General features: G+C 36.5%; 106 protein-coding genes, 1 other RNA gene, 1 pseudogene and 1 riboswitch. Of the genes and pseudogenes, 69 read left to right on the top strand and 39 right to left on the bottom strand.

Translation table 11 applies throughout. The features are described 5' to 3' along the window. The first annotated feature begins 353 nt into the window (after positions 1-353). On the top strand, positions 354-1,769 hold the full coding sequence (locus AC6CH1_RS12980) for a DHA2 family efflux MFS transporter permease subunit (protein ID WP_498317875.1): 1,416 nt from the start codon (positions 354-356) through the stop codon (positions 1,767-1,769). Positions 1,770-2,005: 236 nt separating this feature from the next. Beyond that, a complete protein-coding gene (locus tag AC6CH1_RS12985) occupies positions 2,006-2,524 on the top strand; it encodes a YusW family protein (RefSeq protein ID WP_498317877.1) in 519 nt (172 codons plus the stop codon). A 204-nt stretch (positions 2,525-2,728) separates the two neighbouring features. Here the strand turns inward: AC6CH1_RS12985 and AC6CH1_RS12990 are convergent, their stop codons facing one another. Then, positions 2,729-3,109: a ferritin-like domain-containing protein gene (locus AC6CH1_RS12990; RefSeq protein WP_427713460.1), complete on the bottom strand. Its 381-nt coding sequence runs from the start codon at positions 3,107-3,109 to the stop codon at positions 2,729-2,731. A 55-nt stretch (positions 3,110-3,164) separates the two neighbouring features. Further along, a complete protein-coding gene (locus AC6CH1_RS12995) occupies positions 3,165-3,437 on the bottom strand; it encodes a translation initiation factor 2 (RefSeq protein ID WP_498317879.1) in 273 nt (90 codons plus the stop codon). A 302-nt stretch (positions 3,438-3,739) separates the two neighbouring features. On the opposite strand from AC6CH1_RS12995, the gene AC6CH1_RS13000 reads away from it, so the two are divergent. Continuing rightward, a complete protein-coding gene (locus AC6CH1_RS13000; RefSeq protein WP_498317880.1) occupies positions 3,740-3,997 on the top strand; it encodes a hypothetical protein in 258 nt (85 codons plus the stop codon). A gap of 54 nt (positions 3,998-4,051) precedes the next feature. Here the strand turns inward: AC6CH1_RS13000 and AC6CH1_RS13005 are convergent, their stop codons facing one another. Beyond that, the gene (locus AC6CH1_RS13005; RefSeq protein WP_498317882.1) at positions 4,052-4,663 is read right to left on the bottom strand and encodes a hypothetical protein; all 612 of its coding nucleotides are present in this window, start codon (positions 4,661-4,663) and stop codon (positions 4,052-4,054) included. After that, the gene (locus AC6CH1_RS13010; protein WP_498317884.1) at positions 4,660-5,304 is read right to left on the bottom strand and encodes a phosphate starvation-inducible protein PhoH; all 645 of its coding nucleotides are present in this window, start codon (positions 5,302-5,304) and stop codon (positions 4,660-4,662) included. The genes AC6CH1_RS13005 and AC6CH1_RS13010 overlap by 4 nt, the downstream gene beginning before the upstream one ends. 180 nt (positions 5,305-5,484) lie before the next feature. On the opposite strand from AC6CH1_RS13010, the gene AC6CH1_RS13015 reads away from it, so the two are divergent. From AC6CH1_RS13015 to AC6CH1_RS13065, 11 genes are all read left to right on the top strand, one after another. After that, positions 5,485-6,615, top strand: coding sequence for an ABC transporter substrate-binding protein (locus AC6CH1_RS13015; protein WP_498317886.1), 1,131 nt, complete (start codon positions 5,485-5,487; stop codon positions 6,613-6,615). 14 nt (positions 6,616-6,629) lie between these two features. Next, the gene (locus AC6CH1_RS13020) at positions 6,630-7,631 is read left to right on the top strand and encodes a FecCD family ABC transporter permease (protein ID WP_251690285.1); all 1,002 of its coding nucleotides are present in this window, start codon (positions 6,630-6,632) and stop codon (positions 7,629-7,631) included. Continuing rightward, a complete protein-coding gene (locus tag AC6CH1_RS13025) occupies positions 7,628-8,473 on the top strand; it encodes an ABC transporter ATP-binding protein (protein WP_498317888.1) in 846 nt (281 codons plus the stop codon). Before AC6CH1_RS13020 ends, AC6CH1_RS13025 begins: the two co-directional genes overlap by 4 nt. Positions 8,474-8,587: 114 nt before the next feature. Continuing rightward, complete coding sequence (gene secG / locus AC6CH1_RS13030; protein ID WP_251690282.1) at positions 8,588-8,815, top strand: preprotein translocase subunit SecG; 228 nt, start codon at positions 8,588-8,590, stop codon at positions 8,813-8,815. A gap of 313 nt (positions 8,816-9,128) precedes the next feature. After that, on the top strand, positions 9,129-9,875 hold the full coding sequence (locus AC6CH1_RS13035) for an alpha/beta hydrolase (protein WP_498317890.1): 747 nt from the start codon (positions 9,129-9,131) through the stop codon (positions 9,873-9,875). Between the two features lie 133 nt (positions 9,876-10,008). Beyond that, positions 10,009-12,417 (top strand): ribonuclease R, encoded by a 2,409-nt coding sequence (gene rnr, locus AC6CH1_RS13040; RefSeq protein ID WP_498317892.1) that lies wholly within the window; start codon positions 10,009-10,011, stop codon positions 12,415-12,417. 69 nt (positions 12,418-12,486) lie between these two features. Further along, positions 12,487-12,951 carry an SsrA-binding protein SmpB gene (smpB, locus tag AC6CH1_RS13045; RefSeq protein WP_251690278.1) on the top strand — a complete coding sequence of 155 codons (465 nt, stop codon included), beginning with the start codon at positions 12,487-12,489 and terminating at the stop codon, positions 12,949-12,951. 190 nt (positions 12,952-13,141) lie between these two features. Further along, entirely contained in the window at positions 13,142-13,519 is a 378-nt protein-coding gene (locus AC6CH1_RS13050) for a helix-turn-helix domain-containing protein (protein WP_498317894.1), read from the top strand. A 159-nt stretch (positions 13,520-13,678) separates the two neighbouring features. Continuing rightward, positions 13,679-14,036: a transfer-messenger RNA gene (ssrA, locus tag AC6CH1_RS13055) on the top strand. A 1,364-nt stretch (positions 14,037-15,400) separates the two neighbouring features. Then, on the top strand, positions 15,401-16,618 hold the full coding sequence (locus AC6CH1_RS13060; protein WP_498317896.1) for a DNA sulfur modification protein DndB: 1,218 nt from the start codon (positions 15,401-15,403) through the stop codon (positions 16,616-16,618). A gap of 47 nt (positions 16,619-16,665) precedes the next feature. After that, positions 16,666-18,672: an ATP-binding protein gene (locus tag AC6CH1_RS13065; protein ID WP_498317898.1), complete on the top strand. Its 2,007-nt coding sequence runs from the start codon at positions 16,666-16,668 to the stop codon at positions 18,670-18,672. Between the two features lie 376 nt (positions 18,673-19,048). Here AC6CH1_RS13065 and AC6CH1_RS13070 read toward each other — a convergent pair whose 3' ends face one another. Genes AC6CH1_RS13070 through dndB form a run of 5 tightly spaced genes read right to left on the bottom strand, consistent with a single transcriptional unit; the run spans position 19,049 to position 25,224 of the window. Beyond that, a complete protein-coding gene (locus AC6CH1_RS13070) occupies positions 19,049-20,167 on the bottom strand; it encodes a cysteine desulfurase family protein (RefSeq protein WP_498317899.1) in 1,119 nt (372 codons plus the stop codon). A gap of 9 nt (positions 20,168-20,176) precedes the next feature. After that, a complete protein-coding gene (gene dndE / locus AC6CH1_RS13075) occupies positions 20,177-20,548 on the bottom strand; it encodes a DNA sulfur modification protein DndE (RefSeq protein ID WP_498317901.1) in 372 nt (123 codons plus the stop codon). A gap of 14 nt (positions 20,549-20,562) precedes the next feature. Continuing rightward, positions 20,563-22,533, bottom strand: a complete 1,971-nt coding sequence (dndD, locus tag AC6CH1_RS13080; RefSeq protein WP_498317903.1) for a DNA sulfur modification protein DndD — start codon at positions 22,531-22,533, stop codon at positions 20,563-20,565. A gap of 13 nt (positions 22,534-22,546) precedes the next feature. After that, positions 22,547-24,145 carry a DNA phosphorothioation system sulfurtransferase DndC gene (dndC, locus tag AC6CH1_RS13085; RefSeq protein WP_498317905.1) on the bottom strand — a complete coding sequence of 533 codons (1,599 nt, stop codon included), beginning with the start codon at positions 24,143-24,145 and terminating at the stop codon, positions 22,547-22,549. Between the two features lie 32 nt (positions 24,146-24,177). Then, positions 24,178-25,224, bottom strand: a complete 1,047-nt coding sequence (gene dndB, locus AC6CH1_RS13090) for a DNA sulfur modification protein DndB (protein WP_498317906.1) — start codon at positions 25,222-25,224, stop codon at positions 24,178-24,180. A 160-nt stretch (positions 25,225-25,384) separates the two neighbouring features. Between dndB and dptF the strand changes: the two genes are divergently transcribed. From dptF to dptH, 3 genes are read left to right on the top strand one after another with little or no spacing between them, the layout of a single operon-like run. Beyond that, positions 25,385-27,676 carry a DNA phosphorothioation-dependent restriction protein DptF gene (gene dptF / locus AC6CH1_RS13095; RefSeq protein WP_498317908.1) on the top strand — a complete coding sequence of 764 codons (2,292 nt, stop codon included), beginning with the start codon at positions 25,385-25,387 and terminating at the stop codon, positions 27,674-27,676. Further along, on the top strand, positions 27,677-29,080 hold the full coding sequence (gene dptG, locus AC6CH1_RS13100) for a DNA phosphorothioation-dependent restriction protein DptG (RefSeq protein ID WP_498317910.1): 1,404 nt from the start codon (positions 27,677-27,679) through the stop codon (positions 29,078-29,080). It begins immediately after the preceding gene. After that, a complete protein-coding gene (gene dptH / locus AC6CH1_RS13105) occupies positions 29,061-34,424 on the top strand; it encodes a DNA phosphorothioation-dependent restriction protein DptH (RefSeq protein ID WP_498317911.1) in 5,364 nt (1,787 codons plus the stop codon). Before dptG ends, dptH begins: the two co-directional genes overlap by 20 nt. 48 nt (positions 34,425-34,472) lie before the next feature. Here dptH and AC6CH1_RS13110 read toward each other — a convergent pair whose 3' ends face one another. Genes AC6CH1_RS13110 through AC6CH1_RS13120 form a run of 3 tightly spaced genes read right to left on the bottom strand, consistent with a single transcriptional unit; the run spans position 34,473 to position 37,087 of the window. Next, the gene (locus AC6CH1_RS13110; protein WP_498317912.1) at positions 34,473-34,847 is read right to left on the bottom strand and encodes a hypothetical protein; all 375 of its coding nucleotides are present in this window, start codon (positions 34,845-34,847) and stop codon (positions 34,473-34,475) included. Then, on the bottom strand, positions 34,840-36,894 hold the full coding sequence (gene dndD, locus AC6CH1_RS13115; RefSeq protein WP_498317914.1) for a DNA sulfur modification protein DndD: 2,055 nt from the start codon (positions 36,892-36,894) through the stop codon (positions 34,840-34,842). The genes AC6CH1_RS13110 and dndD (AC6CH1_RS13115) overlap by 8 nt, the downstream gene beginning before the upstream one ends. A 10-nt stretch (positions 36,895-36,904) precedes the next feature. After that, a complete protein-coding gene (locus AC6CH1_RS13120; RefSeq protein WP_008405460.1) occupies positions 36,905-37,087 on the bottom strand; it encodes a hypothetical protein in 183 nt (60 codons plus the stop codon). Positions 37,088-38,062: 975 nt separating this feature from the next. Between AC6CH1_RS13120 and AC6CH1_RS13125 the strand changes: the two genes are divergently transcribed. Further along, positions 38,063-40,873 carry an AAA family ATPase gene (locus AC6CH1_RS13125; protein ID WP_498317916.1) on the top strand — a complete coding sequence of 937 codons (2,811 nt, stop codon included), beginning with the start codon at positions 38,063-38,065 and terminating at the stop codon, positions 40,871-40,873. A gap of 182 nt (positions 40,874-41,055) precedes the next feature. Here the strand turns inward: AC6CH1_RS13125 and AC6CH1_RS13130 are convergent. Continuing rightward, a pseudogene (locus AC6CH1_RS13130) lies at positions 41,056-41,246 on the bottom strand (tyrosine-type recombinase/integrase); the annotation flags it as partial. Between the two features lie 319 nt (positions 41,247-41,565). On the opposite strand from AC6CH1_RS13130, the gene AC6CH1_RS13135 reads away from it, so the two are divergent. Further along, a complete protein-coding gene (locus tag AC6CH1_RS13135; protein ID WP_498317918.1) occupies positions 41,566-42,525 on the top strand; it encodes a nucleoside hydrolase in 960 nt (319 codons plus the stop codon). 480 nt (positions 42,526-43,005) lie between these two features. Here the strand turns inward: AC6CH1_RS13135 and AC6CH1_RS13140 are convergent, their stop codons facing one another. Next, positions 43,006-43,836, bottom strand: a complete 831-nt coding sequence (locus AC6CH1_RS13140; protein ID WP_251690261.1) for a glycerophosphodiester phosphodiesterase — start codon at positions 43,834-43,836, stop codon at positions 43,006-43,008. 724 nt (positions 43,837-44,560) lie between these two features. Here AC6CH1_RS13140 and AC6CH1_RS13145 point away from each other — a divergent pair. The 5 genes from AC6CH1_RS13145 to AC6CH1_RS13165 all read left to right on the top strand — a co-directional run bounded on the left by AC6CH1_RS13145 (position 44,561) and on the right by AC6CH1_RS13165 (position 48,637). After that, on the top strand, positions 44,561-45,055 hold the full coding sequence (locus AC6CH1_RS13145; protein WP_251690259.1) for an RNA polymerase sigma factor: 495 nt from the start codon (positions 44,561-44,563) through the stop codon (positions 45,053-45,055). Next, entirely contained in the window at positions 45,052-45,600 is a 549-nt protein-coding gene (locus tag AC6CH1_RS13150) for a zf-HC2 domain-containing protein (protein WP_251690258.1), read from the top strand. Before AC6CH1_RS13145 ends, AC6CH1_RS13150 begins: the two co-directional genes overlap by 4 nt. 1 nt (position 45,601) lies before the next feature. Continuing rightward, positions 45,602-46,282 carry a YfjL-like protein gene (locus AC6CH1_RS13155; RefSeq protein ID WP_251690257.1) on the top strand — a complete coding sequence of 227 codons (681 nt, stop codon included), beginning with the start codon at positions 45,602-45,604 and terminating at the stop codon, positions 46,280-46,282. Between the two features lie 170 nt (positions 46,283-46,452). Continuing rightward, on the top strand, positions 46,453-47,205 hold the full coding sequence (locus AC6CH1_RS13160; RefSeq protein ID WP_251690256.1) for an SDR family NAD(P)-dependent oxidoreductase: 753 nt from the start codon (positions 46,453-46,455) through the stop codon (positions 47,203-47,205). A gap of 358 nt (positions 47,206-47,563) precedes the next feature. Further along, positions 47,564-48,637, top strand: coding sequence for an NAD(P)-dependent alcohol dehydrogenase (locus AC6CH1_RS13165; RefSeq protein ID WP_498317921.1), 1,074 nt, complete (start codon positions 47,564-47,566; stop codon positions 48,635-48,637). Positions 48,638-48,737: 100 nt separating this feature from the next. On the opposite strand, the gene AC6CH1_RS13170 is transcribed toward AC6CH1_RS13165, so the two are convergent. Together AC6CH1_RS13170 and uvsE are read right to left on the bottom strand one after the other, a co-directional pair. After that, positions 48,738-49,592: a polysaccharide deacetylase family protein gene (locus AC6CH1_RS13170; RefSeq protein ID WP_498317923.1), complete on the bottom strand. Its 855-nt coding sequence runs from the start codon at positions 49,590-49,592 to the stop codon at positions 48,738-48,740. A 221-nt stretch (positions 49,593-49,813) separates the two neighbouring features. Further along, positions 49,814-50,779, bottom strand: a complete 966-nt coding sequence (gene uvsE / locus AC6CH1_RS13175; RefSeq protein ID WP_498317925.1) for a UV DNA damage repair endonuclease UvsE — start codon at positions 50,777-50,779, stop codon at positions 49,814-49,816. Between the two features lie 301 nt (positions 50,780-51,080). On the opposite strand from uvsE, the gene AC6CH1_RS13180 reads away from it, so the two are divergent. Both AC6CH1_RS13180 and AC6CH1_RS13185 read left to right on the top strand, forming a co-directional pair. Next, positions 51,081-51,590 (top strand): DUF421 domain-containing protein, encoded by a 510-nt coding sequence (locus tag AC6CH1_RS13180; protein ID WP_498317926.1) that lies wholly within the window; start codon positions 51,081-51,083, stop codon positions 51,588-51,590. 269 nt (positions 51,591-51,859) lie between these two features. Next, positions 51,860-52,453, top strand: coding sequence for a hypothetical protein (locus AC6CH1_RS13185; RefSeq protein WP_498317928.1), 594 nt, complete (start codon positions 51,860-51,862; stop codon positions 52,451-52,453). A gap of 163 nt (positions 52,454-52,616) precedes the next feature. Here the strand turns inward: AC6CH1_RS13185 and AC6CH1_RS13190 are convergent, their stop codons facing one another. From AC6CH1_RS13190 to AC6CH1_RS13205, 4 genes are all read right to left on the bottom strand, one after another. Next, the gene (locus tag AC6CH1_RS13190; RefSeq protein ID WP_498317930.1) at positions 52,617-53,234 is read right to left on the bottom strand and encodes a GGDEF domain-containing protein; all 618 of its coding nucleotides are present in this window, start codon (positions 53,232-53,234) and stop codon (positions 52,617-52,619) included. 108 nt (positions 53,235-53,342) lie between these two features. Beyond that, positions 53,343-53,816, bottom strand: a complete 474-nt coding sequence (locus tag AC6CH1_RS13195; RefSeq protein ID WP_251690249.1) for a DUF2062 domain-containing protein — start codon at positions 53,814-53,816, stop codon at positions 53,343-53,345. Between the two features lie 283 nt (positions 53,817-54,099). Further along, positions 54,100-55,296 (bottom strand): M20 family metallopeptidase, encoded by a 1,197-nt coding sequence (locus AC6CH1_RS13200; RefSeq protein ID WP_498317932.1) that lies wholly within the window; start codon positions 55,294-55,296, stop codon positions 54,100-54,102. A gap of 59 nt (positions 55,297-55,355) precedes the next feature. Continuing rightward, a complete protein-coding gene (locus AC6CH1_RS13205; protein ID WP_251690247.1) occupies positions 55,356-56,603 on the bottom strand; it encodes an MFS transporter in 1,248 nt (415 codons plus the stop codon). 234 nt (positions 56,604-56,837) lie between these two features. Here AC6CH1_RS13205 and AC6CH1_RS13210 point away from each other — a divergent pair, with 234 nt between their 5' ends. From AC6CH1_RS13210 to AC6CH1_RS13225, 4 genes are all read left to right on the top strand, one after another. Then, entirely contained in the window at positions 56,838-58,661 is a 1,824-nt protein-coding gene (locus AC6CH1_RS13210; RefSeq protein WP_251690246.1) for a helix-turn-helix domain-containing protein, read from the top strand. A gap of 159 nt (positions 58,662-58,820) precedes the next feature. Then, positions 58,821-59,078: a UDP-glucose 6-dehydrogenase gene (locus tag AC6CH1_RS13215; RefSeq protein WP_251690245.1), complete on the top strand. Its 258-nt coding sequence runs from the start codon at positions 58,821-58,823 to the stop codon at positions 59,076-59,078. A gap of 308 nt (positions 59,079-59,386) precedes the next feature. Then, positions 59,387-60,907 (top strand): AbgT family transporter, encoded by a 1,521-nt coding sequence (locus AC6CH1_RS13220; RefSeq protein WP_251690244.1) that lies wholly within the window; start codon positions 59,387-59,389, stop codon positions 60,905-60,907. Positions 60,908-60,968: 61 nt separating this feature from the next. Beyond that, complete coding sequence (locus AC6CH1_RS13225) at positions 60,969-62,162, top strand: M20 metallopeptidase family protein (RefSeq protein WP_498317934.1); 1,194 nt, start codon at positions 60,969-60,971, stop codon at positions 62,160-62,162. Positions 62,163-62,261: 99 nt separating this feature from the next. On the opposite strand, the gene AC6CH1_RS13230 is transcribed toward AC6CH1_RS13225, so the two are convergent. Continuing rightward, entirely contained in the window at positions 62,262-63,113 is an 852-nt protein-coding gene (locus AC6CH1_RS13230; protein WP_498317936.1) for a helix-turn-helix domain-containing protein, read from the bottom strand. A 186-nt stretch (positions 63,114-63,299) separates the two neighbouring features. Here AC6CH1_RS13230 and AC6CH1_RS13235 point away from each other — a divergent pair, with 186 nt between their 5' ends. Continuing rightward, positions 63,300-63,866, top strand: a complete 567-nt coding sequence (locus tag AC6CH1_RS13235) for a hypothetical protein (RefSeq protein ID WP_251690241.1) — start codon at positions 63,300-63,302, stop codon at positions 63,864-63,866. Positions 63,867-63,997: 131 nt separating this feature from the next. On the opposite strand, the gene AC6CH1_RS13240 is transcribed toward AC6CH1_RS13235, so the two are convergent. Continuing rightward, positions 63,998-64,462 (bottom strand): hypothetical protein, encoded by a 465-nt coding sequence (locus tag AC6CH1_RS13240; RefSeq protein WP_251690240.1) that lies wholly within the window; start codon positions 64,460-64,462, stop codon positions 63,998-64,000. A gap of 2 nt (positions 64,463-64,464) precedes the next feature. Then, on the bottom strand, positions 64,465-64,653 hold the full coding sequence (locus tag AC6CH1_RS13245; RefSeq protein ID WP_251690239.1) for a helix-turn-helix transcriptional regulator: 189 nt from the start codon (positions 64,651-64,653) through the stop codon (positions 64,465-64,467). A gap of 637 nt (positions 64,654-65,290) precedes the next feature. On the opposite strand from AC6CH1_RS13245, the gene AC6CH1_RS13250 reads away from it, so the two are divergent. Together AC6CH1_RS13250 and AC6CH1_RS13255 are read left to right on the top strand one after the other, a co-directional pair. Further along, complete coding sequence (locus tag AC6CH1_RS13250) at positions 65,291-65,443, top strand: YrzI family small protein (RefSeq protein WP_251690238.1); 153 nt, start codon at positions 65,291-65,293, stop codon at positions 65,441-65,443. 562 nt (positions 65,444-66,005) lie between these two features. Continuing rightward, entirely contained in the window at positions 66,006-66,233 is a 228-nt protein-coding gene (locus AC6CH1_RS13255) for a hypothetical protein (RefSeq protein WP_251690237.1), read from the top strand. A 249-nt stretch (positions 66,234-66,482) separates the two neighbouring features. Here AC6CH1_RS13255 and AC6CH1_RS13260 read toward each other — a convergent pair whose 3' ends face one another. The 3 genes from AC6CH1_RS13260 to AC6CH1_RS13270 all read right to left on the bottom strand — a co-directional run bounded on the left by AC6CH1_RS13260 (position 66,483) and on the right by AC6CH1_RS13270 (position 69,444). Continuing rightward, positions 66,483-67,040 (bottom strand): hypothetical protein, encoded by a 558-nt coding sequence (locus AC6CH1_RS13260; protein ID WP_251690236.1) that lies wholly within the window; start codon positions 67,038-67,040, stop codon positions 66,483-66,485. A 531-nt stretch (positions 67,041-67,571) separates the two neighbouring features. Next, positions 67,572-67,982, bottom strand: coding sequence for a hypothetical protein (locus AC6CH1_RS13265; RefSeq protein WP_498317937.1), 411 nt, complete (start codon positions 67,980-67,982; stop codon positions 67,572-67,574). Positions 67,983-68,985: 1,003 nt separating this feature from the next. Continuing rightward, complete coding sequence (locus tag AC6CH1_RS13270; protein ID WP_251690234.1) at positions 68,986-69,444, bottom strand: DUF2262 domain-containing protein; 459 nt, start codon at positions 69,442-69,444, stop codon at positions 68,986-68,988. Positions 69,445-69,570: 126 nt separating this feature from the next. Between AC6CH1_RS13270 and AC6CH1_RS13275 the strand changes: the two genes are divergently transcribed. Further along, positions 69,571-70,107 carry a peptide ABC transporter substrate-binding protein gene (locus AC6CH1_RS13275; protein ID WP_498317939.1) on the top strand — a complete coding sequence of 179 codons (537 nt, stop codon included), beginning with the start codon at positions 69,571-69,573 and terminating at the stop codon, positions 70,105-70,107. Positions 70,108-70,391: 284 nt separating this feature from the next. On the opposite strand, the gene AC6CH1_RS13280 is transcribed toward AC6CH1_RS13275, so the two are convergent. Beyond that, entirely contained in the window at positions 70,392-70,847 is a 456-nt protein-coding gene (locus AC6CH1_RS13280; RefSeq protein ID WP_498317940.1) for a hypothetical protein, read from the bottom strand. A 344-nt stretch (positions 70,848-71,191) separates the two neighbouring features. Here AC6CH1_RS13280 and AC6CH1_RS13285 point away from each other — a divergent pair, with 344 nt between their 5' ends. Further along, positions 71,192-71,659, top strand: a complete 468-nt coding sequence (locus tag AC6CH1_RS13285; RefSeq protein ID WP_435368079.1) for an NUDIX hydrolase — start codon at positions 71,192-71,194, stop codon at positions 71,657-71,659. Between the two features lie 348 nt (positions 71,660-72,007). On the opposite strand, the gene AC6CH1_RS13290 is transcribed toward AC6CH1_RS13285, so the two are convergent. Beyond that, positions 72,008-72,583 (bottom strand): hypothetical protein, encoded by a 576-nt coding sequence (locus AC6CH1_RS13290; RefSeq protein WP_498317941.1) that lies wholly within the window; start codon positions 72,581-72,583, stop codon positions 72,008-72,010. Positions 72,584-72,711: 128 nt separating this feature from the next. Between AC6CH1_RS13290 and AC6CH1_RS13295 the strand changes: the two genes are divergently transcribed. Next, entirely contained in the window at positions 72,712-72,915 is a 204-nt protein-coding gene (locus tag AC6CH1_RS13295; protein ID WP_008405435.1) for a hypothetical protein, read from the top strand. A gap of 291 nt (positions 72,916-73,206) precedes the next feature. On the opposite strand, the gene AC6CH1_RS13300 is transcribed toward AC6CH1_RS13295, so the two are convergent. Next, positions 73,207-73,713, bottom strand: a complete 507-nt coding sequence (locus AC6CH1_RS13300) for a GrpB family protein (protein WP_498317943.1) — start codon at positions 73,711-73,713, stop codon at positions 73,207-73,209. A gap of 710 nt (positions 73,714-74,423) precedes the next feature. Between AC6CH1_RS13300 and AC6CH1_RS13305 the strand changes: the two genes are divergently transcribed. The 3 genes from AC6CH1_RS13305 to AC6CH1_RS13315 all read left to right on the top strand — a co-directional run bounded on the left by AC6CH1_RS13305 (position 74,424) and on the right by AC6CH1_RS13315 (position 78,247). After that, positions 74,424-75,917: a sigma-70 family RNA polymerase sigma factor gene (locus AC6CH1_RS13305; protein ID WP_498317944.1), complete on the top strand. Its 1,494-nt coding sequence runs from the start codon at positions 74,424-74,426 to the stop codon at positions 75,915-75,917. A 512-nt stretch (positions 75,918-76,429) separates the two neighbouring features. After that, positions 76,430-76,855 (top strand): DUF3995 domain-containing protein, encoded by a 426-nt coding sequence (locus AC6CH1_RS13310; protein WP_251690225.1) that lies wholly within the window; start codon positions 76,430-76,432, stop codon positions 76,853-76,855. 450 nt (positions 76,856-77,305) lie between these two features. Next, on the top strand, positions 77,306-78,247 hold the full coding sequence (locus AC6CH1_RS13315) for a DUF2268 domain-containing putative Zn-dependent protease (protein ID WP_251690224.1): 942 nt from the start codon (positions 77,306-77,308) through the stop codon (positions 78,245-78,247). Between the two features lie 210 nt (positions 78,248-78,457). On the opposite strand, the gene AC6CH1_RS13320 is transcribed toward AC6CH1_RS13315, so the two are convergent. Both AC6CH1_RS13320 and AC6CH1_RS13325 read right to left on the bottom strand, forming a co-directional pair. Beyond that, entirely contained in the window at positions 78,458-78,643 is a 186-nt protein-coding gene (locus AC6CH1_RS13320) for a multidrug transporter (protein WP_251690223.1), read from the bottom strand. A gap of 134 nt (positions 78,644-78,777) precedes the next feature. Continuing rightward, entirely contained in the window at positions 78,778-79,140 is a 363-nt protein-coding gene (locus tag AC6CH1_RS13325) for a Na-translocating system protein MpsC family protein (protein ID WP_498317946.1), read from the bottom strand. A gap of 768 nt (positions 79,141-79,908) precedes the next feature. Here AC6CH1_RS13325 and AC6CH1_RS13330 point away from each other — a divergent pair. Together AC6CH1_RS13330 and AC6CH1_RS13335 are read left to right on the top strand one after the other, a co-directional pair. Then, positions 79,909-80,376 carry a hypothetical protein gene (locus AC6CH1_RS13330; protein WP_498317948.1) on the top strand — a complete coding sequence of 156 codons (468 nt, stop codon included), beginning with the start codon at positions 79,909-79,911 and terminating at the stop codon, positions 80,374-80,376. 156 nt (positions 80,377-80,532) lie between these two features. Further along, positions 80,533-81,996, top strand: a complete 1,464-nt coding sequence (locus AC6CH1_RS13335) for a phospholipase D family protein (RefSeq protein WP_498317949.1) — start codon at positions 80,533-80,535, stop codon at positions 81,994-81,996. Between the two features lie 232 nt (positions 81,997-82,228). Here the strand turns inward: AC6CH1_RS13335 and AC6CH1_RS13340 are convergent, their stop codons facing one another. From AC6CH1_RS13340 to AC6CH1_RS13350, 3 genes are all read right to left on the bottom strand, one after another. Further along, positions 82,229-82,579, bottom strand: a complete 351-nt coding sequence (locus tag AC6CH1_RS13340; protein ID WP_251690219.1) for a hypothetical protein — start codon at positions 82,577-82,579, stop codon at positions 82,229-82,231. A gap of 80 nt (positions 82,580-82,659) precedes the next feature. Continuing rightward, positions 82,660-83,850: a SpoIIE family protein phosphatase gene (locus AC6CH1_RS13345; protein ID WP_251690218.1), complete on the bottom strand. Its 1,191-nt coding sequence runs from the start codon at positions 83,848-83,850 to the stop codon at positions 82,660-82,662. Beyond that, positions 83,843-84,691, bottom strand: a complete 849-nt coding sequence (locus tag AC6CH1_RS13350; RefSeq protein ID WP_251690217.1) for an alpha/beta fold hydrolase — start codon at positions 84,689-84,691, stop codon at positions 83,843-83,845. Before AC6CH1_RS13350 ends, AC6CH1_RS13345 begins: the two co-directional genes overlap by 8 nt. Before the next feature lie 307 nt (positions 84,692-84,998). Between AC6CH1_RS13350 and AC6CH1_RS13355 the strand changes: the two genes are divergently transcribed. The 8 genes from AC6CH1_RS13355 (at position 84,999) to AC6CH1_RS13390 (ending at position 91,488) form a co-directional block, all read left to right on the top strand. Then, positions 84,999-85,400, top strand: a complete 402-nt coding sequence (locus AC6CH1_RS13355; RefSeq protein WP_498317951.1) for an MFS transporter permease — start codon at positions 84,999-85,001, stop codon at positions 85,398-85,400. A 286-nt stretch (positions 85,401-85,686) separates the two neighbouring features. Further along, the gene (locus AC6CH1_RS13360) at positions 85,687-87,261 is read left to right on the top strand and encodes a histidine kinase N-terminal 7TM domain-containing diguanylate cyclase (RefSeq protein WP_498317953.1); all 1,575 of its coding nucleotides are present in this window, start codon (positions 85,687-85,689) and stop codon (positions 87,259-87,261) included. A gap of 146 nt (positions 87,262-87,407) precedes the next feature. Next, positions 87,408-87,632, top strand: coding sequence for a hypothetical protein (locus tag AC6CH1_RS13365; protein WP_498317955.1), 225 nt, complete (start codon positions 87,408-87,410; stop codon positions 87,630-87,632). After that, positions 87,632-87,937, top strand: coding sequence for a hypothetical protein (locus AC6CH1_RS13370; RefSeq protein WP_498317956.1), 306 nt, complete (start codon positions 87,632-87,634; stop codon positions 87,935-87,937). The genes AC6CH1_RS13365 and AC6CH1_RS13370 overlap by 1 nt, the downstream gene beginning before the upstream one ends. Before the next feature lie 19 nt (positions 87,938-87,956). Further along, entirely contained in the window at positions 87,957-88,298 is a 342-nt protein-coding gene (locus tag AC6CH1_RS13375; RefSeq protein WP_498317958.1) for a 4-aminobutyrate aminotransferase, read from the top strand. Positions 88,299-88,313: 15 nt separating this feature from the next. Then, complete coding sequence (locus tag AC6CH1_RS13380; RefSeq protein ID WP_498317960.1) at positions 88,314-89,237, top strand: MBL fold metallo-hydrolase; 924 nt, start codon at positions 88,314-88,316, stop codon at positions 89,235-89,237. 47 nt (positions 89,238-89,284) lie between these two features. Further along, positions 89,285-89,464, top strand: a riboswitch (cobalamin riboswitch). Between the two features lie 95 nt (positions 89,465-89,559). Beyond that, positions 89,560-90,618: a nicotinate-nucleotide--dimethylbenzimidazole phosphoribosyltransferase gene (cobT, locus tag AC6CH1_RS13385; protein ID WP_498317962.1), complete on the top strand. Its 1,059-nt coding sequence runs from the start codon at positions 89,560-89,562 to the stop codon at positions 90,616-90,618. A 558-nt stretch (positions 90,619-91,176) separates the two neighbouring features. After that, positions 91,177-91,488 (top strand): hypothetical protein, encoded by a 312-nt coding sequence (locus AC6CH1_RS13390; protein WP_008405307.1) that lies wholly within the window; start codon positions 91,177-91,179, stop codon positions 91,486-91,488. A gap of 119 nt (positions 91,489-91,607) precedes the next feature. On the opposite strand, the gene AC6CH1_RS13395 is transcribed toward AC6CH1_RS13390, so the two are convergent. Beyond that, positions 91,608-91,910: a YunC family protein gene (locus AC6CH1_RS13395; RefSeq protein ID WP_065216841.1), complete on the bottom strand. Its 303-nt coding sequence runs from the start codon at positions 91,908-91,910 to the stop codon at positions 91,608-91,610. Positions 91,911-92,341: 431 nt separating this feature from the next. Here AC6CH1_RS13395 and AC6CH1_RS13400 point away from each other — a divergent pair, with 431 nt between their 5' ends. The 11 genes from AC6CH1_RS13400 (at position 92,342) to AC6CH1_RS13450 (ending at position 106,718) form a co-directional block, all read left to right on the top strand. Next, entirely contained in the window at positions 92,342-94,405 is a 2,064-nt protein-coding gene (locus tag AC6CH1_RS13400) for a choice-of-anchor I family protein (RefSeq protein WP_498317964.1), read from the top strand. Positions 94,406-94,597: 192 nt separating this feature from the next. Next, positions 94,598-95,440, top strand: a complete 843-nt coding sequence (locus tag AC6CH1_RS13405) for a hypothetical protein (RefSeq protein ID WP_498317966.1) — start codon at positions 94,598-94,600, stop codon at positions 95,438-95,440. 221 nt (positions 95,441-95,661) lie between these two features. Then, a complete protein-coding gene (locus AC6CH1_RS13410) occupies positions 95,662-97,707 on the top strand; it encodes a catalase (RefSeq protein WP_498317968.1) in 2,046 nt (681 codons plus the stop codon). Between the two features lie 136 nt (positions 97,708-97,843). Continuing rightward, a complete protein-coding gene (locus AC6CH1_RS13415) occupies positions 97,844-99,400 on the top strand; it encodes an ATP-binding protein (protein ID WP_251690202.1) in 1,557 nt (518 codons plus the stop codon). Between the two features lie 4 nt (positions 99,401-99,404). Further along, positions 99,405-100,100, top strand: coding sequence for a response regulator (locus AC6CH1_RS13420; RefSeq protein ID WP_498317970.1), 696 nt, complete (start codon positions 99,405-99,407; stop codon positions 100,098-100,100). A gap of 94 nt (positions 100,101-100,194) precedes the next feature. Continuing rightward, the gene (locus AC6CH1_RS13425) at positions 100,195-101,508 is read left to right on the top strand and encodes a CitMHS family transporter (protein WP_251690200.1); all 1,314 of its coding nucleotides are present in this window, start codon (positions 100,195-100,197) and stop codon (positions 101,506-101,508) included. A gap of 298 nt (positions 101,509-101,806) precedes the next feature. Beyond that, positions 101,807-102,586 (top strand): transporter substrate-binding domain-containing protein, encoded by a 780-nt coding sequence (locus tag AC6CH1_RS13430; protein WP_251690199.1) that lies wholly within the window; start codon positions 101,807-101,809, stop codon positions 102,584-102,586. A 51-nt stretch (positions 102,587-102,637) separates the two neighbouring features. Next, on the top strand, positions 102,638-103,276 hold the full coding sequence (locus AC6CH1_RS13435) for an amino acid ABC transporter permease (RefSeq protein WP_251690198.1): 639 nt from the start codon (positions 102,638-102,640) through the stop codon (positions 103,274-103,276). Continuing rightward, complete coding sequence (locus tag AC6CH1_RS13440) at positions 103,273-104,001, top strand: amino acid ABC transporter ATP-binding protein (protein WP_498317972.1); 729 nt, start codon at positions 103,273-103,275, stop codon at positions 103,999-104,001. Before AC6CH1_RS13435 ends, AC6CH1_RS13440 begins: the two co-directional genes overlap by 4 nt. Positions 104,002-104,141: 140 nt before the next feature. Beyond that, positions 104,142-105,014 (top strand): nuclease-related domain-containing protein, encoded by an 873-nt coding sequence (locus AC6CH1_RS13445; protein ID WP_498317974.1) that lies wholly within the window; start codon positions 104,142-104,144, stop codon positions 105,012-105,014. A gap of 63 nt (positions 105,015-105,077) precedes the next feature. After that, complete coding sequence (locus tag AC6CH1_RS13450) at positions 105,078-106,718, top strand: DNA/RNA helicase domain-containing protein (RefSeq protein WP_498317975.1); 1,641 nt, start codon at positions 105,078-105,080, stop codon at positions 106,716-106,718. Positions 106,719-106,769: 51 nt separating this feature from the next. On the opposite strand, the gene arr is transcribed toward AC6CH1_RS13450, so the two are convergent. Next, on the bottom strand, positions 106,770-107,186 hold the full coding sequence (gene arr / locus AC6CH1_RS13455) for an NAD(+)--rifampin ADP-ribosyltransferase (RefSeq protein WP_087617704.1): 417 nt from the start codon (positions 107,184-107,186) through the stop codon (positions 106,770-106,772). Positions 107,187-107,344: 158 nt separating this feature from the next. Between arr and AC6CH1_RS13460 the strand changes: the two genes are divergently transcribed. Further along, positions 107,345-107,815 carry a peptide-methionine (S)-S-oxide reductase gene (locus AC6CH1_RS13460; RefSeq protein WP_251690195.1) on the top strand — a complete coding sequence of 157 codons (471 nt, stop codon included), beginning with the start codon at positions 107,345-107,347 and terminating at the stop codon, positions 107,813-107,815. Positions 107,816-107,941: 126 nt separating this feature from the next. Then, positions 107,942-108,430 (top strand): LURP-one-related/scramblase family protein, encoded by a 489-nt coding sequence (locus AC6CH1_RS13465; RefSeq protein WP_427712078.1) that lies wholly within the window; start codon positions 107,942-107,944, stop codon positions 108,428-108,430. Positions 108,431-108,504: 74 nt separating this feature from the next. Here AC6CH1_RS13465 and AC6CH1_RS13470 read toward each other — a convergent pair whose 3' ends face one another. Further along, positions 108,505-109,263, bottom strand: coding sequence for an SDR family oxidoreductase (locus AC6CH1_RS13470; protein WP_427712080.1), 759 nt, complete (start codon positions 109,261-109,263; stop codon positions 108,505-108,507). A gap of 148 nt (positions 109,264-109,411) precedes the next feature. Here AC6CH1_RS13470 and AC6CH1_RS13475 point away from each other — a divergent pair, with 148 nt between their 5' ends. The 6 genes from AC6CH1_RS13475 (at position 109,412) to AC6CH1_RS13500 (ending at position 113,726) form a co-directional block, all read left to right on the top strand. Beyond that, positions 109,412-109,984: a TetR/AcrR family transcriptional regulator gene (locus AC6CH1_RS13475; RefSeq protein WP_427712082.1), complete on the top strand. Its 573-nt coding sequence runs from the start codon at positions 109,412-109,414 to the stop codon at positions 109,982-109,984. Positions 109,985-110,209: 225 nt separating this feature from the next. Further along, positions 110,210-111,385: an endonuclease gene (locus AC6CH1_RS13480; protein ID WP_498317978.1), complete on the top strand. Its 1,176-nt coding sequence runs from the start codon at positions 110,210-110,212 to the stop codon at positions 111,383-111,385. 83 nt (positions 111,386-111,468) lie between these two features. Next, positions 111,469-111,684 (top strand): phosphoglycerate mutase, encoded by a 216-nt coding sequence (locus AC6CH1_RS13485; protein ID WP_251690190.1) that lies wholly within the window; start codon positions 111,469-111,471, stop codon positions 111,682-111,684. 87 nt (positions 111,685-111,771) lie between these two features. Next, positions 111,772-112,596: a cupin domain-containing protein gene (locus AC6CH1_RS13490; RefSeq protein ID WP_498317980.1), complete on the top strand. Its 825-nt coding sequence runs from the start codon at positions 111,772-111,774 to the stop codon at positions 112,594-112,596. A gap of 92 nt (positions 112,597-112,688) precedes the next feature. After that, the gene (locus tag AC6CH1_RS13495; RefSeq protein ID WP_251690188.1) at positions 112,689-113,003 is read left to right on the top strand and encodes an LURP-one-related/scramblase family protein; all 315 of its coding nucleotides are present in this window, start codon (positions 112,689-112,691) and stop codon (positions 113,001-113,003) included. A 102-nt stretch (positions 113,004-113,105) separates the two neighbouring features. Then, positions 113,106-113,726 carry an NAD(P)-dependent oxidoreductase gene (locus AC6CH1_RS13500; protein WP_498317982.1) on the top strand — a complete coding sequence of 207 codons (621 nt, stop codon included), beginning with the start codon at positions 113,106-113,108 and terminating at the stop codon, positions 113,724-113,726. On the opposite strand, the gene AC6CH1_RS13505 is transcribed toward AC6CH1_RS13500, so the two are convergent. After that, positions 113,723-114,004: a CC/Se motif family (seleno)protein gene (locus AC6CH1_RS13505; RefSeq protein WP_251690186.1), complete on the bottom strand. Its 282-nt coding sequence runs from the start codon at positions 114,002-114,004 to the stop codon at positions 113,723-113,725. The two genes, AC6CH1_RS13500 and AC6CH1_RS13505, sit on opposite strands and share 4 nt — an antisense overlap. 307 nt (positions 114,005-114,311) lie before the next feature. Further along, positions 114,312-114,692 (bottom strand): PH domain-containing protein, encoded by a 381-nt coding sequence (locus tag AC6CH1_RS13510; protein WP_251690185.1) that lies wholly within the window; start codon positions 114,690-114,692, stop codon positions 114,312-114,314. A 174-nt stretch (positions 114,693-114,866) separates the two neighbouring features. Between AC6CH1_RS13510 and AC6CH1_RS13515 the strand changes: the two genes are divergently transcribed. Then, on the top strand, positions 114,867-115,271 hold the full coding sequence (locus AC6CH1_RS13515) for a DUF2512 family protein (protein WP_251690184.1): 405 nt from the start codon (positions 114,867-114,869) through the stop codon (positions 115,269-115,271). Positions 115,272-115,343: the final 72 nt, after the last annotated feature.

Here is a 115,343-nt window from a genome sequence, read left to right on the forward strand (position 1 = left end):
AATTATTGTTTTTCATAGCAATGGAGTTGAAATGTTTGCAAATGTTGATGTAGCAACGTTCTTGTTGTTTCTCTCTATAATTTATTGAAAAAAGTGCAATCGTTTTCATAAAAATATGTTAAAAAATGTCTACGAAAGATAGGCCCATTTAAGGTTAAAAATGGATAATGGATGTTCACAATTATAACGACCGGTCTAATATTTTTCTCCTGAGTCATTGAATTTTCATGAAAAAATTTGATATATTTTAAAGCGTGCTGTTTGAAGCTTTCGTTATATAACAGCAAAAAGCATGATACAAAGCAATTATCATCTTTCATAAAAGAGTCTTATACAATAGGAGGAAACAAAAAATGGCAGCACCAATTTTTAATGTGAAAAGCCCAAAAGGTATGGCAGCTGTTCTGATGATCAGTACATTCGTTGGTTTATTTGGTGAAACGGCATTAAACATGGCGTTAACAAATATTATGGATGACTTCGGTGTATCGGCCGCATCAGCCGCATGGTTAACAACAGGCTATTTATTAGTATTAGCTGTATTAGTTCCATTATCATCTTATTTAGTACGCTGGTTTACAACACGTCAATTAGTAGTGGCGGCAGTTTTGTTCGCGGTGATCGGTTCGTTATTAGGCGCATTAGCACCGAACTTTGAAGTATTACTAGCAGGTCGTTTCGTACAAGCACTTGCAACAGGGATTATTCTACCGTTAATGTTCAGTGTCGTAATGCTAATTTTCCCGGTGCAAAAGCGCGGTGCCGTCATGGGGATCGTCGGGATTATTTTAACAGCAGGTCCGGCATTAGGTCCATCAATCGCAGGTTTGATTGTATCTTCATTAAGCTGGAGATATATTTTCTGGATCATGGTCGTTGTGTATGCCGTTGTAATCGTTTTAGCACTATCTAAAGTGGACAATGTATCCAACGTAACACGTCCAAAAATTGATTTATTATCATTAATCGCTTCTACGTTCGGTTTCGGTGGTGTTGTATTCGCGTTGGCAACATTAGCCGAGCAATCGATTACAAAACCAATCGTTTGGGTACCACTTGTCGTTGGTTTCGTTTTATTAGTAGTTTTCGGCATTCGCCAAACGAAAATGGAAGAGCCGATGATCGACTTATCGGTATTCAAGTCACCAATGTTCTCTTTAGGTGTCGCATTGATGGTCGCAACCATGTTCATGATTCTATCAGTGGCGATCCTAGTGCCGATGTTCCTGAAAACAGTATTAGGTTTCGCCGCATTGACGGCAGGCTTATGTATGTTGCCAGGTAACATTTTAAATATCATCATGTCCCCAATCGTTGGTACGAACTTTGATAAAGTCGGAGCGAAAATCTTCACACGTATCGGGTTTACGATGATTTTAGTGTCAATGATCGTATTCTTGACAACAATTTCAGCAACAACAGCAACATGGATCATCATTGTTAACTTATGTGTATTCTTTGTCGGGGTATCGATGACAATCATGCCAGCACAGACAAATGCGATGAACTCATTAGCACCGCAGAAATTCGCTGACGGTTCAGCAGCATTAAACACATTAACGCAAATCGCCGGTGCTTCAGGAACAGCAATTGCGATCACAATGTACACAATCGGTCAGCAAAACTATATCGAAAAATTCAGCAACGCCTTGCCGGCAGAATTTTTAGCACACGGTGTCCATTCAGCGTTCATCGTTGTGACAGTCGTGTCGGTATTAGGATTGGTTGGATCGTTCTTCATTAAGAACAGCAAGCCGGTCGGAAATTAATTTAATAGCTATGAATTAACTGCTCAAATTTGTAGTGAATCGTTTATAGAACAGCATCGGGGATTTTGCCGATGCTGTTTTTTTGTTGGGTATTGTTTTTCCAACGAGCAGCGATTCGGATCATATCCTCGCATTTATATAGGGGAAAAATTATTAATTGATTGTAGAAATGGATAGATTATTTAAATATGGAGATACTTTTTATTGTCAAAACTATTTGTAAAGGAGAATGTTTAATGAAACTATTTAAAGGAATTCTTGTAATGCCATTATTATTAGGAGCATTGTACGGCTGTAATAATAACGATACAAAGACAGAGAACGATGTTACAGGAAATAACAGTACGGTGGATGAAACAACTAAAAACAATAATACCGCTAATAACACGGTAAATGATAATGAAGATGAACGAACTAAAATTAAAGTGGACGATGTAAATTATACATTTACTGAGTTCGATTTAGACGTAGAATACGCAAATGACAAATCGTACAATATTGAATATGAGAACGATGGAAACTACATTTATGCTGAACATGAAGATGAAGTTAAAGGTGTTGAGTATAAAGGGGATCAAGCCTACGACAATTTTGTCAAAGCATTAGAACAACTTACATTTGATGAAACTACGAGTGATGACGATGTCCGTAATGAAGTTATGAAAGCATTTGTCCTAGATGAGAACTATAAGACCTTTGAGCTTGAAGTGAAATTCAAAAACGGTGAAGTGAAACATTATCACCATACTAAATAATTGAATATAGAGGGGGGAAACCCTTTCTATAATTTTTTCTTTATCAATCGGTGAATGAATATGATTTCGTAAGTAATAACATACATATGTCCATTTCCGGACAAGACTGCATATAATATATCGCGTTAAACAGGATAAACTTGTGGTCCATTCCAGGCAGTAATAATTTGCAAAAGGAGGGTATTGATGCCCCCTAAAAAAATACTAGTAATGATTCATAAAATATAAAAACCAAACAGCATGATTTTGTTCATCTGCAGCATTTGAAGAAAACTGGTGACTGATATACGGAATAGTAGATTCTCTAGCTACTCGATGATAAAACTCCACTGCTTCTTGTTCATCATGAAATGCAGTGATAACGCCCTGCTTAAAATTAGTCGGTAATGGTTCAGTTATTCGTGGAGAAGGTTGTTGTCCAGTAAGACATGTAAAAATGTAAGAAAACCCATGATAGTGACGCATTTCATCTTTTCTTATCTCCAGAATACGATTTTTAATTTCTTCATTCGGGGCAAGTTGAGCTAAATGTTCGTAAAAACGGATGGCATTATATTCACCTTCAAGCGCTTTCGAGAGATCCATCACAATGCTGTTCAACGATGGTTGTATAACATATTGCAAATAATCACGCCTTTCTTTAACTCAAAATCTTTTTGATTTGTTTTAATTCCTTTATTAAATAATCAATTTGCTTTTGTGTGGAATCAATCTGTTTCGATTGATCATATTGGGGCTGTGAATTTTGATTGTTGGCTTTTTCTAATTCCTGTAGAGCAAGACCTGCAGCCAATGCTGCTAACCCATCCCCGAGCGTCACAATGGTTGCTGCAATAAAAGTAAGTCTGGCAATTTGAATATCTGCTGATTCAGAGGGTTGATTGGATTTGTTTTTATAATTATTAATCGGCATAACCTCCTTGTACTAACGGCTAGAAAATTGCTGCGTTAATTACATAATATGCAGAGCGTAAATGTAATTTACTAATAAAACACGCTTCTATAAGGAGTTGGAAAGAAGGTATGGCTAAAATGCACCAATAAATGAGAAAAAAGGTACTAGAGGGTCAATCATCATGCAGTTTTTTCAATTTAAAACATCTTTTTCTATGGAAACATGAAAAAAGATGTTTTCCTTTTATATATGGGGGGAAACATAAAGCATACACCAAAGGAGGCTATTACTTTATGAAACTTAAAAAGACACCTACTCTGATGATGACGTTGTTACTATCATTATCGCTTGCAGCATGTAACGATGAGGACGATACGAACATCGACAACAACATCGATGACGGTACAGATGATGGTCTAATGGAGGACAACACTGACGATACGAATGTTGAATTAGATGTTGATGGCGACGACAACGACAACACTGATGACAACTTAGATGACAATACAGACGACAACACTGATGGCACTGTTGACGACAATACTGACGACAACAAAGATGACAACAGCAACGATTAATAAATAAAAAGCATGTTGCTCGCATTCAAATTGCGGGTACCATGCTTTTTTTAATTAAATTTCTCCGAAAGCTAACCACGGGAAGAAGCCGTCCATAAATTTCTCCGTTGCCGGCATGAAGTACGAACCGAAATGGAAGTCCGGATCAAGTGTCGTTACGATCCAAGTGCCTTTTGAACTGACTTTGTCGACATACAGCAATGAACCGCCGTCCTTCATATCAATCAGTGACTGCACCCCTTCCTGTAAGTGGAATACGCCGTGCTGATGCCATGTGCAACCAGCTTCATCCAGGAACCCGTCACGGAATAACGGGTAATCCGGTGCGACTATACGTAATCCGCTGTCGGCATCTTTTTCAAGCCACCACCAGAAGTTCGTCGGGCGTGTTTCCCAGTTTTGGCCCGGAATCCATTGCCACGGCTGAGGTCCGAATGCTACGACAACGCCGCCGTTATCCGCAAAACGTCGGATTGCCGGTGCTGCTTCCAACAATAATTTGTTGTGCAATTGAGAAGGGACGATCAGTACGTCCATCCCTTCCAAATCTTCCTCGACAAAGCGCGGTAAATAGATGATTTTCTCCAAGTACTGCTTGAATTTCGGTGTATTGAATGTCACGTAATGTGGCGCGTGACCACTATATAATACGGCTATTTTTCTCATGCTTCAGATCCTTCTTTCAAACGTAGTAATTCCTGATCGAGCCAACCTAAAAATTGTGGTGCGATCAGCTGAGTCGAGTTTTCACCCGTTGCGTAAGTCAGGAAATCACGGCAAGATGCTGCGACAACCGTTCCTTTAGTAGCAGTGCGGTCGATGAAAACGATCGGTGTGCCGTCCGTAAACTGCAGCACGATTTCCGATTCCTTGTTGACTACCAGATGTGAGCCGCGCGCATAGAACCCGGATACGCCTTTACGGTATGTAAGCTCCATCATGTCAACACCTTCATAAAATGTACCTTCAGCTGCAGGCTCCATTACATAATCCGCGTGTGACTTAATTTCTTTTGGCATGAACAGCCCGGCACCTGGCAGCCAAGGACGGAAAATATGTGTGTTGGCAATAATAATTTTCCCTTCATTTAAGAAGTTTTCAATCACTTGTTTGTGCTCATAAAGATGTTCCTGATCGATAAAGTCCGTTACGACCATCACATTGAACCCCGAAAGGTCAGCAGTTGAAATTTCATACTGGTCGATGAATGTTACATGGTCCATTGGTTCATTAGAAACGTTCATAGCACGTCCCTCTAAGCTGAATGCGTGTCCACCATCCAATTTTACAATTTTATATTCAGACATAAAAATCTCCTTTAATCCTTTAAATTTAATTAATTGATACAAATTCTCATTTGCAAACCGAATTATCATTGACAATGAAAATCATTATCAATTATACTCAATCTCGAATGGAAATCAAACAATATTTTATTGAAATAATAAATTTCGTGAAAAACGAAAGATTTTGAAGGAGAGAAAACAATGGTAGGACGTAAGGCAATTTTAACAACGCTTGCACTTGCTTCAATGGCGATTGCAGCATGTTCAGATAATGAGGCAACAACATCAGCTACGGGTGGAGAGGTTGAAACGACAGCAGAAGAGAAAATCGTTATCGATCAGGCAGGGACAGAAGTAACGATTCCTGCTGAAGTGAACTCAATCGTATCTGGCGGGATTTTACCGTATTTCCATACATGGTATGTCGCAACAAACTCGGCAAAAGAAATTGTCGGAATGCACCCGAACTCTTACAATGCTGCTGAAAACTCGATTTTATCGAAAATGGCTCCGGAAATTTTGAATGCGGATACATCATTCGTACAAAATGGAGAAATGAACGTCGAGGAATTAATGAAAATTAACCCGGATGTGTTCTTTGAAATTGCAACAGATGAGAAATCAATTGAGCAGGCCCGTGCTGCGGGCATCAACACAGTAGCGATTAAAGCGATCGATGCAGCGGCAGCAGAGCCACTTGCAACATTCAACAGCTGGTTAAAACTGACGGGTGAAATTGCGAGCACAACAGAACGCGCGGACAATTTTATCGAAATCGGTACAGAAGTACAAAACGAGATTTATGAAAAGATCGATAGCTTAAAAGCAGAAGAGAAACCGAATGCGCTTATGCTTTATCAATTATCCGAACAGGCAATCACAGTTGGCGGTAAAAACTTCTTCGGGAATCAATGGCTGAATGCAACAGGTGCGAATGACGTTGCGGAAAATGATGTAACAGGACGTAAAGATGTGAACATGGAGCAAATCTACAATTGGAATCCGGAAATTATCTACATAACAAACTTCACAGAAATCCAGCCGGAAGATTTATATAACAACACAATTCCAGGTCAGGACTGGAGTGAAGTGGAAGCGGTGAAAAACAAGCAGGTGTATAAAATTCCGCTGGGGATTTATCGCTGGTTCCCGCCAAGTGGCGATGCACCATTAATGCTGAAATGGTTGGCAAACAACAACCAGCCTGAACTATTCGACTATGATATGAACGCTGAAATTAAGAGTTACTATAAAGACTTTTACGGATATGACGTAACGGACGAAGAAGTAGAGCAAATTCTACACCCATCTTCTGACGCTGCGAAGTATTAGAACGAGGGACTGTCATGAAAAAGTGGAAAAGTATTTTACTGTGGGTTTTACCGCTTGTTCTTGCGGTTGCATCACTTGGCATCGGCCGGTTTGAAGTCGATTTTGTAACGGTGGTGAAAATCCTCGGTTCGCATATTTTTCCGATAGAAGAAACGTGGACACAAATGGAATATAACGTAGTCATGACTGTTCGGCTGCCGCGTATTATCCTCGCACTATTAATCGGTGCGGGACTTTCCATTTCAGGTGCCGCATTCCAGGGGATGTTCGCCAATCCTTTAGTGAGCGCGGATATTTTAGGGGTCGCAGCCGGTGCAGGTTTTGGTGCTTCTATCGGGATTTTACTGTTTGGCAATGGTTATGTAACACAAGGTTTTGCGCTCGTCTTTGGTTTAGCGGCCATCGTATTTACGTATATGATCGGCGGGTCCGGACGCAATATGCCGATCTTTATGCTCGTACTGGCAGGGGTTGTGACAAGTGCGTTGTTTAATGCATTGATTTCGTTAACGAAATTTGTGGCAGACCCGGAAGAAAAGCTGCCTGCGATTACGTATTGGCTGATGGGAAGTTTAGGAACAGCATCTTACCGCGATCTATGGACAGCAGGACCGATTATTTTAGTCGGGATGTTCATTTTACTTGCACTGCGCTGGCGCATTAACTTACTGACATTGCCGGATGATGAAGCGAAGTCGTTAGGAATCAATGTGGTGCGCATGAAGTGGCTTGTTATTGCTGGGGCGACACTTTGTACAGCAGCAGCCGTTGCAGTTGCGGGGATTGTCGGCTGGGTCGGTTTAATTATCCCGCATATCGCAAGGATGTTTGTCGGCAGTAATAATGAACGTGTACTGCCGATGTCGATTGCATTGGGCGGGGCATATTTGCTCATTATCGATACTTTGGCCCGTTCGGTAACAGCGGCGGAAATTCCGTTGTCGATCTTAACGGCGATTGTCGGGGCACCGTTCTTCGCTTATCTTTTACGTCGTACAGGAGGTAGCTGGTCATGAAAATAGAAGTACGTGAAGGCAACTTCTGCTATGCGAAAAAGAAGGAAGTGAAGCCGTTCATTTATGAATCGAATATTAGCTTTACGCTGGAGCCGGGCAAGATTATGGCAATACTCGGTCCGAACGGTGCAGGGAAAACAACGCTGTTAAAATGCATTACCGGCTTGCACGACTGGCGGGTTGGTGAAACATTGATCGATGATGTACCGCTTCCAAAAGTTTCGCAAAAGGAGTTATGGAAGAAAATCGGCTACGTTCCGCAGGCGCATAAAATGGTGTTCGGCTTTTCAATTGAGGACTTAGTAGTAATGGGACGTGCTCCGTATATCGGTTCGTTGTCAAAGCCACGCAAGGAAGATTACGAAAAAGCGCACGAAGCGTTAAATGAAGTAGGCATTGTGCATTTGGCGAAAAAGTCATGCAATGAAGTGAGCGGCGGGGAACTACAGCTGGCGTTAATTGCACGAACGCTCGTATCGAATCCGGAAATTTTAATTTTGGATGAACCGGAATCGCATTTGGATGTGCAAAAGCAGGTTGTGATTTTGGAAACATTAAAACGTTTATCAAAAGAGCATAATATTTCATGCATTATTAACACGCATTATCCGAATCACGCGTTTTACCTGGCGGATCAAGTATTGATGATTGCAAAAGAGAAAAAAGCGGTAATCGGTGCGGTTCAAGAAGTAATGACCGAATCGCGGATGAAGGAGTACTTCAATATTGACCTGCGCAAACTGATTTTTGAAGAAGAAGATCTGCTATTTGAAACGATGGTGCCGCTTGCATTGGCGGCGAAGCGTAATATAAGCGAATGCCGTTTCAACAATTTTGAATAAGAGTGGATATTGTTGGATAAAATATGATGTTCATTTCCAAGAAATATTGTAATGGCCCCCTCATTTTGATATACTATTTTGTATTGTGACGTCCATACTTAGGAGGTGGAGCAAATGCATACGTTATTTTCAGTATTACTTATTATCGTAGCTATAGCCTTAATCGTTGTTGTATTATTACAATCAGGTAAAAGCGCTGGTTTATCAGGTGCCATCTCTGGTGGAGCTGAGCAACTATTTGGTAAACAGAAAGCTCGCGGAATGGATCTAGTCCTACACCGCACAACAATCGTTCTTTCTGTTGCATTCTTCGTATTAGCTTTAGCAATTACGAAATTCTAATCGATTGAAAATTAGATTGAAATTAAACGCCTAACCAAGCATTTAATGCTAGGTTGGGCTTTTTCTTTTAGTGTGGGCTTAAACGCAGTATAATAGAAGAAATGGAAAGTTCTTCACATCTTTCAGCGAGTGTACATCACTCGCTGAAAGATGTGAAGGCCTCTGGCGGATGTCATAGATTCGATAAGGAGTTCTTTGTGCAAGCACAAAGACGAATCTAGACGCAATTACGCCGAGGCGTAATTGATTGAAGATTCAATGGTGTGATTGAATCGTATTCTTCATATTATGGAACAAGACGGGAGCCACGTGTATGCAAACAGCTTTGTCTTCACCGTTCTTCTTTCAGGCAGGACCGAGAGCGGTTTTATTATTACATGGATTTACAGGAAGTTCGGCAGATGTGCGGATACTTGGACGCTTTTTGGAAAAGCACGGCTACACATCGCTTGCCCCACATTATAAAGGACATGGTGTTCCGCCAGAAGAACTGATTGTCTCAAATCCCGAAGAATGGTGGCAAGATGTAAAAAACGGGTATACTCAATTAAAAGAGGCAGGCTATGAAGAAATCGCCGTTGCGGGACTATCGCTCGGTGGCGTATTTTCACTCAAGCTTGCGACAAGTCATCCGGTGAAAGGCGTTGTCACAATGTGCTCGCCGATGACGATGCGCACGACAGACATTATGTTTGAAGGCGTACTTGATTATGCAAAACAATATAAAAAACAACAAGGTAAAAGTGAACAGGAAATTGAATTAGAGATTGAAGCGATCAAGCAGCAAGGAATGGCATCACTGCCTGAACTGCAGCAATTGATTTACGATGTACGAGAGACAATCGACTTACTGTATGCGCCGATTTTAGTGATCCAAGCGCGCAACGACAAAGTCATTAACCCCGATTCAGCCAATATTATTTATGACACCGTTGAATCGATCGACAAAAAAATCAGCTGGTATGAGCATTCGGGCCATGTCATCACACTCGACAAAGAAAAAGACCAGCTTCATGAAGAAGTTCTCACGTTTTTAAATTCGTTAGATTGGATAGTCTAATGGTGTGAATAAATTTTTGTTTTTTACGAAGCTTTGTGAATTGGAAATCCACGGTTACCATAACGTAAAGTAAATTCCAAAACCACAAAATCGTAAGAAACTTTATTTTCTGTTCAAAGGAGGGAAATAATACATGACACAACAAAATGAATTACAACAGCGCGTCCTCGATATGATGAAGGACGATGGCTATAAACCGATGACCGTATCGGAAATTGAAGATGCACTAGAATTAGAAGAAGCGGATGATTTCCGTGAGTTAGTGAAAACACTCGTAAAAATGGAAGCACAGGGACAAATTGTGCGCTCCCGTTCAAATCGCTACGGTTTACCGGAACGTATGAACTTACTGCGCGGCCGCTTTATCGGTAACGCGAAAGGATTTGGTTTCGTCGCACCGGAAGAACAAGGCATGGACGATATTTTCATCCCGGCACATGAAGTGAATGGTGCATTGAATGAAGATACCGTGCTCGTACGTGTATTAAAGGAACAATCAGGTGACCGCCGTGAAGGAACGATCGTGAAAATCGTCGAACGCAGCAAAACATCATTTGTAGGTACATACCAGGCAAATCGCGGTTTTGGTTTTGTTGTTACAGATGATAAAAAATTAAATATGGATATCTTTATCGCAAAAGAGGACGCAATGGGTGCGGTCGACGGACATAAAGTCGTTGTAGAAGTAACGCACTGGCCGGATGCGACGAAATCTGCGACAGGGATGATCACGAAAATTTTAGGTCATAAAAATGATCCGGGTGTGGATATTTTATCGATTCTTTATAAATATGATATTCCGCCAGAATTCCCGCAGGAGGTTGTGCAGGCGGCTGTCGATGTACCGGATGAGATTAGAGAACAAGACTTAGTCGGACGCCGTGACCTTCGCAATGAAGTGATCGTGACAATCGATGGTGCCGATGCGAAAGACTTGGACGATGCCGTAACTGTCGTGAAAAATGACAATGGCACATACAAGCTTGGTGTACACATTGCCGATGTTAGTTATTATGTGACACAAGGCTCTGTACTCGATCAGGAAGCGTATGAACGCGCGACATCGGTTTACTTAACGGACCGCGTAATTCCGATGATTCCGCACCGTTTATCAAATGGCATCTGTTCATTAAATCCACAAGTGGACCGTTTAACATTGTCATGCGAAATGACGATCGACCAGGCCGGGCAAGTCGTGAAGCATGAAATTTTCCAAAGTGTCATTAAAACGACGGAGCGTATGACGTATTCGGACGTTTATAACATTTTAGAGAATCCGGATGAAAACCCGGAATTAATGGAGCGCTATGAAAGTTTAGTGCCGATGTTCAGAGATATGGCAGATTTAGCGCAAATTTTACGCAACAAACGTATGTCGCGCGGTGCAATCGACTTTGATTTCAAGGAATCGAAAGTGCTTGTAAATGAAGACGGCTGGCCGACTGACATCGTGTTACGCGAACGTACTGTTGCAGAGCGTCTGATCGAGGAGTTCATGCTTGCAGCGAACGAAACGATTGCTGAGCATTTCCACTGGATGGAGCTGCCGTTCTTATACCGTATTCACGAAGATCCGAAGCCGGAAAAACTGCAACGTTTCTTTGAGTTTGTTACAAATTTTGGTATTATGATAAAAGGTACTGGAAACTCGGTACATCCGAAAGCATTACAGGAAGTTATTCGTTCGATTGAAGGCTTGCCGGAAGAGCCGGTTATTTCAACAATGCTGCTGCGTTCGATGCAGCAGGCGAAATATTATGCCGAGTCATTAGGCCATTTCGGTTTATCGACAGAGTTTTATACGCACTTCACATCACCAATCCGTCGTTATCCGGATTTAATCGTCCATCGTTTAATTCGTACGTATCTTATTAATGGTGATACATCGAAGGAAACGGTTGTGCAATGGAGCGCGGTAATGGATGAAATTGCGGACCATACATCTGGTCGTGAACGTCGTGCCGTTGAAGCAGAGCGTGATACAGATGCACTGAAAAAAGCACAGTTCATGTCCGATAAAATCGGTGAAGAGTTCGAAGGGATTGTATCATCGATCACGAACTTCGGTATTTTCGTAGAGCTTGAAAATACGGTGGAAGGTCTTATTCACATTTCGAATATGACGGACGATTACTACCGCTTTGAAGACCGTCAGATGATGATGATCGGTGAGCGTACCGGCCGTCAGTTCCGCATCGGGGATGAAGTGAAAATCCGTGTGGCGAATGTTGTGATTGAGGAATCTTCGGTCGACTTTGAATTCGTCGATATGGTGAGCAGCCCACGTCCGTCTCGTCGCCAAACATCGAAAGTGATCCATGCAGGTCGCCGAGACGGTCGCAAAAAAGATGATGAGCGTACAGGCGAAAAACGTGACCGTAAATCACGTGGCGGAAGCAAGGCACGCCCTGAAAAAGCAAAACGTTCAGGCTCATCTGACCGTGATCCACGCGGTCGCCGCAAAGAAGGTAAATCAGGCGATAAGCCGAAGTTTTACGAAGGCATCGCAAAAGGAAAAAAGAAAAAAAGTAAAAAGAAATAGTAAGGTGTGAAGCTATGATGCATTTTCGGCATCATAGCTCTCTACCTTTAAAATAGAGGTGTAAAACGAATGGCAAAAGGCGCAGGGAAAGTTTTAGCTCAAAACAAAAAAGCGAGCCATGATTACTTCATAGAAGAAACAATTGAAGCAGGAATGGTACTGACAGGAACGGAGATTAAATCCGTACGTGGTGCCCGTGTCCAGCTGAAGGAAGCGTATATTAGTGTTACGGGTGGGGAAGCATGGGTAAAAAATATGCATATTTCGCCATTCGACCAAGGGAACCGCTACAACCATGACCCGTTACGTGAACGCAAGCTGCTCTTACATAAAAAGCAAATCAGTGAATTAATCGGTGCCGTAAAGCGTGATGGCTATACGATTGTTCCGCTGAAAATGTACATTAAAGACGGCTATGCGAAGTTACTAATCGGTCTTGCAAAAGGTAAGAAAGATTACGATAAACGTCATGATATGAAGAAAAAAGAAGCGAAGCGTGATATGGAACGTGCTTTCAAGGACCGCCAGCAGTAAGCGGAATTCCGTTATTCTAAATGGCATTTATAGATTGTTCAAAAGAGATGTGTTAAACGAATTTGTTTATTTTTAACACATCTCTTTTTTTCGGGCAAAAAAGGTGGTTTTTAATCGAGAAGATGGGGGTACACATGTAAAGTGGAGTAAAAGCAAGGTTGAAATAACAGAATTTGAGGTGTTTTAGTCAATGGCATTAGCATACGTAGGAGGACTTCCACAAGTGAACGGATTACGCAACGCAGAATTGGTCGATAAAGTTGTTATTTTAGTTGAAAAGTATAGTGTACATGCCCATTGTTTGGCATTGGTTGAAGAGATAATTGTCGATGAGTATCCGGACTATAATGGTATTTTTGAGCAGCAAGTCGGGATGCCAGTAAAAGAATATATTACAAAAGTTCGATTACACAAAGCAGAAGGATTACTGGAAGATACACAAATGGACTTCAAGGAAATTTCAAAAATGATCGGATTGAACGGATATTTTGAATTTACACAGCTGTTCAAGCGATTCCACGGTGTCACACCGGTAGACTACCGCAATCAATTGTATAAACAAGGCTAAGAATATATTGGCAATGTACGAGAGAAGCAGAATTACTTGCAAGCTTACCCGGTTTGTCATATAATTGACTGTACTAGCCAGTGTGTATCTACTCATACGGTACACGTTTTAATGAGCATCTCGCTCATACCGAAACTTAACTCGGGTTTACTACTACTCGGGGACGTTACGGATTCGACAGGGGTGGTTCAAGCTCTGGTCGCGCGTCGGAGGTCTCGTCTTCGTCAACAACGGAAGTTATATAATAACTGGCAAACAACAAAACTTCGCTTACGCAGCTTAATTAGCTCGTAGCACTCAGCCTGTCTATCGCCCATGTAGACTACGCTGGGTTCAACTTAAGTGGGATACGATCGTTGGCACCACCTGAGTCAACGGTAAGAGATTCCCAGGTTAGCGATTCGGACGCCTGTTTGTCGGCATAAGAACTCGCGAATTGCAAGTAGACAAACTACACGCGTAGAAGCCGGCGTATTGGAGCTTCTGGACGTGGGTTCGACTCCCACCGTCTCCATATTTTGGTAATCGCCTAAACCGCGATATACCAACGATAATTGAACATTCGCGTCGTTGTACCTGTTGTGATCCAATGGGGAATGGCGCTACAATCGACCTTCTAATCTTAACGGATTGGGAGGTTTTTTGTTGTGGTTAAAAACAGCCGGAAGTATGGTGTATTCGCTATAGAAAAATCGTTTAATATTAGTCTATAGCACGACCAGGAAGCCGATAGACGCGACGCAATGACCTTAGAACAGGCGCATAAAATTGTATTTAGGCAAATGGAATTAAGCGATAACCGTCCGCGGACAATCGAAACGTATTCTTTCGCGTTTTAGGAGTTCCTGGGCATTACAAGCGTTAGCTAGGTCGAGGATATAGACGCAGAAATGATTTAAGAATATTAAAATTAGATTGAGGTGGCGAAGGCTACGAAACTAGTACGCAAAAATGATATCGAAATTTTAGTGTAGTTAATTGATCGTACCGTACGACGCACATAGGGGTTCCGCGATACTGTAGCTATTTTGCAGTTATATAAGACAGGCATACGGATTAACATGTTAGGCTAACTACGAGAAAAATCATATAGACTTCGCCCGTTGTTAATCGACATGGACAGGGATATATTGAAAGGGAGCGACAGTTTGAAGCTCCTATCGACGAACAGCTAACGGAAATTCTCCAGACACTTATTGTAATAGGGCATTCCGCGCTGTATACGGAAAAACTACGTTTTCATTTCTCATATTGGGCGTGTTATTTACAATAACAATTCGCCTTCTAACGCAATCTCTAAGCAGTTAACGAGGTACACGAGGACGTTTGGCTTAAAATTATTAACGCGCATAAATTACGCAGTGCCTTTGCTAAGAATCTATTAGACGAGTGCGCATTATATATTTTTTGTATAATTTTTTTTAGATTGTACAATCCTATTGACTTATTTGGAAAGGACTGTTAAATTTAGAGTAGAATTATTTCAAAATTGTACAATTATATTTATTGATTAAGCAATTTATTGTATAAATTGTATGTAGAAGTGGAAGTGTAAAAGTTGAAAGGAAATCAACTTATATAGTTGAAACTGAATTAAATATACGGAGTATCTTCTGTTCTTAAATGTAATTGGTTTCAAACCTTCTTTTTTACTAGCAATCACTGTAGCAGCATTATTTTTTAGGTTTAACTTGTAAGCAAGCTATTAGTCTTATGGGTAAAGTGGAAAAGGTTCAGGGAACATCTGCAGAAAAGTCAAAACGGAAATTTTAAAAGGGTAATAATTAATTCTAATAATGAATTAATGTTTTTGTAATAGACTATATTAGCTTAATCTATTATTTAATTATATTAATTAATAATTTTAAAGGAGGAAATGTAATGGCAACGTTATATCCAAGTATGAGAGGTAAGTTTGGTACCACAGAATTCTTCATTACCACAATGAAAGCAGGGGATTTGATTAAAGATGTAAAATCAGCAGATCAGATCCCAGAAACGAAAGATTTAACTATAGAGGAACAACTGCAACGAGAATTGAGGTGGGACAGGATTAAGTCGGAGATAGCTCCCTACTTAATTAATGATGAAGATAGGTTTTTTAATTCATTAATTGTTGATATTTATAATGACACAGGTGTAGAGTTTGAACCTTTATCAAGTAATTTTAAAACAAATAACAAATTGTATGAAAGTGCAGCTTCTCCTTTTGGTTTTTTGATATTACACGGAGGGGAGCGAATGTTTGCATTAGATGGACAACACAGATTAAAGGCATTACAAGTTGCTATTACTGGTAGGGATAACACTGATACTTTAGTGGAGGAAGATTTTGATCCTGAAATTGCAAAAGAGGATGTAGCAGTTATCTTTATTAAGCATGAAAGTACTCAAAAAATCAGAAAAATATTTAACAAAATAAACAAGTATGCTAAACCAACTTCTAAAGGAGATAATATTATTACATCAGATGATGATCCATTTGCAATTATTGCACGGACATTGATTGGGCCAGACTCTGTTTTTAAAGAGAACCAAGTTAACTGGAGATCAAATACGCTTTCAAAAACGAACAAGCATTTTACGACTATAGGGACCTTGTATGAATGCTCTGAAATTTTACTTAGAAAGACGTTGCTGTCTAAAAATAACGTACCAGAAGATATTAAGATTTATTTCGATAAGGTGAGCTTAGTTTGGGGAAAATTCCTTTCGAATTTTGAACCTTTTGTGGAATTAATAAATTCTACTGAAATAAATAAGCTTCGTGACACTCTTTTAATAGGCAAACCAGTTGGCCAAATGGCATTAATTGAAGCTGTTCAAATAAGTCGAGAACATGGACTGGAAGATATGGATATTTTGATATCTAAACTTAATAAAATAGATTGGAGTTCTCAAGCTTCTATCTGGCAAGATGTAATGTATGAACGTAGTGGTCGAATTAAGGCAAATAGAACCGCAAGGAAATTAGCTGCTAGGCTCATTGCTTATATGGTTTCAGCTGAATTTTCTGATGATGAAAAAGCTACGTTATTAAATGATTATAGAGTGGCAAAAGATAACGAAACGTTATTGCTTCCTAATCCAGTTAATTAATATGGTATTAGCGCATCAAAACTTATTTATGAGAGGGGAATTAATTTATGGCATTATTAGAAAAATATCAAAATCAAATTAATGAAGGTGACTTAAGAGCTGAGGTTCAGGAGATTGTGAGATCTTATCGAAATTCTTGGGACATTTATAGCGAGTTATTACAAAACTCCATTGATGCTATAAATAGAAGGTTTAAAGTACTAAACGATCCCGATTATTATTTATATGACGAATTTAGAAATAAATATGGACCAATTGAACCTAATCCAGATTTTCGTGGTAAGATATTGGTTAAATGGGACAAGGACAACAATATCTTAACTATTACAGATAATGGTATTGGTATGGAAGAAGAAAAGATGGAGACGTACTTATTACCTAAAGGGTCTGGTAAGAAAATGGGAAAGGATTATGGCTTCAAGGGTTATGGCTTTACATTTGCCTCATTTGTTTCAGAAAAAGTGACAGTAATAAGTAAATTTTTGGCCAGTAATGTGACAAATGAAATTTCTTATGAAGGTTGTTTTAGTTGGTTAGCTAAAGGAGAAGACTTTCCAATTGGCCCAATACCTGAGCCTATTTCTTCTACAACGTCAATCGAAGATGATAGTGGGACAATGATAAGTATTCAACTGAGTCAAAACTATGCAGAATTTTTCCCAGCAGTTGCTTCACTGGATCACGCAATTAACATTATTAATAAGAAAGAAGATGTTAAAAAGTTAGAATATATATTAAGAACACGTACTGCAATTGGGAATACAAGATACCTCTTTGGACAGGAACCTTCTGTTCCAGTAGATGTCGAGTTGAGTATAGTTGTAGACGGAGAAGAACATCGAAAACCAATAAAATACAACTTTCAACATCCAAAAGAGCATCGTGAGGTTAGCGTACTTTCTTATGACTTTGAGGAATATATACAAAATTTAACTAATGTTGCATTTCAGCGTGATTTTAGAGCTTTATATCATCCTATATTAGGTCAAGAAGTTGGAATTATTAAGAAAGTTAAATTTGATGTTGCTCTTTGTGCAATTAGTCAAACAAGATTAAACAACATCGAAAGTGATTTAAGTATTCCAAATAACAGTGATTTTGAACTAACATATGGAATTCATTTAGCGATTAATGGTATGCCTACTGGTATTAGAATAGATAATTGGGAAACTGGTGGGGGTTATCTAAAGCGATATTATGTCCTAGTTGATACTGATATATCCATTAGTGAGCAGCTTGATTCAGGACGAAAAGGGATTTCAAAACATTTTGCTAATCTTATTTCTAAGGAGGTAATAAAGCTTTTAGGTTCCACAAAAGTTCAAATTAATGAGGATAAATTTAGTTCCTCATTTGGTCATTTTGCTTTATCACAGCTAGACTCTGGTCGGGTTACTGGTGGTGATACAGCAAATGATGATTTCCAGACAATGCTTGGAAAAATAGATACTGATATACAAAGCTATACTACTGAAGACCTTGAAGTTCTTGGTAGAATTAAGGACTTTTCATCGCTAATGAGAATTCCGAAGACTGAGCAAGAGGTAATTGTACTTTTTTATCATCTACTTGAAAAAGACATTATCAAAGGATATAGAACTGAGTATGTATCTGGGGTCGCAACCTATGATGCAGCTCTATCCTATAAGCTTAAACTAGATGAAAGTAATGATTCAGTACATGATTCTTTAGGAATATCGCCAGCGATCATTGAAAGTGAGTTATCTAAGGGAAGGGAATATTATGATCTTGCAAATTTTAGAAGAGATAAATCTTCGGAATTGTGCGTTGAATTTAAACAGAGTTTAGGGGGATTTTTACAAGAGATTCAAGGTAAAACCGAAAAAGACCCTGCGTGCATTGATATCTTAATTTGTTGGGATAAACAAATACCAGCCAGTATCCCTACTTCTTCATATACTTTAGGTGAAGTCCATGACAGTCAAAGAAAGTATCATGGAACTACTCATAGACTTGGTATAATTGGACCTGAAAATAATACCGAAATACATTGTATTATACTAAAAGATGCCTTGGAAAAACTGTATAACTAAGGTATGTGATTGAATAAAAAATGAATTATTGATAAGGGAAGCCGACTCTCCTTTTGGCTAACTTCCTTTGGAACGAAATGGTATGGGAGCTTTCCTTTTCAGATCAAAAGAGGAATTATTAAAGAGAATAAAAATTGATGAAATACTACAATTCGTAACATGATTATTTAAGTAGTTATAGTAGATTATAGTATTGTATCTGTGAAAAGTAATTAACACATGTGGAGTGTTCAGTGAGTAAAGGGTTCGACTCCTGCCGTCTTCATAGAATACTACAGAAATACAAAAAGTACCAAAATCCTTAAATATTAAGGATTTTGGTACTTTTTCTATTTCAAATAGTGTTTCATTTTTTTAAAGAATTTTCAAGTGAATATTATAAACTATTAAATACATTTAAATCTTCTTTTTCTATATAAGGTGATAAAGAAATTCGAATTGTTTGTCTGATATCATTAAGTGATAAACCAATCGCTGCTAATACATGTGATGGTTTAGTAGAACTACATGCCGATCCTGTCGATACAGCGATTACTGGTGCTAACTTTTTTACTAAAATTTCATTATTTATCCCGATGAATTGAACATTAATGATTCCCGGAATTTTATTCTCGCTTGGATGATTATATTTAATATTACTTCCAAACTTATAATCTAAAATCTCAATTAAACGCTTCTCAAGTTCATTTAATTTTTTTATATTTTTATTTAGTCCCTGAGAAATTAATTCACTTGCTTTACCTAAACCTACAATATTATGAACTGCTAAAGTACCGCTTCGTAAACCTTCTTCCTGACCTCCACCATGAAATAGAGGTGTAATGGGGGGAAAGAGATTATATTGATCTTTACGTAAGAATGTTGCACCAACACCTTTTGGTCCAAAAAACTTATGCGCTGAAATTGAAATAGCACTTAACCCAGGAAAATTATCTAAAGAAATTATTCGTTTTCCTATAACCTGTGTTGCATCTGAATGTAGGAAAATATCATGTCCTATGCAAGTTTCCGCGATTTCCTCAATTGGATTTAATGAACCAATTTCATTATTACCCCATTGAATGGATGCAAAAATTGTTTCGGGAGATACAGCATTCATAAATTGTTCAATTGTAATTACTCCGTTTTGATTAGCTTCTAAAACAGTCAAATTGAATCCTATGGTTTCTAAGTATTTACATACCTCAAGAACTGAGGGGTGTTCAATATTCGTAGTTATAATATGCTTACCTTTATTTTTACGCTGATCTGTAATGCCCTTAATAATAAAGTTATTACTTTCAGTTGATCCACTTGTAAAAATAATTTCATCAGGTCGACAATCAATAAGTTTTGCTACATTTTGTCGTGCCGTTTTAACAGCATCTTTTGCGTTAGCTGCTAGATCATAATATTTACTAGAAGGATTGCCGAACTCTTCTAATAAGAAAGGTAGCATTGCTTCTTTTACTTCTGGATGGATTGGCGTAGTAGCAGAGTTATCTAAATATAACAAAGAGATCACCTAGTTTCCGGTTTTTAATAGGTTTGTAAGTAATTTTTCGTAGTTACCAAATAATTTATATTCACCTTCCAACATTCGAATACCTCTTTCGATATGCCGGTTGAATAAATCTGGAAAGTATTCTTCTTCTGGTACATGGTATCCTGCATGTTGTCTTATGAGCGCTTTATAAACATAATCATGTTCCCCTGTCATCGTGTTACGGTGAATTTCTACACCAGAAGTATCTGGAACTTCAGCTGGTTTGGTTGGATTATTTAACGACATAGCAACTGCAATTCGGGAAAGAATGTTCCATGTAAGACCAGTAGAATTTTGAAGTGATTTTAAAATTTCTTCAGTTCCTTTTGAAGTTTTTAATCTAAAGTTCATATTTTAATCTCCATTTATTTTGTAAAAGTAAAATAATCCTTTTTTATATTTGTTTGTTGTCTAATAGGATCAAAGTTCAATGTGTATTCTCGAACAATAGCAGGAGATAGGATATTATAGTGCTCTTCATCAATTTCACTATCAGTTGCTAGGATAATAGCTTGTCTACCAAAGTTCGGTATAAATGTTTTTAAAACAGCAGCTTTGTGTGTTTTATCTAAGCGGCCAAGAAGAGTATCAAAAATAAAGGGCACTTGTCGACCGGAACATTTAAATATAGCCCATATAATTGAAAGTAATAAAATTTGTTTTTCTCCTGCAGAAAGCGTACGTTTTTCTAATGGATTTTGATGTGCATCCAATAAAATAACATCATATGATTCAGGGTCAATCTGTATTAGAGAAATATAGTCATGTTTACGTAACATTATTTTCAAATTTTTCGTAGCTTGAATCTGAACGTCTCTTAATTTATGTTGTATTTGAATTTTTCTATAACGTCTACTTAAAGTAATAATCTTTTGAGCTTCAAGTAAAGAGCCAGAAGCTTTATTAAAACCATGCAATTGAGATTTGATTTTATCAATTTTTTCAAGAAGTATAGAAAGTTCATCTTTTAACGTATTTAATACTTTTTCTTCTGCTTCTAACTCTTGTTCAAGTTTTATTATTTGAACATTATGTTCATCCATTTGTTGAATGATTATGCTAAATTCATCAGTGCTATCATGAACATTTACCTTGTCACGTAATTCTTTTAAAACCTTTAAATCGTCTTGATTTTGTTTTAACAAAGTTAGATATTCTAGAGGCATATCTTTTTTAATAATGTTATACATTTGTTCAACTTTTACTGACTCTGCAAATGATGAACCATGAATCATTTCATTGTTATCATGGGGTCTAATTAATGCAATTAAACTTGATTTAATGGTCTCAGCTTTTTCTTCAGAACCTTCGATTTCCATTTTAGCTAAAAGGTCAAAAAGTACTTCCTTTGAGAGCTTTTCATCTAATTGCTGAGATAATTGCATCGATTCTTCTTTTTTGATTTGTTGACGAGTACTTTCAACTAATTTAGGCATTAAAAAGAATGGTAAAAATGTTGATACAAATTGCTTGATTTGCTCAGAACGATGTTTTCGATCGGATTCAATATTGGCTATTTTTTTTAAAATTTCTTCACGTTCTTGTTTTACAAGTCCACCGTATTTTTCAAAAGTATTTTTAATTTCTAAATAAGTGTCATTAACACTTTTTAATTCAGTTGCTTTATATTCAATTGAGCGAAGTGTAGTGGCAATTTGTGATCGTAATTCTTTTTCAAGGTTATTGGCGTCAAATAGGTCTTTTTCTATGGAGTCGATTTTATTTTGAAGCATATGTTGCTTTGAATACCCATCTAAATCTAACTCTAAAGTTTCAAACAAATCCAAATTAAAAACTACTTTTGATAGTTTCTTTATATATTGTGATAGTTTATTTTGAGTTACTATACGAGCAATTTCTTCACCGTCAAATAAACAAAACTCTAATAACTGAGGAGGCATGATTTCTCTTAATTTAGAATTAAATACTTCAATTTCTTGCTCATTTAAAAAGGATTTATTTTGAGTTAAATAAACATGTTCTTTAAGAGAGTTTGCTGTTGTTTTCCACTCACGCTTTAATTCATAATCAAAGTTTTTATAATTATCAACTATAGAAAACTTTATAGTAATACTGTAATCGCTAATTGGATCACGTTTTGCGTTATTATTTAAGATACTATCTACATGTTTAAAATACTCATTGTTTTCGGTTTTATATCCAAAACCGTATGAGCCAAATAAACCTAATTTGATTGCATTTAAGAGAGTCGTTTTACCGGCACCATTCTCCCCACCAATGAGGAGAACGTTGCGACCTTTTTCAGTTTCAAAATTAAAATTATTATAACCTTTGTATGCGCCTATATTAACTAGGGTAATTTTTTTTATATACATAATGATTCCTCTTCTATAGATGTAGATAATCTTGTTTTAAAATCTTTCCAATTTCATCACCAATACCACGGCGAATTTTATAACCAGCAAAGTCTTTTTCTAGGTTAATTAATTTACGCATTACTTTCATATCTACATTGAATTCTTTACATAGTATTTCAAGCTGAGAAATTTGTTCGCTATCCAATAAGGGGCGGTCATCTTTTTCCCAAGTAATTTGTGTGTCTTTACCGTAAACTTTAGCATACAGCATCGGTACCCAGTCTTCCCAATCACCTTGTTTTAGCCAAGTGCGACGAATTTCTTTAAGTTCTTCTTCAGAAATTAATTCGTAATGAGGATCTTCAGGATGTTTAACAGTAACTTGAAGCGCTAAAAGTCTTGTTAAAATTTCACGACGAGTTTCCATTGTGTATGGTCCTAGGCCGAGTTGAGTATACTTCTCAACTATTTCTCCATCTAATGTTTCTTCTTCATAACGTATCAATAACATTTGATCTTCTGCTGCACCTAAATCGATATTGTTTTGATCAATGTATTGTTGGATTTCATGTTTTTCGACGACTGTATAATCTTCCAAAGGAACCGTATCAGCATTCCTACCTGATTTTTTGGGAATTATAACTTTTTGAATACCATCTACTTCAGCAACTTTCACATCTCGGAAATAGATTTGACCATTCATGCGGTATTTCATTCGTTTTGTGCGGTCATCACGAATGGATGTTAACCAGTTACGGAAGTCTAGTAATGGCTTCATCCAATCATGGCCACTCTGAATAAAACCAGTTAGGGCTTTATCTTCTGTAACAACTGTACATACCCAACACCCAAATCTACTATTTCCGCATGAACCAGCACTTTCTTTAATATTTTTATCGATTACAAGCGGACATTCTCCACTACTCGAATCTTGATATAGTCGATGTAGTTCATAATTATCATCCCCCCATGGAGAAGGGGTATTTAATAAATAATTCCACACATCGTCTAAGTTAAAGCTTCTGATCGGGGCGTAAACAAATGCATTGGATAATGTTGAATGGCGCATAAATAATTGACCATCAATTGTATGTTCACGAATGCTATTACCACGAGACACACTTTCATCTTCACGTACACCAAGCACCATAATTACTTCTCCAAAAGAAGAAACCTTATTCTTGACAAAAGAGTTAGCAGGATCGATTTTTAAACGATCTGTACACCAACGAAATGTCTGGTTAGGTGAGGGATAACCACGACCAATTAGGTTAACCCAGAAAGAATTGGTAGGTTCTGGCTTAACTTTATGAGTTTCAATTGGTAAACCTTTTTTAAATGCAGCATCTTGAATATTCGATAACGTTTTATTAATTGAATTTATAATTAATGGTGTTTCAATTAGTGTATCTGAAGAAATGATGTAAACTTTCTTTTTTAGATCAACAGGGTTCATTTCAGACATTGCTTCAAAAACAAGTTGAACTACTACTGTGGAATCTTTACCTCCACTATAGCCTACAACCCAAGGTCGATCGTCTTCTTTATAAGCTTGTTTAATTTGTTCTTTCGCTAAATCAACTATTGATTTTTCATTTGAAAATAAATTAGAAATGATATTTTCGTTCATAATGTTCAACTCCTATTAATTGAATTGAATAGTTATAACTGTTCAATCAATTCTCTTATTCTATTTGCTGTTGCTGTAATGTTATGATTTGTTTTTTGAATCCTTCCATTATCGTTGAAACAACGCCCTTGCCAATCATTTGTGTTAGAGCGGCTCCAATCCATATGACGTAATAATTTTAACTTTTCTTCCCAACTATCTGGATACTCTTCCTTCAACTGCTTGCCGACTTCTCCAAGGGATTCAACTAGAACGCTATGACCTACAATGTAATTTATTCGCAAATCTCTTGGTGAGAGTTCTTTATTTAATACAGCTTGCCACTCAAGTATTGATTCACAAACAATATCCCAAAACTGAATTAAGAACTTTGTTTCTTCATTAGAAATTTCGGAGCCCTTTGATTTGCAAAGTAATCGTTTATTTGTATTATGAATGAAATTTAAAGCAAGAACTTTTGGCGAATTTTTAGAAAGAGATACTCTTTCTTTATCAGTATACCTTGATAGAAAATGATTTTCAGTGACGAGCTCTTTAGTAATATTTGATAAAGGATCACGGTGATCATATAAGATCCCTATTGAAGAAGTAGTATTAATTGCATGAAGGTTTAAATCAGAGAAAATTTGTTGTGATCGATTTAATCCAGTATCGTGGAAAAAGACAACTGAAATTGTCTCATTGCCAAGCTCTGGGACAATCTTCAAAGCTTCTTCGATTGCAGCCCTTCTATGCTGACCATCATTAATCAAGAAACGTGCATCCATTGAGACCCGAAGTAAGCCTAAATCTTGAGTGGGCATATTTTTATTCAATGGTTCAAAAATTAATTCACCGTCGACTGATGCTGTAATTGATGAGAAAACATAGTTTGTAGTATTTTCTAGAATATAATTTGTCAAATCAGGTATGCGAGATTTATTTAAAATCCGTTGTGCTCGATATTCGACAGGAATTTCTTCCTCATCAAATAGGAAAATTTTAGGTATTAGCCGTAAAGGACACATTACCACATAATATTCTTTGCTAGCTTGATAGCCTCTTAATGCTGGAAAATTATATGTAAAAGATAAATCCATTTGATAAACCCCTTTTTACGTACGTAATATGTAATGAGTATATCATTGATTTGATGTTTATGGGAGTAAATATATCCAATTTACTAAATTTGATGATAAATAACAGAAAATATGGGAGAATAGTATATATATATTCACATATCTTTAGGAGTGATTTTAAATGGAGAGATATTTTCTAAACTTTCTTCATAATTCAGCGCCAAAAGCAGCAATAAATGCGAAACAAATGGAAAATCTATTTTTTACAGATTCTAGTAGCGCATTGGCAAAAGCTCGATTATATATTGAAGAGATTATTAAATCTATCTGGGTTTTAGAAAAATTAGACTTAGAAAGTCATGATTATAGAAATTTATCTGATCGAATTAATTATTTATATAGACAGGAATGCTTCGAATCGATTATTAATAATGGCTTCCACTTTATTAGGAAAGTAGGGAATGATGCCGTTCATGATTCAGACGCAAACGGTAATATGCAACAAGCATATGCAGTTCATAAGGAAATGTACAATATCGCAAAATGGTATATGGAGTTTTACACGACAGACGAGATTATAATTCCTCCTTACGAACAACCTCAATTACCGAAAGTTCAAGAAATTCCAGAAGAACTAATTAAAGAAAAGATGGAAGAACTACTTAAAACGATGATTGGAAAAGAAACAGCTGCTACTACTGCAACGGATGAACTTAAAGAAGAGGCTCGAGAACAAGCTAAAAACGAACTTCAGCATACATTTGATGAACACTCTGACAATTATTTAGCACGGGAAATTGGAAAACTTAGAATTTCCGCTGCAGAGGCAGTTGAAAATGCTAACTCATTTAGTGAATTTAAGAATTACTTACACGTCAATCGCCCTATTCAAGAAAAAGTAGAAGAGATTTTATTTAAACGTTTTAAACAAAACAGCAGCAACCTGATCTTACTTTGCGGCAGTGTAGGGGATGGGAAATCGCATCTATTAGCTTATTTAAATCAACATCATAGTGATGTGATGAATCAATATAATGTATTTAATGATGCTACTGAAAGTTTCTCGCCATCCAAAACCGCTTTAGAAACATTAGAGGGAATATTAAAAGGTTTTTCAGATCAACACATTGAAGAAAGTAAGGAAAAAGTAATTATTGCAATCAATTTAGGTGTTTTAAATAACTTTGTTAATCGTGAACACAGTGAATATACTTACAATCAATTAAAAGAATTCATTGAGAGCAGTGGTTTATTAACGTCGGAAATTTTAACGCATGCTGAAGAAGGTCCTTTTGATTTAGTGTCTTTCGCGGATTTCCAAATGTTTGAGTTAATACCCAATGGAGCAGAATCAAATTACTTTGAAACATTATTACAAAAAATTTGTGCGAAAACTGAAGATAACCCATTTTATTTAGCTTATAAGAAAGATATAGAAAATGGTAAAAGAACGATTATCCATGAGAATTATCAGTTTTTATCAAATGAATTCGTACAAACACAAGTAGTTCAGATTGTTATTAAAGTAATGATTCAATTTAAACATTCAGTATCATCACGTCACTTTTTAAATTTTGTGGCAGATATCCTAATTCCACATAACTTTAAAGATTCCATTGTATTAATGAAATCAGATCGATTAGCTCAAACATTGCCTCATTTATTATTTAATTCGATTGACCGATCACAATTATTGGATTATGTAAGATTCGTAAATCCATTACATTCTCGTGTACAGGTAATTGATGAGCTTCTTGTGACTTTGAATACATTAACAGATTGGGAAACATTAATTGAAGATCGAATTGGCGATGAGATTGGTAAAGGATGGTTGCAACCATTTACTAACAATACTGATGGTGAAGAAATACTTGAACCTTTAATTACCCAGGTAGTGAATACGTTGTATTTAACTAATGAAGGGTTTGTTAAACAATGTTCAGATTTAATCTATCAACAATATTTAGACTATCTATATAACTTTAATAAAAATGTAAAACCAAGGATAAGAGATTTCTATAAGAATTTAAAGACGGCTATTTTCAATTGGAAAGGGTCACCAATGAGTGAATATATATATTTGGATATTTTAGAAAATGATTTTGCGGTAGCTCAAAAACTAAAGTTAAATCCTGGTCTAGAAAAAGTTGACGAGCGACATGAAAGTAAATTACAAACATTTAAGCAAAGTATTTCAGTTGTCTTCGCAGATCCAGACAAAAAAAATAGCTTATCTTTAGATATTGATTATGCACTCTTTCAACTCTTAGTAAAGGTCGAACAAGGTTACCGACCAAATAAAAAAGATGAAGAAGATGCGACAACATTTATTGAATTCTTAGATAAACTAATGGAATATGGAAATAAAAAAGAAGAAGTAATTATAGATTTTATTGCAGAAAATAAAAAATATAGACTTGTAAATGATGAATTTGAAGATCAAGCATTTAAATTTGAAAGGATGGGAAAATAGTTGGAACGACAAATTTTGTATCCAAATCAAATTGATTTTCCTACACAATCCCATACATTAAGAAAATCAAAAAAGTTATTTCCTTTTCAAAAGAATAATAACAGTCAAATTAAAGGGAATTTTAAAATTGTAATTAGTGATTTAGCAAGGTTAATAACAGAGTATAGGTTAAACACCAAAAAGTTAGATGAATTATCTTTTCACCATTTTGATAATTCAAATAAGCTAAGTGAATTTATTGCAAATAGTAGTCAAATTCACTTTAGTTCGGATGAAGCTAAAGTGGATTTCATACGATTTATTGATAATTATTTATACAATAATGACAGTATGAACATTGTTCATACGTATCTCTATAATTTTATAGGAGAAAGTACTACTAATCAAAGTATTCTACGTAATATAGCAGAGTTTATTAAAGATGTTTTAATAAATAATGATTCAGTTATTGAAAGTATTTTTAAAGACAAAGAAACTGATGATATTTTAACAAAATTGATTCTTGGAGAAGTAGATCATTTAATCTCTACAAAATATATAAAGCAAAACGAAGAATATTCTGACTTGTTGCCCTTATTTACTCAAACATTCAGAGAAGATTTGAAATACTTAATACAACATAAAGATTATTTTATCGCTAATTTTGAATTGATTTTAAATTATTATACATTTATGTATGCGATCCAGTGTTTAAGAAAGCTTGGTAAGTTTTCGAATGGTAACTTTAAAGAAATAGAGCCGTTTTATTTTGCTTTAGAGTGGGAAGCGGTAACTAAGAAAAGGCCGGTTGCTAGTAGCTTATACGGTTATAAGTTAGTAAAAGATCAGGCTGCTGACTTATTCCCTCATGAATATACGTTGCGATTATTAAGCTACAACATGTTTAATCAAATGGATGATGGAAAAGAAGTAGTAGATTATGCAACCCTTTATAAACAAATCGAGTCTCATGGAGATTGGTACGTTAAGCAATTTCAAGCTGATTTAATAGTGCTAATTCAGACTTATTCAAATTGGGCGAATATAGCAGTAAGTGAATTTGAAGATACAATAGATGGTTTATTAAATCAATTATTTCAGTTAGTAAAAAATAAAATGAATAAAGAAATAAGAATACACTATGGTAAATGTATTGATTACTTAGGGCAAGGTGCCTTTTTAAAATCACGTGGTAATCTAGGGAATTTGCTGAATATTTCCCATGACTTTTTAATTTTAATGACTAGTGTAATTGTTAAAGATCAACGTATGCCATTCAAAACTTTATTAGCTGAATTCGAGAAACGAGGCATTATATTTGACCGGTATTCAATTGAAGAAATAGTGGACTTATTTAATAGCCATAATATTTTAGACAAAAAAAGTGATAGTGGTGATGTTCAATATGTCAAACCAATTTTATAACTATTTGGCAGAAGAGTTAATTCGTTATTGGAAGGACGAAGAGAATAAATTAACAAAAGGTAATCGATATTTTTTACGACTCGATGAAGCTGATGAAGTTTTATCCATGGCAAACGCATTAAAAACAGTTGAACCTGATTTAGTCGAACCATTCAAATTCGTACATGAATTTGGAGATCCATATGCCACATTTGCCTTGAAATTTGTTGATATTAAGCTTGTTGTAGCTTATACAAAAGAAGATGTATTAACGGATTATTTAGCCTTAATTCGAAATTTAGTAAGTGACCAACATCCTGATTGGGAAAATACGGCTTTAATCAGTATTGTGTCTGAGCAATTAGATACAATTCCAGGCGGAAGTTTAGATGTACAAAGCGAAGGGATGCCTTTACACGTAATATCATTATCTCAAAATTTACACGATAGAATTTTAAACAGTACTTTAACAAAAGCAGAAAAATTAATTTTAAGTGATAATTTAGATAGAATCGTAAGTGATCATAAGTTAATAAAATTATCAATTTTTGAATTTGAAGAGATTTTAGCAACTGTTTATAAAGGAAGTATTGAATCTGAAGATTATAAAAAACTAGGTATGTTTAATGACCCGGATCTTGAAACATTTACAGGTAAGGGTCTAAAAAACCGTATTGCTGAAAACCGTGAACTTTACGAGATTGTTCGTGAAGCCAATGAATATAGCAATACGGAAGAACAATTACAAAAGCACTTTACTGTTGAAGGTGCATCGATGATGAAAAAGGATGATTGGGAAGAGGTACCATTCACTGAAGTTAATAAAGACCATCAAAAATATATGAATGAAAATAAATCAGCAATCGTTAGCTATATAGAAATTAAAGCAGAAGACGGAGAACATGTATGGGATCGTGCAAGCGGTGATAATTCATCAAAGAAACGTAAACGACACATTATTGTTTTCAATCCAGATCAAGCAAAACAGATTACATTGGTTGCTAAATTTAATATAGGTGGACCAATTAAATCTTTAAGTAAAGAATATGTTTCACAGGCTAAAGGTGTTAAGGAAGTAGAGATAGATGTAAAAAAATCAAATATTCATATTACAATTCCTACCGATAGTAATGACCCAGTATTTGCACATGTAATGTATAAACATGAAAAACGTGCTGCTTTAGGGGCGGAATTAATTATTTGTGTGTTACCGATACAAAAGGAGTTAATCGAAGGAATTAGTTCTCAATATTTAATAGAAGCGAAAAAGCAACGGATTTCTTTATCACTTACCGGAAATAAAATTAACTTTGGTAATCGCTTCCCTCACCAGATCATTTTAAAACAAAATAACGAATCATTTGAGGTAGATGAATTAACATCATATGAAATTTCTGTTGATGGTAACTTATTTAATGATGATGAGGATATTCTTTTTAACTTAAATGTAGAAAATTCAACAATTCCCTTTTTAATTAATAGTGAGTTAACGGATTCAACACCTATTTTAGGTTCTCGTATTTGGAAATTAGTGCGTGAGTCAATGAGCGACATGATTTGGGTTAAAGAGTTAAATCGACTAATGCATAATCATCGAGAATATTATTTACAGTCGAGTTATTTAGAGTATTTCGAGTGGGAGTCTAAATGGATTGATCAAGGTTTCCGTTCAGGAGTAATTAAATCAGGTATTTTAGAACCAATAGATATTGATTTAAGTGAAAATATGCGTGAAGCATATAGCCGTTTAATATCTGTTTTTAAAACAGCTACAAAAATTCCGAGTATTTCTCATGTTTCAAAAGAGTATGAAGAGCGCGGAAAAGAATATATAAAAACTTATATTAATGAGATTTCCAGTTTCCCAGAAGGAAAACCAGCTGGTAAAAAGGGTGTAAGTTTATATCGACTAGGTATGATTGAGGCAGAAAATACACTTTATGTTACACCTTTCCATCCATTGATGGTTGCCTATAAGTTAAAGATTTATGAGCTTTTAGGAAACGAAGAGATCGATAATGTGATTTTAAATCGATTATCTCCTGAAGCGTTATTACCATTTGTAGATCGCCGTAGTTTATATAGACCTCAACATCAAGATGATGTACCAGAGTGGTTAGTATTAAAATCTGTTAATCAAGTAACAGCAGCAGATTCAGTGCAGTATTTATCAAATGTCATTGCTGATAAGTTAAAACAATTTAAAGAACATTTTGGTTATTTATTTACTGAGAATTCGAAGGCGCCAATATTAATTAATGTGATGAATTTACCTGACGATCAAGAAGTTTTAAAAGGTATTTTAAGCTTTATGATAAAAGAGCTAAATAGTAAAGGTTTAAGTTATGTTAAGCCAATGGAAGTAACCCTTTATACGAATACCTTAGTAAAGAGTGCTTTTGAAAGGTTTGCTCAGTTAAAAACTTTAGAACAAGTTGAAACGTATACAGGTATAAAAATTAAAGGCACAAAAGATCTTGATGGAGAATCTATTTTACGAGTAATTCGTGAAAACCTTTATTTCTATCGTAGTAAGCCTATAAATGAAGACGGTGGACTACGTTATGCTCATATTACATTCTATAAAATGCATGCTCAAGAAAGCTCAGCTATCCAATCTATGCATGAAATGAAATCAGATTTAGCTTTACAAGGTTTATATTCTAGTGTGCCAGCAATGCGAGATGCAGAAACTTATAAATCTGGTTTTGGAATTAAGGGTTATAGCATAGACGAAAATGATTATTTAGTAAAGACAGCTTATTATACAAATGAATTAGTTGGTAACTCTCGTAATGAAGGCAATGATTCGTATATTAAAGGTAATACAGTATTGTCTCGTGTAAATACTGAAGATGAGTCGACTTTATTGGAAATTTTCGAACACTCACATTGGGTGACTTTTATTGACCCTACAGTAGATTTAGGATTTTTTAACACATTTAGTAATGATCTAGTAATTATTCACTATAGTGATCAATATACGTCTTCAAGTAAATTTGATGCAATTACAGTTACCAATAAATCAGGACAATATTACAAAGTAATTGAAGAGTTTCTATCGAAGCGAGAGATTGAAGGTACAAAAGCTAATATTATAAATACAATTCAAGCTTTTAATACATTCAATGGTGAATGGTTACTACGTATAATTGGTACAAAAGGCTATTCAGATCGTGAAAAATTAAGCATTATCTCGGCAATCAAATATACTATAGCCCTGTTAGATCATTCAACAATTAAATGGGTACCCATATCATTAGAGGAAATCTTACGAGTAGCAGGTGTATTTAATTTATCAAAAGTCGGTGGAATTTTCTCTGCAAAAAACTTAGGAGTGAAGGGACCAACTAGTGATGATTTGCTGTTAATTGGCTTAGAAGAATTAGACGGTGAAATTGTACTGCACTTTTACCCAATTGAAGTTAAATTTGGACTAAATGGTCCGGATGTGATTTCAAAAGCAAAAGAACAAGTACTTCAAACGAAAAAAATTATTTTGGATGCATTAATCAATGACTATCCAAATACGTTTAAAGAGCAATTCTATAAGAACTTTTTTGTTCAGTTATTCTTATCTAATATCAATAAATTAGTCCAAGGCGATATTTGGCCAGAAAAAGAGTATAAACTATCGCAACAAGTGGTTGAAAAATTATTAAAACTTGAATTTACGATTACAGATCATCTTACAGATTATATTGGTAAAGGCGCAGTTGTATCTTTTAAAGAAGGTAGATCTACAAGAGCAGTTTATTTAGATGAACAGATTCAAATGATTGATTTTTCACAAGAAGATGGTTTTAACGGCATTGTTAAGAATATGGAATCTACAATTGACTGGATCCATGAAGGAGACAATGACTTAATTAAAGCGAGATTTTTAAAAAATTTATATACCATTCAAGTGAAAGAACAAATAAAAGAGCGTATTGCAAGTAAAGAAGTTTCTGGAGATTCTGTTGCAACTAATGAGAATCCTGAGTTAAATGCAGAAAAGGACAAAGTGGTAGAACCTGTTTTTAAAAGTAAAGAAACTTCTAAGGAGTTTAAGCCATCTTACCAAGATGTAATAGGGGATTTAATCGAGGATACAAATATAAATATAAATACAGATACAGATTTTAATTCTAATTTTGAAGAAGATTTAAAAGATGGGTCAGAAGATATTGATACTCAGGTACCCGTTACTCCCGATATACCGATTGAAGAGAAAGAGCTTGTTCCGTCCAAAAAACCACTTGAAGAAGTTCGAGTTTTATTAGGGAAAGTTGAAAATACCACCAAAGACGTTTATTGGGAATACGGACATAAAGAATTAGCTAACAGGCACTTGTTGATTTCCGGGAAATCGGGACAAGGGAAAACGTATTTCATGCAATGTTTATTATTGGAGAAATCACGACAAGGAGTACCAAGTATTATTGTTGACTATACAGACGGTTTCTTACCAGATCAGTTAGAAGATGAATTTGTAATGGCTTTAGGTGATAAGTTTAAACAAAGATTTGTTTATACAGAGCAGCTTCCAATCAATCCGTTTTCTAGAACTGTTAGACAAATTGCAAATATGACGATGCAAGAATCTAATATAGATATTGCAGAAAGAATAAAGAGTGTGTTTTCAGCGGTTTATAGTACTTTAGGGATTCAGCAATTAAATCTTATTTATGAGCAAGTAATTATTGGATTAGACCGATATGATAAACAGATGTCATTATTGCATCTTAAACAGTTATTGGAAGAAGAGGGTTCAAATACAGCTACAAAAACACTGTCTCAAATTCGACCTTTAATTGATCGTAATCCATTTACTAATGAACAAACAATGAATTGGAAAGAACACCTGGATTCACAGGGAGACGTATTTATTATCCAGCTAACTGGCTTTAATCGAGATGTTCAATTAATTATTACAGAGTTTTTACTATGGGATTTATGGAACTTCTCAATTCGTAATGGAAATAAAAATACACCTATGCCAGTTATCCTTGATGAGGCCCAAAATTTAGACCACAATGATGAAGCACCATCTGCGCGCGTTTTAACGGAAGGTCGTAAGTTTGGTTGGTCAGCATGGTTTGCAACCCAATTTTTAAAATCTCAAATGGATTCTGACGAGTTAGCTAGACTACAAAATGCAACTCAAAAAGTATACTTTGCACAGTCAGATGAAGATGTAAGTTATATCGCCCAAACTTTAGCAAATAATGAGCAAGGGGATCGAAAGTATTGGGAAACGAAGTTATTGAATTTAAAAAAAGGTCAGTGTATTGTACAAGGCCCACAATTAGACCGAAATGGTAATTTAACAAAGCCTCAAACCGAAATTGTTAATATTACATCTTTAAATGATCGATTATAATGTGAGAGACAGTATACGTAGCTAAATAAGCTACATATACTGTCTTTTTTAACTTAGTATTAATACTCGAATATCCTCAATTGAAGTTTTGTTCTCAATTTGATTTTGAATCTCGCGAAGACCTTTTTCAATATAGAATGCAAAATATTTATTGATGTCAATATCTGAAATCACTTGGTTCAACTCATTGATAATTAAATGCTTGAAAAGTAAGTAGTCACGATCTTTAATAATATTTTCAGGGACTAACCAATTGCCTGAGCCTTCAAACTTTTGAATTTCTTCAGAAGGATTCAAGAGTGAAATTCCTTTAGCTAAACCTAATTTAATAATAATAGGAGTATCATTAATATCTAAAGATATTTTTAATGAGTCGACAATGTCCTTAGCTTCTTTGGAAATATTAAATTTTGTATTACCCAATTTCTTTCACGTCCTTAATAAAGTTAAAATACCCATCCCGGATAACAGTATATTTTTTCTGTTCATCGTAATGTAATAAATATTGTTTAGCAGAACATTCTTTCATAATATTAATATATTCAGAAGTAACTTCTGTGTCAGTAGATAAAATAATAACTTGTTCACTTAAATGACGATAATAATGTTCTATTAAGTGAGTACGGTGGTGACTATCTAATCGGCCAAGTGGAGTATCTATAACAACTGGCAGATTTAAATTTGAGGCACGAGTTAATGCCCAAATAAGTGATGAAGAAATCATTTGCATTTCACCAGCAGAACGCTCTTGGATACTAATTTCTTGCATTTTATCGTTATAAAGACGAATAGTAAATGTATCAATATCGAATTCAATTTTCCCGAATTCATCTTGCTTTCGGAAAAGTTTCTTAAGCATTAATTCGAATTCATTTTTGATAATCATCGCTTTCTTATATGTGTATTCATCTTCGTATTTAACAATAGCAGCAATAACACGTTCTAAATACTGTAATTCTGCATAGAGCGCATCAACGTTACCACCAACAACTTTATTTTTAGTTAATTTTGTCTCTAAAGCGCGCTTTTCTTCAGCAAGTTTACTCATATTATTAATTCGAGCCGTTTGACGCAATTGTTCTTTTCCAATTGCTTCAGTCAATTTTTCAATTTGTTTTTCTTCTTTAGATGTGTCCGTTGCTTCAGGTGCATTTTTTAATTGTAATATAATTTCTTCATGTTCAGTGTTGAGGCGGTCAATATCATTAATTAGAGATACTAATGGTTTTATTGTATTTGTAGAAAGATTTAATAGGAAATTCAAGTCGCTATTATTTAAATCATGTAATTCTTCTAAGTCTGGAAGTTCTTCAACCTTTCGATTACTATTTTCAAACCAAATACTTTCACCTGCTACTTTTAACTGTTTAATTTGTTCTTCAGTTAACGAAGGGGTAGTAGTCACAGTTAATAATTTCTTTATAAAATTTTCATATGGTTGTAAGATCATATTATTCATCGATTGTTGTTCACGGTGTTTCTTCTCATTTAAAATACGTTTTTTTAGTGCTGGTATTTTACTTGAAATTAAAATTTGAATCATATTGTCCTTGAAAAAACTAATGATTTCTTGTTGTTTTAAAGAAATGTGCTGTTCAATTTGTCCGATTTTTTTAGAAATAGATTCCCGGGACTTGGAATTAATTAATAATTTTTCATGTCTAGTAGATTGAAGTTGTTTTTGTTCGGCTTTTAGTTCTTGAAGTTTTGATGACCCTACATCAGCACGTTTTTTCATTTCTTCTAACTTACCTGAAATTTCATCAAACTTATCTTGAATACTTTGGATATCCTTAGATCCACTTGCTTTTGTTATCTCTTTGGTAAGATTGTTTTTTAAAGTCGATAAATCATTAATTAATTGAGTATTTGATTTCATACCGGAAATTTTTTGAATCGCATTTTTCATTTCTTCCGTATTCTGTTTTTCAATTAATGTACGAATTTCTTCGCCATCAAAAATAAAGAAAGGTGCTGCATAAAATGGAATTAAACGATCAATAAATTGATAGTAACTATCAAGGTTATCAATCCTAACTTTTTTAGGTAAAGATTTACTTGTTTCTTTTATTGTAATTTCACGTACTTCATGCCCTGATTTTTTGTATGCATCAATATACCATTTCACTGAAATTTTCCATTCAGCACCTGCATCCGTTTCAAGGACTAATGATACAGAACATTCATTACCACCTTCATCAAAAAAAGTATTGTTGATTACATTTGAGAAGACTTTTACATATTCTTTTTCAATTTCTTTCGGATCTGTACTATTTGTGATGCCACGCTTCCCAAACAAAATATAAAGGATTGCTTTTAGAAAAGTAGTTTTACCTGCTCCATTCAATCCACCAAATAAAATGATATTTTTATCAATTTCATCATTACTATTCTTAGGAATGCTTAAATCTACTTCTTGAGTTCCATAATAAGTTTTATAATTTTTGAATGTTAATTTTTTGAATTGCATTTTAGGTCTCCTATTTTGTTTCGTTATTTACTGCAAATTTTATTAAACCGTAGTATTCGTTAATTCTTTGACCCGATGTAGTTTTTTTATATGCAAAAGCATTAGCTGTTTTTAAGATATCAGATAATGTTTTAGTCGAGAGATTATGATCTTCAGCGATAGAAGCTATTAATTGTTCTTGAAACTTATTCATATAAAATATCCTTTCTGTAACATAAAGATTATTGACAGCAATATGCAATAAAATTATGTTAATAATTATTCTTATATTTCATCTTATCAAAAAACTGAAAATAATACATCTTGGTTATTAGAAAGGTATATAATTAAAATTATATAGTTAGATTGTATTAGGTGTTAATAGAAGGGGAATAGAGGGAATTCAGCAATCGGGTGCTTTCCTTAAATTGAAGTAATTCCAAAAAGTTAGACATTGTTAATTTAAGCAGGTTCGGAGGATTGAATTCGGTATTGTACCGGACACAATCCTTTTATTTCCCTTAATATGATTGTAATATACAATTCAAGTTCAAACTTAAAGGGATTCATATTTTCCAATTTTTGCATTACTTAGTGTAATGTAATGGTTTCATCATGGAAACCAAAATAAACTGGTAAATTAAATTCTTTTCCACCTGCCTTATTCCAGCATTCAATAAACCATTCAGTAATCATTGTTCCTTAATAATATATTCTTCCTCATTCTGTTTATAGAAATCATAGAAATCCCAAAAAAGTATAGAGGATTCACATCTGTTCATGAATGAAGGGGTAACCATTCGTCACTTATTAACTCACGCACATGGGCTGAAAATTTGTGATGTTAATAAACTTATAAGTGAATATAAACCAGGTGAATTCTGGGCATATTGAGGTCCAAGTATGGATCTGTTGACATTTTGAGTATTTAAGTTTTAAATACAGCAACTGTAACCTAATAGAGAATTAACTAAATTTAATAATTGTTAAATACCAATATAATTTTTAATAAATAAAGCCAGCCGATATATTATTATAAGGATTCAGGACAAGTCTTTTAAATATACAAATTGTTCATTTATGTATGAATTGCCCTCTAAATAATAGTTTGGTGTCTAACATTTACAGGACAGTTCAGATAAAATTTAAATACAATGAATGAAACATACAACAAAGAGGAGCTATCATAATGTTATTAAATCCTATACATGATTGGTTATTACAACTAGAAAATGTTAAGCTTACGGGTATCCTAACTGAGAAATTTTCTAATACAAAAGTTAATAATTATATAGAAGGTGAATCATTTTTATCTAGTAGTATTAATTCATTAGCAATAAAAAAAGGTCTGAAGGTTGCTAATGGTGGTGAGGATCTACCGATTATTCATAAAATAGATGGGGTTTATTTACATGAATTTAGGCCTCGTTCGTCGATAAACTATAACTCTGTGGAATTTAAACAAGTAAATATTATTTATGGTAAGAATGGAACTGGTAAATCATCCTTATTAGAAGCAATTGAATTTGCTATAACAAATGAAATTAGAAGTGTTACGGATTATAAAGATAAAACATATAAAAATATGAGTACTGAAGTAATTTGTACTACTCAGAATGGACAAACGGTACTTTCATCAAGTAAAAAAACGGACATGCTTAAGAAATTAGAAGCTTTTTGGTACGGAACTTCTTCTGGAACTGGGAAGGTAATGTTAAATGACCAATTTTTTCGGTTCAATTTCTTTGATACTTATTCTGCTTACAAATTTGCTCTTGAGGAATCAGTCGACCCTGCGAAGAGAAAAGATTCCAACTACATAGATAAGTTTTCTAGACTTCTATTTAGTGACCAAGTTATTGTCATGGAGAAAAACTGGCTACGATATAAAGATGCTTTTGAAAATCAATTGAATGAATTAACTAAAAAGTATGAAGATAGGCTTTCGAGCTATAGTATGTACAAACAATGGGCATCTGAAGAAAACTCATCTCAGTATAATGTTAAGTTGTCTAACACTTTATCACTTTTACAAAAGATGAACATAAATGTTCGATATTTAGAGAGATTGAAAACAAATAAAGAAGAGATTTTAGAATTTTTCGAACTTTTATTACAGCACATTGAAACTGTAGATCAAAATATTTATGTTGAGAATAATAAAACATACTTAGAAATTATGCAGAAAAGGCAGTCTCTATTAAGCAGTATAAGTAGTATTTCGGATGAAATAGAAGAAGACAGGCAAGCTTTTCTAAAGTTAAACGATTCTAACTTAGAAATAAAAGAGAAAACTATTCAAACTGAAAGGGAAATAAAAGAAAAAAACAAAGAGATTAAATATATTGAAGAGACATTGGAAAGTTGCAAACTGCTATCCCCTATACTTTTAAATGAAAGGATTGCATCAAGGGTAAAAGAATTAAGTGCCTATGAACAACAAATAAGACAATATCTTTACTTTATCCAAGTTAATAAAAAGTCTTATCAAAAGGTGCATGAACTGGATATAATTTTTTTATTGGAAACTGAGGAAATCAAGCATCTTAAAGAAGCGCTTAAAGATTACGAAAATCAGTACCAGACTTTAGCGCAAAATGAATCAGAAATGAAAAATTTATTTAATAAGATGGAATCAATCCAATTAAAACTTGTAGATTTGGGTATTGAATATTTAGAATATGCTGATTCCTCTAGTCAAAATTGCCCATTATGTGGAACAAGCTCAATATCTAAGAGTAAATTAATTGAGCAAATACAAATGACTGTAAGTACAAAAAAAGAAAAAGGGATTGCTTCTATATTAAAAGAAAAGAGAGAGCTTGAACATGATATATTAACTATTAGGTTGAAGCTATCTAGACATGAGGACAGTCAGAATTTTTTGGCATTATATGAAGAAGCTTGCAAGATAAAAGGATTGACGAGAAAAGATTTCACCATAGATTTACAGCAAATGAAAGCAGTAATTGGTAACTACGACGAGACTGAAAGCGAACTTCAAAAAACGGAAGAACAGCTCTCCATATTAGCAAATGAAGGGTTTACATTAGAAAAAATTAATGAAGCAGAACATATTTTGAATACAAATACATTATTTTTAAATGCATATTTAGATTTAAAACAATTTATTAGTTATTTGAAAGAGTCAAGAGATGAAAAATTACGACAGAAAGCGAATCTTGAAGCTAAGTTGAAAGAGTTAGAGGATACAACTCATAAATATTTACTTGACAAAAAAAGAATTTTTGGGAAGAAAATTGAAAATCAGGAAATATTTGAAGAGAAGAGTAAAATCTTAAAAGAAATAAACAATGTTGTACAATTGATAAAAGCAGGTTCAGCTTATTTTACAATACCTGAAGATATGAAAATAGTAACCTGGCTAAATTTGTTCAAAGAGGCACATATCAAATTTAAGAACTTAGTTAATGAATTTGATTCCCCTGAATATTATCAAAGAAGAATGAAGGAAACAGAAAAAGAAATTGAGAAATTAAAAGTCTCTTTGAACCATGTAAAAGAAGCTGTAGACGGAATTAATGGTCTAAGAGCATTATCTTCTTATGCAGAGGAAATTGTAAATCAAAATATTGAAAAAATAAATAAATATTTCAAGTTATTGCATGCTTCAAACGAATTTGAAGAAATTGTTGTTGTACCAGAGGGTATTTTGCTAAAGAGGAAACACTATGATCAACTATCAAAACCCCATGAGCTTAGTACAGGACAAAGAACAGCAATTGCGTTATCTATATTGTTAGCCCTTCATTTTTCTGCAACAAATGTTCCAAAGGTATTAATGTTTGATGAGCCAGTAGCGAATATGGATGAAGGACAGGTAGCATGTTTTTTAGATTTACTTGGGGAATTTGCTTCTAAAGGAGAACAAATCTTTTTTACAACGTCTAGTGAGCAAATGTATAAAACTTTAAAAGAGAAGTTTTCTAAGATAAAAATTGAAACCAACTATATAGAGTTAACAAGGCCTGACTTTTGAGATATGAGTAAAATTAGTGAAAATGAATTAGAATTACGTGACTAAGATTCACTAAAAAGCTAGTAAGAAAGAAATTCAATTTTCTCTTGTAGTATAGTTCTTAATTGTGTTTTAAAACAAAATGTCTAAAATGCCAAGTACATTTATCATGTTTTGGCATTTTATTTTTATTTAACAAGAACTTATTGAAGATAAGCTTCAAACTTTAGAATAGTATCTTCTTTTGCACTCAAAGAAACATGAGCATAAATATCCATCGTAGTTTTCATATCCGAATGTCCTAAACGATCCTGTACCTTTTTAATCTCCGCTCCAGCCTCAAATAGTAATGAACAAGCATATGTCTAAATCCATGAGTTGAAATAGATTGGAGTTTAGTAGCAGAGAAGTATCAAATAAGTTTTGATGAGCCACCGCCGTCTCCATATTTTTATAGTAATCAGAAATGGCATTATATCAACGTTTATTTATGATAAGGTGTTATCTGATGGTTTATTACCTTTGAATAACACCTTCTTTAATAATTTTTCAAAATCAAATCTAGTCTGTCCCAGGTATTTATGGCCAAAGCGATATTAGAAGAATTCCAGCCATTATCGGTTTCTGAGCAAACATCTATCGGGAAGCTTTTCATTTTATTTTTGTCTATAATAATACTGAGACTATAAATGAAAGAATTAGGTGAATACAGCATGATAAGACGACCGTTAATTATTGACACAGATCCAGGTATTGATGATGCAATGATGCTAACTGTAGCATTTGCCAATAAAGAGATTTTTGATATTCGTTTAGTAACGACTGCATCTGGAAATATTTCGCAAAGTAAGGCGAATTACAATGCCCATGCATTTTTACATTATATTGGAGAAGACGTGACGATTGCACGAGGGCTTGAACAGCCGATGTTCCGCAAGCTTGAAGTAGCAGAGGAGATTCATGGTGCATTTGGTTTTGGAAAAGTAGAGTTTCCGAAGGTGGACATACCGGCAAATGTCCGTCCAGCAGTTGCAGCTATGCGTGAAACGATTTTAGCGAGTGAGGAGAAGGTAACGATTGTTGCGACAGGTCCCTTAACAAATGTCGGGGCATTATTACTCGCTCACCCAGAAGTAAAGGATAACATTGAAACGATTTCATGGATGGGTGGCGCAGCTCAAGGTGGCAATAAAACAGCCGTTGCCGAATTTAACGCCTTTGTAGATCCACATGCTGCTCAAATTGTGATGCAATCAGGCGTACCGATGAGCATGTGCGGTTTGGATGTGACGCACAAAGCATTCGTCACACAAACAGAGGCGGAAAAAATTCTAGACATTGGTACAGAGTTTGCCCAAAAGGCTTATGATCTTGTGACATACTACTTGGACGTAGCGAAACCAACACCTTTTAGTGAGCCGCATTACGCCGATGTGCTCCGTTTCCATGACGTTTCTGCTATCATGTATTTACTGCATCCTGAGTTTTTCAAAGGAACAGACTACTATGTAGAAATGTCGACGGAAGGTATTACAACAGGTGCAACAGTCGTAGATTTACACAATTCAACAGGCAATCAACCAAACGTGCATGTATTGCATGATGTGGACCGCGAAGCATTTGTTAAAGTATTTATGGATGCCGTGCAGACGATTTCAGATCGATTATCTTAAGAGGAGCTGGCTAATAACCTCCTAAGTAAAATTAAAATATATGCTCCTAATGGAACTGTGCCTGGCATTTTTTTAGTTATGCAAAAAACCAACCCTTGGTGCTGCACCCCCAAAGTTAAAACTAACTTTAGGGGTGATTTTTTTATGCCAAAATATAAACAAAAGCGCTCAATATCCTTTGTATTTCAACAAATGCGCGTTTAATTCGGCCTCGCTTCATTGTACACTTCTGTTTACCTGGTAATGGATCAATTCCTAAATAAGCAGGAAATTCATATCGTATATGAGTGGGAAGCGGTCATCAAAAATTGCAATATGAGAAGGCCCTGAATAGCCTAGTGTTCCGTGAATTCGAATGTGACTGCGACTTTCTTTAAAGAGTCGCTCAATTGCGTTGGAAAGCTCGACTTCTTATTCTAAAAAATCCAAATAAAAAAGGAGTAGCAACTACTCCTTTTCTTGAACTATTTTACAGGAATATTAGTTTCTAGGATCTACATAATCCGGATAATCAGAAATGATTGCGTCAACGCCCATTTCAAATAGGAAGTCTGCTGCTTCTTGACTACGAACCGTCCATGAACCAATTTGCATTCCAAGAGAGTGAACTTGATTCACTAATTCTTCCGTCACAATTCCATAACTTGGGTTAAACCAATCCGAATAAGTTGAAAATTCCTGTAAAGCTTCTAATGTTGTATCTGCTCGGTTAGAAGTTAATACACCGATTGGAACTTGAGGAAGAAGCTGATCCATTTTTTTTATTGATTCAAAGTTAAAAGATTGAATAATGATTTTTTCATTTTGTGGTTTATCGAGATTTCGTTCTATTAATGCTGCTGCTACTTGTTCTTCAATACCAGGGTAAAGCTCTGGGGCCTTTAATTCTATTAAAATTCCAACTTTTCCACGGTAAAGATCTAGAACTTCTTCAAATGTTGGGATTGGTTCTCCTGTAAATTGTTCCCCTTTCCAACTACCTGCATCAAGACTTCTAAGCTGTTTAAATGTTAAATCTCCAACTTTTCCCGTTCCATCTGTTGTACGATCTACCGTTGTATCATGAATCAATACTAATTCACCATCTTTACTTCGTTGAACATCGATTTCAATATAATCGGCTTTCATATCAACTGCTAGATCAAAAGCGGCAATCGTATTTTCAGGTGCATAAGCTGTTGCACCACGGTGTGCTACATTACTCACTTGTTTTCTTTCACCTACTGTTGGTTCTTCTGCAAATGATTGACTGAATGGGCTTAATAATAACGATAAGGCCATACCTGTTCCCACTAATAATTTTTTGCTCATTTCTCCATCTCCTATCTAAAATATGATTCATATTTATTTTAGAAAAGGGATGTTAATAGAATATATAGATATATGTATAGCTTAATAAAGATTATGTTAACGAAATTCGCTCTTTTTCCTTACGATTATTTACAAAACTAGTAATAGAATAGTAATGGAATTGTATTCTCTACTGCTATATTTTACCTACTACACTCGGGTGAACTCTAGTATTTCAAGGAGCGAGCGCTATCTGTTGTAAGGATTACGCTCTTTTCATAGGGGGCGAATGAAATTGATCTTAATGATGTTGAGCTATGTTTTATGAATCATTTTAGATCTCAGACAGTAGGGGCTATAAGAGGTGTTGTTATGAACAACGAGAAAGAGTCACAAGTTTACATGGATGCCGTGAAGACGATTTCAGATCGATTATCATAAGAGGAGTTGGCTAAAAGCACAAGGAAGAGCTTCACCTAGTGCTAGTATTAGAGGTTCCGTAACCTGAAAGCATGTACCTTTTTTAGAGTAATTGGAATAGAGGATTTCGGTAATGAACCGAAGTTCTCTTTTTTTTGCTGTTCATGGGAGCTTTTACTCCGATACTAATCAGGAGTCATAATATATCTGCGCCTGGCTTAAGAAATCTACGGAAACACTAATAAAAAAATTTTTTAAAATAATCTGTAACGAAATAGAAGGTCATGGTATTAATACTACGAACAACAAGAAGGTGAGGGCAGTTATGAACAAGCTAGAGGAACAATATGAACAAATTCATCCAAAACTCTATGCGTTTTTTTTATCCAAGACAGGAAATCGGATGACTGCTCAAGATCTTTGCCACGATACCTTTTATGAGGCCTGTAAAAGCATTGGCTCCTTTAATGGACATTCCACCTTGTCGACATGGATATTCGCAATTGCGGGGAATTTGTTAAAAAAATATTACCGGAAAAACAAGTATCAGCAAAGCTTAATGCAAAAACTCGCAGCGATTCCGGAAACTGAAATGCAATCAATAGAAGAGTTGGCAGAACTCAATGAAGACACGAGAACACTTTTACATCATATTTCAAAATTAGATGATGCCTCAAGGGAAATTGTATTGCTGCGTATATACGGAGAACTGAGCTTTGCAGAAATTGGTGTCTTAATTGGTAAATCGGAGAACTATGCGCGGGTGACATTTCACCGGCTGAAATTAAAGATTCAAAAATTAATGGAGGTGACTTTATGAATAAGGAATGTCCGATTATACAAGACCTTTTACCTTTATATGAGGAAGATTTGCTTCAGCTAGGGACAAAACAATTTGTCGAAGAACACTTGAAAAGTTGCCAAGAATGCCGCCAGATTGCAGAACAATCTCAAATTCCGCTACCTGTGGAAGTAGAACAGGGTGGTGGCTCTAAAAAAATGATTCGGAAAATCACGCTGAAGCTGACAACGATACAGATTTTCTTTGTTGCGATTGCCTTTATATTGGCGATGGGGACGACCGTGATGAATAACAATAGTGGATTTATCCTGACCTATGCCTTATTGGGCGCAGTTACGTATATGTTTTACCGTTCAATTCTTATTGCCGTTCTGCTTGCAGGGGTACCGAATTTCATTTGGAACTGTCTGTTGTATATGACGGACTGGTTCGGATTATTTTATGCAAACAGTTCTTCGGAAGCTTTTTTCATCGCACTCACAGCCGTGATTGTCCATTTAATATTTACTTTTATCGGCATTGCGATCGGCTTTTGCATTCTTAAAATAAGAGAGGAAAATTAATATGAAAAAGAAAATACTATATAGCGTGATTGCTGTTTTATTAATTGGTGTCCTAGTATTCGCTTACATGCAAATGAGCGGAAATACAGTGCATAAACAAAGAGCAAAGGAGAGCCTGGAAACATTTTTACAACAAACTTATCCAGACATGGCCTTTGAGATAAAACAGGTAGGGTACGGTTGGACGGATGTCACGTATGAGTTTGAAGTAGTGAAAAAGGATTCGCTGGCAGTTGAAACGACGTATACGTTTTATGTCTCTGGTATGGAGCCTTATGAAGTTTTTAGTGATACTATTCATGAAACGAACATAGACAAAGAGGTATCCAACAAGCTGAGCGCAGAAGCAGAGCAGTATATTTTAACACTTCTTCAAGGAGAAGTACCGCAAGTTAATTCAGTGTCTACTGATGTGGGTGTATACGACAATGTTGCCGAGGCATGGACACCGAAGCTAAAAACACCCAAGCCGATGCACATAATGCTTGAGATTGAAAAAGGCGATTTGACAAAAGAACAAATGCTGCAACAATGCAAGACCATACAGGAGTTACTGAATAATGAATCCATTAATTATTATCTGACTGAGGTAGGGTATCGCAGTGTGGAAAACGGAGAAGAAATTTATGAATATGCCAGCTTTACTCCAGATCAGGAATTGACATTGAATGATTTAGATTAAAGCGAATTTCTGTAATAGCATTGGTCCAGATAGGGCATAATAACTTAGATTGATAATTTGCCTCTAAAATGATGCAGTTGTATATTTAATTTGTTAGTAACAAAAATTTATTAACGATACTGGGAACAATCACGTTAGGTTTGTGATTTTTCTGAGAAGGAGAAATTGTATTGAAATTAAAAGACAAGGTAGTGATCATTACAGGTGGTGCTGGCGGTATTGGCGCTGGTATGGGGCGTGCAATGGTAAAAGAGGGCGCCATTGTTGTGGCAGTTGATCTTAATCCGGAAGCAGGCGCAAACGTATTAGCGGATTTACAGCAACACTCACCACAATCTAGCTTTATTGAATTTGATTTAACTAAGCATGATCAACTAAAAAATGTCGTGGAACAGGTTGTCGAGAAATATGGCCGTTTAGATGTGTTGGTAAATAATGCACATGCTTCTAAACAGGTACCATTCCTTGAAACAACACCAGAACATTTGGCATTGTCAATGGATACAGGCTTCTATCCTACATGGTATTTAATGCAGGCGGCTATTCCACATTTAAAGAAAACACGCGGCAATATTATTAACTTTGCTTCAGGTGCCGGGTTAAAAGGGCATAAAACACAAGCTGCCTATGCCGCAGCGAAAGAAGCGATTCGCGGGATTACGCGTGTTGTAGCAAATGAATTTGGTGCGGATGGTGTTACAGCGAACCTGATTTCACCAATCGCTAATTCAGAGGGTGTACAAGCATGGGCGAAAGCACAGCCGGAATATTATGAAGGTGTACTTGCAGGTATTCCGATGGGTAAATTCGGTGATCCGGAACAAGATATCGGACGCGCTGCTGTCTTTTTAGCTTCGGAAGACTCTAAATATATAACAGGTCAAACATTGATGGTTGATGGCGGCTCGATTATGCTTCATTAACATCGTACATTAACTAAATAAAACAAACGGATAAAGGGATAACTCCCTGATACCTCTATAGAACATGCGAAGGCGCTTTCTTTTAAGAAAGCGTCTTTTTTTGCTCGAGAATATTATATGGTAAAGGTTTCTTTTATTGATTTCTCCCTAATTAATGACAGTTTACTTTTATATCGGTGGGGAAACGGAGTTAGAGAGAAGGTTAAATCGCGTTTTTGAAGAAACATGAACCGAGATTGAAAACCTTCTACATGCCCCCATAAACTTGGCATTGTGAAACAAAATATTTAAGTATCTTTTAAGATAGTAAAAAGAGAACTGCTATTAAAAGAACTTAATACAAGGAGAGAATATCATTATGAAAATAAAAGCTGCAGTAACTCCTAAAACGGGACAACCTTTTGAAATCAGTGATGTTGAATTGCCTGAAATAGGTACAAAAGAAGTAATCATAAAAGTAGTAGCATCTGGGATTTGCCATACTGATGTTTCCGGGAGAGACACGGGTATGGTCAATCCACCCTCCGTTCTTGGTCATGAAGGCGCTGGAATTATTGAAGAGGTGGGGTCTGAAGTAACGGAACTGCAAAAAGGAGACCATGTGGTTGTCTCATTTGCAAGTTGCGGAGAATGCGATAATTGTAAAGCGAATCACCCTGCACATTGCAGAAATTATGCCGAACTGAATTTAAATAGTCATATTGATCAAGATACGAATACATTGGTGTCCAGATTCTTCGGACAATCTTCATTTGCGACATACTCACTTGTCCATGAAAGAAATGTCGTGAAAATTGACAAGGATATGGACTTGGCATTGGCTGCTCCTTTAGGCTGTGGGTTACAAACTGGAGCAAGCACTGTTTTAAATGTACTAAAACCTGAAAAAGGTAGTTCTGTTGCGGTATTTGGAGTTGGGGCTGTTGGATTAAGTGGAATTATGGCTGCTAAAATTGCAGGTTGCGAAAATATTATTGCCATTGATCTCCATGAAAATCGCTTAGAACTTGCGAAAGAGTTGGGTGCGACAGCTACTATAAAAAGTGGCAAGGATGTAAAGGTTGCGGAAATGATCAAAGAAATTACTGGTGGGACAGGAGTGCAGCATGTACTTGATACGACTGGAGTAGATATGGTAGTTGAACAAGCAATCCTATCATTAGATGCTTTTGGAAAAATAGCTACTGTTGTTACTGATTTTAGCCTTAATATACCTTTGGAAATCTTGGCACTAAAAGGCGGCAGCATTGTAGGAACAAGTCAAGGCGATGCCATTCCAAAAAAATTTATCCCGGAAATGATTTCTTACTATAAAAAAGGACAATTTCCATTTGATCGAATGGTAAAATTTTATGATTTTGAACAAATTAATCAGGCATTTGAAGAATCAGAAAATGGTTCAGTTATTAAGCCTGTTTTAAAAATGAAGTAAGAAAATGCACCTTTCAAGCAATTGTTGTTTGAAAGGTGCTATCATTTTTTTAATATTCTTGATAGTAGTACCCCATATAGTAATACAGGTAAATTCAGTTTTATTTCTCAAAAGGAATACTCAACAAATCTGGAACTGTGACAAATTCATAGCCTTGTTCTTGCAGTTGTGGAATAATTTGTTGGAGTGATAAGATTGTATTCGTTCGATCCCCAGACGATTCTGCACCATCGTGCATGAGAATAATCGCGCCTGGATGAATGCTGTCTACTACTCGCGATGCAATAACTTCAGGCGGATCTTCCTGCCAATCCAATGAATCAACATCCCAGGCAATTACGTAATCGTTCATGTTCCCAAGCTTTTCGACTAATTCATTGTATAGGAAGCCATAAGGTGGTCTAAATAATTTTGTCCGATAGCCAAGAATCTCGTTAAGAGCATCTTCCGTTTTCGTTACTTCCCTCTCAAGCGTTCCGAGGTCAGCTTCCTCGACAAGGTTAGGGTGGGCGTAGGTATGATTTCCGATTACATGACCCTCGTTTTGCATTCGCTTCACAATCTCAGGGTTAGCGACGGCTTTTGAACCTAATACGAAGAATGTTGCTGGGACATTGTACCGTTTTAATACATCTAATACATCATTTGAAAATCGAGAATCAGGACCATCATCAAAAGTCAGAGCAATTCGTTTTTGATCTGTAGGACCTTTTATGAAAAATATTTCTGGATACCGTTGTTGTAAAATTCTTAGGTCAACAGGCTGCTCAGGATCCTGCTCGGAATTTTCCGTTTCTGCTTTAAGGTCAGATAAGTCTCGTTCCGCATTTTCCTGTAAGTCAGCTTTCAACAATTGCCTTGCGCCATCTGCTGCATAAACGCTCAAGATAGCTGTTATAGAAAAACAAAATACAAACCCCGTAACCAACAACCACTTGATTATTCGTTCTTTCATCCATTCATCTCCTTTCTTTTTTATATTGATTCCCCTTTTAGAGAGGGCTATCCTAACTTAAATGTGTTTATATTTCTCATATTTGTTTAGCAAAGTAATTTTGAATGTTTGATCCCTTTTCATTCATAATCTCAGGTGTCCGGCGAAAAGGATGGTAATCGTCAAATAGCCCCAACACTAGCGGAGGTGGGGGCTTATTGTATATTTAGTGCCAGTTCTAATCACTTTAAATAAAAAGATGAACCATCAATGATTTCTACATCTTCACGAAGTTTTATTTCCTCCATCAAATGAAATAACGCTTCATCTTTCTTTTTTGCCTCAATCATACAATGTATTTCCGGTACTGTTCCTTTGATTTCATTTAAAAATCTGAAAAACATTTCTACGTCCACATAATCGGAATGATGGCGGAATTCTTTCTCGCTTTTAGGACTTGAAATATGCATTTTTATTGGCAACGGGGAATCCTTCCAAGTAGCGACAATTCGGTCCCACTTATCATTCCATTTTTCATTGTAATGATGAGCGAGATGGTGATGATAATCAAATACAAGAGGTATGTCTAATTTTTCACACAAATAGAGCGTATCATCAACTGTAAAAGAAGTATCATCATTTTCAAGGATAATCATCTTTTGAATGGCTCTTGGAACATCCATCCAATTGTCAACGAATTGCTCCAGGGAATTCTCGGTTTCTTTATAGTTCCCACCAACATGAAGAACACATCGGTGTGTCGGATCTGTTTTCATTCCCCTTAACAATAAATAATGCATCTTTAACGTTTTTATAGAGTTTTTGACTACTTCTGTTTTAGGTGAATTCACAACGACAAAATGGTCTGGATGAAAGTCAATTCGTATATTATGTTTTGTTGCGTACTCACCAATTTCAGTTAACTTCTCTAATAAGGGTTTTATATAATTCCAATCAGGCAGTTCTTCATGGTTAGCTAGAGGAATCAATCGAGAGGTTAACCGATAGAAATGAATTTCATTAAAGACATTATGTTTTAATAACCTAAATGTATTTTCTAAATTTTTCAGTGCAATCCGCTCTAATTTTCGTATGGCCGCTTCCCGATCCTTAATTTTTTGAAACTGTGTAAACGTCATCGTTTGAGAGGGAGAAGCATTTTTCAGCTCCATACTCATCGCAACATATCCTAATCGTACAATCGTCATTAATCCACCTCATCTGTAGTATGCATGGTTGTAGATAAATTTATTATCCAATACTGCATTCCAATGAAAATGAATCGTATTTTTTTATAATCAGATGACGATTTCCTTTTAACTCCAGCTAACCGAATTTTTTTAGGGAATGGCAAATTTGCATTTTTAGCTAAAAAGTATGGTGAGTGGGGTATATAAAAAGTAGATTCAGCAACTTAAGTAGTTAGGAGAATGTTTAATAAGAATCTATAACCTACTTTTTATGAATGCCTACTTAAGTTGCTAATTATTACAGAGAGGAGCTAGAAGCATGTTCTCGATAACATTGGAAAGTTTTATTCGAATTATCACGGTTGGCATTCTTGCTTATGTTGGTCTAGTCTTCTTTCTGCTGATTTCCGGGAAACGGTCATTAACCCAATTAAATGCTTTCGATTTAGTGGTAACAGTAGCCATTGGTTCTGTACTCTCTACAATTTTATTGAATAAAGATGTGAGCTTGTTAGAGGGGCTGTTAGCATTTGTCCTGTTGATTTTATTGCAATTCTTATTGACCTTCACATCTGTACGTTGGAAAAAATTCAATAAACTCATTAAGTCAGAGCCGAGCTTGCTCTATTTGAACGGTTCCTTTCTTAGAGAAACGATGAAAAAGGAAAGAATTAGCGAGGGCGATATACTCCAGTCTGTACGAAACGATGGAATTGGAGACTTAAAGGAAGTGAAAGCCATCGTTCTTGAAAACGATGGCAGCTTATCAGTTATTAATGGAGAACTGGGAAATACTTTGGCTGATGTAAGTTTAACTAGAGAAAGCTAACGATCTCCAGGAATTCAATGAGTGCCAAAATCCTTTATGATCATGGATTTTGGCACATTTCTTTTTTACAGACTATGGATAGATAATTCACCTATTTTGATATTAAAATAATGATCTAATCATTTCTTTCATACTGTTAATTACCTTCGGAGTTGTGAAGGTAATTAAAGTAAAAAAGAAGTAACAATTAGTTAATTTAATATCATGTTTAGAATTTATTGTTCCGACCAAACTAAGTAAATGACTTGGAATTTTGGGAGGTTAAATTAATGAGTAATAAGCAGTCGGTTTTAAGTGAAATTAAGCAAGCGCAACAACTACTGTCAGATAAAGCATGTATTGAAAATAACTTAATAGAACTTAAAAAGCCAGTTCCGATTTCCTTCATGAAATTATTATTAGTAAGTACCTTATCGATAATTTTATTAGTATTAGTTGATCTTGACGATGGCATTATATTTTATATAAGTACAGTGGTCATTATATCGACTTTTGTTTATTTATTTCGTAAAAGTGAAAAGTTAACAAATCAGAAGTTGGAAAATAATCAACACCAAATAAATGAATTGAATCAGAAGGAAACGGAACTAAACAATACTTTAAAAACACTCAATATAGGTCCGAAATATTTAGATTTGAACATACTGGGCAAATTTGAAAATTATCTAATAAACAACCTTGCAGATACATTAAAGGATTGTGCGATAGAATATGCGAGAGAATGTGAGCAAGAAGAACAAATGGCAGAGTTAAGGAAAATTCATGCTAAACAGGATGAATTACTTAGTGAAGTCAGTAGGATTAAAGAAAATAATGAAACGTTCGAAATTGAAGATTTTAAAAGAAGGATGAAGATAGATTAAAGTTCTAAAAATAAAATTCACGTTAAATTATAAAAAGGCATGTTTTGAAAGTTCGATTCAAAACATGCCTTTTGAAGTATAAATTTAGTGATATAAAAATTAGGATAAGAAGCGTAGATTGTTTCTCCATATAAGTTATTATTACGGAACAATCACAGCAACATCAATGTTCCTTCTTATCCCTATACATATAAGCATCCGCCTCTTGGACAAGCTTCTGAAAACTCTTTCCATGCTGAGGGTAAATCGCATATCCGACAGAAGCCTCGACATTTGGGAAGTTTCCGGCATTTTTCAGTGTGATTGCTTGCTGGAGTTCTTTGACATAGTTGTCAGCTGTATCTTCATTCAGATTGTCTACGACAACGACGAATTCATCGCCGCCCCATCTTGCAACTAAATCATGTTTCCCGACAAATGTATCCAATGCTGTGGTAACTTGCATGAGCAGTTCATCGCCTTTTTGATGACCGAATACGTCGTTTACTTCTTTAAATTTATTTAAATCGAGCATGATGACCCCTAATGATTGTTTTTTTATATCGCTTATTTTAGCAGCCTTGTGAAAGTGTTCTTCTACTGTACGGCGGTTATAGGCACCGGTTAACGGATCTCTTTCTGACAGGTATTTGACCTTATCAAATTGCTTGCCGGCCCACCATGCGATACTGAGGAAAATGGCTGTTAAAACAAAAAATGTCCAATAAAAGGGCAAAGCTAAATACTGATGATAGTAGAAATAACGGATTATATTAAATAAGAGAACGATTCCTGTTGCCAATATTCTTCCTCTGTAGGGCATGTTATCACCTTGCTTACTTCTATATTTTAAAAAGTAATTTTATAATATTCTCGAAATTCTGCCAAGTGAGTGTTGAGGATTTCAAACTCATCGAATTTTATTTAAAATCCTCACCCGGTACGCCTTGAACATAATATATACGATGATGTATATAAGAATCGAGGAAATCACTATATTACACATGGCCCCTGTTAAAAAGGTGAATCCGCTCGAATGGGAATTCACAAATCCAGTATACGTATGTTCAATCGCATCTATGTATTCTACTTCATCGACTTCTTCGACTTTAATAGTTCGGTCGAGTAGTAAGCTCCCGACTTTATAATTTAAAAAGAAAAGCAGAGGCCAAATAAATGTGCCTAGAACACCGCCGACAAGTGCGGAAACGGTATTCGCCTTCATGAGTCTTGCCATACCGACAGAAAGAACGGGGCCGAGTCCGAATGTAGGAAGCCAGCTAGGGATAAAACCAATCGTTACCCCTGATGCGACTTGATGGGGCCCCGACTTAAGCCGAAAAAGCCGGAGTAAATTATATTTAATGACGCGTGTTATTTTCATAGATGTCTATCCTCTCCAAGTACTTCGTCGCAAATGTAACAATCAATACCGAGGTGTCTCCTATAGACAGAATATACCGAACGTAAGAAAATTCTTATGCTATTGTATTAAAGGAATAAAATGTTTTATGAGGAGTAGATTGTAAATTATACAATATCTGTCTAAGTCGAACATTACAAGCAAAAGTGCCCCCTGAAAAATCAGGAGGGCACTTTTGGCTAACATTTAATAAAACAGTTGCATAGAGGCATAAGCGGGTAGTGTACTGGATCTATGCTTTTTTCTAATTTTCGTTTCCGTCACAGTAAGAAGCGATAACAGCAGCCATTGCTTTGGCGCTTATAACGAGGCTTTCTTCATTAATATCAAATTTAGGATGATGATGCGGATATGCTTCACCTGACGCTGGCATCGCACCGACATAGAAGAAACAGCCCGGTACTTTTTCAAGATAATAGGCAAAATCCTCTGAAGGCGGCAGTGGCGGTGTTTCTAAAACGGCCTCCACTTTAGGAATGTGTGCCAGCTCCAAAGCCTGACGTACATGTTCCGTTACTACAGGATGATTATTCAGAACAGGGTAGTCGTTGAGGTAGTCTAGATGACATGTGACGCCAAATGATTTTTCCAACCCTTCTGTAAAAGCACGAACTTCAGCTTCTACTATTTCCCGGGTTTCAGGGGTCATTGTACGAACATCACCTTCGATTGTCACGGAATCCTTTATCACGTTAAAAGTACCTTTCCCGTCCAGATTTCCAATCGTAACGGACGCTGTATCAAATGGGTTAATGCGGCGGCTGACGATTGTTTGCAGATTCATGACAAATGAACTTGCGGCAATAATTGCATCATTTGCAAGATGCGGGGATGATCCATGTCCGCCTTTACCTTGAACGACAAGTTTAAAATAGGATCTGCCTGTTTGCGTGTTGCCGCTTCTGTAATAAATATGACCTGTCTTCATGTTGCTCATGACATGGATTCCGATGATAGCATCAACGCCATCCAGTACACCTGCATTGATCATTCCGATCGCACCACCTGGAGGCGCTTCTTCAGCGGGTTGATGAATTACTTTAATCGTACCTTTTAATTCATTTTTAAACTCCGCCAACGTTTGCGCCAAAACGAGCATATAGGCTGTATGACCGTCATGCCCACATGCATGCATGACCCCTTCATTTTTTGAAGCGAAAGGCAGACCGGTTTCTTCCTGGATTGGCAACGCATCGAAATCAGCACGAATGGCAATTGTTTTTCCTGGTTTTGCCCCTTGAATCGTTACAACGACACCACGTTCTCCCCCAAAGTTTGTTTCAACCGAATCGACCGGAACATCAACATAAAACTCCTGAATATACTTGGCTGTCTGCTCTTCTTGAAAGGAAAGCTCCGGATGTTCATGGAGATAGCGGCGGATTTCAATAATGCGATCCTTTTTTTCATCTAATCTTTTCATTAAATTGTCTAATAACATTTGATAATCTCCCTATTTATAAAATGGACATGGCTGATCAATGCATGTCCATTCGGTATTTAAATCGTTTCTAAGTTTTGAGCTTCCTGCTTTCTTCCGCCCGAAGTAGGTCGATTCGGTTTTAGACCGGCTGCAGCGATGATTCCTAAAACGGCACAGGCAATGATGTACAGAAATGCAGAGGCATAAATTCCATCAAATACTTCAATTAAATAGCCCATAACCATTGGTGCGAGGAATGCTCCAATCATTCCGCCAAGATTAATCATTCCAAAAGTTGACCCAATCACATTTTTCGAGAATAATTTATGCGGAAGGCTGAAGATGATCGCTACAATTGGTCCGTGGAAAAGCATACAGATGGATTGGTAAATAATAACGAGAGTGACTGACGGCGCATTGAATAATAAATAAAGAGATCCGATCATGATGATGAAGCTTATAATCGCAAGGTATTTCTCTTTTCCCATTAATAAAGATTTAATCAGCTGCCCGCCGACGATAACTCCTATAGCACCAGCCAGAGCCGGGATGGATGTCAGCATCCCCATCGACATCAAATCAAGGCCTCTCACATCTACAAGATATGGCGGCATCCATGAGATAAGCCCCCAAATGACCGTACTTACGCCAAACCACATAATGGCCAACTGCCAGCTTGTAGGAATTTTTAACACATCTTTAAAGGATGCTTTTTGGACTGTTTCTTCCTCAACTAGTTCTACCTGCATATTTTGCGGACTTAAATAATACCAGAGTAGGGCTGCAACAAAGAGACCTAAAATTCCAATCGCGAAAAAGAGGTTTTGCCAGCCGATCCATACAAGTAACGGGGTGGCGATTAAAGGAGCAATCACACCTCCAAGTGAATTCGATGACATCATGATCGTTTGGGCACTTGTCCGTTCTTTCTTTGGAAAGACATCTGCTATTGCTTTTGAACTTGCAGCAGGATATCCGCCTTCACCAAGACCGAACATGAAACGAATAATAATCATCGACATTAAAGACCAGGCCATGCCGGTAAAAACGGTAAATAAAGACCATAAAACAATGGAGATCACAATGACCTTTCTGGAACCGAATTTATCGGCAAGCCACCCCCCAGGTAATTGCATTAATGCATAACCGGCAAAAAAACTACTCAGTACAACACCCATTACAGACGGACTAAGATTAAAGTCTTTTGCAATTTCCACAATTCCGACATTCATTGCCATTCTGTCAAGATAGGATAAACACCATCCTAAAAATAGCAGTGAAAGTATTATGTGCCTCTTTTTATTAGGAACTTGTTCATTTTTTATAAATAACCTCCCCCTGAAATTTACTCATCCAATGTGAATGTAGCTATATGAATATAAGAAAACGATTGGAATAAACAATTTTTCGAGTATGATAATTGTTTAATCAAGAAAAAGTAAGCGTTTTCTATATTCAATATTTATTGAATATTATATAATTTCAGAAATGTCGTGCACATGTGCAGACAAACAAAGTTATGGAGAGAAAGTTGTTGAATTCAACAAGGGGGAGAATGAATGGAACAAAATGAGGCGTTGCTCAAACAATTAAGTAGGGAAAATCAAAAAGCCCAAAACCATGTGGTGAATCTAATGGAAAGCTTTCGCGCAATTAATTCGACACTTGAATTGGATGAAGTACTTAAAAAAATTATGCAATCTGCATTGAAGATTGTCGAAACAGCAGAGGCTGGTTATATACAAATGTATGATGCGATCTCGGATAAGCTGATCGTAAAGACATATGTAGGTTTTAATGAAAACATTAAATTTTTTAAAGTTAACATAGGTGAGTCCATTACAGGAAAGGTGTTCAGGGATGGCGATATAAGGTTAATTATCTCAACGGAAGAAATTTATAATAGCATGGCAAATTTAAGTGAGGAGAATCTTGAATTCATTACGAAGGCTCACCAAAATAGCCCTACTATTAAATCCATTTTGTCTGTTCCTGTAGCACTTGGAACAAAAACGATGGGGGTTATGACATTTCACTGTTTTGATGTAGAAGATGGCCTAAGTGAAACGGATTTGCTACTTCTGCAAAGTTTCGCTTCCCAAGCAGCAACTGCGCTATATAATGCACAGCTTCACACGAAAGTTCAAAATAGCCTGGATGAAGTTACCCATTTATCAAAAAAGCTGAAAGAAACGAATGCGATGTTAGAGAAACGTACAGAAATTCATACGCACCTCACGAAGTTATCTGTTCAGAATAAAGGACTGGAAGCAATTATCCTGGAAATGAATAAGTTAATGGAGAGAAAGCTTGTCTATGCGGATTACCTTGAAGGAAATTACGTCCCCCAGCATATTCAACATATCGCTACCATTCTGGACGATATATTCTTGCTCTTTGCGAATAAAACTGAGGCTAGTTATGTATCAACGTACGATTCAGTTCAAATTGATTGCTATATTTATCCGATTCGGTCAGGCTCTGTTTTTTTAGGGTGTCTGATTGTAGAAGGGAACACCCCTCTATCACAACCCGATCAGTTGATTATTGAGCAAGGAGCTCTGACTCTCTCGCTTGAAATTATGAAGCTTAGATCCCAGACTGAAATTATGTACAAGAAAACCTATGAAACCTACCATCGTTTTTTGGAAATTAGAAATCTCCAGCAGGCTGAGCTTGTTGCGCAGGAGTTAGGAATTCATCATGATCATTTTCTCCAAATTGCTTTAATTGAGCTAGATGGAAATGCGGATTTGCTTTCACTTGAAAATGATGCACTGCTTCTTCTAGCACATCTAAAAGAGAAGTTACGTTTAGAGAACAGTCTTTTGTTTAGCTACAATAATAAAATTACCGTTCTATCCTTTACCCGAGATTCAGCTGGAGAAGGCATGATTACGAACATATTAAAAAACGGTATGAATTGGTGGAATGAGCGGTTTACAGTAGTAGCCCGGGGAGGATTAAGCACAGGACAATACTCTCCCGGCCAAGCTAAAGATTATCATATGAAAGCGGAAAAGGCTCTTCTTCATTTGAAAAAACAAAAGGAAAAAGGCCTTCTGCATTACCGGGATATTGGCATTAGTACGCTTTTTTTACATCATCCTGCTGAAGAAATTAACTCATTTCTAAGTGAAACGTTTTCTGTATTGTGGAATAACAATGAAACAAACGATGAACTTCTCCATACGCTTTTCACGTATATACAAAACAACCGTTCCATGGCAACGACGGCAAAGGAACTCCATATTCATACAAATACGCTCTATCATCGTATAAAAAAAGTTGAAGACTTATTAAAAATTGACTTCAACCATTACGAAGATCATCTAAAAGTACTGCTGGCTGTGTATCTTTATAATACCTTTATGACCGATTGACATTCAGTCGAAAGAGGCTTAAAACTTATATTTTTTATAATTCAGATAAAAATTGGCGATTCATTTTGTGAAAAAAAGGGTAATGGTAAGAAGCCGATTAATTAAAAAGCTTATCAAAGGGTGGCATCACGATACTAAACAGAAAAGGGGATATGGACTATGCTACAACTATTTTTTAACGACGATCATTTAATTTCAATTACGGGGGATCAGGATATTTTATCGAAAGTACCTGACAATTATAAGCATTACGATTTAATTAAAATCAGAAGTGAATTGGTTACTACAGAACATTTAGTAGAGGCTTTCGAATTTGCTTTACGTAAAAAGGATACAGGGGCAGTACATGCAGCGGCCTATTATGCTAAATTAAAAAATATGTACGTTCAGAAAAAACGTGCTCTCACTAATAATTAACATGAAGATGTGAGCTTGTTAAATGAAAATTCGTTTCTACATATGAGCATCACCATAAAATACGAAATGGAAAGCATGGGAAACATGGCACAACTGACGTGCCATGCTATCGCCAGGCTTTTTTTGTGTGCAAATTTGTTTTAGGGGAAATACAATCCCCTAGGAAAAAGCTTATCACCCAAAATACCCCTTAAATATACAAAATTACTATATAAATATAAAGAAAAATCTAAAAATTTGCATAACTCATTGCTATCTCCTTTATATTTTGCTATTCTTTTAAACATTAAACTTCTAGGGGGACGCATATGGAAAGTAAAGCTGGTAAGAAAAAATTGGTTGATAGGTTTCTTGACGGAATTGAACGAGCGGGAAATAAACTTCCGGACCCAGTTACGTTATTCGTTATTTTAGCATTTTTTGTTCTTGCGCTATCACTGATTCTATCAAAACTTGGGGTTTCTGCCGTTAAGCCAGGAACTGACGAAACAATCGAAGTGATCAATCTATTGAATCGTGAAGGACTCATTCAAATTGTTACAAACATGGTCAGTAACTTTACTGGATTCGCGCCACTTGGCATCGTGGTTGTAACAATGATCGGTATTGGGGTAGCTGAAAACAGTGGCTTAATATCAGCATTAATGAAAAAGACCGTTTTAAGTGCTCCTAAAAAAATCATCCTGCCTGTTATTTTATTTACAGGTCTTGTCGGGAATGTTGCCGCTGACGCAGCCTTCATTATTTTACCTCCAATTGCCGCCATGATTTTCATGAGTGTTGGACGAAATCCGCTAGTTGGGTTAATTGCTACCTATGCAGCCATTGCCGGAGGATTCAGTGCAAATATTATTATTTCGTCTTTAGACGTATTATTACTGGGCATTACACAAACTTCAGCCCAATTGGTTGATCCTACATATACCGGACTTGCAACAATGAACTACTACTTCCTGATCGTTTCGACATTTGTATTAGTTGTTGTCGCAACTTGGGTAACAGGTAAATTCGTAGAACCTCGCTTTGGTAAGTACGGCGGGAAAATAGAAGTGGCTGAACCACTGACAGCTTTAGAAAACAAAGGGCTTCGCTGGGCAGGGGTTGTTACATTAGCATACATCATTTTAATGGCGATTTTGGTAGTACCGGAATCAGGGCTACTGCGTAATCCGGAAGATAACGGCTTTTTAAATTCACCGTTTATGACGGGTATTGTACCAATTATGCTGTTCTTCTTCTTACTACCGGGCTTAACATACGGTATCGTTACGAAAAAAGTGAAATCGGACCGTGATGTAGCGGAACAAATGTTTAAATCAATCGGTGACCTTTCTTCATTCATCGTATTGGCATTCGTAGCAGCACAAATGATTGCCTATTTCGGATGGAGTAACATTGGACCGATCTTAGCAATTAAAGGCGCAGAGTTTTTACAAAATATGAACTTTACCGGCGCACCGATGTTTATCGGGTTCATTATTATTTGTGCATTCATCAACTTACTGATCGCAAGTGCATCGGCTAAATGGGCATTACTTGCTCCGATTTTCGTACCGATGTTCATGTACTTAAACTACTCACCGGCTGTTACACAAATGGCGTACCGTGTAGGGGATTCGATTACGAACCCGATTACACCGATGCTTGCATACTTTGCGATTTTACTGGCATTTGCTCGACGCTATGACAAAAATATCGGAATCGGTACGTTAATCTCAGCGTTACTGCCTTACTCAGTATTCTTCGCAATTATGTGGATTATTTTATTCGCAATCTGGTTCTTACTTGGCCTGCCATTAGGACCTGGCGACGGCATTTACTTGAAATAATAGTCAGGATACACGAATATCATTTGAAAAACAGACAACTTAGAAAATGGGGATGGAAAACATGACGAATATTTTTGACATACTGGAACAGCATTATGATGAAATGGTAGCGATCCGTCGTTACTTGCATGAAAACCCGGAGCTTTCACATGAAGAGGTGGAGACGCCAAAATATATTGCGGAATACCATCGTGCGCTTGGACATGAAGTGCGTGAAGGGGTAGGGGGACGTGGCGTAGTGGCTACATTACGCGGTGGTCAACCTGGTAAAACGGTGGCATTACGTGCTGATTTCGATGCACTGGCAATTCAGGAGCAAAATGATGTCCCTTACAAATCGAAGGTGGATGGCCGAATGCATGCATGCGGTCATGATGGGCATACAGCGTCACTCCTTGTATTGGCAAAGGCACTGAACAAAATCCAGGACGAAATTCAGGGGAATGTTGTGTTCATCCACCAATTCGGTGAAGAAATTGCGCCGGGTGGAGCGATTGCGATGATTGAAGACGGCTGCCTGGACGGAGTAGATGTCATTTTCGGACAGCATTTATGGGCACCGGTAGAGTATGGGAAAATTGCTGTATGCGAAGGTCCGTTAATGGCTGCAGCAGATGGCTTCTACATTACGATTAAAGGAAAAGGCGGACACGGGGCGAAACCACAGGAAACGAAAGATTCGATTTACATCGGGTCACAATTTGTTGTGAATGCCCAACAGCTTTTAGGCAGACGTATTAGTCCTGTGAAACCGGCAGTTATTTCGGTATGTCATTTTGAAGCGTTAAACCCATTTAACGTCATTGCCGATTCGGTAAAAATCAAAGGAACGGCACGTGTATTTGATGAAGAAACGCGTGACCTGATTGAACGTGAGCTGGAAGATGTTCTGAAGGCGGCTTGCTTGGTGATGAAGGCCGATTACGAATACAATTATGTGCGCGGATATTCGGCTGTTATTAATGACCGGGAAACAACAAGATTCTTTATCGAACAGGCAAGACAAACGCCGGGTGTTGAGGAAGTGGTTATTTGCGAACCGGAAATGGGCGGAGAGGACTTTGCCTACTACTTAGAAAAAGTACCGGGAACATTTTACTTCACAGGTGCCCGTGACCCTGAGAAAGAAGAAGCGTACCCGCACCACCATCCAAAGTTCGATATCGATGAGCGTGCACTTCTCGTTGCAGCAAACACACTTGCAAAGGCGACATTAGAGTATTTAAAGAAGCATGCTGTGAGTCGTGTTATATAAACATTGAGCAGTTAAGGGACATAACATAGTTTTGTGTTATGTCCTTTTCTTATGTACAATTGGCGGTAAAATAAATAGGGAGAGAGACATTTCATAGTATCAACTAATAAATTGTCTTATTTCATTAGACAGTTTCTGTACTAAATCATCTTCTTCTATTGCTAGTAACAATTGATTCCCTTTATCTATCCACACATTCCCTTGCTGTTTTAGACGGTTTAAACAGACCCCTTTACGAATATAACAAATCGCTAATTGAATATAGGTCTTTTCAGTTCTACAAATAGTTATTGCCTCCTCTAATTCATCTATTGCCTTTTCAAATTGTTCCTCTTTCATTAACAAATACGCAATATTAATAAACATATTAATTCTAATACGCTGAAGTCTAAATAGATTTCCATACTTTTCAATCGATAACTCCACTAATTTTCTTATTTCAAATATGGTTTCTAATGGGAAAATGAAAAGAATTGAATTCAGTAGATAAAGATCCATCACATACAGCATATTCCGCTTAGAAACTCTTTCCCACACTTTATTGGCAGATATACTTGCTTCAGTAAAATCCTTCTTTTCCAACAAAGTAAGGAATGCTTGGCATAAATAATAAATTTCTTTAATTAAATAATCTTGTGTTTGGTGTTTTTCTAAATACTCTTTGGCTAACTCATTAACTTCTAGTAATACTGTCTCATCATTATAGGACATGTAAAAAAAGCGATGAATAATTTCGTCTCGTATTGTAAATTGATAGTCATTTTGGAGAAATTTAAATTCTTCTAAACTCATATCAAGTTTATTTAAAATATTCAGGAACACAGATGCACGAATTTCTGTTCTACCTAGTTCAAACTTTGAATAAGCACTTTGGGTCATCAATGAATCTAATACGTAATTTTGAGATAAGCCTTTATTTCCACGGATTTCTTTTACTAATTCACCTAACATATATTAACCTCCCTAAATAAGTCATTTTTGACTATTTTTACAACTAAAATCTCCCTTATATTATCATACTGATAAAGGAGGTGAAGTTAAATTATGTACGAAGTGATGAGCGTTTTATTAGATATATGGTTAATTGGAGTAGGACAATAAAAATTTTACATTTAAATGATGGGGAGGATATTTAAAATGAAATTTAAAAAACTATTAGCTTGTGGTATTGCTACAAGTATTCTTTTCTCTACTTATGGAGGAGCTGTATCTGCCGCTACATATAAATCTCCAACTATTATTCAACATCAACAAAGTGAAGTTGATCAACTAGCAGGAGATTTAGAAGTTTTATTTACAGAATATGCATATCTTGACGGGGATCGCTATGTCCTTGACACTGAATTAGCCGCAGCATACTTTGGACAAGAAAATATTGCTGCTTTATCAGCTTTCATTAAATTAGTAAATGGCGAACAGCTTACTGAAGAAGATTTAATTGGGATTCCAGCTCCTGCATTTATGGCTGGATCCAATGGGACAGGTATGATTAGTGCAAATTCATGGGCAAGTTGTGTTGGAGACAGAATTTTAGAGTTTACAGGAATTGGATTCTTGAGTGGTGGAATGTGGGAACTAATTGAAAAGAAAAACTGGAACTTACTTGCTAAGGAACTAGTTAAGGTTGCAGGTAAAAATGCAATTAAAGGTGGCGCAGTGGGGCTAGCTGCTAGTTTAGCTTGGTTCTCAGTTGCATGCTTATAAAAATGAAATACTAATTTTTTTGTGTACTAACCTAATAATATAAACAACAACCCTATAAGATGGAATATCTTATAGGGTTTTATAGGGGAAAAGAGGGATAACAAGATATTGTTTAAATCAATTTTTATTGTTTAACCAAGATTTCTATTCTTTTTATAAGATAACTTAAGTGATAACCAATTGATGATCATAAGAATAATTGCAGCAATAAGCGCGACACCCAATATTTCAGTAGTTTCTTTAAGATCGGTTGGGATGCCCTTGAAAATTAATGTCAGCAATGCGAACATCACAAAAAACTTAAATGAGTTTTTTACTAAGCGTTTATTTTCTTTAGAATAGTCCGTACTTGTAAAGATTGCGGTATATTCAATACCGGATAAAATGTATCGAATTAAAATATAACCTGCAGGAATTACTATGTTTATAAAGGCAAAGAATTCATTATTAATAAAATCTTTATTATAGAATTGAATGGAAATTAATAAAAAGAAATTAACTATAATTACTAATAACAAAGCTTCACTGAAAAAACCTTTAATTTTATTTCTCTTATACTCATCTGACGGTAAAAAGAAAAGTAATGAATTTTTCATAATTATTCCTCCCAAAATAAATCATTTAATGTTAAATTGAGCGCTTTTGCAATGGCAATACATAGTGTTAACGAAGGATTAAACTTATTGTTTTCAATTAATCCAATAGTTTGACGTGTAACGCCTGTCCGTGCAGCAAGCTCATCTTGTGTCATATGTAATCCCGTACGTATTGACTTCACTTTATTCATTTAGCTTCTCTCCTATTTCATATTCGGTATTACAACTGTTTTAAATGTAACATATAAATTGCGTCCGCGCAATATATATATTACATAAATGCAATTTATATTTTGCATTCATCTAAATCCCAATAATTTTCAGGAGAGTTTGGATAGGTGGTAACAAAAACGAAGCGTCTTTATATAATGAAAAAGCGCGGATGATTTTTACACAATTGTGTTCGTAGTTGGATGAGGGGCACATCAATCTGAAAATCGCCATAAATGTAAATAATGTTGCTATATCAACTTTTCTACACATTACTTTTGAATAAGATATTACTTTTTTTTGAAAAAATACAAAAAAATGTTTACAGATAATGTGAGGATGAGTATACTTACACAATAATCAAAAAAATTCTAAGGAGGTCGAAGAAAATGATCATTATCAATAAATTAATGTCACTAGTAGTTACAACTTCAATGAAAACAAAAATCACACATTCGACCAGACTGGAATGGATTGCTTAAACTCTTGATTAATTAAGTATGCCCATACCGCAGGGAGAAGTGTGTCCCTGCGGTATTTTTGTGTCTTTTTTTACCGCAGGGGGAGTCTCCCTGCGGCATTTTTCATTTTTAGGGCACTTTAAGGAGGTGATAATCCATGATAGTAAACTTTTTTACCCTTTCGATCGCTATTACAAAACGGGAGCGTGAAATCTCTCGTGAGAAAGCAATTCATGAAGAAAAAGTAAAAAAAATCTTTGAAGAGAACAAAAGAAAAGTAGAGGATTACACGCGTCAACGTCATTATTAATTTTGGTAATTTAAAACAATGAAAGGTGGGAATTGAAATGATTTTTATGAGTAAGAGACGGTATGCAGTTTTATGGTTGGAGAAGGACTCAACGTAGCTACGGATATGAATATAAGTGTGGATGATAATACTTAACTCAAGTGAAGGGGCTGTACGAAAAGTAATATCATTTCACCCAGCTCCATATCAAGGTATTATTTAGCCGCGTTTGGCGCGGGGTGGCCGGATTTCAGAAATGAATGCTAAGACCTAATGGGAACAGAATCTTACCGGCCTCCAGCATCCTTGATTTTGTGGATAATCTGATTGTTGCTTCAACAGTGTGAAAGCATAAAATCGTACATAACCTTAATGTGGTAAATCTTTCTGAAGATCTCCTTAAAGAGAGAGTTCCATCTTAAGTAACAATTAAATAGCTTCCGAAACCCAGCTTTTGAGGCAATTTTTCCATTACTGTTATATAAGATTAGATATCATAGTTTATTGCGATAAAATATTTAAGTACGGTGGGATGGCTAAAGTCATTAAGAGAGCTGGCTGATTACATGAGTGGAGGAGAACAATGAAATTCTTCAAAAAGATGTCTGAATTTGAGCAAAGTAATTGGAAAAATGGAGCAATCCTTGGTTTTTATACATATATGTTATTGTTATTTATCAATTATATTTACGATTTAATATTTGAAACTGAGCCCCTTACTTCAGGAATAATTTTTTGGACGGGAATTTTAATAGCCTTTGGATACGAGTTAGTACTAAATTTAAAGTCTAAAAAAGACGTAAAAAATTGAACTGTATCTGGACAATATTTCGGAAGGATCGACCGTATTTTCGTTGACCCTACATATCAAGGAAACACGAGTAATTTAGTTGGAAGTCAGATACTCGATTTCAAGCTGAATATAGAGTAGTTAATGTATCTGGGAACAAGTGAATACAAAAAAGAAGACCATTGCCACAACAAGGGTCTTCTCTATGTCTCGTATGAGTGGCAGTACACTGACTGCCGCTAAAAGCGAAAATCTTCTACTATAAGGACTTTACTTTTTCTCCTGTTCAATAAATTCAACATTATTTAGTTTAGCTACCTTATAAATTTCACTTTTATCTTCTTGTAGGAACTGATCGTTTAAAGGAATTCGAATAGAATCTCCTACCATTGAAGTAAAAATATATTCTTCATGCTTACCTATATCATCGAAATAATATTCGAGAACTACTTCTTGGATTTCAGACCATTGAAACGTTTTTTCGTCGAATAATTTATTGGAGACCACTTCTTCTTTTCCTATATATGTATAACTTAAAATCGATAAATAGAAAACAAAGAGTCCACCTGCAATAATAACACTTGATAGGCTAAAAGTGAGTTTGTTCTGTTTAATTACCGGAATCATTAATCCGATAAATAAAACAAAACATGCAGCCATTACTAGTCTGAAATTTATTCCATCCGGATAGAGTATGATTGCCAATCTATCAAATAAAAATGTTTGAACATAGAACACAGGAAATATTGCACCTAAAACAGGTATGCTGATAAGGGATAATATGGCGAGCACTAAAAAGATTAGACGAGGCGAGTAATGAGTTCGCATTTTAATTCCTCCAATTATAATTTTTATGTTACTAACTTATACGGATAAGGAAAGATAAAGTTTCAATTTTCTGACTTTATTATTTGGGAATCGGGTTCTATAATTGAATCAAGCACTTTATTAAAAGTTCATGGAAATCTTGGATAGGCTGGGTTTTTGGTGTACTTATAAGTGTATATATTATAGGTATATGGAGAAACAGAGAAGTAGACTGGGGACATTTTGTTACTTTGAGTATAGGTGGTTTAGTTGGTACAGCTATTGGCTTATGGCTTAGGAATAAAAAGTTATTGCTGAAAGTAAGAAACAGAATTGAATTTATTCTCTTAATTAAAGTAACTAGGGTTTAGTGCAACAAGGATTTATAAGGTATACATAAATAAACTTAATGCCACGGCGTTATCATAAGGGCACCACTTCACGAACTTGTATAGCATATTTTTTATTCCACAATCTGTCCCAATTGATGCAAAAAAAGAAGACCGTTGCCTCAACAATGGTCTTGGGTCCTAGCTGCCTGAAATTTAATGATTATTGATTAAGAGATTCTTTTGTTATTGTTTCTAAAAGCTCAAATAAGCCACTATCATTCGAAAATTTATAATATATATGATCGCTATCATTGTCATCTTCATAGACAAATATTAATTTTTTTTGAGTTGGATTAAGTTCTAACTCATAAAGCTTATTCAATGAAATATTGATAAAATAATTTCCATCCGCATATGAATCTGAACTAGATGATATTTCAAATTTTGAATTCTTAAAAGCTTCTAGAATTGCTGTTTTATCCTCCTCAGACAGCTTAAGTTTTACAAAAAGCTCTTCTGTCTCATGATCCAATTTATAACCGTCAACATTAACGTGTTCTGATTTAAAGTCTATATCATTAAAAACTTCATCGCTGGCTAATGTATTGCTGTTAAAAACAAAGAAAGCCACGAATAGGGCAACTATAAAAAAATGAATATACTTACTATCATTTTTTTACTCTTAACTTTAGAATTCATAAGCAACCTCCAATTCCCCCCTTATCATTAAATAGTTAGAACTGGTAATATTTTACTCAAAAAATCAGAAAAAGCAATGTTTGGTATTGAACAAACGCAACATATTCTGTACCAAGAGGTTATGGGGAGTCGAGATAATCCTTTAATTCTTAGTAAATTTTACAATTGTATATAAGATGGTTATTCCACAATATCGCCCTATAACGGAAAAACGCGATTTTCTTATTGAAGATTCGCGCCAAATTGTTGAATAAGAGGTCGTCTTATTCAGGTGGTATAATACCTTACATAAAAAAGAAATACCAAATACGATTTTGAGTACGGGAATAGACTGTAATTAACAACATCTTTTGTTTTAATTGTCTAGACTAGAGTATTGCTATAACATTTTTAAATTGAATAATAAATAATCCATTCAAAAGGAGGTTAAGGACATTCTTACAAATAAATATATACGTCCTCTTGTATTTCCAAGTCTTTTGTTTATAAGTATGACTATTTTAAATATTTATCAAGATAACGGGATTCAGTGGGGGGATAATCTTTTTCTCTTCCTTTTCACATTAGTTTTCTACAACTTAATTTTATTTTTGCTTAAACGGTTTAAAGAAACACCCCCATCAAAATAACTTTTTATTTGTTGAATAATTCGAGTAATACAAATACATAAGAAATAAAGTTCCCAAATGAAAGTTTGTGGTCAACAGAAAAATCGGTAAAGGTGTAGCATTTTAACAAAGTTCGATTAATAGTAAGTTGGAACGCTGATTTTTTACAGAAAGAAACCAACTGTTTTGAAACAAAGTTTGATCAAAATAGTTGGTTCTTTATTTATCTAGTTTGGTTCTTATAAAAATTTTGATGATTGCGGATGCGAATATTCAAGAAAAGCGCCCTATAATTGAATATCAAATAAACTATTTAGCTATTTAAAACTACACATCTGCATTTAATAACTTGTAATCATTATCAAAATAGGCATGTATTCTGTGTCCACCAAATAAATCTCCATCATAATATTCACAGTATATATCATCTGCTCTAATTTCAATTGCATAGAGGGTAATTGCTTCGGCAAATTCTTCTTTGGTTATATCATATTCCCCTGCATCTACAGCATCCCAATTTAGATTTTCATCATCCTCATCATACTCGGGCCAAAAATCATTTTTGTAATTAATTAATTTCTCTGTTATGGCTATTTTAGCCTTTTGCTCGAAGTTCTCTAAGAATGTGAAAAGTTTTTCTGCTCTTTTAATCATCTCATTTTTATCAACCAATTCATTTCTTATGTTTAATGTCCAAAGTATTTCCCCATTACTTGCCTTAAATGTTTTACAATCCTCATCATATGCAAATACCCCAATTAATTCACTTTTTATTGATTTTTCCATAGCCCAATCCCCTTCATAAATAGTCTATTTTATTTTACTTAAGAAGTGTCCTCAATTAAATAGCACGTCGCTTTGGGGACGTTATTTAAAGGAAATCCTATTCTGTTATCGAAATAGAGTATATGAATGATTAATTTTATTATTTATAAGTTTAATATTAAATGGGGATGGATAAATTTGCAGTTAAAATATTTTATTATTCTATTTATACTCGTAGGATTACTTTGTGCTTGCAATGCCAACATAGAACCAAAGGAACATTTAGGGGAAATATATAGTGTTGCATTGGACGCTATAATGCAACAGAATAAAGAATTAAATCGTGGTATGGAATTTATAGCTATTGATATGAGTAATTTCAAGAATGTAGAGGAAAGTGATAAAGAAAAAATTTTAAGCTACTTGAAGGAAAAATATAAAGTTCATGTAATGGATGCTACTTTTGAACAACTCGAAGAAAAAGGATTATATAATGCCGATACAATGTCTCTAGATGGTGTACTCCTTACAATAGATAAGGTTGATTTTAAGTTTAAAAACGACACTGTTTTTGAAGTTTCCAAGTATCATTCTAATTTAGGCGCCGTCGGGTTTGAATGTAGAGTACATTATAAAGATAATGAATGGAAAGCTAAAGAAGTAAAAATGACTTGGATAAGTTAATTAGACTTTCAGTAGCGAATAGTTAAAAAAATTATACAAGACAAGATTCAATAACGTTCCCAAATAAAAGTTTGTGAATACAGCAGAAAGGCAGGAATGTTGTTATACAACATTTTGTGTCTTTTTCTTTTGAACATTGGGTCATCTTTTATGCACTGCCCAAAAACACGTTATTCAACAATATGGCCCTATACACGGAAAAATGCGATCTTCTTATTGAAGAATCGCGCCCTTTTGTGGAATATTACCGCTTTTTGCTTGTTAAACTAAAGCACTCCGTTAGTTTAATTAGTTAGTATCAAGTAATAGTGTTTTGTATCTTGTAATAATCTAATTAATTCAAAGGATGATTTGAAGGCAATATATATTGCAATACCTGATAACATAGTTGTAAGTACACCGCTATCTTTAAGCATTTTTCTATTTTTCTTATAAAGGATAAGCGTTGTTATAATAATTATTAGTAAGTATAATACCGATAAAATTAGTTTTGCCAATACCAATTTACTCTCATTTACAGCATTCATGTAATTTTCTAAATCTTCCCGATTTGAATCACTCTCTTGGATAATAGATATATCTCCTTTGTAGCCGACCTTCCAAGAAAATTTATTTTGTTCTTTTAATACAGTGTACTCATAACCCAAAGATTGTTCATCACCAATAATCCCTGAATATTCCTCTGTGTCCTCCTCAGTTTGGGAACAGGCAGATAAGATTAAGGTGAAATTAAATAGCATTAGCAAAATACATTTTTTCAGTTGAATTCCTCCTGTCTTTCGCCAAATTCATTATTGTCTTCTTCAACTAATCTGCAACTTTAGTTTAAGTACATTTCTTCTCAATCTCACACTAATATTAACATAAGAATCCTTTTTTATTAGGTATTCTTATACCATTAAATGGCCCTATAACGGAAAAACGCGATCTTCTTATTGAAGAATCGCGCCCAGATTGTTGCATAAGGATGGCATCAGTTCTATATTTAGAATACTAAAAAAAGAGATGTTAATAATTTACGCTTTGGGAACTTCTCATTATTATAAACGTATACTTATAAAACTGTTTTATTGGAGGATTATTTGTGAATGATTACATACAAACAATGAGAAATTTAATTGGCCATGAAACCTTATTAACAATAGGCTGTGGCGCTATTATTGAAGATGAATTAGGACGTATTTTGTTACAAAGAAGAACGGATAACAATACTTGGGGAATCCCAGGCGGCATTATGGAAATCGGGGAAACTTTTAAGGAAACAGTAATGCGAGAAGTTTTAGAAGAAACAAATTTAGTGTTAAAAGATTTATCTTTATTTGGCTTATACTCTGGCAAAAAAGGATTCGCCTCTTATCCTAATGGAGACCATGTGTACAGTGTACAAATAATACTATTTACCAAAAATTATGAGGGCGATCTAAATATGAACAATGAAAGTAAAGAATTATATTTCATAGCAAAAGAGCACTTACCTTCTAACTTAACTCCCACACAAGCACCATTTATTTTAGATTGGAAGTCAGATACTCAAAAACCAATATTAAAATAAATTAAACAGTTGAAGTGGCAGCGTTTATACTCGCAAAGCTTTGTTCATAAATTGGTCCGATAGTTGAACACAAGTCAAACACCTCTACGAAAACAGCGTTTTTATGAATAACCGAAATATAGAAATGTCACGTTTGGGCGCAAAAAAGATTCAGAAGCATGACGTTTTACTAAACAAAAAGGTTAGCGTCTTAAACCTAGATTAAATAAATTAAAACGTATGTACTTAATTAGAAGGGAAATTGCAGAATATGTTAAAACAAAATAAATAAAGAGCCCTCCACTTTAAATTGTGGAGGGCTCTTTATTTTAGCTAGAAAATTAAGATGCTATTTTTACAAACTATGTATCAGCCTGTTTTACCAATAATTATTTTTTTAGTTGTTAAAGACTTACCAGTTTTTGCATTAGAAAATACGATTAAACCATAACCCCAATATGTAGAAGTAGGAGAACCAGATTTATAGACATATGTTTTTACATTAATAGCAAATTGCGCACCCGAATCGCCCGAAAATAAAGTCTCGACTGACGATTTTGCTCCAACAATAGTTGTAAGGGTTGCAAGTTTAACATACCCTAGAAATCCTAATGCCATACCAGATGCAGTAACTAATAGAGCGTCTGCAGCCGCAGTTTTATTTTTTTGCTTTATTGAAATTGTTTTGTTTATAGTTTCATACAAGTAATGATTAGTACCCCCACCAATATCATAGGCAAATGGAGTAATTTCTGTATCAGGCATAAGCTCATATCCTGACTCTAGTGGCTCTAGTAACTCTAGTGACTTTATTTTTTCGGAATAATTACTTTTACTCTCCAAAACCTGTTGCTTGGCATCAACTTCTAATTCATTCGCTTGTGCTAATGGACTAAAAAGGCTACTTAATAAAATAGCAGATGAGCCTATAATTAGTTTCTTCATAATAAAAACCTCCTAAAAGTGATAAAAATTGTGTATCATAGTTATATAACAAAAATATATATAATTTTACAATCTTTTAGAAGTATTATATTTTTTTGAAATTTATTAAAAAAATGGTGGTTGTGAGTATGCGTTTATTAAAATCTATAAACAACTTTTTAGAAAGTAAGTATATGTTTCTTATACTAGGAACATTATTAGCTATAGTAGCAATAGCGCTTTATGTTAGGGGTTTAGGTGGTCTTTCTATCTTTATAGCTTCTCTTTTCTCTATTTCAAATTTGATATTATTTTTTTATGTAAATAAATATGGGTTTAAAAATAAAAAATAAAGAAGTCAGTCTTCGTAGAGGACTAAACCCTTGCTTGGTAACATTTCATAAAAAAAGGCATCCATTGTATTCACCATTGGATGCCGCTTTCATATTTCGATAATTTTTAAAAGCACTGTTTGTTACATTCTATTGGTCCTTTAACGAAAAAGAGCATTTCCTTTATTCAAGGAACGCACCCTTTAGCGGAAAAATGCGATCTTATTATTGAAGAATCGCGCCCGATTGTTGAATATTAATATATTGATTTCAGCCTTTTACTTGTTGCCCCTATACTTAATAAAGATCTCTTTAAATCTTTTCTAAAATTGATTTAACGAATTCAGTTTTCTCTTCAGCATATTTATGTTTATTATCTTTGATTTCATTTGCCAAGTTAAGTTTCAATTGTTCATATTCAATTCTTGCTCCATCATTCACCCGCAAATAATCTCTAAACTTCAATTGTTCAAGTAAATATTTATTTCCACTTTGATACATATGGATTTGGTGGGTTCTTAGTTCACCCTTACTAAAATAATGTCTTTCAGGTAAAATGTTTATTCCTTTATACGAATATCCCAAATCCTCTAAAAGTGCGGCAGTATTACCACCCATATCAAAATCTTTGATTTCTACAGCAATATCAATAATTGGTTTTGCACTTAAATATTTTACTGATGTGCTTCCTATGTGATGAATATTTATAATATATTCACCTATTTTATCTTGTATTTTTTCTTTCTCTGATAAAAATTCCTTATTCCATTCTTCTGTCCAATGTACTAAAAATACATCTCCTTTGGGCAAACCTAACATCTTAATCCTCCTTAAAACTTATTACCGTTTTTATTGGAATATAATACCATACTTGAGGGTTCTTCTTCTTGCCCTAATCTTTCCCTTTAGTTAAAGTTTAATTCTCCATAAACACCAAAGTAAATAATATGGCCCTATAACGGAAAAACGCAATCTTCTTATTGAAGAATCGCGCCCGATTGTTGAATAACGAATGCCATTATAAGGTTATGAACAGCAATACTCCCAAACTTCGCTTTGGGAATGTTTCAAACACAGCTATGGTAAAACATGGTTGTGTTTTTAAATATAATTTAGTTCTAAGATTCCTCTAGACTTTTGACTTCAAATGTCTTTTTCGTTTTTTACTTAATCTGTTTTACTTTCATCGACATCTACTGGCAATACAACTATATCTTCATTTGAATATTGGTTCTGTCTATCCGAAGATACAGTGATTGCATCGTTTACAGTGCCGATTTCTTTTACTGCTTCTTCATCAGCGTATTCTTCGGAATAATCGAAATACTTCTTACATGAATGTTTTTGGTCAAATCCAGATTCGTTATTAGAAAAGACTGTGCTTTTCCATTTAGAATTAAGCTGTTACATTCAAAGTGGAATAAGCAATAAATCTAATATTTAAAAAGGTTATGATAGGTTTTGAAATTCAAAACGAATGATAGAGTGAACGGATCTTTCGCGAAAAACGTTTTGAAATGAGGTGTCATATGGACGAGAAAATAATTTCATTAATTAAATCCAAACAAGAAAAAGGCATTAAATTGTTACTTGAACAATACGGGGGACTCATGAAAGCTATTGCGCTCAAATATCTGGCTAGTAGACCTCAAGAATTAGAGGAAACAATGGCAGATATAACAATTGCTATTTGGTATCATATCTACGACTTTGATTCGGGGAAAAACACGTTCAAAAATTGGGTAGCAGCCATTGCGAAATTTAAAGCAATCGATGTTTTACGAAAATTAGAGCGACAAGTTCCCACAGCAGAGCTACAAGATAATTTACCTTTGCTAGAATCTAAACAAATCGACTGGCAAATAGTACTGAATAGTTTACCTATTGAAGAACGCCAAATTTTTGATAGCTACTATTTTAAAGGGAAATCAACGACAGAAATAGCAGATCAATTTCAAATGAAACCATCCTGGGTCCACAATAAATTATCACGAACTAGAAAAAAACTAAAAGATCAATTTTTAAAAGGGGGGGGTGTAAAGATGAGCATTTATAAAGAGTTAAATGAAGTAACTATTGATTTAAGTGAATTTGACGTGTCACCGCTCACCAATTATGAGAAAAAGCGTGTACAAAAACTCGTGAAAAAGAAGTTGAAATTAGTGAAGTCCCATAAAGGGATGGGCGTTGCAGCAGCTACTCTGGCAATCGGCTTATTAGCTATGAATCATCAAACGATTGCCAATATGCCGTTCATAGCAGCATTGTTAGAAGATTGGCAAGTAACTGAGCAAGTGGATTGGTCACCTTACAAAACAGTGATTGGTGAAACGCGTACGACAGAAATGGGCGATTTAACATTAAATGAAGTGCTTGTTAATTACGATAAAATAATGATTAGTGCAACGTTTGATAAAAATGAAGAGACCGTTTTTTCTTATCGACATCAATTAAAGCCTACTGTCATTATTAATGGTGAAAAAGTTGAAGCGAAAGGTATATCAGCACAATCGATTGCACAAAACAGTTCAATGTATACAATTTATAATGAGATTACATTAGCTGAGCCAGTAGCTGCTGCCAATTTTGATATACAAATTATGTATGACGAAATGCATACCCCACAGACAAAAACGCTAGAAGGTGAAACACTTGAACAGCCGTGGGTATTTGACATAAAGGCTTCTCAGCTTACTGTACAAAATGAAACAGCGGTGCATGATTTACACCAAACAATACAATTACAAAATGACGAGCAATTTGTAATTGATCGAATCGTAACAACTCCGATTTCTACAACCATTTATTATAGTGGTTTTTCATCTGATCAATCACCGAATATTAATCTTTTTGATGCGGAGGGGAACCGTTATCACTGGAATTCTGCATATGGAAATGATGATGGTACGGGAGAAATTAATTATACAGGTGCATCTTTTTTAGAGAGTGAGCTTTTCATCCAAGTTTTCTCTACTTCCACAGAAGATGATGCAATCAGTGGAAAAGTAAAGATTTTAAATTAATTTTTGATTTATCAGTTCCAGGCATCCATACAAATTTAAAGAGGCGTCCGAGAAGTCATTTTGGGACGCCTCATCTTTATGATTAAGTAGAAAATTTATATGTATAACAGATTCAAAAAAGGTTCCCAAATGAAAGTTTGGGCATACACCACAAAGGCACGAATGTTGTTAAATCAACATTTGTACCGTTGCGCTTGAACGATTATACAGTTTACTATACATTTGGTATAAATTGTTGAAGTTGCAACGTTTATACTCGCAGAAGCTTGTTCATAAATTTGCATAAAAACTTGAGTAACATTTTTTATCTTTAAAAGTGTTATTCAACAATATGGCCCGATTGTTGAATAACATCTAAAGACGATTCTTCAACTAACTGATCCGTTAGTTAAATAAACTCAACGATCATCTAGCGTTATGGAATGAAATGGAATAAAGTGTAATAAAATGAATGCACTAATGATATCACCAATTTAGATACTGAGGACGATAACATAAGAAGAGGTGGTAAATTGTTTAAGATATTAATAGGAGTAACTTCTCTAATATTTATAATTATTGGCATGTTACACGTTTTTTGGGCATTTGGTGGAGGTTGGGGAGTAAAAGCGGTTCTTCCGACTAAAGATGACAGTAAATTGCCAGTTTTACAACCAAGAATGTTAGGTACACTTTTGATCGGTTTATTTTGCTTTTTTGCATCTGTTCTACTATTAGTTCAAATAGATTTATTTACAGTCATCCAACCCTCCCCCCTTTCAAAGTGGCTTTGTATAACTGGAGGAATTGTTTTCTTATTACGTGCTATTGGTGAAGGAAAATATGTAGGTTTTTTCAAGAAAATAAAACATACTAGATTCGCAAAACAAGATACCGCCTTCTATTCACCTCTTTGTGTATGGATTAGTCTTATTTTTTTGCTAGCATCATTTATATAAATTTGAATAAATGACAATTAACAACAAAGATTTTCTTTCAGGAGTTGAAACGTTACGATATAGCCGTTGCTTTTGATATATTAGCTTCCGGATGCGGCATTTCAATTTGCCCATAGAAAGTATTGTTCATTTATAATGTCTGATGAGTTATTTTTTATTGTTACACTTACTTTCCTATTACCTTTGTTTATTAGATTTATTACAGTTAAAAGTAGCACAAAATCTACAAAATAAATCTAATAAAAGTTCACAAAAGATTATGGGCATAAGAAAAAACGGTAAACGTTACTACAACAACGTTTACCGTTTTTTTATTGAAATATTGTTTGTACCGAATTTTATGAAAGTCGCAGAAACGTTACTAAAGCAACTTTTATACTATTTATTACATTCTAATATGTATTACTAATATTTGGTATAATTATCCATAATGGGTGAGGTGAGAACAATTTGAAAAATATCTTGAAATTTATTGTACTTTTATTTACTCTATCAGCTTGCACACAAACGGATAGAAGTGAGAAGGAAGAAATTTTTGATGAGAAAGAATTATTATATTTATTTGAGAACTCTGATACCAATCAAAAGTTTAAAATAGTCCATGTTAATACTTTATTTGATAGCTACCTTGAAAAAGTAAAAAATTATACAAGCCAATCAAACTTGGAATTATACAAGGAGGAGGTTATCCAACCTGTTTACAGCGACTGTTTTGAAAATGGAGAGTTCATACATATAGTAGATTCCGTTCTTAATAAGGCTCCAACTAGTTTAACCGAATTAAAAATTGTAAGTGAATTAATTGAAAGTAAAAAAGATGACATAAATGCACTTATTCAAGATGCACTACTTCAATCCGCTAAGCTACTACAATCTGAAAGTGACGTAGCAGTATGTGTCTTTCCATCTAGTAATTCCAATGTTGTTATGTATACGGTAGGTGCTGGTAAAATTCTGATTCCTTATAATGAATACTTTGAAGATGATTTTATAAAGGTTGCTTTAGCACATGAATATCATCATAGTACTTGGGCAGAAAGTTATTTAAGTACTCATTCAGGTTCAGTCTTAGATAATCTTATATTTGAAGGAAAAGCTGTTATGTTTGAAAAAACTGTATATCCTGATATTGAAATTACACAAATGGATTTCACTTATAATAATGAATTTTGGTCTAAAATTGAACCTGATTTAAACAGTAAAGATATAAATCGTTCTTTAGAAATCTTATATGGTGGTAAAGGGCTGCCTTTATTTTATGGGTATAGTGAAGGCTATAAAATGATTAAATCCTACCTCGACTTACACCCAAATCTAACTCCAGAAGAATGGACAGGATTAAGTACAGAAAAAATTATTGAAAAGGGGAAATACTTCGATAACTATAATTAAATCAATGTATTAACAATCGGTTCAATTAAGCTCATTGCAAAAAATAATATTGCACTTAGATAAAATTATACAGTTCTTTACAAAATAACGTTCCTAAATGAAAGTTTGAGAATCCAAAAAAATCCACAAACGCTTTTAAATCAGTGTTTGTGGATTTTTGTGTGGAATATTATGCGGTGTTTTATGCAATTATTTAGGAAGAAAGAAAACTCATTCTATTATTTTCTTTGAATCGTCAGCAATTTTAAAGGATAGAATTTCGCGATTTTTCTCTATTATTTCCTTATTTTTAGCTATCGTTTCCTTTATATTTAGATGGATTTCATTATCGAAAATTTCAAGATGGTTTTTAAGTTTTGTATCTAATTGAGGTACTGATGTTTTACTATTATCCATAACAATTTAATCCTCCTTTATTCGCTATTATAATGAGGGATATAAAACTTTTCTTTCCCCAGAAGACTATTAATTCATTATTACATTAACTTCTTGAAACGATTCTAGAGAAATGACTACATTCAATTGTTACATCATAATTTACTTTGCAAATCCTCTGAAAGCTTAAAGACCATAATGCGTTCCCCAGTTATTGTGCTCAAATCACTATAAAAACTCACCACTTCCATACCTGTTATGGTTAGTATTGCTTCTTTTATTTCTTCTACACCCGATTCCACCAAGCTATTTCGCATTTTTTTAACTGATAATAGGCCCTCTTTATTTTGGCATACTGCATATTCAGCAGGTGTTAAGACCCCCCCTAACACAACAACCACCATATCTCGCAAGATATCTGATTTAACCGATACGGAACCGCGCCCTAGATAACTTTTCTCCCAATTAGTTAACACTTTACTGATTTCGGCTTCAAGAGCACCCTTTGTTTTATTCATCGTGACTTCCATCCCTTCCATTCCACAATTAATCTTTATATATTTATTTTATAGTCTGTGTTACCTCTAGTTTCTCCCATATAGCATATATAAATATTATTTCTCTGCACCATTTCTAACAAGTCCATAGCTTTCATTTCTAAAAAATAAAAAAACCGACAATCAAAAAATAATGGTTTCAAATATCAAACCATTTACTTTTAAAATTGTCGGTTTACTTTTAACTAACCTAATCTAGGTTTTTTAAAATGTCTACCTATTATTTAAAATTATTATTCTAATTCCTTTTTGAATGGATAATCAATATCCAAAATATTGACTACCAAACTAAGGAGAAAACTCTATTTATAATATATAAAATATTAATACTTAGATTATTCTCTGTCAAGTTTAAGATAATTGAATTTATATTAAATATTTAGCTTCAGCACTAGCTTCTTGGTATAGCGAAAGCGGTTTTTGGAGAAAAGCATCAGCGATTGTTTTAATTGGGTTTCTGTGTGGAATCTCTTATTTTCGGAATTTTGTTTTTCAAAAATTAGACATTTAATACGATAAGAGAAATAATGTTCCCAAATATGCACTTCAACTAATGTGATGGTGGGCTATGGTTCAATGGAGAGGGGGAAGGATATCTTTACACGTTGTTGTAGCAGCATTAACCGTTTTTTTATTCGAACATTATGCTTCCTTTAAAATTGTTCAATCAAAAGGCTCAACTAGTTTCTCTTCAGCCAATGTTATACTTTTAATAGTGAGGTGACTAGAATGAAAAAATTGAAACTTGTGATTGCAGGAATTATTGGAATTTACATTATTACGTTTATGTATCAGCAGCATCGAACGATTCTTGAATACCGACAAATTCCATACTATTCATTAAAACTATTGGCTTCTCCAATTGCAGAAATAATCGAATTTCATGAGAATGCTGATAATTATGAAGAGGACGAACGAAAAGAAATGCTTGGGAACATAAATGTTATGTTTTCAACAATTTTTAATAAAACAGGTGTAGGGCTTTCAACTGAACAAAAGATCCATGATAGGTATTTCTATAAATACAATGAAGCAAGAATAGACTTTGCTCTTAGTTTTGATAAATATATGGAAGCAACAACACGTGAACAAAGGGAACAGGCATATAGAGAGCTAAAGAGTGAATACAGCGACTATCAGACATTTCTTCAACTAGCAGAGGATGATTTAATGTTACCTGATCCTACTCTTGAATGAATTTCAGCATCGGACTTGATAGTAATTAAAAACAGACTTTTTCCGTGGCACTAAACTTAAAACTCCTCTGAAAATCCCAGCCCCCACACAAGCAAGCGCTGTTTAACTTTGCTTGTGCGCGGGAACTTAAAGTACAACAGTACTGGGGGAATTTCAATGGAAAAAGTTCAGAAGAAATGGAACAGCTTGAGTCGCAGAAAAAAGGTTATAAGGGTTCTTATACTTCTTTTGATTTTACTATATATAGGGGTAATGTTATGGCATACATATAAACCGTTGCCGAAAGATATTTCCTATGAAGGGGACTTACATAGAACAGACAATATTGAAATGATCACGGATTTAACTTATGCGCAAGACCAAGATGGAACGGATCGAAAACATGAGAATCATATATTTGATGAAGTTTATACATTGATTGATGAAGCCGAACAGTTTGTCGTGATGGATTTCTTCTTGATGGATGGGTATTTCGATGAAAAAGAAGATTTCCCGCAAATCGCAGATAGTCTCTCTGACAAGCTTGCCGAGAAAAAGAAAAACAATCCGGATATGCCGGTTATTTTTATCACCGATCCGCTAAATAAGGGCTATGGTTCCTATGAAACGCCATGGTTCAAGAAGATGCGTGAAGCCGGAGTAGAAATTGTTTATACCGATTTGGAACCACTGAGGGATTCCACGCCGATTTATTCAGGCTTATACCGATTATTTTTTCAATGGTTCGACCGTGATGGCGAAGGATGGATTGCCAACGCCATGTCGAGCAAAGCACCAAAAATGACCGCATCCTCCTATTTGGAACTGCTCAACGTGAAAGCCAACCACCGCAAAGCAGCAGTTTCGGAAAAGGAAGCGATTATTACTTCATCAAACCCGCATGATGCAAGTGGCTTCCACGGAAATCTTGCTTTGAAAGTAACGGGGCCCGTCATAAACGATATTCTGGAGGCAGAAGAAGCGGTGTCGCTCATGTCGGATGGTCCAAAATTGCCGAGGGCGGAGATTCCTCAGCAAGATGACGGCCAGTATGCGGTACAGTATTTGACCGAGAAAAAAGTTTTGGATGCCTTACTTGAAGATCTGGAGGCGACAAAAGAGGGAGATAAAATTTGGGTTGGCATGTTCTTTATTGCACAGCGCGGCATTGTGAACGCTTTAACAGATGCAGTAAACCGTGGCGTGGAAGTGAATATGATACTAGATCCAAACGAAAACTCATTTGGCCAGGAAAAGTCCGGTCTGCCGAATCGGCCGGTTGTGAACGAGCTGCTTGAAGATACAAATGAACAAATCAACATTCGCTGGTACAATACCGTAGTCGGCCAATACCATACAAAAGCCATCTGGATTCAAACAGCGGAACAAACAATCATTTCAAGCGGTTCTTCCAATTATACGGAACGTACATTAGATAATTACAATTTAGAAAATAATGTACGAATCCTTGCTCCAAATGATAGCGCGCTTGTCTTGGATATGGAACGATATTTTGAACGGATTTGGAAAAACGAAGATGCCCTCTACACTCTAAATGTGGAAGAATATCAGGATAACCTGTCCTGGTGGCAACGCTGGATTTACTCGGCTCAAAAAGCAGTTAAATTAACTACTTATTAGTTAATCTAGCAGCATTTATATGTAACCTGGGAATCCCTGGAAAAGCAACAAGTGTTATTAAATCAACGTTTGTTGCTCTTTAATTTAGTTTGATATAATGAATTACGAAATCACTTATAGAATAGAGTTTGATTACGAAAGAAAAATAATCGGAATTATCGAAGGTCAAAAAATATGAAACAGTATATTGTAGAAAGGGATTCAGAATTGTTCCTCGTTGTTCAAAACCCTTCTATTCCTTACTTTCAAATACTGTTATCTCTTTAGCTTCAAATGTTAGTCTTTCGGAATCGACACTTGTTATTGGCTCTTCAAAATATACTGAAACCGCATTATTTTTATATAATTCATCAAATGTTAATGCATCACCAGCTTGAGTCTTAATAATCGTTTCGTCGGTTATTTTTATAGTACAAGAATAGCCTATGTCATCATTACTGTTATTCGATTTTCTAACTAGATCTGAACACCCAACATTGATGCTATCTTCTTCAATTGAAGAGATTTCTCCGTAAATAGAATATGTTTCATTTGAACAAGCAGTAAAAAAAATGAAACTAAATATTAAAATTAATTTCTTCATATAAACACCTCCACGGGCAAGAGTCACAGTCTTAGTAGGAAAATAGAAAAACAGCGGGAAGCTTCTCCCACTGTTTTTTATCACAACCCAACCAAAATAAAACACTGGTCATCGTTATTGTATTTACTATAAATCGTTTCCTTGTTTTCGAGGGCACTCTGTATGGTCTCTTTTGTCTGTGCCAATGGACAGGAGATGGATTCGTTCAATAAATCATTTAAAGTGTTACATTCAAATGCTTCCGAAACGCCATCTGTGTACAAAAGAATTTTTGTCCCGCGTTCATAGTGCAAAGTTCTCGATTTAAAAAGTATGTTTTCGAATGTTCCTAATGGCGGATTGGTTGCACCTAGCTCTTGCTGTACACCATTGTTGTCTACCTGCAGGATGGCAGGGGGATGACCAGCATTTATATATTCAATCGTCTGTGTACGAATATCAATATTTAAATAGATTGCTGTACAGTAATGCCATGCATCCTGGTTATTTTGAAATAAATCGTGCAAGTATTGGTCCAGCTCCTGCAATACCTTTTCAGGCGCAGCTTCCCGTGATATTAACTTTTGGAACATCGATTGAAGGGACATCGTAATTAAGGCCGATGAAACCCCATGCCCCATCACATCCAATAAAATAATTGCATATTTTTGGGGCGTTACTTGATAAAATCCAAAAATATCCCCGGATAATGATTTGGAAGCATGGTAATAAGAGAGAATCTCAATATTGTCATTGGTGATGTCATTCGTTAATGCGGTTTCCTGAACTTTTTTGGCAATCTGTAAATCACGCTCGGTTTCGCGCATGATTTTCGTGTTGATTTGATTGGCCTGCAAGAGATCCTGTTGCTTTCTTTCCAATTCCAAAAGGGCCTGCTCTTTTTCTAAATAAGCATCTTCCGTCATTTTTCTGGCGTTAATGAGCGCGTCTTCCAATGCACTGCGATTACGGATCGGAAAGATGACACAGGTAAACGGATGATTATCATGGACAGATGCATTTAATAATATAGGAATTTCTTCTTTCATTACGGATAGTAATGTCAGGAACATTTCCTCTACCGCCTGCTTCACTTTCATCATTGGTACTAAATAGAGCTGACAGAAAATCTGAGAGGAAGGAGATAATAGCACATTAAAATGCTTTCCTATAAGATGCTCAGATGATGGATAGTGCAGCAAATTTAGCATTGTCTTATTTATAGTAAGTATTTCACCTTGTGCAGATAGAGTGAGAAGCCCGCATGGAGCGTTTTCTATGAGTTCATCCATTTATAAATCCCACACCCTCACCGATAAGGGGCACAGATTGCTCCAATAAATAATCTTTAATCAATTGAATGGTTTCCTCTGGGTCGCTCATATGTGGACAGTGACCGATTGCATTCATATAGACAATCGTGCTGTTTGGCATATTCTCATGTAAGTACTCGCCAACTACCTTTGGTGCAATGACATCTTCCGAGCATTGTAAAATAAGGGAAGGTACCGTAGCTTTCGGAACATCTTTACGACTATCAGTAAAGAAGCAAGCCTTTGCAAAAGTATTGGCGAATAAAGGATCGGTAGAACAGAAACGATCTTCCAAATCTTTTGCCACACCTGCTTTTGCCGTATTGTTTAATAATGTAATCGAGAAAGCATTGGCCCAGCCGATATAATTTTTTTCCATCATGTCCATTAAATTGAGTAAGTCCTTCTTTTCAAAACCACCGTAGTATACAGGCGGATCATTTATATAGCTTGGCGACGGAGCAATCATGATTATTTGTGAAAAATATTCCGGTTTCTCTAACGAAGCCAATAAACCGATCATACTACTTACCGAGTGACCGACAAAAACAGCATCCTTTAAATAGAGCGCTTCACAAACATCCAATAGATCCTGTACGTAACCGGACAGTTCTCCATACTTTACAAGGTCAAAAGCTGTAATATCTGAATTTCCAAACCCGACATAATCAAATAAAACCACTTGATAATCCTCTTCAAAAGCAGGGAAAATGTCATTCCATACCGTTTGGTCGCAACCAAATCCCGCAGCGAATATTAGAGGTTTTTTACCTTTACCTCGAATATGTACGTTATTACGTTTAACCGTATTTTGAATCATGAAATAGCACTCCCTTCAAATGGTAACCTATAACATTTTAGATTTATATATGTTTAAAACATAAAAGTTTATCTTCTATTTAACAATCATTCTGTATGATATTGGGTTATAAGTAAAGGGATATGGATATTTATTACTTGGAATCTATCACTTTTCGGTTATAATTTCAATTCAAATAGAATTGGGGAGAGAAGTTTAATAAAAATCAACAATATGTTGAATATTGTGCATTGCTTCCATTACTCGTCCATTTTAAAATAAGAGTATGAAATGAACAAGTTGTTCAATTTTGAGGAGGAAGCAAACAATGAGTAAAGTATCTAAACTATTAATGGCAATTGCTAGTATTATATTAATCGGATTTGTGGGGAAAGCGTTTATTCTGGATGAAGCGGTGAAAGGGTATTTAATAACGTTCTTTTTTGTCGGAGCAGGATTGGCGCTGTTACGTTTATTTATTAACTCGATGATCGGTAAAATGAAAGGGAAACCTATTGTTGTGAAAATCGGATTCTTCGCTGTACTTTTAGGTCTAGGTATACCGTTCCAAAACTGGTTCCGTACAGAAGTCATTTTCTCGATGAGTAAAGCGTTTATTGTGCCAAGTATTTCAGTGATGGTTGCAAGTGTCGTGTTGATGACAATTGTGTATGGCATTATTGGGAAACATATTCAAGCAGCGCGTGTAGAGGAGCTTCAATTAAATTAACAGGACGGTGGGAAGGTTCTCACTTTCAAATAAAGAAAGCCGATTCGTACTTGAAATTTCGTACGGATCGGCGTTTTAGCGGACGCGATTCTGTAATAGGAATCAGCGTCCGTTTTTAATAGTGGGTATTGTTAAACAACACATCCTTTTATAGTCGAAATCTTAAAGAAGTCTTGGGACGGAAGCCCTCATTCCATCATTATTATCTCAATAAAATATCCATTTATATTTTAAAATGTGCTACATTATAAGGAAAAAGTGTTAATTAAGAGAGGGTGAACCAAAAATGGGTTCGCAATTGACTATGTATATTACGCTTGTTTGCACGTCAGGCGTACTGAATTTGTACTTATGTCTCTATGCCTTTAGCAAACGTCATAAATATACAAATATCGCAAATTATTTTATTTTATATACAGCAGCCATTAGTATTTACTGTTTTGCTTCGGCTATGTCTTTAATATCGACGACGCTCGAACAAATCAGTTTCTGGAATACCGTTCTCTACATCGGGATGCCTACATCTGCAACATTAGGTTTACTGTATGTCATGAGCTATTTAGGATTTAAGCTGACGGTTAGAAGAAGCATGCTCATACTTCTTGTTCCGATTATTACAATTATTATGGTAGCGACAAATCACTGGCATCATCTTCATTATCGTGTATTTGAACTGGACCCGAATTTAGGGGCACCTTTTGTTTATCAGGAGATTGGCATGTGGTATATGGTGCACGGTGTCTACACATTTGCCAGCATGTTTGTCGCGTTTTTGCTGTTGATTTCTCATTGGAAGGAAACGGCGAAAGTATACCGCCCCCAATTGATTGCGTTAATGTTCGGCCAGCTTGTTCCGATAGTGACAGCGTTTCTTTATTTGAACGGATTCACACCTCCAGGAGTGGATCCGGTACCAATGATTTTATGGCTTTCTTCATTATTATACTTGTGGGCAATCAGCACATCGCAGCTGTTTCGGATTATGCCGATTGCGAAAGATAAAATCTATAATAGTATCAATGATGGGGCCATCGTATTGGACGATTCATACCGGCTTATTGAATTCAATCAAGCTTCCAAAGTGATGTTGCCTAATTTGAACAAATCGATGTTTGGCAAAAACTTCGTGAAGTTTTGGAATGAGCAGACAGGAGAGGCCCTGCCATTCAAATTAACGGCCGATATCGAGTACGTTCAAGAAGTAAGGTTATGCTCCGAACATGCGGAGCGGGTTTATCAAGTCCGTATTACTTCACTGGAACAAGCGAGAAACAGTAAAGGTCTGTTGCTGGTTTTTACGGATATTACGGAGATCAAAAGACTGCAGGAAAAATTGGAGCAGCAAGCTTATTACGATGAGCTGACAAAGATTTATAATCGCCGTGCATTTCTACAGCAAAGTGAGCAGGATTTTCAGAAAGCTAAGGAAACAGGTTTACCATTTACGGCCCTATTAATGGATATCGATCACTTTAAACGGGTGAATGATACGTACGGGCATCATATTGGGGACCAATTGCTCGTGCACGTCGTAAATGCTTGCAAAACACAACTGCTGGAAAGCCATTTCTTCGCGCGATACGGCGGGGAAGAATTCGTCATTGCGCTGAAAGGTTTCAATGAAGCAGAAGGTGAAATACTAGCCAACCAGCTTCGAACTGCCGTTGAGCAGGCACCCCTCATGACAGAAGTAGGGAATCTTTCAGTTACTTTAAGTATTGGTGTGGCGGAAGTGGTGGACTGGACAGAGGAAACACTGCATCAGCTATTGCATAAGGCAGATACCGCTTTATATGCTGCGAAGGAAGAAGGTCGTAACCGCGTGAAAGTGTATGCGGAAAGTGAGAGCGTACTTAGTTGATAGGGTGAAACCGGCATGGAGAAATTCATGCCGGTTTTTTAATTTGTTGAAGGGCGCTGTAAGTTTTATAAGCCGGACTCTGTACTACCTTGTTTTAGGAGAATATGTTAGTATAGTAAAATAATAACTAAAGGGGGAGAGCGGGTATGACACAGAATTCAAAGACGATTTCTGTAAGTATTAGCTTAATCCTAGCTCAAACCGTGTTTATTGGATTTTTAATTAAAAATATACAGCTATATATTAATCAGCCGTCGATCGTTGCAAAATGGCTTGCGGGAATTTCTTTTTTCATATTTATGTTGCTGTTCATCGTCTCGTTATGGGCGACAATTAAACTTTTAAAAGGAAAAGATACAGGGGGATTGTGATGATTGGATATATTCTAACAGGGTTATTATTAATCTTTGCGACTCGGAAATTTTATAAGCATAGGGCGGTTTTTAAACAGCTTTCAAAAAAAGAATGGCTACAATTTGGCGCAGGTTTTTTATTGGCATGGGCTGGAGCTGTTTTCATCATTATAGGTGGATCCAACATAACGAATATGATTGAAATCACATGGTTAAAAAACCTTATGGAAATTGGAGTGATTTTGATTGGCTTGGCTTTGGCAGGAATTATTATGAGTAAAGTCTTACCGTATAAAATAAAGGAGTTTTATTTGGGAGATTAGTGAAACGGGGAAAATTGAAATGGATGATAGGATTGGATTTGCAGTAGTTGGGATCATTATTGCAGGTTTAACTTATGCTTTAATTAAACAAATTATAGAGACAAAGCATAGCAGGAACGGCATTGGCAGCCCGCTGTATCGAAAACAATTGGCAAGAAAAAATAAAGTGATGACAGTTGCGTTAATTGGAGTAATAGTATTTTACACATTAAATATCATGAGCGTTATCGCTTCATCTATTCCGGTATCAAACAGCATTACTGTACTCGGTACTTTTTTAAGTTTTTTTGTTTACTTTTTTGCAAGGATAATAATGAAACCGCAGCTGGGTGATCAGCGTAGGAATTTAAGCCTTTATTAATAGGAGAGTGCTGCGATGAGTAAACGCTTTACAAATTTAGACCACGATGACCGGCTCGGTACTTTTAAAGATGTCCTGAAATGGCAGCGATCAAAGCAAAAGAAAGTTGTCGATTACGAAGTACCGCAGTGTGAGGAAAAGCAAATTGCGTTTCTAAAAAGTAATCGCACGGAGCAGTCCGTTACGTGGATCGGCCACTCGACCTTTTTGATTCAAAAAGAAGGGCTCAATATTTTAACGGACCCGGTTTGGGCAAATTGGATGGGTGTAGCGAAACGGTTGGCAGAGCCGGGGGTGCGGCTGGATGAATTACCGGACATTGATATTGTCCTCATTTCACACTCGCATTACGATCACCTGCACGTACCGACGTTAAAGAAATTGAAAAAACGAAATCCCAACGTATTGTTTCTTATTCCGGAAGGGCTCGGTTATTTAATGAAGCGTCATAAGTTGCACAACTTTATCGAGCTATCATGGTATGACAAGCATGAATCAAGTGCGCTTGAAATTCATTTCGTTCCTGCAAACCATTGGACAAGACGCATGCCTTGGGATACGAATACATCGCATTGGGGCGGCTTCATATTGCAAACGGCATCGGATGCGCAAAGTATTTATTACGCCGGAGATAGCGGGTATTTTAGAGGCTTCAAAGATATTGGCGAACGCTTCAACATACATACAGCGCTAATGCCAATCGGTGCATATGAGCCGGAATGGTTTATGCATGCCTCCCACGTGACACCGGAAGAAGCGATCCAGGCGTTTTGTGAGGTCGGAGCGAAAGTGTTTATTCCGATGCATTACGGTGCCTATATGCTGGCGGATGATACACCGAAAGAAGCGATTGACCGGCTGCATGATCATTGGCAGCGCGCGGATTTGGAAGAGGTGGAACTGAAAACGTTGTCGATTGGGGAGACGTATAGAAGCTGAATGCATAGACCCCTTGACGAGAAGACAGGTTCAAAGTAAAGTAATGTTAAATTCATCAAGCATTAGGTGCCCGTTAAGGGAGAATAGGGAATAAAGTGAAAAGCTTTAGCGTAATCCCAACACTGTATAGAGGAGTTTCATAGCAAAGCCCACTGGATGTCAATCTGGGAAGGGGCTATGAAATCATGAATCTGAGCCAGGAGACCTGCCTAAGTATGCTTACTTTTTATAGACACTGGATATGTCTGTAGTTTATTTGTTATCGAATAAACTGCAGGCTATTTTTATTGTCAAAAATTCATTCTAATGGGGGAAACGAAACATGAAATTACTACAGCAAACGATTGAACAAATTCAAGAAATCGACCGACAAATGGAAGACAAAGCACGTCAGTACATAGACTCATTAGCTAAACCGCCTCAAAGCTTAGGGAAGCTCGAATCTTTAGCTATGCAAATTGCTACAATTACCGGTGAGCTTGCGCCGAAAATCGATAACAAAGCGATGATCGTCATGGCTGCAGACCACGGAGTATATGAGGAAGGGGTAACGCCGAACCCGCAAGGTACAACGGTATTCCAAACACTTTCCTTTCCAAAAGGGACGACAGGAATGTGTACGATTGCGAAAATCACGAATGCACAAGTCATTCCGGTAGATATCGGAGTAAAAGAAGATTTACCTCAAGACGCAGGGGTCATTATTAAAAAGGTGAAATACGGGACGGACAATATGGCGAAAGGTCCAGCGATGACCCGAGAAAAAGCGATTCAGGCAATTGAAGTAGGGATTGAAGTCGCAACAGAAGCGATCCAAAACGGTATCAATCTTATCGGTACAGGTGAAATGGGCATAGGAAATACGACGCCAAGTGCTGCGGTTCTTTCGGTACTTCATGGCTGTGATCCTATGGAAGTAACGGGCTTCGGCGCTGGTGTCGGGGCTGGCGGCATTAAATATAAAGCCGAAGTTATTCGAAAAGCAATTGCATTGAATGAGCCGAATGCGGATGATCCGATTGATGTTGTCGCGAAAGTCGGCGGACTGGAGATTTGCGGGATGGCAGGAATCTTCCTTGCAGCAGCAGCGAATCGTGTGCCGGTCGTTGTTGACGGGTATATTTCAACCGTTTCAGCATTAATCGCCTATAAATTAAATCCGAATGTGAAAGCATATTTGATACCGTCACATTTATCGGAAGAACCAGGTGCAAAAATTGCGGCCGAGCTTTTAGGGCTGGAACCGATGCTGCATATGAATATGCGACTTGGAGAAGGATCGGGTGCTGCATTAGCGTTCCCGATTCTTGATGCGGCTTGTTCGATGATTACGAATATGGTCACGTTGGAAGAAGCGGCAGCGCTATTAGTAGCCAAGTAGAATAAAAAAATTCATATAATAAAATTCAATAAAAAGGCTACATTAAAAGAAACAATTACTTTAAATGTAGCCTTTTTTCTATAATTAAAGTGTTCCCGGAAAATAAGTACGGCTTTTCAGTCTATTCCATTTATCTTACCAGTAAAATACCAATAAGCGGAACTTTATCGTTTATTTTGCCAAGCAGAGTACGATAAAGAAAGCCCAACCCAATCCTCGTAAATGTAGTGTGCGAGCAAAACATTACAAGTAGTGGATAGAACTTGATATTATTTTACAGAAAATTCAGTGAAATTCAAGCGATAGTCCTGTCAAATGCGTTTCCTCTGTAATATCCTATATTAATTAAATGTAAAAACATATCCGAACTGTTAATAATACCTAAAAAAGTGCTTTTTTATTCAACCATGGAATAAAGTAAGCGGTAAATAGGGTATGGAAACGTAAGACCAATAAAAAGGAGAGGCGGGAGGGGCATTAAAAGGAACGGGGTGATCACTATTTCTCCGTATGTGAAAGGTCGTTTTTGAATATATTCGAGAAAAGGATGAGGATAATATGAATCAAATTTTCAAAAAAGATGAGTTTATTATTATTCCTTTTTATAAAGGGCGAAAGCAGGAATTTATGGTCGTCAATACGAAGAAGGAATTTAAAAATGGACATACGCACTTAAAGTCATTTAAGATGGCCAAGTATTTGATCAATCTTGCGCGTTGCCAAAAAATCAATTCCGGATTAAGACCATATTTATTAACAAGCCTTACAAGAATATCGGCAGACCGTGAATATATTCAAAAATTAGAAGAGCTTCTAGCTGTGAAAAGAAGTAAAGGGTCAAAAGCTTCCTATTATAATAAAGCAATCTAATTGTACGTAATCACGTCAATAAAAATAGATAGACCGCTTTTTCAAGAAATTGAAAGAGCGGTTTTTTGCATGGAACTTTTTTTGGGGTGGAGCTCATCACCTGAGAACTTACAATGTAACTAAATCATTTTTAATAAAGCTTCTTCGCCAATCATGCCTTCTTCAATGCCGTACGCTCTCGCTTCGTATGTGACAGATTCCAGTGGCGCTTTTAGTAAGTCATCGATCGTTCGAACACCTACTGCACGACCCGCAATGATTTTGCGATCGGCCAACTTTTCATTTAACAGGCCAACATCGAGTGCACCACACATAATGTACCCATGCTCATTCGAAATCGTTAGCAAGGTTGTTTTAGGTAATTGAACCGTTACCGCAGTAAATAAATGACCTTGAAGATCAATCGTTTCCGTATAGACGATAACCTTCTCCCCCTTTCATATAAATCATATGAAAGAATTGAAAAATGGTACTTGTTTTTGTGGAAAATTTAAGTAAGGTATTTTAAAAGAGCAGCTTTTTCCACTTTCGCCAGCTTTCGTTCTACATTCAAGGTGCCAAGTTCTACTTTCTGGCCGAACTGTTCTACTTTCAAACCGGAGTTTTCTAATATTCCCGAACCATTCCTCTTTTGAGCCAAGTTGTTCTACTTTTCCTAGCTTTCGTTCTACATTCAAGGCACAGAATTCTACTTTCGCCCCGATCTGTTCTACTTTCAACCCGGAACTTTCTACTTTCCTCGGTCTTTCATTTCACCCAGCACAACAATACTTACAAACTCTAACAAATCCTTCATATGACCTTAACATTCCACCTTTACACTTAGAAAAAATGTAAAGGTGGAATGTTGTCTATGTCTAGGAAATTATTAGCTGCTGCACTTATTGGAGCGACGGTCACTACACCTGCCATTGTCGCAGAAGCAGCATTAAGTTTGGATGCCCGCTATGATTCAGGTGTTCAAAATGAAGATGGCGGTACAACGGAAATCGTTGCGTATAACCCGCACTCACATGCAACATATGTCGTAAATGGCGAAACGAAAAAAATCGAAGCAATCTCACTCAACTATACAAAAGACGAAGCAATGAATTTAAAGCCTTTCCTTTCGATTGATATCGCGAAAACGATTGCCTCATTCGACCAAACTTTTGAATACGGGGACTTAACAAGTATTACGGTGCATCCGAAAGAAAATGTGATTGCGGTGTCTGTACAGGCAAAAGGCTACAATACTGACGGTTATGCCGTGATACTCACTGGTGAAGGGAAGCTTCTTGGCGCTACAAAAGTAGGCAGTCAACCGGATAACATTACATTCACAACAGACGGGACGAAGCTTTTAACGGCAAATGAAGGTGAACCGCGTGAAGGTTATGGCAAGGATATTGTGGACCCGAAAGGCAGCATTTCTGTAATTGATACAGCAAACGGCTATGACGTTTTAACAGAAGAGACGCTTTTCTTCGATGCATTCGATACACCTGAAAAGCGCGCTGAGCTTGTGGCAGACAATGTAATATTAAAGAAAAATACGAACCCTTCTGATGATTTAGAGCCAGAATACATAGCAGTTAATGAAGCGAGCACAAAAGCATATGTAGCGTTACAGGAAAACAATGCCGTTGCCACTATTGATTTAACATTAAATGAAGTGGTGTCTGTAAAAGGTCTTGGCTTCAAAGACCACAGCAAGCCTGGCAATGAAATCGATTTATTGAAAGACGGCAAAATTGATATTAAAAATGAAAACTATTTCGGAATCTATATGCCGGATGGAATGGCGGCCGTCTCGATTAACGGCAAAGATTATCTCGTCACGGCCAATGAAGGCGATGGACGCGAGTGGGGTGAGGAAGACAGCGAAAACTTCCATTTGAATGAAATCGAAACGGAAGAAGAAATCGTAACATATGATACGTCTGGCTACGAAGGTTTTGTAGAAGGGCAGGACTATATTTTCGGTGCACGTTCGTTTGCGATTTTTGATGCAGAGACGATGGATGTCGTGTTCGATAGCGGCAGTGATTTTGAAACAATGACAGCACAGCACCATCCTGAACATTTCAACGCAAGTAATACGAACGTAAAACTTGATAGTCGCAGCGGCAAAAAAGGACCCGAGCCGGAAGATGTAAAGATCGGCAAAGTAGGTGATGAAATCTTTGCATACATTGGACTGGAGCGCATCGGTGGTGTCATGATGTACAACATTACTAACCCGGCAAGTGCAAAATTTGTAGACTATCTGAACTTACGTGACTTCTCGGATGATATTAAAGGTGATGTTTCACCAGAAGGAATGGCTATTATTACGAAGGATGACAAGCCGCAGCTAATCGTCGGTCATGAAGTGAGTGGTACGGTAACGGTGTTGAATGTAATGGACGTTCCGATCGCATTTAAAGATGTTGAAAATCATCCGGATAAAGATGCTATTGCAAACGTAACAAAGCGCGGTTTATTTAAAGGGGTAAATGAGACAACGTTCGCACCGAACAAGCCGTTTAGCCGTTCACATGCCGCATTGGTACTCCACCGTTTAGCAGGTACACCGGGAAGTGATGTTACGAATTTCAATGACGTGAAAGCACCTGTAACACAAGTAGCTGTTTCATGGGCAGTGGAAAATCAGTTCATCAGTCCATTAAACAACAAAGTATTCGGCGCAGCAAAACCAATTACGCGTGAAGAATTCGCCGTAGCGGTCTACAATGCGTTGAAGGCGGCAGGACAGATTACAGCAGCTGAAGCGCCTGTCTATACGGACGATATGGATATTTCCGCGCATGCAAAGGAAGCCGTTGCCTCTCTGAAAGCGGCGGGCATTATGACAGGAATTGATAATGAGTTCAATCCGAAGCAATCGTTAACACGGGCGCAGGCGGCTGTTGTTTTGGATAAATTGCTGAAATAAGATTCGGAAAAATAAGCTCGCTGCGACGAAAACGCATCGAGCTTTACTTTTTTTCAAATTCGCATGATAGAACTGAAGGATGGCTGGAAATGTAGATTCCGAGTTCACAGAATTCTTAAAATATACTTTCTCCAAACAAGTGCAATGATTTATACTAAAAATAACAACTACGAATGAACATGGGGAATGTAAATGAAAAAACTATTCGCTGCTTTTATGATGTTAGGAGTCATTTTTATATTGGATGAAGCACATGCACAGCAAAATAATACAAAATCAACCTGGCTTTGGCACACCCATACGATTACAGATGAGCAAACGATCCAGTTTCTAATAGATAAAGAAGTAACGACCGTTTATTTGCAGATTGACCCGGCAATACCGAATGATGTGTACGCAGCCTTTATTAACAGGATGCGCGAAGCAAATATTGAAGTGCAGGCACTGGATGGAGGTCCTTATTGGAATACAGCAAATTTTGATGCGTTATGGGCATGGATCAGTCAATACCATCAGGAATATCCTGCATCGAAATTCACAGCAGTCCATTTAGATGTAGAGCCTTATTTATCTGCATTATGGGAACAGAATCGAAACCTTGCAGTCAGTCAGTATCAAGAATTAATACAACACGCCCTCTATAAAGTACGCTGTACAGATTTAAGGTTAGAGACGGACATCCCATTCTGGTATGATGAAGTGCTATATTATAACCAATTTGGTGAAGGCAACTTGGCAGAGTGGATGATTGCGAATACAGACGGCGTCTCCATAATGGCCTATCGCAATACAGTTGCCGCACTAAAGAGCATTACAAAAAATGAAATGAGTTATGCAAAGAAGTATCAAACACCGGTTGTGATTGGTGTTGAAACAATGCCGTTTCCAGATGAGCCTTATATAACATTTGCCGATGAAGGTGAAATCAAGATGAACCAAGTACTCAACCAAGTGGCGGGTCATTATGCTAAAAATCGTTATTTTAGCGGAGTAGCTATCCACTATGTGCAAAGCTGGCAAGATTTGAGGCAATAGCGCAGGCTGAAATTATATGATGAATTTTCTCGTGAAAGAATGAACTAAAATGTAGAGGACAATCCCAGGTGTTGGGATTGTCCTTTATTTATTTTTAAGAGGACCTTTACGATAGTTCTAATTCTTTTCTCCTTACTATTATGCTATTCGCAAATACATATAGGACTTTACATAAATTATTCCATGGACTCATACCATTTAATGTTGAGGAGGGATATTGGATGGATGAGCAAAATGACCGCAAGAACAGCAAGGACGAACAATTAGATATTTTCCGAACAGATGACAGGGGAAAAGATCTTACAACGAATCAAGGGTTAAAAGTGTCGGAGGATGAATTCTCATTAAAAGCAGGCGTGAGGGGGCCAACTTTACTCGAGGATTTTCATTTCCGAGAAAAACTAACGCATTTTGACCATGAACGAATTCCAGAACGCGTTGTCCATGCACGTGGCTTCGTTGTTCACGGTGAATTTCAGTTATATAAAAACATGAAAAATTATACAAGAGCGAAATTCCTTCAGGATACATCTAGAAAGACGCCTGTATTTGTTCGTTTTTCCACTGTCAATGGTTCCCGTGGTTCTGCCGATACCGTACGTGATGCGAGAGGATTTGCAACGAAATTCTATACCGAGGAAGGGAATTATGATTTAGTTGGCAACAATATTCCAGTCTTTTTCATCCAAGATGCCATAAAATTCCCGGATCTTGTACATGCATTTAAGCCGGAGCCTGATAATGACATACCGCAAGCCTCTACTGCCCATGATACGTTTTGGGATTTTGTCGCGAATAACCAGGAATCTGCCCATATGATCATGTGGATCATGTCAGACCGCGCCATCCCACGTAGTTTCCGGATGATGGAAGGATTTGGTGTGCATACGTTTCGTCTCGTCAATGAGGAAGGAAAAGCACATTTCGTAAAATTCCATTGGAAGCCTTTATTGGGAACGCATTCTTTAGTATGGGACGAGGCCCGTAAACTGGCGGGCATTGATCCGGATTTTCACCGCAATGACTTATGGGGTGCGATTGAAAACGGCTTTTTCCCTGAATTCGAACTAGGTGTTCAGATTCTTGCGGAAGAGGACGAATTCAGCCTCGGGTTTGACATCCTTGACGCGACAAAGATTTGGCCGGAAGAAGACATTCCTGTAAATATTATCGGAAAGATGACGTTAAATCGGAATGTAGATAATTTCTTTTCGGAAACAGAACAGGTTGCTTTCCATTTGGGGAATGTCGTGCCAGGGATCGATTTTACAAATGATCCATTATTACAAGGACGGCTATTTTCGTATTTAGATACACAATTACTTCGTCTGGGCGGACCTAACTTCCATGAGATCCCGATTAACAGACCGGTTGTTCCATTCCATAACAATCAGCGGGAAGGCTTCCACCGACAGACGATTAATCTTGGGAAAGTGAGTTATCACCGAAATTCATTAGCCGGGAACACGCCGTCACCTGTAAGTCCGGACAAAGGCGGATATGCCACTTATCAGGAAAGAGTGGACGGAGTAAAAATCCGGGCTCGAAGCGAAAGTTTTGCCGATCATTTTTCACAAGCGACACTTTTCTGGAACAGTATGAGCCCACCTGAAAAAATGCATATCATTGAAGCGTTCAGTTTTGAACTAAGTAAAGTGAAAAGTGAATCTGTTAAACAGCAGGTAGTGAATATGTTCGCCAATGTAGATATGGAACTAGCAACCGCCTTTGCAATAAATATCGGGTCACAACCTCCTGCAAGGGGCGGTTCGGCGGTAACGAAGTCCTCCCCGGCACTCAGTCAGGAAAATACAGTGAAATCCGTACAAACACGGAAAGTAGCGGTCATTTTGACAGAGGGATTCAATGGTCCGGAAGTTAATTACGTGCTCCATCAATTGATTAACCAAGGCATTGTTCCGGAAATTATTAGCGAACATATTGGGATGGTATACGGAACAGACGGAGTGGTCGTAAAAGCCGAAAACACCTTCCTAACTGCAAAATCCGTGCTGTTTGATGCTGTTTATATGGTAAGGGGAAGTAACACAAACGTCATGTTCAACAAGGATGCGGCCTACTTCATCGATGAAGCCTATTCACATTACAAGCCAATTGGTGCGACGGGTGCGGGTATTGAATGGCTGCGTGTAAATCAGATTTTAGGTCAGCCGGGTGTCATAACAGGAACAGATATGCAGGAGTTCGCAACCCAATTCATACAAGCGATAGCAGCCCAACGGTTCTGGTATCGGAAATTAGCATAGTTATTAAAAACACGTAAAACCCTACTCATAAAAGGTTTTACGTGTTTTTTTGCGGTGGTTTCATCTGAATCCTGTTAAACGAGATCATTCTACATGTTAAACTAATAATAACACCGCTCAAAAGGAGGATCGTCCCATGATAACCCGCGTAAAACAATCATTAACAACCCGTCTTCTTATCACCATCAGCGGAATCATATTCACAATTTGTGTGCTGTTTTTGTTGTTGATCAATCACTATCTGGATGAATCGGTACTGGAGGAGATGGGAGAAAAGGCGTTAACGAGTGCATACTTGATTGCTGAGCGGCCGGATATAGTCAATGCATTTTCTGCGGAAAATCCGTCTTCCATTCTTCAGCCGATTGCAGAGGATATACGAATGCAGACCGGAGCGAGTTTCGTCGTGATAGGGAATGAGCAAGGGATTCGCTACACCCATCCGATCACTGAAAAGATTGGCCAGTCGATGGTCGGCGGGGATAATGATTCAGCGCTGATTAACAAAGAGTCCATTGTTTCGGTAACGACGGGTTCAATGGGAGAATCGATCCGCGGAAAAGTCCCAGTTTTAGTTGACGGCAATGTTGTCGGGGTTGTTTCGGTCGGATTTTTAACGAAAGATATACAAAAGACGATTGATACTGCCTTTTTCGGTTGGCTTCAGATCACGCTCCTGCTCGCGGTTTTCGGGATTGTCTGTGCGGTGCTAATCTCGCTTTATGTAAAGGAACAGTTGCTCGGTATGCAGCCGGCGCAAATTGCGAAGCTCTATTCGGCGTATCATACAATACTTGAGGAAACAACGGATGGTGTGATCTTAACGACACTGAATAATGAAGTGGTGATTGCTAATACACGTGCGAAGGAACTCATCTCATCCCTGACAGAAGGGATCTCATTACATACGCTACTTCCCGAACGGCTTTTTAAAGAAGACGTGATTCGGGCTCTGGAAATTCCGTTGCAGCAGCAAGAGATGATTATTACCAAAACGCCATTGAAACATGAGGAGCAGCTCGGCTATTTATATATTTTACGGGCTAAGCTTGAATATGAAACGGTCATTAATGAGCTGACATTGGTGAAGCAGCAGGCGCGGATGCAGCGGGCAAAAACACATGAATTTGCGAATAAGCTGCACGTTATCCTTGGCTTGTTGAAGCAAGCCCATATTGATGAAGCGATTGCATTTATCAGGCAGGAGCAGCAAGATTCTACGAAACAGCAACAGGCACTTGCAACACAGCCTTCGATATTGCTGCAGGCGTTACTCGAAGGGAAAATATCGGAAGCGAAAGAGCGCGGTATTACGATTACGATCGAAACCGAGGATGTTTTAATCGATTATAATGATGAAGAAGTGGACGCATTATTAACATCGCTAGGGAATGTCCTTCAAAACGCAATGGATGCTTTGGATCAGACAAACATAACGGACAAGCAAATTAAGCTTTTTATTCATCAATATCGTCATGAGCTGATTATTGAGGTGCATGACAATGGGCCGGGAATCGATGAAGAAACGGCAAATCACATATTTACTCTCGGGTTTACGACAAAGGACGGCTATGATCGGGGGTACGGTCTGGCGATCAGTGAACAGGCACTTGAAAAAGTCGGCGGCTCACTGTTAATAGAAGAAAGCGATATAGGCGGGGCCTGCTTTTTAATCATTTTACAAAGGAAGTGATTCAATGGATATATGGTTACTGGAAGACGATTTTCGCATTGCGGCGATTCATGCAGACTATATTAAAGCGATACAGCCGGGTGCACAAGTACAGCAATTTCTAACGGGGGCCTCATTAAAGGAAGCGATCCTGCATAACACACCTCCTGCCGCTCTGTTGATGGATTTATATATTCCGGATGTTACAGGTTATGAACTCGTTGCGTATGTAAGATCACATTTCCCGGAAGTCCGCATCATTATGGTGACGGCAGCGGCCGAGCGTGCACATGTGGAAGCATTGTATGCATATGGGGTATTCGACTATATTGTAAAACCGTTTGATGAAGCACGACTGCAAAAATCATTCCAGCAGTTTCATCTCATACAATCGGCTTTGCAAAAGAAAACACATTTATCGCAGCAAGATTTGGATACGTTGTTTTACCGGAAAAATCATTCGACGGCGACTGAAAAGGCACTGCCAAAAGGGATCGATACCTTTACGCTCGAACAGGTCATTCACTTATTTAAGGAGCAAAAGTTCACGACATTGACGGCGACACAGCTGAGTGAAGTAATCGGCACGAGCCGCTCCACAGCACGCCGCTATTTGGAATACTTAGTGGAAATGAATATACTGGAGACAAAACTTCTTTACGGAACAGTCGGGCGTCCAGAACGGAATTATGTCCTCCGTGAAACTTATGAACAAAATTAGCTTTATTGTTTTTATTAAATAAATGAGCACATTCTTCCTCCTAACATAGAATTGTCATAAGATTATAAGAATTCTAAGCAATGGGGGTTGTTGAATGTTAAGTATTATTGGTATTATTACGATTTTAGTTATCGTTGTGCTGTTAATTAGCGGACGTGTATCACCAATTGTCGCAATGGTTATTCCACCAGTAGTGGCGATGTTTGTTGCAGGCTATTCGTTCGATGATTTAGGGGTATTTTTCAATGATGGAATCAGTTCTGTAATCAGTGTTGCCATCATGTTTATTTTTGCGATTATCTTCTTCGGGATTATGCAGGATGTCGGGTTATTCGAACCAATTATCAATAAAATGGTAGCGCTGTCAAAAGGGAATGTCGTGCTTGTTGCAATCGTTACGGTAATTGTCGCGGTTATTGCACAGCTTGACGGTTCAGGTGCTTCCACATTCTTAATTTCGATTACGGCATTATTGCCGCTATATGTTCGACTTGGGATGAACCCGTATTTACTTTTACTATTAGTCGGCGGTTCTGCGGCGATTATCAATATGATTCCATGGGGCGGGCCATTAGGGCGTGTTGCATCCGTTCTAGAAACAGATGTAACAGAGCTATGGCATCCGTTAATTAAAATTCAAATCATCGGTGTTGTGCTGATGCTGTTACTTGCGATCTTTATGGGCTTCCGTGAAAAACGCCTGATTGCGAAACGAGCGCAAACAGGAGAAACGTTAAAATTTGATTTAAGCAATAGTATTTTAAATGCTGAAACGGATGAAACATTGAAACGTCCAAAACTTATTTGGGCAAATGCGATTTTAGCAATTGTTGTTCTTGCTGTATTAATGTCAGGACTTTTACCAGCGGGCTTAGCGTTCCTGATCGGTGTCGCAATCGCTTTACCATTAAACTACCGTACACCGAAAGAGCAGATGGGACGTATTCAGGCACATGCATCGAACGCGTTGACAATGGCTTCAATCATTATTGCAGCAGGTCTGTTTTTAGGGATTTTAAACGGGACAGGCATGTTAACGGCCATTGCCAATAATGCCGTAAATATTTTACCAAGCTTTTTAGCACAGTACTTACATATTATTATCGGGGTACTTGGTGTACCGTTTGACTTGCTGTTAAGTACGGATGCATACTACTTCGCATTGTTCCCGGTTGTTGACCAGATCGGTTTAACGTACGGCATCGATTCATTATCGACAGCGTATGCGATGATCATCGGTAACATCGTAGGCACATTCGTATCACCACTTGCACCAGCAGTATGGTTGGCACTTGGACTATCAGGTCTGGAAATGGGCAAACACTTGAAGTTCTCATTCTTCTGGATGTGGGGATTAAGTATTACCCTACTGATCATTGCGGTTTTAATTGGTGTGGTACAAATATAGATAGCAACAAAAAAGAAGCTCCCTTTAATAGGGGGCTTCTTTTTTGATAGATTGGCGTTGGTGGTGTGTTAGTTTTCACTGCATCCTTCTCTAAGATGGCGCTCAATCAAAATAATAATAATTTTAAATAAACAGAAAAAATTTTCTGATAAATAGAATTTTATTGCAGAAAAGTATCTAAAACTAGCAAAATAATGATATAACAAAGGAAAATAGAACGAAAAAGCTTGTAATGGCAGTTTTTTAATAATAAACTGAATTTAGAAATATCTAAATATACAATAAAAGGGGAAAATTCATGAAAAAGAATCTATTAGCAAGTCTATTACTCGTACCAGCATTGTTATTAGCAGCGTGCGGTGGAGAAGAAACAGAAAAAAAATCATCATCAACTGATTCAGACAAAGAAGTGTATACAGTAGGTATTGATGTTACATACCCACCATTTGAATTCGAAAAAGATGGTAAATATGTTGGGATTGATGTGGAATTAATCGAAGCAATTGGTGAAGATCAAGGTTTTGAAGTTGAATTAAAAGCAATGGACTTCAAGGGGATTATTCCAGCATTACAAGCAGGGCAATTAGATGTAGCTATGGGTGGAATGAGTATCACAGAAGAACGTAAAAATGTCGTTGATTTCACTGAGCCGTACTTCGATGCAGGGGTATCTCTTATTGTAAGTGAAGCAAATACAGATATTCAATCTGTAGAAGATTTAAAAGGAAAACGCGTAGCAGTAAAAAAAGGAACAGTTGGCGCAAACTATGCGACTTCGATTGCACAAGAAATTGGATTTGAAATGATTCAATTTGATGATAGCCCATCAATGTTCTTAGAAGTACAAAACGGAAATTCTGTAGCATTATTTGAAGATTACCCAGTTATCTCATATGCAATCGCACAACAAGATTTACCATTAAAAATTGTTGGTGACCGTTTAAATGATGACAAATATGGAATTGGTGTATTAAAAGGTAAAAACGAAGAGGTTCTTGAAAAAATTAATACTGGTCTAGAAAACTTGAAAGAAAGCGGAAAGTATCAAGAAATTCTAGACAATTATTTAGCTGAATAAAACGGTAAGCACGCATATAGCGTGCTTATTTTTAAGAGGAGTGAAATACATATGGAAGTAGCAATCGCTGCGTTACCTTATTTACTGGAAGGGTTGAAGATGACCCTTTACATCTTTGTTATTGCTATTGTATTAGGGTTTGCTATCGGTCTTATCGTAGCATTGTTCCGATTGGCACCATTAACAATTTTAAATATCATTGCAAAAGTCTTTGTTAATATTATCCGTTGTACACCAATCATTGTACAATTATTCTTCATCTACTTCGGTGTAACAAAGTTTATTCCGATGGATAATATTACAGCGGGGATCCTTGCGATTTCATTGAACGCCGGAGCTTATTTCTCTGAAATTATCCGTGCGGGAATTCAATCAATTGATAAAGGACAAACAGAAGCAGCACGTTCACTAGGTCTTTCAGGGGCTCAGACGATGAAGGACATAATTATGCCACAAGCACTTAGAAGAATGCTTCCTACATTTACGAACCAAGCAATTATTAGTTTGAAAGATACATCGCTATTATCTGTTATCGGTATAGCTGACTTAACGCAAAAAGGAGACATACAGGCTTCTGCTACCTTTGCGGCGTTTGAAATTTGGTTAACTGTTGGTGCAATCTACTTTGTGATTTTATATGCGTTAACATTGTTAAGTAATTACCTCGAAAGGAGAATGGCCCTGCGATGAGCATTATTACCGTAAAAAATCTTAAAAAATCATTTGGGATACTAGAAGTTTTAAAAGATATTTCTACAGAAATTAAAGAAAAAGAAGTTGTCTGTGTTATTGGGCCATCAGGTTCAGGAAAAAGTACCTTTTTACGTTGCTTGAATCGCCTTGAAGAAATTTCAGGCGGAGATGTCATTGTAAACGGTCATGCGATTTCCGCTAAAAATGCAAACTTAAATCAAATTAGACAAGAAGTAGGAATGGTTTTCCAACAGTTTAATTTATTTCCGCATAAAACAGTATTGCAAAATATCACATATGCACCGCTAAAATTAAAAGGCTTAACGAAAGACCAAGCTAAAGAGCGGGCAATGGAACTGTTGAAAAAAGTTGGTTTAGTAGAGAAAGCCAATGCATATCCTTCTGAGTTATCAGGTGGACAACAACAGCGTGTGGCAATTGCCCGTGCACTTGCTATGCAACCAAAAATCATGTTATTTGATGAACCAACGAGTGCACTTGACCCTGAAATGGTAGGGGATGTTCTTGATGTTATGAAAGACTTGGCAAGAGAAGGTATGACGATGATTGTCGTAACGCATGAGATGGGCTTTGCGAAAGAAGTAGCGGACCGTGTTATTTTTATGGATGGCGGTTACATCGTTGAAGAAAACAAACCTAAAGCGTTGTTTGAAACACCGCAAGAAGAAAGAACAAAAGCGTTTTTAGGAAAAGTATTATAGACAGTGATATAAGCCGGTTCGTACAAAATTTGTACGGACCGGTTTTTTGTTTGCAATGATTTGTTGATTTTGTTGTAAAAAACTGGATGATATGATATATGTCTAACTACTTAGAGTAGGACTTTTTAAGGGGGAAGGAAATGTTAGTTTTCGGTTTACTTTCATACATATTGGTATTAGTAATTTTGTTAAAGGTGAACACTTATGTAGCAATCGGTTTTATTGTAGTAACTTCACTCGTTTCTAATGCTTATTTACCACAGCTGAAAGGATATGTTGGGGAACGGCGTATTCGCAAAATACTGGAAAGTTTAGGGGAGGACGTTAAGATTTACAATAATTTGTATGTCCCAAAAAAGAATGGAGAAATGACACAGATCGATCATGTATTACTTTCGCCAAATGGCATTTTTGTAATCGAAACGAAAAATTATACAGGGTGGATCTTTGGTAGTGAAAGTCAAAGAAACTGGACGCAAACAATCTATAAGAAAAAGTCACGTTTCTATAATCCGGTCGTGCAAAATAAAGCGCATATTAAAGCATTGCAGCACTACTTAAATATGGATGTACCACTGCATTCAATAATCGTTTTTTCGAATGCGGCAACATTTAAATTTAATGAACCTTTTCATGAAGCACATGTTCTTCAAACAAAACATTTAAAACGAACAATTAATCAATTTACGATAAATGAAATATCAGGTGAACAACTTAGCAGGATTTCGCAGTTGCTACATGCACTTGTTCCTGATACAAAGCAGCAAAAGAAGGAGATTAAAAAGCGCCATCTAGAATACGTGAAAGAAATTGCCAAACCTGCAAAGAAAAAAGTGATTAAAGTAAAGGCGGAGCCCGTTACTGCAGGACCGGTAATCGTTGAGCCTATTCATGTTTCTACAGATGCTGCTTGTCCGAAATGCGGTAGTAACTTGGTAGTGCGTAATGGCAAGCACGGGTCATTTTATGGCTGTCAGGGTTTTCCGAAGTGCCGGTTTACGAGGGATTTATGATCATCCTGTATGCTAATATGTAACTAATAATTAGCAACGATTTAAAACAAAGAAGGTGGCAATTTGTCAGCAATTGAAATACTGTCCTGGCCGTTCAAGCAAGAAAGCATCAATCAGATTAATAACAATGAACACTATCTGAACTACCCGGTCATCTACGTGTTAAATGGCAATAAAGAAGCTTATATTGGGGAGACGGTGTACTTTAAAAGCCGGATGAAAGCTCATTTAACTGCCCGTAAAAACGTCAGTCAGATTAACCTCATCAAGCATGAAAAATTCAACCGTTCGGCAACCTTCCATCTGGAAACGAAGCTGATTAATTATTTTCTTGGTGATGAAAAATATACGCTGCAAAACAAAAGTAAAACGGCGAGCGATTTTACACACAATTATTACGACAAGCCGTATTACGATCAAGAATTGTTTAAAGAAATCTGGCAGAGGCTGCACGAGCAAAAGCTGGTCGATCATGAACTGCATGTCATTGAAAATAAAGACATTTTTAAATTGTCGCCGTTTAAAGAACTATCGTTCGAGCAGCTTGAACTGAAAGAAAAGGTACTCGAATTTTGTGAGAAACAAGTAAGTGCCAATCCTGAAGAATACGGCAGTTTACTCGTCATTGAAGGTGAAGCGGGTGTCGGGAAAAGCGTTGTGTTAAGCTCGATTTTCAACACGATTCAGGAACGGGCGGAAGAAGCTTCGTCACCGCTTTATCAAACAGAAAACTATCTGGTCGTGAATCACGAAGAAATGTTCAAGACCTATAAAGGGATTGCGAAACAGGTAAAGCATTTAAAAGCGAAAAACTTTGCAAAGCCGACACCTTTAGTCAATTCGCTGCAAAGAGACAATAAAAAGGCGGACATCATTTTTGTGGATGAAGCGCATTTATTGTTGACAAAGCCGGATACGTATAATAACTTCCACGGCAATAATCACTTGGAGGAACTATTAAAGTTAGCGAAAGTCGTCGTCATCATTTACGACCAAAATCAGGTGCTCAAACTGAAGAGTCTATGGGGTGCGGCAACACTTGAACAATTAAAGAAGCAAAGTACGTACACTGAAGAATACCAGTTAACGAACCAGTTCCGGATGCAGGCAAATGATGATGTCATTAATTGGATTAATGCCTTCAAAAATAAAAAGCTGCTTCCGCTGCCTCATGATGAAAATTATGAATTCAAAGTGTTCGAAACGATGAAGGATATGCATGATGCAATAAAGATGCGCAACAGTGAATTTGGCTTGAGCCGGGTCGTCTCAACATTTGATTACTTGCATAAAAAAGATGGCGGGACGTATTATGTAAACGAATCAAACGGCGCATACAAAATGCCTTGGAATACGACAAGTACGAAATATACATGGGCGGAAAAGCCTGAAACGGTGCATGAAGCCGGCTCGATCTATACGATTCAAGGGTTTGATTTAAATTACGTAGGTGTTGTACTAGGACCGTCTGTTCAATATGACGAAGCCCAAGACGAAATAGTCATTGACCCGAGCAAGTATATGGATAAAGGGGCCTACTCAGGCACGGAAGGCATTGCCGATGTGAACGAAGCGAAGGAAAAGATTGTGCTGAACTCGATTAATATTTTAATGAAGCGCGGGATTAAAGGGCTTTACATTTATGCAAGTGATGAAGCATTACGAAATAAGTTGTTAGCCGATCAACATCGAGACAGTAAGTAATCAAAGTCAGGTACACACAAGAGCATATTGTGTACCTGGCTTTTTACCGGTTTAATCGTAAATTACATTTTTCCCTTCTTCACTTAATTTCTTTAAAGATGCCAGCATATGATTGATGACTTCATCGGAATGGCGCTCCCAACAACCTAATTCGGCGACTATTTTCAAAGGAGATTTCGAACGATATGAGCGTGTTGGGTTACCTGGGAATCTTTTGTCCGTAACGTTCGGGTCATTTTCGAATTCACCTAATGGTTCAACAATATAAATTCGCTCTTTTGCTGTTGATCTTGCCAATTCGGCACCCCATTTTGCAGCTTCCAATGTTGCGGTAAAGTAAATATAGTTCGATTTCTTATCCTGATAATTGGATAAGTGAAGAGGCTCCAATAAATCTCCGATATTTAGTTCTGCTTTCGTACCATGAAAAAAAGGACCCCGATCGAGGACATCTGTTTGATCTTTCATAGGACACACCCCTTTCGTTTTGTATTATCAGTATAGTACGGAAATTTTAAAAGAGTAGTCTAAAAATAAATAGCCTGAAATGGTATACTAATAGTAGAGAGAATGAAAGATCGACATACATAGCACAAAGGACTAGTTTACATAGGGGAGTGACCGAGATGGAAACTGTATATTTTGCAGGTGGGTGTTTATGGGGTGTACAGGCATTTATGAAAACATTGCCTGGTGTAACATTTACTGAAGCCGGAAGAGCAAACGGAACGACAACCACTCTGGACGGCGATTATGATGGGTATGCCGAGTGTGTTAAAACCGAGTTTGACCCGAATGTTGTATCGATGCGCGAATTAATGGGGTACTTTTTTGAAATCATCGATCCGTACAGTGTGAACAAACAAGGCGAGGATGTAGGCGAGAAATACCGAACGGGTGTCTATAGCGAAAACGAAGCACACTTGATTGATGCAAAAGCATATATTACAGCGAGACCGGATGCTGACCGGATTGTTGTGGAAGTGCTGCCGCTCACTAACTATGTGAGAAGTGCGGAAGAGCATCAGGACCGGTTAACAAGATGTCCGGATGATTACTGCCATATTCCTGAAGCGTTATTAACGAAATATAAATGAAAAAGTGAACCTTCCAGTCAAGTTTGAGATGGAAGGTTCATTTTTATTAGTCGCATCAACATTTTAGCGATTGAATCTTTTTTTCTCATTTAATCGTAAAGGTATTAACTAAAGGAGGTATTTTGAATGAAACAGCTCTATATTAAACAAAAGGTTTTCAGTCTTAGCGGAAAATTTACGGTAATGGATCAGCACGAAAATGATGTATATTTTGTGGAAGGAAGTTTTATGCAAATACCGAAAACGTACTCGATTATGGATACAGCAAGAAATGAAGTCGCGCTAATTACGAAAAAGGTGCTCAGCTTGCTGCCAAAATTTTATGTGGAAGTCGAAGGACAAGAGGTATTGACAATCCAGAAGGAGCTCTCGCTTTTCAAGGCACGCTATTCGGTGGATGCAGTTGGGGTGGAAATTGAGGGGAACTGGTGGGATATGCAATTTGCAGTAAAACAGCATGGGGAAGTCATCGGGCAAGTAAGCAAGGAATGGTTTACATGGGGGGATAGCTACAAGGTAGAAGTACTGAAGGATGACATGGAAAAAATCATCATTGCTATTGTTATTGCAATCGATTGTGTGAAAGCTGATCAGGATGCAGCGGCGTCTGTTTAAAGCAAGAAAAAGAGAGACAAAATCGAGTGATCTAAGATTTTGTCTCTCTATTTAATCTATCAGCTACATGAAAATTAGTATGCAGTCCAACCTGCATCAGCAGCAATGACTTGTCCATTGATGAAGCTTGAATCATCAGAACCTAGGAATAATGCAAGCTTAGCGATTTCTTCCGGTTGACCAGCACGAGGCATTGTGCCTTGACCAGTAGATTGACGGCTGTATCCGAACTCAGAAACACCTGTCATTGATGATTGAATGTTTGTCATTACGCCACCTGGTGCGATACCGTTACAACGGATGCCAGAGTTAGCGTACATATAACCTGTGTTTTTCGTTAAACCAGCAACTGCATGTTTCGAAGCAGTATAAGCTGCACCAGCACGAGCACCACGTAAACCGCCAGCTGAGATGTTGTTTACGATAACACCGTGACCTTGTTCAAGGAAGAGGTTCGTTGCGATACGCATAGCACGCATTACACCCATTGTATTTACTGAGAAAACACGATCCCATTTCTCATCTGTAATTTCACCGACTGGCTCCATGCCGTCCATGATTCCAGCGTTGTTTACTAAAATATCTAATTGACCGTAAGCTGCTTTAGCTTCTTCAAACATGCGCTCGATGTCAGCTAATTCTGCTACGTTTGCCTTGTTTGCGATTGCTTGTCCGCCAGCTGCCACAATTGCGTCTGCTACTGTTTTTGCACCTTCACCGTTATAATCTGAAACGACAACTTTTGCGCCTTCTTTTGCATAAAGTTCAGCGATTGCTTTCCCCATACCAGAAGCTGCACCAGTTACGATTGCTACTTTACCTTGTAATTTCATTTGAAATCATCCTCCTGAAATATAATTATTATACATCTGTACAATAAAATTATAATACACAAATTAAAGCGTTTTCAATCAGCAAAAAACCTTCGTGTTGTACGATATCCAACAGATTTGATAGAATTGTACAATAAAGGAGGTCGCCATGAATAAAAATGATCTTCGTGTTATCAAAACGAAAAAAACAATACATAAAGCATTACTTTTATTATTGAAGGAAAAGTCATTGCCCCAAATTAAAATTACCGAGCTTTGTAAAGAAGCGACGATTAATCGCGGGACGTTTTATTTTCATTATCAAAGTGTTGACGATGTACTTCAGGAATTGTTCGAAGAAATTATGCTGGATTTACAAATTTCATATGATGAGCCATTTAAAGAAGGGTTGGAACTAACCGTCAGCGGAATGAACTTAAACCCGAATTCCGTAAAGATTTTCGACCACGTAAAAAAATACGAGGATTTTTACAAAATTGTATTATCTGAAGATGTGTCGATGAAATATTATTACATGCTCTTTGATGAAATTTGCAAGCTGATGGATGAGACCGATTATGTAAAGCATGAACATGAGTTAAAGAAATATTTGCATGCCTACAATGCAAATGCCATTATCGGATTACTCATTCAATGGTACTTGAATAACTTTGAAGACTCCGTTGATATGATGAACAATCGCCTTGTGGAAATTGTGAAATTCCGGCAATCGCTTAAATGAAGTTTATAATCGCTAGAAAATGGAGTAGTGGACTATTTCATTTTCTAGCCTTTTTGCTTTATTGGCGTGCCTAAAATAACTCCATCACATTCTTAACAAGTAATTAAATAATTTAACGATTTTACTTCAAAAATTAACGGAATATTAATAATTTTATGATAATATAAAGAGGAGTTGGTTGGCGTTTGCTGATTGAACTTAAATTGCATAACTAGGAGGAGAAAAATGGTTAAAAATCGAAATGTAACTCTACTGTTTTCTTGGGTACTTATTGTTTTCATTTTAATTCAGCCTCTTCAATCTACTGTTACAAATGCAGCAGCTGGCGACGGGTCATGGTCGACACCTTACTCCGTATCTCAGGCAATCAGCAATCAAAACAACTCCACAAAAACAGTTCAAGGTTATGTGGTGGGACAACCTACATCAACAACGACGGTCCTTACAGGCAGTTTTCCGAGTGACTATGCATTGGCTATAGCGGACAATGCGAATGAAACGAATACCGCTAACATGATCTATGTACAGATTCCAACTTCTTTCCGCTCTTCTTACGGATTAAAATCAAATCCTTCATTAATGGGGAAAAGCGTAAAAATCACGGGTGCCTTGTCCGCATACTTTTCTCATCCTGGATTGAAAAATAGTACAGCATTTGAAATAGTGGGGGGAAGTCCTGCCGATCCTGAGCCGATTCCGACACCAAATCCTTCAACGGGTGCCTATTATGATGCAGCTATAGGGAAGACCGGCACAGCTTTAAAATCGGCTTTGCATAATATTATAGATGACCATACCGAAATTTCGTATTCCAATGTATGGACAGCTCTTCGCGAAACAGATGAAGATCCGAACAATTCGAATAACGTCATCCTTCTTTATACAGGCCGCTCCCAAAGCAAATTTACAAACGGCGGGAACGTGAATGACTGGAACCGTGAACATGTTTGGGCAAAATCGCATGGTGGCTTTGGCACATCGATGGGTGCAGGAACTGACTTGCATCACTTGCGTCCAACCGATGTCAGTGTCAACGGTACGCGAAGCAATCTTGACTTTGACAATGGCGGGAACGAGCATTCAGAAGCATCGGGCAACTACTATGATTCTGATTCATGGGAGCCAAGAGACAGCGTAAAAGGTGATGTTGCCCGTATGCTGTTTTATATGGCGGTTCGCTATGAAGGGGACAGCGGAGAAGTAGATTTGGAATTAAATAATAAAGTAAATAACGGCACGGCGCCTTATCACGGGAAACTTTCAGTACTGCTCCAATGGCATAAACAAGACCCGGTCGACAATTTTGAACGTACAAGAAATGAAATTATATATACCGATTACCAGCATAACCGTAATCCATTTATCGATCATCCTGAGTGGGCATCCGCTATTTGGGAATAAAATATGAAAAAACACTCTCCTTTAAGCAAAGGGGAGTATTTTTGTGCTTCCTGATATATAATTTATGGAAGGGAGTGTTATAAATGGGCGAAATAGACATAAGTAAAGAGGCAATCGAAAAGGATTTGGCACTGATTAAAACATGTTTAAGACTCATTAATCAAGCGGTGATTTTAAGGGAACGCAATGGCGAAACCTTTACCCCTTCTGAAAATGAAGAGTTACATAGATTAATTTCCAAAATTGATAAAGATTTAAACAAACTTAAAATGAACATAAATTATGATACAAAGCTATAAAAGGGACAGGTAACTATATTCTATAATAGGCGTTTTTAAAACTGTCGCATATGATAATACGATGATTCTGTGAAGGGAATGAAATAAATGTATTATCAATCTTACGGGTATCCATATCAAGCACCATATTATATGAATTCTTCGCCGTATAATTATGTTGGAACCCCGACTTACTGGACATACCCGTATGGGGCTATTTCTATAAATCAATTAAATCCCTCTCCTGTTTCCGATGGGAATAATGGAATGATGTTAAAGGATTATGGAGCGACCCCATTTGTCATCAATATTAACGAGGCATCGAAGCAAAACAATACGTATCGTACGGCTTTATGGACTGGGAAGCATTTGCAGCTCACATTAATGAGTCTGGAGCCGGGAGAAGATATTGGACTGGAGATGCATCCGAATGTCGATCAATTTTTACGGATAGAGCAAGGGCAAGGGGTAACTCAAATGGGCAAAAATAAAGATCGATTAGACTTCAGAAGAAATGTCCAGGATGACTTTGCCATTTTCATCCCTGCCGGAACATGGCATAACTTAACAAATACCGGTAATGTCCCACTAAAACTATATTCTATCTACGCTCCGCCGAACCATCCATTCGGAACGGTTCACCCTACGAAAGCTGCAGCAATGTCTATGAAAGAAGGCGGAGGTCACAGCAATGAATTCCCTGTTATTTCTGGGAAGACGCCGGATGAATGGATACGACATACTGAATTTTTAGTGAAAGAAGGATTAGAAGATTTTCAAAGAGGGATAAACACTACTCATATTCTTCAGGAATTTATTCTTATGGGCGTTCTAGTAGGAAAAGGATACTCTCCGAAAGAAGCATATGAGACAGTGGAAGAGTGGGAACGGTCCGGGAAGTCTAAACTTCTGCAGCAAAGTAAAAATATGTAGTGAAGCGTTAAGGAACCTGAACGATCTCTTTTGCCTTAACTAACATAACCAACTATAATGAAACGATAGATGGTTATTAAAGGAGATTTTTAATGAATACACGAATGAATCCACGATATAAAATTACACGTCATGATCAGGAAGGGAATCCTACGCTCAGCTTACAGGAATGCCTAAACTTCTTTGCGACAAAACCGGATTTCGAATACCGAGATTTCTATAGTGTCACACAAGACGGTGTCAATATGAAAATTAACGGCCACTTCTTCATGTGGCAATATGAAAGCCAGGAAATACCGTTCCGTTTTTACGAAAACGAGCTGTATGTTGCGGCGGCACACCGGGCAGTTATGGATAAAACGAAGGAAGTAGCGCGCGGCCTGGAAGCAAATTATATTGAAGGGTAATTAATTACACAGCACTAATTCCATTTAGACAGTTGGGACCGATATCCGGGGCCGACTGTTTATTTGTTTAAGCTCATTCATATATGAAAGAAGGTTTTACTCATGAATCTATTAATTTTAGGCGGAACAGGTCGAGTTGGAAGTCATTTGGTTATGAATGCGCTTAAGGACGGCCATCATGTAACAGCTCTCGTTCGTACACCGGACAAAATTGAAAATCAGCATGAAAATTTAACAGTTATTCAAGGGAATGTGCTGAAGAAAGAAGATGTTGCGCGGGCGATGTATGGGGTGGATGTAGTGTTAAGTGCACTGAATACAGATGGGGGAACGACTTTAACCGAAAGTATGCCGCTATTTATTGATGCGATGGAACAAGAAGGCATCAAACGAATCATCACGATCGGTACTGCCGGCATACTGCAAAGCCGGGTCAGCCCGGAACTGCTGCGCTATCAGTCAAGCGAATCAAAGCGGAAGTTAACCCGTGCTGCCGAAGAACACCATAAAGTGTACGAGTTACTGCAGCAGTCCAACCTTGACTGGACAATTGTCTGTTCTACATATTTGCCAGACGGAAAGAGGCTCGGGAACTACCGGATAGAACGAGATTTTCTACCGGTAGACGGCAGCCAAATTTCAGTTCCGGATACAGCGGATTTTACCTACAGCTTACTGCAAAGCAACGAATTTATAAAAGCGCGTGTGGGAATCGCTTACTAATTGCTCCCTAACTTTGCCGAAATCATTTTGAAAATACCGATGCCTGTAAGCTTCAGTGTGATTTTCTCATTATGTGAAAGATGCTTCTCAATGAAAATGGACAGGTTATCGATTTTGATTTCCTGATAGTTATGCACATCTTTCGGCTTTCCTAGATGAGTCATCAATTCCTGGACAGGTGGTGCACAGCAGGCGTTCACCGAAATGGTTTTTACAGAAACCGGCTTGCCTTTTGACTGCATCCATTTTTTCGTATTTGTATCGAGTTCGATTTGCATGAAGGGTTCCTCGCTTTCTTAGAAAAGTTCTAATATCACCGCTCAATGTTCTAATAAACTTAAAAATGTTTTAATAAAACTGTGTTTTTCTAATATATATGTACGATCTTTCTAATAAGTGTTCCCGATGTTTAAATATGTGCGGCGGAAGTTCTAATAAACTCCAGACATGTTCTAATATAACGGAAAATCTCCTGATATCCATATTGCTTCTACCATATCATAAATTACAAAATAGAAAAGAAACAAAAAAACGAACGATTCGGATTTCCCGGAAAGGAGCAATCACAATCGTTCGTTTTAATTGTTATGAAGACGAAATATTTTCTGCCAAAACGCGCTGGACAGCATAAATATTCGTCGCTTTATTAAACTTCTTTTGAAGAGGGATGCTATTTCCGGAAATCCAAATTTTCAACTCTGCATCCAAATCGAAAGTTCCAGCTGTTTCGATCGAAAAATTTGTAATGCTTTTGTACGGAATGGACATATATTCCGTTTTTTTCCCCGTCATTCCTTGTTTATCAACGAGGATCAAGCGTTTGTTTGTAAAGATGAATGTATCTCGTATTACTTTATAAGCATGCTTGACTTCTTCATTACTCGTAATGATTTCGGCCATCTCTTTTTGAACATCTTCTGCTTTCAATTCACTTGCATTGCCCATCAAACCATCAAAAATACCCACTATGTTCACCTCATCTGTTTATTCCACTATTTTTTCCATTCTTTTAAAAGATATACTTACGAATGATGAATTTTATTTCAAAATATTAATTTTTAATAATTTTCTCTTAAAATGAGTAAAAATATATTAGATGGGTATTAATGCTGTATAACAAATTTAAAGGAGGAATTCTATATGAATCATTTGAAAGCTTTAGTTATTAAATTTGTGATGATTGCGGCAGTTTTAGGTATTATTCTTGCAGGATTTTTTGATTTTGCGTTTAGCGACACATTAGTAATCAGCTTAGTGTTAACACTTTTAGCTTATGTTGTTGGGGATTTAGGAATTTTCCAAAATGCTGGTACCCACGCAGAGCAGGATAAAAGAAATATCATCGCAACATTATCTGATGTACTTCTAGCAGCGATTGTTATTTACTTTATGGCACAAAGCTATTCTGAAAACAACGACAATATTGTAGCAGCTGCCATTGTTTCGGCTGTAGTCATCGGTTTAGGGGAATGGTTCTTCCACAAATATATTGATAGACAAGTATTTGATAGTGCTGAAGCAACGGATGCTCAAAGAGATTATTAATAGTTTCATAATGGCGCTTTCCAATAAGGAGAGTGCTATTTTTTGTTTTTTACATAATGAACGATGCATCAC

This window comes from Solibacillus sp. GQ1, assembly GCF_059758555.1.

What these genes read in the sequence shown, in the direction of transcription:
- AC6CH1_RS12980 (WP_498317875.1), top strand. Translation starts at nt 354, where the DNA reads ATGGCAGCACCAATTTTTAATGTGAAAAGCCCAAAAGGTATGGCAGCT.
- AC6CH1_RS12985 (WP_498317877.1), top strand. Translation starts at nt 2,006, where the DNA reads ATGAAACTATTTAAAGGAATTCTTGTAATGCCATTATTATTAGGAGCA.
- AC6CH1_RS12990 (WP_427713460.1), bottom strand. Translation starts at nt 3,109, where the DNA reads ATGGATCTCTCGAAAGCGCTTGAAGGTGAATATAATGCCATCCGTTTT.
- AC6CH1_RS12995 (WP_498317879.1), bottom strand. Translation starts at nt 3,437, where the DNA reads ATGCCGATTAATAATTATAAAAACAAATCCAATCAACCCTCTGAATCA.
- AC6CH1_RS13000 (WP_498317880.1), top strand. Translation starts at nt 3,740, where the DNA reads ATGATGACGTTGTTACTATCATTATCGCTTGCAGCATGTAACGATGAG.
- AC6CH1_RS13005 (WP_498317882.1), bottom strand. Translation starts at nt 4,663, where the DNA reads ATGAGAAAAATAGCCGTATTATATAGTGGTCACGCGCCACATTACGTG.
- AC6CH1_RS13010 (WP_498317884.1), bottom strand. Translation starts at nt 5,304, where the DNA reads ATGTCTGAATATAAAATTGTAAAATTGGATGGTGGACACGCATTCAGC.
- AC6CH1_RS13015 (WP_498317886.1), top strand. Translation starts at nt 5,485, where the DNA reads ATGGTAGGACGTAAGGCAATTTTAACAACGCTTGCACTTGCTTCAATG.
- AC6CH1_RS13020 (WP_251690285.1), top strand. Translation starts at nt 6,630, where the DNA reads ATGAAAAAGTGGAAAAGTATTTTACTGTGGGTTTTACCGCTTGTTCTT.
- AC6CH1_RS13025 (WP_498317888.1), top strand. Translation starts at nt 7,628, where the DNA reads ATGAAAATAGAAGTACGTGAAGGCAACTTCTGCTATGCGAAAAAGAAG.
- secG (WP_251690282.1), top strand. Translation starts at nt 8,588, where the DNA reads ATGCATACGTTATTTTCAGTATTACTTATTATCGTAGCTATAGCCTTA.
- AC6CH1_RS13035 (WP_498317890.1), top strand. Translation starts at nt 9,129, where the DNA reads ATGCAAACAGCTTTGTCTTCACCGTTCTTCTTTCAGGCAGGACCGAGA.
- rnr (WP_498317892.1), top strand. Translation starts at nt 10,009, where the DNA reads ATGACACAACAAAATGAATTACAACAGCGCGTCCTCGATATGATGAAG.
- smpB (WP_251690278.1), top strand. Translation starts at nt 12,487, where the DNA reads ATGGCAAAAGGCGCAGGGAAAGTTTTAGCTCAAAACAAAAAAGCGAGC.
- AC6CH1_RS13050 (WP_498317894.1), top strand. Translation starts at nt 13,142, where the DNA reads ATGGCATTAGCATACGTAGGAGGACTTCCACAAGTGAACGGATTACGC.
- AC6CH1_RS13060 (WP_498317896.1), top strand. Translation starts at nt 15,401, where the DNA reads ATGGCAACGTTATATCCAAGTATGAGAGGTAAGTTTGGTACCACAGAA.
- AC6CH1_RS13065 (WP_498317898.1), top strand. Translation starts at nt 16,666, where the DNA reads ATGGCATTATTAGAAAAATATCAAAATCAAATTAATGAAGGTGACTTA.
- dndE (WP_498317901.1), bottom strand. Translation starts at nt 20,548, where the DNA reads ATGAACTTTAGATTAAAAACTTCAAAAGGAACTGAAGAAATTTTAAAA.
- dndD (WP_498317903.1), bottom strand. Translation starts at nt 22,533, where the DNA reads ATGTATATAAAAAAAATTACCCTAGTTAATATAGGCGCATACAAAGGT.
- dndC (WP_498317905.1), bottom strand. Translation starts at nt 24,145, where the DNA reads ATGAACGAAAATATCATTTCTAATTTATTTTCAAATGAAAAATCAATA.
- dndB (WP_498317906.1), bottom strand. Translation starts at nt 25,224, where the DNA reads ATGGATTTATCTTTTACATATAATTTTCCAGCATTAAGAGGCTATCAA.
- dptF (WP_498317908.1), top strand. Translation starts at nt 25,385, where the DNA reads ATGGAGAGATATTTTCTAAACTTTCTTCATAATTCAGCGCCAAAAGCA.
- dptH (WP_498317911.1), top strand. Translation starts at nt 29,061, where the DNA reads ATGTCAAACCAATTTTATAACTATTTGGCAGAAGAGTTAATTCGTTAT.
- dndD (WP_498317914.1), bottom strand. Translation starts at nt 36,894, where the DNA reads ATGCAATTCAAAAAATTAACATTCAAAAATTATAAAACTTATTATGGA.
- AC6CH1_RS13120 (WP_008405460.1), bottom strand. Translation starts at nt 37,087, where the DNA reads ATGAATAAGTTTCAAGAACAATTAATAGCTTCTATCGCTGAAGATCAT.
- AC6CH1_RS13125 (WP_498317916.1), top strand. Translation starts at nt 38,063, where the DNA reads ATGTTATTAAATCCTATACATGATTGGTTATTACAACTAGAAAATGTT.
- AC6CH1_RS13135 (WP_498317918.1), top strand. Translation starts at nt 41,566, where the DNA reads ATGATAAGACGACCGTTAATTATTGACACAGATCCAGGTATTGATGAT.
- AC6CH1_RS13140 (WP_251690261.1), bottom strand. Translation starts at nt 43,836, where the DNA reads ATGAGCAAAAAATTATTAGTGGGAACAGGTATGGCCTTATCGTTATTA.
- AC6CH1_RS13145 (WP_251690259.1), top strand. Translation starts at nt 44,561, where the DNA reads ATGAACAAGCTAGAGGAACAATATGAACAAATTCATCCAAAACTCTAT.
- AC6CH1_RS13150 (WP_251690258.1), top strand. Translation starts at nt 45,052, where the DNA reads ATGAATAAGGAATGTCCGATTATACAAGACCTTTTACCTTTATATGAG.
- AC6CH1_RS13155 (WP_251690257.1), top strand. Translation starts at nt 45,602, where the DNA reads ATGAAAAAGAAAATACTATATAGCGTGATTGCTGTTTTATTAATTGGT.
- AC6CH1_RS13165 (WP_498317921.1), top strand. Translation starts at nt 47,564, where the DNA reads ATGAAAATAAAAGCTGCAGTAACTCCTAAAACGGGACAACCTTTTGAA.
- AC6CH1_RS13170 (WP_498317923.1), bottom strand. Translation starts at nt 49,592, where the DNA reads ATGAAAGAACGAATAATCAAGTGGTTGTTGGTTACGGGGTTTGTATTT.
- uvsE (WP_498317925.1), bottom strand. Translation starts at nt 50,779, where the DNA reads ATGACGATTGTACGATTAGGATATGTTGCGATGAGTATGGAGCTGAAA.
- AC6CH1_RS13180 (WP_498317926.1), top strand. Translation starts at nt 51,081, where the DNA reads ATGTTCTCGATAACATTGGAAAGTTTTATTCGAATTATCACGGTTGGC.
- AC6CH1_RS13185 (WP_498317928.1), top strand. Translation starts at nt 51,860, where the DNA reads ATGAGTAATAAGCAGTCGGTTTTAAGTGAAATTAAGCAAGCGCAACAA.
- AC6CH1_RS13195 (WP_251690249.1), bottom strand. Translation starts at nt 53,816, where the DNA reads ATGAAAATAACACGCGTCATTAAATATAATTTACTCCGGCTTTTTCGG.
- AC6CH1_RS13200 (WP_498317932.1), bottom strand. Translation starts at nt 55,296, where the DNA reads ATGTTATTAGACAATTTAATGAAAAGATTAGATGAAAAAAAGGATCGC.
- AC6CH1_RS13210 (WP_251690246.1), top strand. Translation starts at nt 56,838, where the DNA reads ATGGAACAAAATGAGGCGTTGCTCAAACAATTAAGTAGGGAAAATCAA.
- AC6CH1_RS13215 (WP_251690245.1), top strand. Translation starts at nt 58,821, where the DNA reads ATGCTACAACTATTTTTTAACGACGATCATTTAATTTCAATTACGGGG.
- AC6CH1_RS13220 (WP_251690244.1), top strand. Translation starts at nt 59,387, where the DNA reads ATGGAAAGTAAAGCTGGTAAGAAAAAATTGGTTGATAGGTTTCTTGAC.
- AC6CH1_RS13225 (WP_498317934.1), top strand. Translation starts at nt 60,969, where the DNA reads ATGACGAATATTTTTGACATACTGGAACAGCATTATGATGAAATGGTA.
- AC6CH1_RS13230 (WP_498317936.1), bottom strand. Translation starts at nt 63,113, where the DNA reads ATGTTAGGTGAATTAGTAAAAGAAATCCGTGGAAATAAAGGCTTATCT.
- AC6CH1_RS13235 (WP_251690241.1), top strand. Translation starts at nt 63,300, where the DNA reads ATGAAATTTAAAAAACTATTAGCTTGTGGTATTGCTACAAGTATTCTT.
- AC6CH1_RS13240 (WP_251690240.1), bottom strand. Translation starts at nt 64,462, where the DNA reads ATGAAAAATTCATTACTTTTCTTTTTACCGTCAGATGAGTATAAGAGA.
- AC6CH1_RS13245 (WP_251690239.1), bottom strand. Translation starts at nt 64,653, where the DNA reads ATGAATAAAGTGAAGTCAATACGTACGGGATTACATATGACACAAGAT.
- AC6CH1_RS13250 (WP_251690238.1), top strand. Translation starts at nt 65,291, where the DNA reads ATGATAGTAAACTTTTTTACCCTTTCGATCGCTATTACAAAACGGGAG.
- AC6CH1_RS13255 (WP_251690237.1), top strand. Translation starts at nt 66,006, where the DNA reads ATGAAATTCTTCAAAAAGATGTCTGAATTTGAGCAAAGTAATTGGAAA.
- AC6CH1_RS13260 (WP_251690236.1), bottom strand. Translation starts at nt 67,040, where the DNA reads ATGCGAACTCATTACTCGCCTCGTCTAATCTTTTTAGTGCTCGCCATA.
- AC6CH1_RS13270 (WP_251690234.1), bottom strand. Translation starts at nt 69,444, where the DNA reads ATGGAAAAATCAATAAAAAGTGAATTAATTGGGGTATTTGCATATGAT.
- AC6CH1_RS13275 (WP_498317939.1), top strand. Translation starts at nt 69,571, where the DNA reads ATGATTAATTTTATTATTTATAAGTTTAATATTAAATGGGGATGGATA.
- AC6CH1_RS13280 (WP_498317940.1), bottom strand. Translation starts at nt 70,847, where the DNA reads ATGCTATTTAATTTCACCTTAATCTTATCTGCCTGTTCCCAAACTGAG.
- AC6CH1_RS13290 (WP_498317941.1), bottom strand. Translation starts at nt 72,583, where the DNA reads ATGAAGAAACTAATTATAGGCTCATCTGCTATTTTATTAAGTAGCCTT.
- AC6CH1_RS13295 (WP_008405435.1), top strand. Translation starts at nt 72,712, where the DNA reads ATGCGTTTATTAAAATCTATAAACAACTTTTTAGAAAGTAAGTATATG.
- AC6CH1_RS13300 (WP_498317943.1), bottom strand. Translation starts at nt 73,713, where the DNA reads ATGTTAGGTTTGCCCAAAGGAGATGTATTTTTAGTACATTGGACAGAA.
- AC6CH1_RS13305 (WP_498317944.1), top strand. Translation starts at nt 74,424, where the DNA reads ATGGACGAGAAAATAATTTCATTAATTAAATCCAAACAAGAAAAAGGC.
- AC6CH1_RS13320 (WP_251690223.1), bottom strand. Translation starts at nt 78,643, where the DNA reads ATGGATAATAGTAAAACATCAGTACCTCAATTAGATACAAAACTTAAA.
- AC6CH1_RS13325 (WP_498317946.1), bottom strand. Translation starts at nt 79,140, where the DNA reads ATGAATAAAACAAAGGGTGCTCTTGAAGCCGAAATCAGTAAAGTGTTA.
- AC6CH1_RS13330 (WP_498317948.1), top strand. Translation starts at nt 79,909, where the DNA reads ATGAAAAAATTGAAACTTGTGATTGCAGGAATTATTGGAATTTACATT.
- AC6CH1_RS13335 (WP_498317949.1), top strand. Translation starts at nt 80,533, where the DNA reads ATGGAAAAAGTTCAGAAGAAATGGAACAGCTTGAGTCGCAGAAAAAAG.
- AC6CH1_RS13340 (WP_251690219.1), bottom strand. Translation starts at nt 82,579, where the DNA reads ATGAAGAAATTAATTTTAATATTTAGTTTCATTTTTTTTACTGCTTGT.
- AC6CH1_RS13345 (WP_251690218.1), bottom strand. Translation starts at nt 83,850, where the DNA reads ATGGATGAACTCATAGAAAACGCTCCATGCGGGCTTCTCACTCTATCT.
- AC6CH1_RS13350 (WP_251690217.1), bottom strand. Translation starts at nt 84,691, where the DNA reads ATGATTCAAAATACGGTTAAACGTAATAACGTACATATTCGAGGTAAA.
- AC6CH1_RS13355 (WP_498317951.1), top strand. Translation starts at nt 84,999, where the DNA reads ATGAGTAAAGTATCTAAACTATTAATGGCAATTGCTAGTATTATATTA.
- AC6CH1_RS13360 (WP_498317953.1), top strand. Translation starts at nt 85,687, where the DNA reads ATGGGTTCGCAATTGACTATGTATATTACGCTTGTTTGCACGTCAGGC.
- AC6CH1_RS13365 (WP_498317955.1), top strand. Translation starts at nt 87,408, where the DNA reads ATGACACAGAATTCAAAGACGATTTCTGTAAGTATTAGCTTAATCCTA.
- AC6CH1_RS13370 (WP_498317956.1), top strand. Translation starts at nt 87,632, where the DNA reads ATGATTGGATATATTCTAACAGGGTTATTATTAATCTTTGCGACTCGG.
- AC6CH1_RS13375 (WP_498317958.1), top strand. Translation starts at nt 87,957, where the DNA reads ATGGATGATAGGATTGGATTTGCAGTAGTTGGGATCATTATTGCAGGT.
- AC6CH1_RS13380 (WP_498317960.1), top strand. Translation starts at nt 88,314, where the DNA reads ATGAGTAAACGCTTTACAAATTTAGACCACGATGACCGGCTCGGTACT.
- cobT (WP_498317962.1), top strand. Translation starts at nt 89,560, where the DNA reads ATGAAATTACTACAGCAAACGATTGAACAAATTCAAGAAATCGACCGA.
- AC6CH1_RS13390 (WP_008405307.1), top strand. Translation starts at nt 91,177, where the DNA reads ATGAATCAAATTTTCAAAAAAGATGAGTTTATTATTATTCCTTTTTAT.
- AC6CH1_RS13400 (WP_498317964.1), top strand. Translation starts at nt 92,342, where the DNA reads ATGTCTAGGAAATTATTAGCTGCTGCACTTATTGGAGCGACGGTCACT.
- AC6CH1_RS13405 (WP_498317966.1), top strand. Translation starts at nt 94,598, where the DNA reads ATGAAAAAACTATTCGCTGCTTTTATGATGTTAGGAGTCATTTTTATA.
- AC6CH1_RS13410 (WP_498317968.1), top strand. Translation starts at nt 95,662, where the DNA reads ATGGATGAGCAAAATGACCGCAAGAACAGCAAGGACGAACAATTAGAT.
- AC6CH1_RS13415 (WP_251690202.1), top strand. Translation starts at nt 97,844, where the DNA reads ATGATAACCCGCGTAAAACAATCATTAACAACCCGTCTTCTTATCACC.
- AC6CH1_RS13420 (WP_498317970.1), top strand. Translation starts at nt 99,405, where the DNA reads ATGGATATATGGTTACTGGAAGACGATTTTCGCATTGCGGCGATTCAT.
- AC6CH1_RS13425 (WP_251690200.1), top strand. Translation starts at nt 100,195, where the DNA reads ATGTTAAGTATTATTGGTATTATTACGATTTTAGTTATCGTTGTGCTG.
- AC6CH1_RS13430 (WP_251690199.1), top strand. Translation starts at nt 101,807, where the DNA reads ATGAAAAAGAATCTATTAGCAAGTCTATTACTCGTACCAGCATTGTTA.
- AC6CH1_RS13435 (WP_251690198.1), top strand. Translation starts at nt 102,638, where the DNA reads ATGGAAGTAGCAATCGCTGCGTTACCTTATTTACTGGAAGGGTTGAAG.
- AC6CH1_RS13440 (WP_498317972.1), top strand. Translation starts at nt 103,273, where the DNA reads ATGAGCATTATTACCGTAAAAAATCTTAAAAAATCATTTGGGATACTA.
- AC6CH1_RS13445 (WP_498317974.1), top strand. Translation starts at nt 104,142, where the DNA reads ATGTTAGTTTTCGGTTTACTTTCATACATATTGGTATTAGTAATTTTG.
- arr (WP_087617704.1), bottom strand. Translation starts at nt 107,186, where the DNA reads ATGAAAGATCAAACAGATGTCCTCGATCGGGGTCCTTTTTTTCATGGT.
- AC6CH1_RS13460 (WP_251690195.1), top strand. Translation starts at nt 107,345, where the DNA reads ATGGAAACTGTATATTTTGCAGGTGGGTGTTTATGGGGTGTACAGGCA.
- AC6CH1_RS13465 (WP_427712078.1), top strand. Translation starts at nt 107,942, where the DNA reads ATGAAACAGCTCTATATTAAACAAAAGGTTTTCAGTCTTAGCGGAAAA.
- AC6CH1_RS13470 (WP_427712080.1), bottom strand. Translation starts at nt 109,263, where the DNA reads ATGAAATTACAAGGTAAAGTAGCAATCGTAACTGGTGCAGCTTCTGGT.
- AC6CH1_RS13475 (WP_427712082.1), top strand. Translation starts at nt 109,412, where the DNA reads ATGAATAAAAATGATCTTCGTGTTATCAAAACGAAAAAAACAATACAT.
- AC6CH1_RS13480 (WP_498317978.1), top strand. Translation starts at nt 110,210, where the DNA reads ATGGTTAAAAATCGAAATGTAACTCTACTGTTTTCTTGGGTACTTATT.
- AC6CH1_RS13485 (WP_251690190.1), top strand. Translation starts at nt 111,469, where the DNA reads ATGGGCGAAATAGACATAAGTAAAGAGGCAATCGAAAAGGATTTGGCA.
- AC6CH1_RS13490 (WP_498317980.1), top strand. Translation starts at nt 111,772, where the DNA reads ATGTATTATCAATCTTACGGGTATCCATATCAAGCACCATATTATATG.
- AC6CH1_RS13495 (WP_251690188.1), top strand. Translation starts at nt 112,689, where the DNA reads ATGAATACACGAATGAATCCACGATATAAAATTACACGTCATGATCAG.
- AC6CH1_RS13500 (WP_498317982.1), top strand. Translation starts at nt 113,106, where the DNA reads ATGAATCTATTAATTTTAGGCGGAACAGGTCGAGTTGGAAGTCATTTG.
- AC6CH1_RS13505 (WP_251690186.1), bottom strand. Translation starts at nt 114,004, where the DNA reads ATGCAAATCGAACTCGATACAAATACGAAAAAATGGATGCAGTCAAAA.
- AC6CH1_RS13515 (WP_251690184.1), top strand. Translation starts at nt 114,867, where the DNA reads ATGAATCATTTGAAAGCTTTAGTTATTAAATTTGTGATGATTGCGGCA.